This window comes from Myxococcus qinghaiensis, assembly GCF_024198215.1.
GTDB lineage: Bacteria > Myxococcota > Myxococcia > Myxococcales > Myxococcaceae > Myxococcus > Myxococcus qinghaiensis.
Genome location: NZ_JAKCFA010000001.1, coordinates 458,867 through 574,209, shown reverse-complemented (window position 1 = coordinate 574,209; position 115,343 = coordinate 458,867). Strand labels below are relative to the sequence as shown.

The following is a 115,343-nucleotide window of genomic DNA, read 5'->3' as shown; positions in this document are numbered from 1 at the left end:
ACGTCAAGCTGGAGAAGCCCAAGAAGAAGAAGCTCAAGAAGGGCGAGGAGCCCGAGCCGGAGCGCATGGTGGCGCGGCTCGTCTGGGTGGAGCCCGAGCCGCCCCCGACGGTGACCTACGAGTTCCAGTTCGGCAAGCCGCGCAAGCGCGAGCGCGTGGACATCACCGCCATCCTCCAGGACAAGCAGTACGTCGACCTCAACAAGCTGCTCAAGGGCAACCGCGTGCTCGTGCGCGGGCGCTTCTGGGAATACAAGAAGGGCATTTCGTCCGTCGAGATTCGCGACGCGCTCCTCTTCCAGGAGCGGGACTGGGCGCGCGTCGGCACCCTCGTCGAGCCGATGGCCCTGGCCTCATGCCCCCTGGCCGTCAACGACTTGTCCGGCATCGCCCCCGTCCAGCCCGGCGCCTTCGGAAGCAAGGGACGCTGAACCGTCCCTCGTCGGAGCCTCGCCTCCGCGCGTCGGGACGGTGACGTCCTCCTTCGACATGCGCCTCACTGGTGTCGAAGCCCTGGCATGACGACTGCTTCGTCCCTCGCGCCCATGCCTGCGAGGGATGACATGAAGGTCGACACCGAGGCCCGTACCGAAAGCAGCGCTCCGACGCGGCAACGCCCTGACGGAGAACGGTTCCAGCGGGCCCTCCGGGAAGCCGCGCCGAAGAGGCCCGCGCCCCCCACGCCCAGGTCCGCCACACCCGACACCCGGCCCACGCGGACCGCGACGCTTCGCCCCCTGCCCGGCGCGGTGGGGCCCGGCACCGCGCGGACCACGTCGACCGTCCTCGCGACCTCCCGAGGCGCGCTGTCGACGCCCGAGCGCCTCACGGTGACGCGACAGGCGATGCACGCCGAGTCCTCCCGCCTGGGCAGCGTGCGCGGTGAAGCCCAGACGGCGAGCCAGGAGCGCACCGAGCACCGACTCACGGACCTCCTCTCGCGGGAGCTCGCTCGGGAGCCTCGCGCCCCTGCCCCTCCGAGCAGCCCCTGCGGCACGGAGCCCTCCGCCGCGTCGCGGGACTCCCACCGGACTTCCACGGCCGTGGAGGGAGTCGGTCCGGAGGGGAGGAGCTCGGCGACTGGAGGCGCGGCGAGGAGCGAGGCGGCGCCGACGTCCCGGGTCGACTCCGCGCTGGAGCTCATCGAGCGCATCGAGGTCTTCGTGAAGTCGCAGCGTCCCGCGCTGAGCCTCAGCGTCCGGGGGACACTCGACGCCACGGTGGAGGTGGAGCGGACGGGCCCTCGCGAGGTGCGGCTCCACCTCCAGGGACACCATGGTCCGGTGCCCACCGAGCAGGTCACCCGGCTGCGGGAGGCCCTGGAGGCACGCGGGCTGAAGCTCCACTCGCTGCGTGCTGGATGAGCGGGCACGAAACGGCGAAGGCCCTCTCGCCAGCAGCGGGCGGGAGGGCCTCCATGAGACGCACGGGCGCGACAGGCGCCAGCGGGCTACTTGCCGGGCGCGGTGTCCAGCATGGCGCGCTTGCCGTCCTTCTCCTTGTACTCCTCGGCCTCACCCAGCGGCGACTTCTTCTCCGCGATGTTCGGCCACTTGGTGGCGAAGTCCGCGTTCAGCGCCTTGTACTCCGACCACTTCCCGGGCAGCTCGGTCTCCGGGAAGATGGCCTTGGTGGGGCACACCGGCTCGCAGGCACCACAGTCGATGCACTCGTCGGGGTGGATGACCAGGAAGTTCGCACCCTCGTAGAAACAATTGACCGGGCAGACCTCGACACAGTCAGTGTACTTGCACTTGATGCAAGGGTCCGCGACGACGTAGGCCATGAAAGCTCTCCTCTAAATATCTTCAGCGCGTCCGTGGGCGCGCAGACTAATGGTTCGTTCCAGGGATGGCACCCTGAATTTGCGACACCTGTCCGACGCGTGTCGCTGTCAGCCGAGCAACCCCTGGGCCCGCAGCTGTTCGGCCACGAGGATGGACCCGCGCGCGGCCCCCATCTTGGTGTTGTGGGAGACGAGCACGTACTTGAAGCCGTTCTCCAGCACACCATCCTCGCGCACGCGGCCGACCGTCGTGGCCATGCCCCCGTGGGTCTCCCGGTCCAGCCTCGGCTGGGGACGGAAGGGGTCATCCATCACCTCAATCCAACGGACGGGCGAGGACGGCAGGTCCCTGGCCACCTCGGCGCCGCGCCACTCGCGCATCGCCTGGGTGACTTCGGCCACCGTGGCCTTGGTGCCGAGCGAGACGAAGACGGACTCGGTATGCCCCTCCAGCACCGCCACGCGGGTGCAGGTGCAGGACACCCGGACGTCGTGGGGGGTGAGGGCCGCGCCCCCCGCGTTCAGGACGCCGAGGATCTTCTTCGTCTCCACCTCGACCTTGTGCTCCTCCTTGGGGATGTAGGGGATGACGTTGTCGAGGATGTCCATGCCGATGACGCCCGGAGAGCGTCCGGCGCCGGACATGGCCTGCAGGCTGGTCATCAGCACGGCCTTCACCCCGAAGCGCTCGGCGAGGGGGGCCAGCGTGACGGCCAGGCCCGTCGTGGTGCAGTTGGGGCTGGGGACGATGAAGCCCTTCCAGCCCCGCTTGCGCTGCTGCTCACGCACGAGCGGCGCGTGCGCGGCGTTGACGGGGGGGATGAGGAGGGGGACGTCGTCGTCGTAGCGGAAGGCGCTGGCGGCGGAGAAGACGGGGATGTCCTTCGCCAGCCGGGGCTCCAGCTCCCGCGCCACGTCCGCCTCCACGGCGGAGAAGACGAGGTCGTAGTCCTTGGCCTGCAGCGCGTCGCCGCTGACGACCTGCATGCGGGCGATTTCGGGCGACAGCGGCTCGGAGACGAACCACGCCGTCATGCCGTTGGCCGTGCGCAGGGCGTCCCCGTAGGATTTACCCGCCGAGCGAGGCGACGCGGCCAGGCCGGTCAGCTCGATGAACGGGTGATTCCTGAGGGCCGCGATGAATTGCTGACCCGCGAGTCCGGTGGCGCCAACGAGGGCGGCACGAAGCTTGGCCATGGGGACGGTTCTCCAAGGGAGGAAGTCCGCCGCTCCATACACCCTTTGACGACGCACCGCATCCACCGAACCTCAGCGGGGCATCGCCACCTGGGCACGGCCTCGGCGCTCGGTGGGGTAGCCCCCCCGAATCCACGCGGAGAGTCCCCCGTCGAGGCACACCGCCTCCCGCCCGTGCATGCGCAAGAGTCGGCAGACCCGGCTGACATCGGACCCGTCGTGCGTGCCGCCACACAGGACGATGAGCTCGTCATCGGGGAGCATGCGGTGATCCCTGGCCACCTCCGAGGGGGACATCCTCAAGGCGCCAGGGATGTGCAGGTCATGGTGCTCCCATTCGGTGGGGGCGCGACAGTCGATGACGAGGATCTCATCATCACCCAGGCGCAGGTACAGCTCGGTACACAGGATGCTCGACTCCACGAGGACCTCCGCGGGGGGGCTCTCGGGGCTCAACCAGGGACTTCGCGGTCCTCTTCCATCCCGCCTGGTCGCCTGCCCCTCCCCCCGCGGACCCGTGCCCTAGAGGCCGATCTGTTTGGCGATGATCTCGTTCATCACCTCGCTGGCCCCGCCGCCAATGGGGCCCAGGCGGGCGTCGCGCCAGTGACGCTGGATGTCGTACTCCATCATGTAGCCGGCGCCCCCGTGGAGTTGGAGGCACTCGTCGGCGACGCGGCACGCCGTCTCGGTGGCCACCTTCTTCGCCATGGAGGTCTGCGCCACGGCCCACTCGCCCGCCGCGTGCAGCCGCAGCGCGTGGTAGGTGAGCTGGCGGGCACACTCGCGGGCGGTGAACAGGTCCGCCAGCTTGTGACGCACCACCTGGAGCTGGCTGAGCGACTGGCCGAAGGCGCGGCGCGACTTCACGTGCTCGACGACGCGCTCCAGCATGTCCTCCATGGCGCCCACCGCGCCCAGCGCGAGCGACAGCCGCTCCCACTGGAAGTTGCCCATGATCTGCGAGAAGCCCTGGTTCTCCACTCCGAGCAGGTTCTCCACGGGGATGCGGCAGTCCTCCATGAACAGCTCGGCGGTGTCCGAGGCCCGCCACCCCAGCTTCTTCAGCTTGCGGCTCACCGTGAAGCCGGGCGTGTCCTTCTCCACCACCAGCATGGACAGGCCCTTGTGCCCGGCCGAGGTGTCCGTCTTCACCGCCATGACGACGAAGTCCGCGCGCACGCCGTTGGTGATGTACGTCTTGGAGCCGTTGACGATGTAGTGCGCGCCGTCGCGCCGCGCCGTGGTGCGCAGGCCCGCGACGTCCGAGCCGGCGTCCGGCTCCGTGATTCCCAGTGCGCCAATCTTCTCGCCCCGAATCGCCGGGGCCAGCCAGCGGCGCTTCTGCTCCTCCGTGCCGAACAGGTGGAGCGGGCCGGTGGCGATGGTGAACTGCGCTCCCAGGCCCGCCGACACGCCGCCCGAGCCACACCGCCCCAGCTCCTCCAGCAGCACCGCCTCGTAGAGACAGCCGGCGTCCGTGCCTCCGAACTCCACGGGGTACTTCAACCCCAGGAAGCCCAGCTCCCCGAAGCGCGCGAAGAGCTCCCGGGGGAACTCCTCCGCCTCCTCCCAACCCGCGACGTGGGGGAGGATCTCCTTCTCCACCACCGCCCTGACGGTGCGGCGAAAAGCCTCGTGCTCTTCCTCGTACACCCCATGCCCATGCAGCATCTGGAAACCCCTCGGCCCGTTCGTTCGCGCGCAGCCCACCCACGGGCTCGCTTTGACGCGAATCGTACCGGCCGGAGCCGCCCGCCGCTTCCGTTGAATCCTTGACCGGGCCCAGCCGGGCTGCGTATAAACCCGGCCCCAAGCCGTTGGCGCCATAGCCAAGTGGTAAGGCAAAGGTCTGCAAAACCTTCATTCCCCGGTTCGAATCCGGGTGGCGCCTCACAAAGAAAAGGCCCGATGCGGAAGTCTCTCCGCATCGGGCCTTCTCTTTTTCAGCAAGCCTGGTGGCCCACCGGACAGGCGTGGGCCCGCTCGTTCAGCAGCCCATTTCCACCGCGCCGATGTCGGGAGCGCCGCCGCAGAACGGCAGCCCCACGTCGATGCCCTTGTCCACGGCCAGCAGGCCCGGACCGAAGCCGTCGCCCAGGTCCGCGGAGCCGCTGGCGGACGACGCATCCCCCGCCGTGCTCTTGAACTGCTCCACGCCCACCACCGCGCCGTTGCTCTTGAACTGACCGCTGGCGGCGAAGAGGTTGTTGCCCAGCTTCATGCCCGGCGCCTGGCCGCCCAGGTCCACGGAGATGGCGCCGTCCAGGATGTTGTTGCGCACCACCGGAGCCTGGGTGGGGCCGCCCGTGCCGTGGCCGATGATGAGGCCGGTGGACACGTTGGTGACGGTGTTGTTCACCACCACGGTGCCCTTGGAGTTCTCCAGGCGGATGCCCGTCCCCTCCCCGCCGCCCGCGTTGGTGATGTCGTGCACGCGGTTGCGGCGCACGACGATGCCGGAGGGCACCGGGCCCTCGTGGTTGCCACCGACGGAGATGCCCTTGGCGCCGTCGTAGATTTCGTTGTCCTCCACCATCACGTTGTTGGCGGAGTAGTGAATCACCACCACGTCGCCCTTGGCGGTGCTCGTCGGGCGGAACTGGTGCATGCGGTTGTTGCGGATGACCACGCCGTAGCAGGTCTTGATGTCCACCGCGTTCTCACGGTTGTTGTAGAAGTGGTTGTTCTCCACCAGCAGCCCGTTGGCGGGCGGCAGCGAGCTGAAGCCCTCGGGCCCCAGGCACTGCACGGAGTCACCCGAGTTGCTGTGGATGTCATTGTTGCGGACGGTGATGTCCTTGGACGTGGGCTGCACGACCACGCCGTGCGAGTCCTGGTTGCCCGTCGCCTTCAAGAAGTCGTGGATGTGGTTGTTCTCGATGATGGCGCCCGAGGCATTGTTGTAGGTCGTCACGCCCGCGCCGCCGCCGCCGTGGTGCAGCTCCGAGTTCGCCAGCGTGGAGCCGGTGACGTTGCCCTCGAAGGTGACGCCGAAGATGGGCTGGCGCTGAACGTCCAGCTCAAAGCCGTCGATGACCCAGTGGGGCTGACGCACCTGCACCATGGCCCCACTGCCAGCACCGGGGATGATGCGCGGGCTGCCCTCCCCCTGGAGGGTGATCTTGCCGCCCTCGGTGCCCGCCTTCGCGTTGGCGCCGATGATGACGCGCTCGGCGTAGGTGCCGGCCTGCACGCGGATGACCTCGCCGGGGCCCGCCAGGCTGACGGCCTTCGTAATCGTCTTCAGGGGCTGCGCGGCGCTGCCGTCTCCCGCGTCATTGCCCGAAGGACTCACCACCCACTCGCGGGTGAAGGACTTCTCGGACGCCTGCGACAGCGCGTTCGCCTGGATGCCCGGCTGGGGCGAAGGCGTGGCGATGTTGGAGTGGTCCGGGTGTGACGGCAGCGCGGCCACGGGGGTGTTGGGGACGGCCTGCACGCCGATGGGAGGCAGGCTGCCGGTCGCCGTCGAGGCACCGGGCGTCGAGGGAGTGGCTGGCGTCTGGGGCGCCGAGACACCGGGGATCTTCGGCGTCGGGATGAAGGCACCCAGGCCCGCTGCGTGAGCGGTCGAACCGAGCATGAGCAGGCTGGCGGCCAGGGCGGCCACGGGAGTCTTCAGCTTCAGGTAGTTGCCTTTGAAAATTCGCATGAGCAGGACGAACGCATTACGCGCCGCGTTCTATTCGCCACGTGACAAGCCCACCCGAACGGGCCACCGGGCGTCCGGTCCGTGACAGGCCCCGCCCCGGCGGGTACGGTGTCGCCCCCCGTGCGCACCGCCGTCCCGCTCCTGCTCTCCGCCGTGCTGCTCGCCTCCTGCGCGAGCCCCAAGCCTCCACCGCGCCTGTCGACTCCTTCCGTGGAGGCCCAGGCCGACGAGCGCCAGGACGCCGGGACGGATGCGGGCCCCCCGCCCTCCTCCGAGGACGGAGGAACGAGCGACGCGGGCGTGGACCCGAGTGCATCACCGGGCGCGCCAGCAGAAGACCCGCTCGCCCAGGGAATCCCAGGCCCCGGCGAGCTGAAGCGCCTGGACTTCCGGGGCGGAGAGCCTCGGCTCCCCATCCGCCTCATGGAGGGACGGCGCGAGGCGACCTTCTCTCCCCGAGGCCGGATGCGGATGCGCTTCGGCGGAGCGGTGGACAAGGTGCTGGACGCCGCGGCGGGGACGCGGTGGACGGTGCGCGTGACGCAGGGGACGCCGGCGGTGCTCTCCGCGCGCGTGCAGTTGAGCGAGCACCGGTTCGCGGACCGGGAGGGACTCGCCGCCGCGCAGGAGGAGTGGAGGGCCCGGGGCCTCGCGGTGCGCACGCAGGTGCTGGGCGGGGTGTACGGCATCGCCGGCAAGGTCATCGACAACCGGCGCTCACTGCTCCTGGTGGATGAGGTGCTCACGCCCGAGGAGGCCGCGACGCGACAGGCGGAGCTGCTGCGCCAGTTCGGCGCGAGGACCCTGCTCTTCGAAGAGGTCCGCACGCCCGCGCGCGCCATCCTCGAGGTGCGCGACGAGTCCGGCGCGGTGGTGGGCCTGGCGCAGGACAAGCTGGACGCGGACTCACCGGACGGCGCGGGCTTCGACGTGCGCCAGGTGGAGTTCGGCGTCGGCTACGACTTCCACGGCTTCGAGGACCGGACGTTCCGGGGCGCGCTCCAGTTCTCGGTGGACCGGCTGGGCCTGCTGGCGGTGGTGAACGTGGTGCCGCTCGAGGACCTGCTCAAGGGCCTGGTGCCCGCGGAGATCTTCGCCCGGGCCCACTCGGAGGCGCTCAAGGCCCAGGCCGTCACCGCGCGCGGCGAGGTGCTCGCGAAGGTGGGAATCAAGCACCTGGCGGACCCCTATCTGCTGTGCTCGGAGCAGCACTGCGCGGTGTACCGGGGGCGCACGGGCGAGGCGGCCAGCACGTCCGCGGCGGTGGAGGCCACCCGGGGCCAGGCCCTCTTCAGCGCGGACGGGCGGCTGGTGGACTCCGTCTACAGCGCGGTGTGCGGCGGCCACACCGAGGACAACGACATCGTCTGGGGCGGCCCGCCCGACCCGAGCCTGCGCGGACGCCCGGACCTCCTGGAGCCCTCGGGCAACACCCCTCCCCCTTCCCGCCTGGAGGCCTGGCTGGCCGCGCCCGACGTGAGGGCCGCCTGCCGGCTGTCCAGCTTCGCCCAGCCCAGCAAGTTCCGCTGGGAGAAGCGCTTCACGGCGGCCCAGGTGGACGCGCTCGTCACCCGGCTGGGGGTGGGACGCGTCCAGGCCATGAGCTTCCAGGAGCGGGGCGTGTCCGGCCGGGCCCGGGTGCTCGCGTTATCCGGGGACCTGGGGGCCACCCAGGTGCGTGGGGAGCTGAACATCCGCCGCCTTTTCGGGATGCTGAACAGCAGCATGGCGGTGGTGGAAGCCGAGCGGGACGCCGAGGGCCGACCCACCCACTGGCTTTTCCGTGGCGGCGGCTGGGGCCACGGAGTAGGGATGTGTCAGACGGGAGCCATCGGCCGAGCGGAAGCCGGGCAGCGCTACCAGGAAATCCTCCGTCACTACTTCAATGGTGCTGAAGTCGCCCCCATCTACTGACCTGAAGAGGGGGCGCGCCTGAGAACCAGTGCACGTCTCGTGAATGTCCTCCCCTGCCCAGGTGTTCCGCCGCGAACGGGACGGGACTAGGCAGCGGGCCCGGAGGTTTATCATCGCGCCGTGAGCACGGGTTCTTCTCCGACAGACTGGCGCCGCAAGCGGCGGCGAGCATCTCCCTGGCGAGTGGTCGCCGCGGTGCTGCTTGCCCTGCTGCTGCATGGCGCCTACCTGGCCGTCGTGCTCTTCACGGGAACGCTTCCCCCGACGGGCCGGGAGCGCAAGCCCGTCACCCGGCCCCCCACCTCCGTGGCCGTGAGGCCGTTGACGGAAGACCAGTGGGCGCGCAACCGGGGCAAGACGGACTCGAAGACGCAGACGACCCAGAAGCCCCGCGTCCAGGACAAGAAGCCCGAGGAGAAGAAGCCGGAGACCCGGCCCGACGGGCAGGTGGTGGACCTGGCCCCGGGCAACGAGCAGGAAGCGCCCGACGCGAAGTACCTGGCGGAGCACAACAACCGCGTGGACAAGGAGACGCGGGCCCGGGAGCAGACGCCCAACTACCGCAACGCCATGCCGCAGCGCACGGCGCCGCAGGAGCAGAAGGGCGCGGACGTGGCGCCGCAGGCGCCGCACATCGCCGGCAACAACGGGATGGGCAACGACGACCGGCCGCTCGCGGAGGGGGGGCAGAAGTTCGCCTTCGAAGTCCCGGACATCCACAAGAAGAACGAAGTGAAGGTGAAGACGGACCCGAACACGCCCGGCGGCGTGGCGGTGAACAACCAGAACGAGAGCGAAGAGCTGACGGGCAACGCGAAGCGGCTGCGAATCCAGCCGGGCACCGGGGGCGAGCAGGAAGGCTCCGCCGGGCGCGTGGGCTCGCCGGGCATCGCCGCGCTGATGCCGTCTCGCGCGGTGATGGACAAGGTGCTGGGCGCCGCGCCCAATGACCACCTGCGCGACGTGGATGAAGGCGACGGCACGCTGCTCAACTCGCGCGAGTGGAAGTACGCCAGCTTCTTCAACCGCGTGAAGCAGAGCGTGGGCATGCACTGGAACCCCAACGAGACGCTGCGCCGCAGGGACCCGACCGGGAACATGTTCACCGGGAAGGACCGGCACACGCTGTTGGAAATCACGCTGGACGAGAAGGGCCGCGTCACCCACATCGAGGTGGAGAAGAGCAGCGGCCTGGACTTCCTGGACATGGAGGCGGTGTCCTCGTTCCAGCGCGCGCAGCCCTTCCCCAACCCTCCGCCCGGGTTGTTGAGCGACGACTCGAAGGTGCGCTTCTCCTTCGGCTTCTTCCTGGAGATGGGGGGCGGCCCGCGCATGCGGTTGTTCCGCCAGCCCAACTGACGTTCGCTTCATCACGCGCGGCGTGAGAGGTCCTCGCCCCCGGGCGCCGTTCCCGTTACGGTGCCTCGCCTTGGACACGTCCTCCGCCGACAGAAGCGCCGCGCTCCAGCAGCGCAGCCAGCGCATCCGCTTCGTGCTGCTGGCCATCCTCGTGGCCAACTGGGTGGTGGCGGGCGCCAAGCTCCTCTTCGGCTTCCTCAGCCAGTCCGCCGCGGTGACGGCGGATGGACTGCACTCGTTCATCGACGGCGGCTCCAACGTGCTGGGCCTGGTCGCCATGGGCGTGGCCTCGCGGCCGGCGGACGAGGACCACCCCTACGGCCACGGCAAGTTCGAGGCGCTCGCGTCGCTGGGCATCGGCGCGATGATTGGCATCGGCATGCTGGAGCTGGGGCGCATGGCGCTCGACTCGCTGCTGTATGAGCGTCACTCGCAGGTGACGCCCGCCATGGCCGTCGTCATGGTGCTCACCCTCTGCGTCAACCTGGCGGTGACGCGCGTGGAGGGACACTACGGGCGCAAGTACCAGAGCAGCCTGCTGCTGGCGGACGCGAGCCACACGATGTCCGACGTCTACGTCACGCTGGCGGTGCTCGCGTCGCTGGGCCTGGTGGCGCTGGGCTATCCGAAGGCGGACGGCATCATCGCGCTGGGCGTCATGGTCTTCGTGGCGTGGGTGGCCTACGGCATCGTCCGGCAGGCGGTGGGCATCCTCTCCGACACGGCGAGGTTGGACCCGGCGCAGGTGGCGCAGCACACCGTGGGCGTGGCCGGCGTGCGCAGCTGCCGCGACGTGCGCAGCCGAGGCATGGAGGAGAGCGTCTACGTGGACCTCAAAATCGAGGTGGACCCGAACCTCACCACCGCCCAGGCCCACGAGGTGGCGGACCGCGTGGAGCGCACCCTCCACGCCGCGTATCCGCAGGTGGTGGACGTCGTCGTCCACGTGGAGCCCGAGCACGCGGGCACCTCCCGGGCACAGGGCGTCACGCCGCACGTGAGCTGAGGCGGTCCGCGCGAAAGACAAGGGCCGCCTCCCACGTGAGGGAGACGGCCCCGGGCTTCACCGAGCGCGTGCGGCCCGTCAGGCGACGGCGGGCTTGGTCTCCGGCGTCATGTAGTCCTCGATGGGCGGGCACGAGCACACGAGCTTGCGGTCACCGAGCACGTTGTTGAGACGGCCCACGGACGGCCAGAACTTGTTCTCACGCACCCACGGGGCCGGGAAGACAGCCAGCTCGCGCGAGTAGGGACGGTTCCACTCCGGATTCGTAATCGTGCGGACCGTGTGCGGCGCGTTCTTCAGGACGTTGTTGTCCTTCGGCATGCGCCCCTCCTCGATTTCGCGAATCTCCTGACGAATCGCAATCATCGCGTCGCAGAAGCGATCCAGCTCCGCGCGGGACTCGCTCTCCGTGGGCTCGATCATCAGCGTGCCCGCGACGGGGAACGACACCGTCGGCGCGTGGAAGCCGTAGTCCATCAGCCGCTTGGCCACGTCCTCGACCTCGACACCCGACGTCTTCTTCAGCGGGCGCAGGTCGACGATGCACTCGTGCGCCACCCTGCCCCGCTTGCCCCGGTACAGCACCGGGTAGTGGGGCTGCAGCCGCTCCGCGATGTAGTTGGCGTTGAGGATGGCCAGCTTCGTCGCCTTCGTCAGGCCCTCGCCGCCCATCATCGAGATGTACATCCAGGAGATGAGCAGGATGCTCGCGCTGCCCCACGGAGCCGCGGAGATGGCGCCAATGGCATCCGCTCCACCCGTCTGGATGACCGGGTGTCCCGGCAGGTGCTTCACCAGGTGGCTGGCCACGCAGATGGGGCCCATGCCCGGGCCACCACCACCGTGCGGGATGCAGAACGTCTTGTGCAGGTTGATGTGGCAGACATCCGCGCCCACCAGCCCGGGCGCCGTGAGGCCCACCTGCGCGTTGAGGTTCGCGCCGTCCATGTACACCTGACCGCCGCGCTCGTGGATGATGGAGCAGATCTCCTTGATCTCCTCCTCGAACACGCCGTGCGTGGACGGGTACGTCACCATCAGCGCGGCGAGCTTGTCCTTGTGCTCCTCCGCGCGGGCGCGCAAGTCACCCAGGTCGATGTTGCCATTCTCGTCGCACCTGGTGACGACGACCTTGTAGCCCGCCATGACGGCGGAGGCCGGGTTGGTGCCGTGCGCCGAGGACGGGATGAGGCACACGTCGCGGTGCCCCTGCCCTCGCGCCTGGTGGTACGCGCGGATGACGAGCAGGCCCGCGTACTCGCCCTGGCTGCCCGCGTTCGGCTGCAGCGAGCAGCCCGCGAAGCCCGTGATTTGCGAGAGCATCTGCTCCAGCTGCTCGAAGATGACCTTGTAGCCGGCCGCCTGCGACGTCGGAGCGAAGGGATGCAGCCGGCCGAACTGCGGCCACGTCACCGGAATCATCTCCGCGGTGGCGTTGAGCTTCATGGTGCAGCTGCCCAGCGGAATCATCGAGTGCGTCAGGGACAGGTCCTTCGCCTCGAGCCGCCGGATGTAGCGCAGCATCTCCGTCTCGGAGTGGTAGCTGTTGAAGACGGCGTGCGTGAGGAACGCGCTCGTGCGGCGCAGCTCCGGCACCACCGGCGTCTCCACGTTGGCGCCCACGTCGTCCAGCGACGGAGGCGCCGCCTTGCCCGCGCCCGTGGCGAAGGCCGTGAGGATGGCCTCCACGTCGGACACGCGGGACGTCTCGTCCAGCGACACGCCCAGCGTCTTGTCGTCGATGCGGCGGAAGTTCATCCGCGCCGACTCGGACGCCGCGAGCACCGCGCGCACCTGCGGCGTCGTCAGCTCCACGCGCAGCGTGTCGAAGTACTGCTCGTGCCGGACCTTCAGGCCCAGCTTCGCCAGGCCCCGCGCCAGCAGGACGGTGAGCCCGTGCACGCGCTCGGCGATGGCCTTCAGGCCCTGGGGCCCGTGGTAGACGGCGTACATGCTGGCGATGACGGCCAGCAGCACCTGCGCGGTGCAGATGTTGCTCGTCGCCTTCTCGCGGCGGATGTGCTGCTCGCGCGTCTGGAGCGCCATGCGCAGCGCGCGCCGGCCCTGCGCGTCCTCGGACACGCCGATGAGGCGGCCCGGCATCACGCGCGTGTACGCGTTCTTCGTCGCGAAGTAGCCCGCGTGCGGACCGCCGTACCCCATGGGCACGCCGAAGCGCTGCGCGCTGCCCACCGCCACGTCCGCGCCGAACTCGCCCGGGGGCGTCAGCAGCGTGAGGCTCAAGAGGTCCGCGGCGACGATGAGCAGACCGCCCGCCGCGTGCACCTTCTCGCCGAACGCGCGGTAGTCCAGCACCGCGCCGTCCGTGGCCGGGTACTGCACCAGCGCGCCCACGTACTTCTTCGCGGACAGGTCCACCGTGCGGTGGTCACCCACGACGACTTCCACGCCCAGCGGCTCGGCGCGCGTGCGCACCACGTCCACCGTCTGCGGGTGGCAGCCCTCGGAGACGAAGAAGGCGGCATTGGCGTCGTCGCCCTTCACGTGCAGCGCCAGCGACATCGCCTCGGCGGCGGCCGTGCCCTCGTCGAGCAGCGACGCGTTGGCGACCTCCAGGCCCGTCAGGTCCATCACCATCGTCTGGAAGTTGAGCAGCGCCTCCAGCCGACCCTGGGCGATCTCCGCCTGATAGGGCGTGTACTGGGTGTACCAGCCCGGGTTCTGGAAGATGTTGCGCAGGATGACGTTGGGCGTGTGCGTGTCGTGGTAGCCCATGCCGATGAAGGACCGGAACACCTGGTTCTTCGCGGCGATGGTCTCCAGCTGCGCGAGCAGGTCATGCTCCCCGCGCGCCGGCCCCAGCCGCAGCGGCTCCTTGGAGCGGATGGCCGGAGGCACGGTCTGGTCGATGAAGGCATCGAGCGAGTCCACGCCCAGCGCGGACAGCATCTGCTTCAGCTCCTGCTCATCCGGACCGATGTGCCGGCCGGCGAACGACTCCTGGTACTTCCAGTTCAGGGACATGGCGGTGGTGGCTCGCGTGCGACTCACGACGATGGAGTCGGAAAATTCGAGGACCGTCACTAACAACGGCCCTGCGGCGCTTCACTCTCAGGCGTTCTTGAGCAGGTCGCCGTAGGCGGTGGCGTCCAGGAGCTCGCTCAGCTGGCTGGTGTCCGAGAGTTCGATTTCGACGATCCACCCCGCACCGTACGCATCGGTGTTCAGCGTCTCCGGGGCGGTGGTGAGCGCGTCATTCACCTTCACGACCTTGCCTGTCACGGGCGAGTAGAGTTCGGAGACGGCCTTCACCGACTCGACGGTGCCGAACGCCTCGCCCTTGTCGATGGAGGAGCCCACCTTGGGCAGCTCCACGTAGACGACGTCGCCGAGCGTGGACTGGGCGTGGTGGGTGATGCCCACCACCACCTTGTTGCCGTCGACACGGGCCCACTCGTGCTCGTTGGTGTACTTGAGGTTACCGGGGATGTTCACGTCGGACATGGGGTGCTCCTCGAGAGGGCTGGAAGGAACTCAGGGCTTCTTGTGGAACGGGGTCTTCACCACCACGGCGGGGACGGCGCGACCACGAATCTCGACGTCGAAGGTGGAGCCTTCCGCCGCCAGCTCCGCGGGCACGTAGCCGATGCCGATGGGCTTCTTCACCGTCGGGCCCATGGTGCCGCTCGTCACCTCGCCCACCGGCTTGCCGTCCTTGTGGATGGGGTAGCCGTGACGGGGGATGCCCGCGCCGGTCAGCTCGAAGCCCACCAGCTTGCGCTTCACGCCCGCGGCCTTCTGCGCCACCAGCGCGTCCTTGCCGATGAAGCCCGCCTTGTCCAGCTTGACGATCCACCCCAGGCCTGCTTCCAGCGCGGTGTGCGTGTCGTCGATGTCATTGCCGTACAGCGCGTACTTCATCTCCGTGCGCAGGCTGTCGCGCGAGGCCAGGCCGCACGCCTTCACACCGTCCTGCTGGCCCTCGGTGAGCAGCGCGTTCCAGAGCGCCGCCGCGTCGCCCGGCGCGCAGTACAGCTCGAAGCCGTCCTCGCCCGTGTAGCCGGTGCGCGAGATGATGGCGCGCACGCCCGCCACCTCGCCCTCCGCGAAGCGGTAGGTGCCAATCTTGGATGTGTCCGTCTTCGTCAGCCGCTGCACCAGGCCGGCGGCCTTGGGGCCCTGCACGGCGATTTGAGCGAAGTCGTCACCCCGGTCCACGGGCGTGACACCGCGCGCATGCTCCTTCATCCACGCGAAGTCCTTGTCGCGGTTGCTCGCGTTGACGCAGATGAGGATGCGCTCGGGGCTGAAGCGGTAGGCGACGATGTCGTCGACGAAGCCCCCCTGCTCGTTGAGCAAGCCCGCATAGACGGCCTGCCCGTCAGCGATGCGAGCGAGGTCATTCGAGATGAGGGCGTTGACGGTCTCCAGCGCGCCGGGACCCGTGAACTCCACCTCGCCCATGTGCGACACGTCGAAGAGGCCAACGTGGTTGCGCACCGCCTCGTGCTCGGCGATGACGGAGGTGTACTGAACGGGCATGTCCCAGCCCGCGAAGTCGACCATCCGAGCGCCCAGCGCGCGGTGGGCGTCGTTGAGCGGCGTACGCCGGGCCATCGGCTTCTCCTGATGAAGGGGGGGGTGAAAACGGCGCGGACTATAGCCGCGCACCTTCGCCGATCAAGGCCAACGGGGACCGTCTACACTGGGTCCAACATGAAGATTCGTAATCGCTTGAATCCGTCCAACCCCTGCTTCTCCTTCGAGTTCTTCCCGCCGAAGACGGATGAAGGGGTGGCCAACCTGCTCAAGGCGCTGGAGGACCTGGCGCCCCTGGAGCCCGGGTTCGTCTCCGTGACGTATGGGGCGGGCGGCAGCACGCGCGACAGGACGGTGGAGCTCGTCACGCGCATCAAGGCGGAGACGGGCATCGAGGCCATGGCCCACCTGACGTGCGTTGGCCACTCGCGTCAGGAGCTGCGGGAGCTGCTCCAGCGCCTGGCGGACGCGAAGCTGGACAACGTCCTCGTCCTCCGGGGAGATCCGCCGCAGGGACAAAAGTCCTTCGTCACCGCCGAGGGCGGCTTCACCTACGCCTCGGAGCTGGTGCGATTCATCCGAGAAGAGGATTTCAACTTCTGCCTGGGGGGCGCGTGCTATCCGGAGGGCCACGTGGAGACGGCCTCCCGTGACGACGACTTGCGTCATCTGAAGGCGAAGGTCGACGCGGGGCTGGACTTCGTGGTGACGCAGCTCTTCTTCGACAACGCCTTCTACTTCGACTTCGTGGAGCGGGCCCGTCGCGCGGGCATCAACGTCCCCATCGTCCCCGGCATCATGCCCATCACCAACTTCGAGCAGGTGCAGCGCTTCACGCGGATGTGCGGCGCGACGGTGCCCATGCGCCTGGGCCTGCAGTTGGAGCGGGTGAAGGACCAGCCGGACGCGGTGGTGCAGCTGGGCGTGGCGCACGCCACGGTGCAGTGCATGGAGCTCCTGTCGCGCGGCGTGCCCGGCATCCACTTCTACACGCTCAACAAGTCCCCGGCGACGCGGATGATCGTGAGCGCATTGAGAGCCCGTACATGAGCGGTCCTGGCATCCAGCTTCCTCCCGATGACCCGCGCGCGAAGGTCATTGAAATCGTCCGCGCCCCGGCCTTCTTCCTGCTGTGCACGGGCGTGCTCAACGTCTTCTTCAACATCCTGGGCTTCGTGCTCGCCGCGCTGAACGTGACGTCGCCGTTCGCGGGCCCGGGCGGGGCACCCTTGGAGCTGTCGGTCTCGCTGGCGCTGATGCTGCTGGTGGGCATCCTCTGCGGCGTGCTGTCCGCGTGGGGGGCGCTGAGCGCGCTCAACCTCAAGGGCTACGGCCTGGCCACGGTGGGCGGCATCACCGCGCTGTACATCCTGTCCCCCGGCTGCGTCGTGGGCGTGCCGGTGGCCGTCTGGATGCTCTTCACGCTGCGCCGCGACGGCGTGCGCGAGGCCTTCCGGAGCTGACGGGCGGCGCTGACGGGCCCGCAGGAAAGGCCCGCGGCTGGAGGCGATGTTTCAGACAATAGACGGCCGCTTCCAGGGCACGAGCACCCTCGTCATCACCAAGCTGCTCTGAGCGCGCCTCACGACGGGCAGGCGACTCCGGCCACCGCGCGCACACGCGGCAGGGAGATAGTGAAGACACTGCCCTCCCCCTCGCGGCTCTCCACCCGCAGCGTCCCACCGTGCTGCCGCACGGTGCTGGAGACCACCGTCAGGCCCAGGCCGGTGCCGTGCTCCTTGGTGGTGAAGAGCGGGTCGAAGATGTGGTCCAGCACGCCCGCCGGAATCCCGCCGCCGTTGTCGGTGACGCGAATCTGGAACGCCCGGCCGACGCCCTCCTCCGCCGTCACTTCCACCAGACCCCCGCGTCCCAGGGGCATCGCCTCCATCGCGTTCTGCACCAGGTTGATGAGGACCTTGCGCAACATCTCGCGGTCCACCCAGGGAGGCTCGAGCGCCGCGGGCACGCGGTTCACCACGGACACGCCGTCGCGCGCGGGCACCACGTCGATGACCTCCTCCATCAGCCCGTGCAGCGAACACGGCTGGAGCACCAGCGGACGCTCCCGCACGAACTCCAGCATCTCCGACGTGAGGCTGGCGCAGACGCCCAGCTCCCGCTCGACGATGTCGAGGAAGCGCCGCAGCCGGGGGTCGTCCAGCGCCCCCTCCACGTTGCGCAGCCGGCGCACCACCGCCGCGTTCGCCGTGCGCGCCGCCGCCAGGGGATTGCGCAGCTCGTGGCTCACCGTCGCCGTCAGCTGTCCCACCGCGGCGAGCTTCTCCATGCGCGCCATCACCTCCTGGGTGTCCGCCAGCTCCCGGCCGCTTCGCTCCGTCGTCCGCTCGCGCTCCAGCTTCTCGCGCTCGTACGCGCGCTCCAGCCGCACCTGTCGCTCCGCCACGCTCCGCATCTCCCGCGCCACGCCCCGGCACGCGAGCACCAGCACCCCATCCACCAACCCCACCCAGAACGCCAGCTCCAGCACGCTCCACGCCGGCGCGCCGGAGAACGTGGCGCCCGGCGCTGGCCAGCCCATCCCTCGCAGCACGTGCGCGAGCACCGCCGTCACCCCCGCCGTCAGCAGCACCCGGGAGTCACGGTAGAAGCTCAGGAGCGCCAGCGAGCCGAAGACATGGAAGTGCGTCTCCAGCCGCGCGCCCGACAGGTGCACGAGCAGCACGGACCACAGCACCTGCGTCACCGCCATCACCTGCCGCGTCACCACCGCGCCCGGCCGCAGCAACGCCAGCGTCACTGGGATGATGCACAGCGGCCCGCCCAGCAGCAGCGCCACCCACAGCGGCTCCGGACCGGGATGCATCCGCCAATCCCAGGGATGCGCGGACGTCACCACCGCCGCGAGCGCGAGCGCGAAGACCCACTGGCCCACCATCAACCAGATGCACAGCCCATCCGCTCGCCTTCGCACCGCGCCCAGGTACTCCGACAACAACCACCGCACGCGCGACTCCAGCGCCGCGTCCAGCGGTCTGGACTCCTGTCGTCCGGGCTCCGTCACCGGCGGCAGGGAACGAAAGGCGTCCCGCGTGCCCGCATGACTCACCAGCGCCCGTCCCGCGAGCGCACCCACTTCATGTTTGTTCGACATCCTCAGGCTCACCCCGGCCGCGCTGGCCCCTCAGGATTCGCCCCATACTAACGCGACACGCAGATCCAGCAATGCAGTTCTTTCAGCTTAGGCTGGTTGTGGTGCCGCCAACACCCGCTCCCCACCCGAGGGAGGAGGCGCGCCTGGGCCCCGCAATGGCTGGCGTTGTACCTAGGTACAATTCCAAAGCCAGACGTCACGACATCCAGTCAATCCGGCTTTGAATCGAGTTGCAGGAAAGCACCCTGGGCATATCATTCGCGGGGTGGTGATGGCGGAGGACGCGGCCCACGCAGGCCGGAGCCTGCTCTGGCCCGGGCGGGTGGACTCCCCGAAGGCTGGCGTTGGATTGAAGGCCTCGCTCCGCCCCCGGGGGGGTGGGCGGAGCGAGGCCCGCGGTATCCCGTCACCGTGAGGCGTGCACCAGCAGCTTGCGCAGCAGGGGCTCCAGCAGCTCGCGGCCGCGGAGCGCCGAGCGCCACCGCTCCGGAATGGCCCGCGCGCCCAGCATGACTCCGGCGATGCCGCCCGCCACCGCCGCCGTGGTGTCCGTGTCGTGGCCCAGCCGCACCGCCGCGCGCACCACGTGCTCGTAGCCGTAGTCACTCGCCACGCAGTCCCGCGCCGAGCGGAGGCAGTCCACCACGTACCCGGAGCCATGCCCCGGCGTGTCCTCGGCGCCGAGCGGGAGGACGGCGTCGTCCAGTTCGGTGCGGGCCTCGGTGCCCTCCGGGTACAGCGCGCGGAAGGCCGCGAGCGCGTCGTCCCAGGGCCGGGCGGAGCCCTCCAGCGCGCGACGGGCCCAGAGGCAATACAGCGCGCAGCACACCCGCGAGCGCAGGTGGCCGTGCGTCACCAGGGACTGGAGCATGGCGTCCGACGCGAGCTCCGCGTCGCTCCCGCGATGCCACAACGCCAGCGGCAGCACGCGCATCAGGGAGCCATTCCCGTTGTCCCGCTGCTCCGAGGGCCCGGAGCTGGTGCCGGGCACACCGGCGCGGAACATGGCCAGGGCCCGGTCTGTCTGGATGCCCACATCGAAGACCTGTCCATCCACGGCGAGGTAGCCCCACTCCCGCCAGTTCACCAGGCGCCGGCCCAGGTCCTCCAGGTCCAACCGCCCCTGGTAGAGCAGCGAGTCCAGCAGGCACAGCGCATGCGCGCCGTCGTCGGACCAGGTGCCCGGCGGCACGCCAGGGTGGGAGCGCTCGAAGCCCGCGGGGGGCTCGAACTCAATCGCGCCCGCCGGGGGAATCCCCTCCGGCGCGTGGAACTCGTAGGGCACGCCCAGCGCGTCTCCCACCAGCAGCCCCAGCAGCCCGCCCTCGATTCGCTCCTCGCGCGTCACCATGGTCCAACCCCCTGGGGCCCTCGTCGAAACGTCGGATGACGGACGCTCGCGCTCGCGCCCGCCCGACGTCAAGCCGGTACGCCCCGCGCGGCAAGGCCCCGGCCGGGAGCAGGCGTGCGACGGCCCCCCTGACCGAGCGCGCCTCCAGGGCGATGTTCCCTCCTCAAGAGGTCCGCACCTTCGTCCCCTGAAGAGTCGTTCGCTCCGGAGCCCCCGGCGCCATGCAGGCGATGAGCGACTCCCCGCACCGGGCCAACTGGTGCCGAACACCGGAGGAGGCATTCGCATGGCTTTCAATCTCATCGACATGGTGCGTGAGCGTTTCACGGGCAACGTGATTCAGCAGATGGGTTCGGCGATGGGCGAGGACCCCAGCACACTGGGCAAGGCCCTCCCTGGCGTCATCGCCACGGTGGGCGGGAGCGTGGTGGAGCGAGGCTCCACGGAAGCAGGCGCCCAGCGGCTGATGTCCCAGCTCAACGAAGGCGGCTACACGGGGCCCAACGCGGGCAATGAGGAGATCCTCTCCGCCGACACCGAGGAGCGCGGCCAGGGCATGCTCAATGGCCTGTTCGGAGACAAGCTGGGCACCATCACCAGCGCGCTCGGTCGCTCGGGCGGGTTCAGCAACAGCAAGTCCGCGGGCGGGATGATGGCGCTGGTGGCGCCCATGATCATGAGCGTCATCGGCAAGCACGTGCGCGACAACCGCCTGGGCGCGGCGGGGCTGGGACAGCTCCTCGGCGGCCAGAAGTCGCTGCTGTCGGCCGCGCTTCCCGCGGGGCTGGGCAGCATCCTGGGCATGGGCGGCGCCGCGGCGGTGGGGCCTCGCGTCGTCGAGGAGGTCCACGAGACGCGCGCCGTCCCCACCGTGGAGACGGTGCGGCGTCAGCAGCCCATTGAACGCGCGCCGGTGCACCACGCGGAGCCCAAGAAGAAGAACCTGTCCTGGGTCATCCCCGTGGCGCTGCTCGCGCTCCTGGCCGGTTGGTTCCTCACGCGAGGGCGGCGCAGCGAGCCTCGACGTGAGCAAGCGGCCGTCACCCAGCCGGCGAGGCCCCAGGCACAGCCACAGCAGCGCCCGGTGGACACAGGCGTGGGCGGCGCCGGCACCGCGGGCACCACGCCGCCCATGGCCCGGGATGCGCAGACCATGCGTCAGGCCATCGACAGTGGCGCGCGCAGCTTCATCCTCGCCGGCGTGGCCTTCGAGGAAGGCTCCGCGACGCTGACGCCGCAGAGCGACGCGAGCGTCGGGCAGCTGGCCTCCGTGCTGCGTGAGAAGCCCAACTCCCGCGTGCGCATCGCCGGCCACACGGACGCCACGGGCGACGTGAACGTCAACCGCCAGCTCGCGCAGCGCCGCGCCGAGGCGGTGCGCTCCGCCCTCGTCGAGGACGGCATCTCCGCCAATCGCGTGGACGTGGCCGCCGTGGGCTCCGAGCAGCCCGTGGCGCCCAACAACACCCAGCAGGGCCGCGACATGAACCGCGGCATCGAGGTCCAGGTCCTCAGTCGCTGAAGTCCACCGGACGCGCCCGACACACCTGGCGCGTCACCCTGAACGAGGACAGCCCGGGCCCCCGCGTGCGCAGTGTCACGCGGGGGCCCGCTGCGTCGAGCAGGCACCGCCACGGGTTGCGTGGCCTCCCACCTGGCGCGGAGCCTTCACGAGGCCGCGCCTCATCGCGCTGTCCGCCGCCGCCCACACACGTCGACACGCGGTGCGTGGCTGGAGGAGCGTGCCGCACCGCGCCGTCGCCCGCATGGGCTCGCCCGCAATCATCAACTCATTGACTCAGGCAATGATTTCATCAACGCTGACAGGGGACTGGAACGCTCGGAAACCGCCACATCGAGAGGCGCTGTCGAATCGTGCTGTGAATTGGCCATCACCTCCCGGCTCGACTGGGACACGTCGCCCGTCCCGGCTCCTCGTCTGGAAGGGACCGCAACTGTCCCGGTCGAGACAGCACACACCGACCGGCGTCGCATCCTGCCGGGCTTTCCAGGCTACTCGGTTTGGCTCACTTTCAGGGGCGAGTCCGGACGCACCACGCCTCCGCGCTCGAACTTCCAAGTCAGGGGGGAGTCCATGACAGTGATTGCGTTCCGGAGCCGGGAAAGGGAAGTCCTGGACCCTGGCTGCGAGTTGGAACGGCGACTGGGACTGGCGGCGAGCGAGGACCGGGCCCGGGGGATGTTCTTCCTGGGGGTGCTGGATGTGGTGCGCCGGGAGTCGGGCGAGACGGCGGCGGCGAGATGCCTGGCGGCCTCCGGCGAGCGACGCTTCGTGCCCTTCTTCCTCTATCCCGTCAGCGCCTTCCTGCGGATGTCCTTCGCGGCGGCGGAGGTGCTCGCCCCCAGGCTGGGCGGCTTCGAGACGGCGATGCGAATCATTGGCGCCCAGGCGACCCATGACTTCCTCGACTCGGTGGTGGGCCGCAGCTTCTTGATGCTCGCCGCGGGAGACCCTCGGCGCCTCATCAACAACCTGCCCTCCGGCTATCGCACCGCTGTCACCTACGGCGAGCGCCATGTCACGTGGACGAGCGCCCACGAGGGCTGCATCAACGTGTTCAGGGACTTCATGCCCCACACCTACCATGAGGGGGTGTTGCTGGCGGTGCTGCAGGCGGTGGGGACGCGCGTGGCGAGAGTCCGCGGGCGCCCCTTGAGCCTGCTCGACTGCGAATACGTCATGTCCTGGGCGTAGGAAACGCCGTCGTTCCGTCATCCGCCCCGGCGGATGTGAAGTGGCGTTCAACTCCCTGGCGGGGAGGCGTGGGTTTCCCCGCCAAGGGGCGTACCACCAAGACATGGACGAGAGCACGCGCGGGGACATGGACATGGAGACGGGCGAGGAGCGCGGCGGGGTGGACCCCCTCACGGAGCTCGCACGGAGACTGGCGTTGACCACCCCGAGCGACAAGACGCGGGGCATGTTCTTCCTGGGCGTGCTGGAAGCGGTCCGCCGCGTGGCGGGAGAGGCGGCGCGGACGCGGTGCTTCAGGGCGTCGAAGGAGCGGCGCTTCGTCCCCTTCTTCCTCTACCCCGTCAATGACTTCCTCCGCCTGACTTACTGCGCCGCCGGCCTGCTCGCGCCGCGACTCGGCGGGTTCGACGCCGCCCTGCGGTCGATGGGTGAGCAGGCCACGCGGGACTTCCTGGCGTCGGCGCTGGGCAAGACACTGCTGACGGCTGCGGGAGGCTCACCGCGCCGGCTGGTGGACCACCTGCCCTGGGGCTACTCCGCGTCCGTCAGCTATGGAGAGCGGCACGTGTCGTGGGCGAGCGAGCGCGAGGGCTGCCTCCACATGCGGCGCGACTTCATGCCGCCCCCGTACCATGAGGGGGTGCTGCTCGCCGTGCTGCGGACCCTCGGCGCCGCGAACGTGCGCGTCGAGGGCCATGAGCGGCAGTTGCTGGACTGCGACTACGCGGTGGCGTGGGAGTGAGCCACGCCGTCCCGCGTCACTCGTTCTGGCTGATGTAGTGGATGACCGCGGCGTAGAACTCCAGCTCGTTGAAGAGGTCCGGCCCGAAGCCCACGACGTCCAGGTGGTCCTGGTCGATGACGCTGGACATCGACGTCATCTGCGCGGCGCCGGGAGCGTTGAGGTCCGTCACGGGGCCCACCGAGCCGTCCACGGTGACGGTGTCCAACCCGAGCAGCGCCTGGCTGTAGCGGAGCCTGGGCCCCATCTGCTGGGAGTTGATGCCCACCACGCCGTCGTCGTCGCGCTCGTTGCGCACGCCGTCGCCCTGCCCCGCCGCGCCGTCGTTGTCGCAGTCGTCGACGCAGTACCCATCTCCGTCGATGTCATAGAACCCCAAGCGCAGCAGGAAGAACGCGGGATTCACTTCCAGCCCGGCCTGCGCGGTGAGCAGGGACGCGTAGTGGGACGCATAGCGCGAGTCCATGGGGTTGGCCGTGTTGAAGGCCTTCGCGCCGGTGACCACGCCGTCCGTGGAGTCCGCGTCGTCGTAGATGAGCTGCTTGACGGCGGCGTAGGCGTCATTGCCCGCCTCGTAGATGATGTTGCCGTAGATGGCCGCCAGCGCGGCGGGCACGGACGTCACCCCGGGCCCCAGGTCCAGCACGTACTTCGCCACCGGCGAGCCCCGGTGGGGTGAGGACACGCTCACGATGACGTCCACCACGGCACGGCCCCGCCGCTCGAAGAGCACCTTGGCCGCCTTGCGCGCATCCATGCCGCCCTGCGAGTGGCCGACGATGTTCGCCCGCGTCGCCCCCGTGGTCGCCAGGACACTCTCGATATCGGACGCCAGGTCCAACCCGCGCACCTCCGAGGAGTGGAAGGCCTGCACCTGCGCGCCAAACGCCCGCTGCCCGGCATTGAGGTAGGGGTTGCAGCTCAGCTCCAGGAACTCGTCACACGCATCCCCCACGAAGTTGCCCAGCTCGTCTCCGAAATAATCCAAGCCCAGCAGGTCGTCGTAGCCGCTCAGGCCGTGCGCGAACACCACCGGGTGGAGCGTGCGCTGCGCCCGCTGTGCCCAGGCGACATCTCCCCCCAGCACGCAGGCGAAGACGAGCGCCAACCCTGTCTGAATCCCTCTCATGTCTCACACTCCACGCCCACGTCAGCTCGCATGGGCACTCAGCGCCGCTGCGGGCAAGTCGGCCACCCGCACGGCTCGTGTCCGGCTCTTTCGGGCCAGCACCCACCGGCGAACAAGGAGCGGTGCGAGAACCCCAGGCGGTCAGGCCCGGCGGAGGACTCGCCAGAGGGCGTCTGCCTTTCCTAGCGAAAGAGCGGACGCGAAGAGGCGGCCAATCATCGGAGCGTCGTGAAACACACACGCCCTCTGTATATTGCCGTGACACCGTCCCCGCCCAAACCCATCAATGGGAGGAAAGGACAATACATCGGGACGGTGCCGCGGACCCTCGGCGACAGGAACGTGCGCGCCAAGGGTCATGAGCGACAGTTGCTGGACTTGCGACTACGCGGTGGCGAGGGAGTGAGCCACCCTGTCCCGCGTCACTCGTTCTGGCTGATGTAGTGGATGAGGGCCGAGTAGAACTTGCGCTCGTTGAAGAGGTCCGGGCCGAAGCCCACGACATCCAGGTGGTCCTGGTCGATGACGCTGGACATCGACGTCATCTGCTCGGAGCCTGGCGCGTTCAGGTTGGTGACGGGGTCGACAGACGTGTCCCTGACGATGGTGTCCATCCTGAGCGAAGAGGTGACGGGGGTGTAGCGCAGGCGCGGCCCCATCTGCTGGGAGTTGATGCCCACCACGCCGTCGTCGTCGCGCTCGGCGCGGATGCCGTCGCCCCGCCCCGCGGCACCGTCGTTGTCGCAGTCATCCACGCAGTAGCCATCACCGTCGATGTCGACGAACAGCTGCTGAACCGCCAGGAAGGAGGGGTTGAGGTTCAGCCCCCACTGCGCGGTCATCAGCGACGCATGGTGGGAGGCATAGCGCGCGTCCATGGGGTTGGCCGCGTTGAATGCCTTCGCACCCGTGGTGACTCCGTCGTTGGGGTCATAGTCGTCGTAGACCAGCTGCTTGACGGCGGCGATGGGGTCGCTGTCCTCGTCGTAGACCGCGTCCCCGTAGATCTTCGCCAGGAAGTCGGCCAGGTCCGTGACGGTAGGCCCCGTGTCGAGCACGAACTTGGCCACGGGTGAACCCCGGAGTGGAGAGGAGACGCTCACCATGACGTCCACCACGGCGCGGCGCTTGCGCGTGTAGAGCGTGCGCGCGGCCTTGAGCGCGTCACTGCCCCCCTGGGAATGACCGATGAGGTTCACCCGCGTCGCGCCGGTGGTCGCCAGCACGCCCTCAATCTCATCCGCCAGCTGCAGTCCGCGCACCTCCGAGGACTGGAAGGGCGTGACCTGCGCGCTGTAGGCCCGCTGAGCGGCGTTCAGGTCGGGTCCGGCCCATGGAAACCAGGCAGGCACTCGCCGACGGACAAGGTGCGACGCGAGACAGACAGGCATTGATGGAGGACTCGCCGGAGAGCCCGCCCTAGTTAGTCACGAGCGGACGCGCGTGAGCCCTCGAAGCAGGGAGCGTCTCGAAACACACACGCCATCTGTGTATTGCAGCGACTCCCTGTCAGCCAAAGTCTGTCAATGGGAGGAAGGGACAACACTCCGGATGGCGGCCTCGAGCGTGTTGCGGATGAGCATGGCAATGGTCATCGGCCCCACCCCGCCGGGCACCGGGGTGATGAACGACGCACGCTCGGAGGCGGCGGCGAACTCCACGTCCCCCACCAGCTTGTTGTCCTCTTCCTTGCGGTTCATCCCCACGTCGATGACCACCGCGCCGGGCTTTATCCACGCGCCCTTCACCAGCTCGCGCACGCCCACCGCCACGACAAGGATGTCCGCCCGCGATACTTCGGCCGGCAGGTCGCTCTTGCTGTGGCAGAGGGTGACGGTGGCGTTGCGCTGCAGGAGCATCAGCGCCATGGGCTTGCCGACGATGTTGCTGCGGCCCACGACGACGGCGTTCTTGCCGGACGGCTCACAGCCAATCTCCTCCAACAGCCGCATGACGCCCAGCGGCGTGCACGCCCGGGTCGCCGCGCGGCCCAACAGCAGGCTGCCCGCGTTCATCGGGTGGAAGCCGTCCGCGTCCTTCTCCGGCCTCACGGCGGAGATGATGACGTCCGCGTCGATGTGCCGGGGCAGCGGCAGTTGCACCAGGATGCCGTGCACCGTGGGGTCCTCATTGAGCCGGTGCACCAGGGCGAGCAGCTCCTCCTGGGACACCGTGGAGTCCCGGTGGTGCTCCCAGGAGTGGAAGCCCACCTCCTCGGCGGCCTTCTTCTTTCCGGTGACGTACGTCTTCGACGCGGGGTCCTCTCCTACCCGCACCACGGCGAGGCCGGGGACGAGGCCCCGCTCCGCCTTGAGCCGGTCCACCTCCGCCTTCACCTCGGCTCGTACCCGCGCCGCCACTGCCTTGCCGTCAATCAACTGGGCCATAGCGCGGCCCACTCTATGAGAGACTCCCCACCCGGCAGGGAGGGAAACCGCGGCCATGGGCTCAGGAAAAGTGCTCGGGGTGATGATAGGTCTCTGTGTCGGGCTGCTCATCGGCAGCCCGTGGGCCATTGTCCTGCTCGGGGCAGTGGGCGGCTTCGTCGGGCACCGCTTCGACGAGATGAACGCGCTGCCGGCCGAGTCTCCCGACGCGCTCGCCGACTTCCCCCCGCTCTCACCCTCCGCCTTCGTCGGACGCGGCGGGCCGCGCGATGCCGCCTCCGTCCAGGAGGAGGCCGACGCGCACCTGACGCGCAGCCTCTGCGCCCTCTTCGTGGAGGTCGCCCGCGCCGACGGTGAGGTGCGCCGCGAGGAGGTCCGCGAAATCCGCCGCTACTTCGAGGAGGTCCTCAAGTACGGCCCGGATTCGCTGGAGTTCGTCCGGGGGCGCCTCAAGGACTTCATCGCCGTGCCGCCGAACCTGGATGACGCCGTGGCCGCCTGCCAGGAGGCCATGCCGTCCAGCGAGCGGCGGCGGCTGTTGGACGCGCTCTTTGAACTATCGCTCGTGGACGGCGCCCTCCAGCGCTCCGAGCGGGAGATTCTCAGCCGGGTGGGCGACGGCCTGGAGCTGTCCCCCGAGGAGCAGCACGCCATCGCCGCGCTCCACCTGGGTGACAGCTCGGCGCACTACGAGGCGCTCGGGCTGACGCCAGACGCGACGGACTCCGAGGTGAAGAGCGCCTTCCGGCGGCTCGCCGCGGAGCTGCACCCGGACAAGCATGCCCACCTGAAGGGCGAGGACGCCGACGAGGTGGCCCGCCGCTTCCAGGATGTCCGCGACGCCTACGAGGAAATCCGGCGCCTGCGCGGGATGTAGCCCCGGGTTACATCCCGCCATCGCCCACGACGAGGTCTTCTCCCGCCATGAGCTCGCAGAAAAAATCCCCCCCGAAGAAGAAGGACGAGGCGTTCCACAACAACCCCTTCAAGGGCGCCATCAAGTCCCTCCAGGAGCAGGAGAAGAAGGAGGCCCAGGCCCGCGCCGCCGCCGCGGAGGCCCAGAAGCGCAAGCCGGCGCAAGCCCCCGCGCGCCCCACCCAGGCGAAGCCCGTCCGCGAGAGCGCCGAGGACGACGCCGCCCTCTTCTATTCCGCCATGGACGGCGTGGCCCAAATCACCCACCGGGGCGAGCCGCCCAAGTCGAACCCGCGCCTGCCGGAGCTCATCGACGAGAACGCGGAGGCGCTCGCGCAGCTCTCCGAGCTGGTCGCCGGCCAGGGAGACTTCGACATCTCCTCCGGCGCGGACGAGTTCCTCGAAGGCACCAGCCCGGGTGTGGACCGCAACCTGCTTCGCGCCCTGCGCCGGGGTGACTTCTCCATCCAGGGTCAGTTGGATTTGCACGGCATGACGCAGGCCGAGGCGAAGGCGGCGCTGGAGCGTTTCCTCGCCGACAGCCGGCGCGCCCGTCACCGGTGCGTGCTCATCGTCCACGGACGCGGTTTGCACTCCAAGGACCAGATGCCGGTGCTGAAGGAGCTGATGAAGTCGTGGTTGTCACAGAAGCGCATTGGAGGACTGCTGCTGGCGTTCGCCACCGCACGTCCGCAAGACGGAGGAACGGGGGCGGTCTACGTCCTGCTGAGACGGTGACGGCGGTATCCTTTACGTGTGCCCGGCACTGTGCATACATACCGCCATGGCACGCGAACTGATCGACCTCCACATCCACGTGGGCGGCTCGGTGGCCCCCCACATCCTCTGGTCCATCGCCCATCAGCAAGGCTTCAAGCTCCCGGTCAAGACGTACTTCGACTTCGTGGAGCTCATCACCTCCCGTCCGGGCAAGGTGGGGAGCCTGGACGACTACCTGAAGATCCTCCACACCTGGACGGAGAAGATTCAGTCGTCGCCCAGCGCGATTGAGCGCTCCGTCTACGAAATCATCGGCAAGGAGTACCGGGGCAGCCGGGTGACGCAGATCGAGCTGCGCTTCAACCCCATGAAGCGCAACCTCCACTCCGAGCTGGACCTGGACCACATCATCCACGCGGCGCTGCGGGGCATGGACCGCGCGGTGCTCGAGTACGGCGTGAAGGTGGGCTTCATCTTCTGCCTGGCCCGCGAGTTCGACCACCGGCTCAACAGCATCCTGGTGGACAAGGCCATCAAGTACCGCACGCGCGGCGTGTACGGCATCGACCTGGCCGGCACGGAGACCAACGCCATGGAGCTCAAGCCGGAGGTCGTGGCGCAGTACGAGGACCTCTTCGGCCGGGCTCGGCGCGCGGGCCTGAAGTGCACGGTGCACACCGGCGAGACGCGCGGCACGGGCGCCGAGGGCGTCATGTCCGTGGTGGAGAAGCTCAAGCCGCACCGCATCGGCCATGGCATCCGCGCGGCCTATGACGAGGCGGCGATGAAGGTGCTCCGCGAGAACGACATCGTCCTGGAGCTGTGCCCGACGTCCAACCTGCACACCAAGGCGGTGGAGGGCGTGGAGGAGCTGCGCCACATCATCCGCACCTTCTGGGACCGCAAGGTGAAGTTCACCATCAACACCGACGGTCCTTACCTGCTCGAGACGGACATGCGCCGGGAAATCGAGCTGGTGGAGAACAACGGCATCCTCACGCCGGAGCAGGTGGACCAGACGCTCGCCTGGGCCCGCCAGGCGTCGTTCATCCCCGCCTGAGCCCGCGCGCATGTACGGACTGACTCGCTCGCTGCTCTTCCGGCTCCCGGCGGAGCCCGCGCACCGGCTGGGCCTCTTTGGCCTGCGGGAGCTGGGGCACTCCCAGGAGCTGTGCCAGTCCCTGCGGGCACGGGCCCTCCGGGGCGTCACCGAAGCGCTGGCCGTGGAGGTGGCGGGCCTGCGCTTCGCCCACCCCGTGGCCCTGGCCGCGGGTCTGGACAAGGACGCGGAGGCGGTGGACGGCCTGTTCGCCTGCGGCTTCTCCGCCGTGGAGATTGGCACCGTCACGCCCCGCCCCCAGCCCGGCAACCCGACGCCCCGCCTGTTCCGCCTGCCGGAGCACCAGGCCGTCATCAACCGCATGGGCTTCAACAACCACGGCGCCGCCGTGGCCGCGGCCCACCTGCGTCAGCGCGCCTGGCACCCCGGGCCGCTGGGCATCAACGTGGGCAAGAACAAGGACACGCCGCTGGAGCAGGCGGTGGAGGACTACGTGGCGTGCGTGGACGCGCTCGCGCCCCTGGGTGACTACGTGGTGGTCAACGCCTCGTCGCCCAACACGCCGGGCCTGCGCAAGCTCCAGGAGCCCGAGCAACTCTCCGCGCTCCTGGGCGCCGTGCAGGAGCGGCTGGCCGCCGTGGCCCCGGGCAAGCCGCTGTTCCTCAAGATTGCCCCGGACCTGACGCCCGAGGCCGTGGACGAAGTCGTGGACGTGGCGCGCGCCCGGAAGCTCGCGGGCCTCGTCGCCACCAACACCACGGTGGCGCGGCCCTTCGAGCATCCGCTCGCGAAGGAGGCCGGCGGCCTGTCCGGCGCCCCCGTGCGAGAGGCCGCCAACGCCGTCATCCGGCGCGCGTACCTGCGCTCGGGCGGAGCGCTGCCGATCATCGGGGCGGGCGGCGTCTTCAGCGCGCAGGACGTCTACGAGAAGCTGCGCGCGGGAGCGTCCGTGGTGCAGGTCTACACGGGCTTCATCTACGAGGGGCCCGGCATGGTGCGCCGCATCCTCCCCGCCCTGGCCGCCCTGCTCGCACGAGACGGCTTCACGAGCGCCTCGCAGGCCATTGGCGCGGAGCACCGGAGCGCCGGGACGCCCGCTCCCTGAAGGCCAGAGCCGCCCTGTGAGCGGCTCGTCGGTCGGGGGAAGCTCGCGGGGGCCTCGCGTCTCGCGCCACCGGAAGGTGGGGACGCAAAGCGGACTGAGAAAAAAGTGAGCGCTCGCCGGCGCCTTGGAGTTTCACCGGCGAGCGCCCCGGGCCGCCTGACTGGGAGGCGGCCTCGAAAGCTATTCCTGGAGGGTCAGCGAGCCACTGACGGTGCTCACTTCCACCTCGTGGGTGCCCGCGCCGTAGGTCTTCTTCTTCGACCCCAGGGCCACGCTGCTCCCGTTGAAACTACCCCCCACAGAGCTGAATTCCACCCGCGCGTCCGCTCGCTCCGGCAGCTTCAGCCGGACGTTGCCCGACACCGTCGAGACTTCGGTGTCCTCGAGCTTCTTGGGAGCCAGTACCACCTCTCCCTCAACGGTACTCACCGACAAACGTCGCTCCGAGCCGTTCACTTCCACACGGCCGTTCACCGCGGCGTGCTGCTGAGGCCCCGTCACCCCCTTCACCACCACCGCCCCGTTCACCACTGAAACGACCAGCTCCGACTCCCGCGGCACCTTCACCGTCAACCGCACCGCGCCCTGCTCGCCCCGACAGGACTGCTGCCGCTCCTCGCAGGGCCCGCAGCACACCCTCGCCTTCACCTCGTCACCGTCCTGGCTGACCTCCACATTCATGGCTTTCCGGGAACTGTCGGGATTTTCCGGAACAGCCTCGATTACCACACTATTCCCGTCTACCGCATCTACGCGGACCGCGCCATTAACATTGGAAAGCTGGACCTGGGGAGTTCCATCCGTGTCGAACTTCCAGGTCTGCGTCGTCGGCGCGGCGGCGGCCAGCACGGCCAGGAGGGGCAGCAACATGAAGGGTGCTCCGAGGTAGGGTGCGTACACCCCACCTACGGACGGGCCGGCGCCCCATTGCCGGCGAACGACGCGAAGTATCCACGCCGGTCTGACATGCCCTCAGGGGCCGTGGACCACGCGCTGGTACAACGCGTCATGGAGGCGGATCAGCCGCTCCAGGGACAGCTCGCGGGCGACGAAGTCCCGGGCCGCGCGGCCCATGCGCTTCGCCTTCTCGGGATTCGAGAGGAGCTGGCTGATGGACTGGGCGAGCTGGGCCGGGCGCTCGGGAGGGACGACGAGGCCGCGCTCGCCGTCGCGAACGAGGTCGGTGTTCCCCCCCACCCGCGTCACCACCATGGGGAGGCCGGCGGCCATGCCCTCCATGACGGCGTTGGACATGCCCTCCGCGCTGGAGCACAGCACGCCCAGGGTGGCGCGCGCGTAGATGGCGGCCACGTCCGTGCGGTGCCGCAGGAAGTGCACGGTGTCCGACACACCGAGCTCCGCGGCCAGCTTCTCCAGGCCCTTGCGGCGGGGCCCGTCGCCCACGAGGAAGGCCTGCACCGGCGTGCCTCCGTGGTGGAGCATGGCCAGCGCCAGCAGCAGGTCCTCCTGCCGCTTCACCGGGTGGTTCATGTTGGCGACATGGACGATGACGGGTGAGTCGCCGGTGTCGGGCAGCGGCGCCTTGAGGCCCTCGCGCATGCGAAGGTCGAAGCGGGCCAGGTCCAGGCCGTTGTGGATGACGGAGACGCGCGAGGCGGGAAGGCCCTCCTCCTCCACCAGCATCCGGCGGATGGCCTCCGCGTTGGCGACGACGTGGTCCGCCATGGCCGTCAGCCGCGAGTGCACCGCGCGCCGCGCCTTGCCCTGCCAATGGGACAAGTCCAGCCGACCGACGATGACCTTGGTCCCCGCGAGCTTGGCGGCGGGCACGGCGATGAGCGTGGAGTAGAAGTCGTGCACGTGGACCAGGTCCACGCGGTTGGTCTTCAGCCAGCGCGCCATGCGCATCACCTGGTACGCGGTGTTGGCCTGCGCGACGGAGCCCTTGAGGGGAAACGTCTCCGCCGCGTAGCCCAGCTTCCACACCGCGCCCATCAGCGGTCCGGCGTCCTCCAGCACGGAGACCTGGAGCTGGTAGCTGGAGGGCAGACCCCGCAGCAGCTCCAGCACCTGCACCTCCGTGCCGCCAATATGGAAAGACCGGGTGAACTGCACCAGGCGCATGGGCCTGGCCCCCATATTCACGTCTTCACGCCGCATGTCCCGACCCCTCCCACGCCCCCACGGACCCGACGGGTGCCTGGCCCCCCGGCACAGCCACCGTCTCCGTCGCCTCCGCCGCGCGGGCGATGCGGTGCGCCGCGGCAGCCAGGCCGAAGAGCACGTAGCAATGCGCGGAGAGGATGTAGCCGGAGAACAAGTCACACGTCAGGTAGCCGGCCACGGCCGCTGACAGCGCCCGTGCAATCCAGCCCACTTCCTTGCTGCGCGACGCGGCGAACGCACCGCCGGACGCGCCTCCCGCGAACACCATGAAGAGCGCCAGGCCCACCCAGCCCAGCTCTCCCACGACGTCCAGGAAGATGTTGTGCGCCACGTACGCGCGCCGCGCCTCCGGGGGCGCGTACTCCGCCCACGCGTAGCGGAAGCTGCCCGCGCCCACGCCCAACAGCGGCTTGTCCAGGCTCATGCGGCTGGCCACCTGCCACGCGTAGACGCGGCCCATGGCGGACGCGTCCTCGTGGAAGGACGCCACCGTCTCGTTGCGAGCCCAGAAGCTCTCCGGCGCGAAGACGACCAGGCCCACCACGAAGAGCGAGCCCACGACGATGGCCTGGATGCGGCGCTTCTCGCGGAACGCCCACAGGCCCATGGCGACGGACAGGCCGATGAAGCCACCGCGCGAGTGCGACAGGACGATGGCCACCACCGCCAGCACCGCCGCCAAGAGACACGCCACCCGCCACACCCACGGCGAGCCCTTGCGCGCCACGAAGGCCACCGCGAGCGGAACCACCAGCACCAGGTTCATCGCCATGTGGTTGGGGTCCGCGTACACGCCCACCCAGCGCGCGCGGAAGCCCTCCACCAGGTTCTCCCCCACCATGTACCAGTTGATGACGCCGATGGACGTCACCACGGAGGCCAGGACAATGGACCCGCAGACGACGGCGAGCCTGCGCCCGCTCGAGATGACATTGACGACGGTGAGGTAGATGGCCGTCAGCTTCAACAGCTCGATGCCCGTGAAGCGCGCCACCTCCGCGTTCACCGCCCACGACACCGACAGCACGGCGAGGCACGAGAAGCCGATGAGCCCCCAGCCTCGCGCTCCATCCAGGTAGAGCGGCTCCCCCCGCCCCAGCCTCCGAATCACCATCAAACCCGCGGCTACGACTGACGTCAGCAGCGCCAGCCGAAGCGGCGCCAGCACGGGGATCCACTCACCCGGCACCGCGTACATCACCGCGGCGAATGCGGTCAGCGCATAGAAGGCCCACACGTCACGGCGCTGCCCCTGCTCTCCCGGCACCATGTCCCTCCTCCTCTGGCAGTTCACGCGCGTACACCTTCGCGTGCGCCAGGCAGAAGCAGAGGGCGTGCCAGGGCCCGGGCTCGCAAGCGCCCGGATCTCCACGGGCGGCGAGGCCCCCGGGTTACCGGAAGGCCTCCCACCCTGAAAAAGCTACGGCACCGGGCTGCTCTCCATGGGCAACACCTCGGACACGACGGGACTCCACTTCTCGTCCTCCAGCCACGCCGCGCCCAGCTCCGACAAGAGCCGCGTGAGTGTCACACCCACCATGCGCCGCAGCTCCGCGCGAGCCTCCGGGGCCACCGCGCCCTCCAGGCCCGACACGGCGCGCTCCGACGCGGAGGCGAGCAGGCGCGGCGCCTGCGGGGAGCCCTCGAAGAGTCGCTGGCCCAGTTCCACCGTGCGCCCCAGCGGCACCGGGCGGGCATCCGGCCTCACCTCCAGCACCGCCATGGCGACCACGGCGGCGAAGAGCCGCTCCACGCCGAGCGTCTCCAGCGGGACACCGAAGCGGGCCACCGCCTGATGCGCGGCTTCCGGAGTGCCACCCAGCACGCCCCGGAGGACCTCCACCTGGGCCTCCGCGCGCGCCAGCACGGCCTCGCTGGCGGCGACCTCGCGCAGGGAGCGGAACGGCACCGGCTCCGCGCCCTCCACCTTGAGGGTGCGACGGGGCCGCTTGCGGCGCAGGGCCTCCAGCGCGGCGCCCTCCTCCGACAGCACCAGCAGCACGCCGTCCACCACCGCGCCCGGCGACTTCGCCAGCCGGTCCGCGCGGAACTTGAGCTGGAGCGTCAGCGTGAAGCCCGTCTGGAAGATGCGCCGCAGGGGCGTGTCGCGCAGCACCTCGGTGGCCTGCGAGGGGTCCGCCCCCGTCAGGTGCTCCAGGCCGAGCGAGAGGTAGTCCCGCACCATCTCCCCCACCCGGCGCACGGCATCCAGGTCCCCGGGGTCCGCCAGCTCCGCCACCAGCGCCGCGTTGGCCACGCCCGCCAGCTCGTCCTCCGCGTTCTGCCGCTCCAGGTCCGTCAGCCCCCGGAAGGCCGCGTCCAGGTAGTCCACATGGCCGTGGGGCGCCGTCAGCGCCGCCGTGCCCGACGGAGTCGTGGTGTTCGAGGGCCGCCGCGCCGGCACGTCCACGCGGCTGAAGAGCGCCATCGCGTCCTCCAGCGTCGGGAAGCCCAGGTCCAGCAGGCGCGCCTTGCGGAACTGGAAGGCCGTCTCCTCCAGTTCGGCGGGGACCTCCCAGCGCACGGCCTCCAGCAGGCGCACGGCCTCGAAGGGGTTCTCCGCGATGAGGTCGGTGACGAGCGCCCGCACCGCGGACATCTCCGCGCCCTCGGCCTTGATTTCGACCAGGTAGCGGCCTTCCGGAGTCTCCAGCGTCACGCCCTGCGGGTTGACGTCCGGGTTCTCCTCCAGGTCATGCACGGCGACCAGTTCGTGCAGCAGGTACTCCAGCACCTCCATGTCCACCGCGTGCAGCTTGCGCAGGAACTCCGGGGTGTCGTCGTAGCCGCCCCGCGCGGCGCGCAGCCACGTCAGCACGGCGTGCGAGTCCAGTTTGTCGCGCTTCCAGGCCCCCAGGTCCACGAAGGCGCGGAACTGGGCGGGCGACACGAGCTGAACCAGCTCCGTCGCGTCCTCGAGCCCCACCTCCTGGATGGTGACGTAGAGGCTCTCCGGCGGCAGGGCGCGCACCACCGCCGCTGCATCCGCACCCTCCAGAAGCGCTTCCATGCGCCTCCGGGGTGACAGCCTCATCAACTGCTGCTGCAGCTCGCGCAAGGCGAGCTGCGAATCCCTGCCATTACCCTTGCCGTTCTCGGAGGACACGGCGGCGTGCCTACCACAGCGCCTCCCCCGTCGGGAGGGGAACGCCGTGAGGAGCGGCGACTACCCGATGGAGCACCCGCTCAGACGCGGGAGGCCTTGCCGAAGGTGTCCAGCAGCGCGCCCCAGACCTCGTCCACGCCCCGCCGCTCCGTGGAGGAGAACGGGAGGATGGCCTCCATGGGCAGGTCCAGCTGGCGCGACAGCTCCTGGAGCCGGGGCAGCGTCTTGGCCTTGGTGAGCCGGTCAATCTTTGTGGCCACCACCAGCACCTTGCGCTTGTGGGATTGCAGATAGTCCAGCGTGGCCAGGTCATCCGGCGTGGGGCCGACTTCCGCGTCGATGATGCTGACCACCACCTCGAGCCGGTGCCGCTTCTCGAGGTAGGTGGTGATCATCTGCTCCCACTGGGCCTTGTCCGCCTTGCTCGCGCGGGCGAACCCGTAGCCCGGCAAGTCACACAGGCGCACCTGGTGGCGGAAGGTGCCGCGCTCCAGGTCCACGTCGAAGAAGTTGAGCGTCCGGGTGCGGCCCGGGGTGTTCGACACGCGCACCAGCTTCTTGCGGCCGGTGAGGGTGTTGATCATGGAGGACTTGCCGACGTTGGAGCGGCCCACGAAGGCCACCTCGGCGGTGTGTCCCTGCGGGTAGCCCTTGGGCTCCACGGCGGTGACGACGAATCGGGCGTCGAGAATCTTGATCAAGCGGCTACTTCTTCGCGGTGGAGGGGGGAGTGGCCGGAGCCTCGGTCCGGGCGGCGCGGCGGGCGCGCTCGGCCGACCAGTGGTCGATGGCCTTGAGCGACTCCTTGAAGTCGAACGGCCGCAAGGAGGGCGAGGAGGCGTCGTGGCAGGAGCGGCACTGCTTCTCCGACGGGTCCACCAACCCCACCAGGCGCGCCAGCTCCGGGTCCTTCATCACGTACTCGGGCGAGTAGTACTGCCCGCCCCCGTGACATGTCTCGCAGCTCACACTGGCCTGCGTCTGCGCCACCTGGTCCGGCGAGTGGCAGGACAGGCAGCGGCCGTCCTTCTGCTGCTGCTCGGAGAGGGAGCTCACCGCCCGGGCGTGCTTGGACTGCATCCACGCCTCGTAGGCCTCCGGGTGGCAGCCCTTGCAGCTGTCAGCGCCGACGAAGTCGGCCGCCCCGGCCACGCCACAGAGGGCCAGCAGAAGGACGGGAAGAATCCTGGAGCCAGGAGCGCGCATGGCTCGCGAAGTAGCACTCCCCCCCGGACGGGGCAAGGCGTCTCGTGGTTGAATGCCCGTCGGAATCATCCGTTGAAAAGAGAGGGCAGCGCTTGAGCCCCGCCCGCCCTTTCCATTAGGGAGGAAGTCGTGATGAGGACCTTGATTGCGCTCGCCGTGATTGCCGTCGCCTTCCCCGCCGTCGCCAAGCCGTGGCAGGGCGTGGAGCCCGGCGTCACCAAGAAGGACGAGGTCGTCAAGAAGTTCGGCGAGCCCTCGCGCACCGTGGCGCAGGAGGGAAAGGAGACCATCGCCTACCTCGGCAAGGAGGCCATCAAGGGCACCAGCCAGGCGCAGTTCAAGGTGGACGCGAGCGGGCTCGTCGAGCGCATCGACGTGTTCCCCGGGCCCGTCATCGACAAGGAGACCATCGAGACGAGCTACGGCCCCGCCTGCCCCTCCGGCCCCGTGCCCGCGACGCCGTGCTACCAGCGCAAGCTGACGGACGACTTCCGCACCTACTTCCTCTACCCGAAGCTGGGGCTGGCCATCTTCTTCAACGAAGACGGCAAGACGGTGCAGTCGCTCACCTTCACCACGCAGAAGGCCGCGAAGTAAGGCCCCCACCGTGCACGTCTTCGGGCTGACGGGCGGCATCTCCTCCGGCAAGAGCACCGTCACCCGGATGCTGCGGGAATTGGGCGCGGAGGTGCTGGACGCGGACGTGCTCGCGCGCGAAGTCGTGGAGCCAGGGACTCCGGGCCTCGCGGCCATCGCCGAGCGCTTCCCCGGCGTCGTGGGCGCCGATGGGAGATTGGACCGGGCCCGGCTGGGCGCGCGCGTGTTCGGAAACGACGCGGAGCGAGCGGCGCTCAACGCCATCACCCACCCCCTGGTGCGCGAGGCCTTCGTGGAGAAGGTCCAGGCCCTGGAGGCCCGGGGCGTGGAGCGCGTCATCTACGACGTCCCCCTGCTGGTGGAGGCGGGGATGCACGAGTGGATGGAGGGGGTGGCGCTGGTGTGGGTGCCCCGGGACCTGCAAAAAGCGCGGCTGATGGCGCGTGACGGGCTGGACGCGACGGCGGCCGAGGCCCGGCTGGCCGCCCAGCTCCCCCTGGACGACAAGCGGGCGCACGCGACGTGGGTCATCGACAACAGCGGGGACTTGTCCTCCACCCGGGGGCAAGTGGAGTCGGTCTGGCGCGCCATGCTCGCGCGCGGCTGACGGGCGAGTATGCTCCGCGCGCAATGAGCGAGACGCGCAAGAAGACCGGTGCTGGGACGTATTTCATCACCGGCTATCCGGGGTTCATCGGCAAGCGGCTGGTGGAGCACATCGCGCGGGAGGACCCGAAAGGGCACGTCTACGCGCTGGTGCAGCCCAAGGCGCTCAAGGAAGCGCAGAAGCACGCGTCCAAGCTGAAGGGCGCCACGGTGGAGCTGCTCACCGGTGACGTGGTGGACATGCACCTGGGCCTGTCGGGCGAGGAGTACCAGCGCCTGTGCGAGCGGGTGACGGACATCTTCCACCTGGCGGCGGTGGCGCAGCTGGGCGTGGCCAAGGACACCGCGTGGCGCGTGAATGTGGACGGCACGCGCAACATGCTGGAGCTGGCGCGGGACTGCGAGCACCTGGCGCGCTTCAACCACTTCTCCACCTGCTACGTGTCCGGCGACCGCGTGGGCGTCATCGCCGAGGACGAGCTGGACCGGGGCCAGGGCTTCCGCAATCCGTACGAGGAGACGAAGTTCCAGGCGGAGCGGCTGGTGATGCGCGCCAGCTCCACACTGCCCGTCACCGTGTACCGGCCGTCCAGCGTGGTGGGCGACTCGCGCACGGGGGAGATCGACAAGTTCGAGGGGCCCTACTACCTGGGCATCCTGCTGGTGACGTCGCCGCTGGTGGTGCCGCTGCCCTTGCCGGGCAACGGCGTGGCGCCGCTCAACGTGGTGCCGGTGGACTACGTGGTGGAGGCGGTGTGGCGGCTGGGGAAGGACCCTCGCGCCGCGGGCCGCACGTTCCACCTGGTGGACCCGAACCCCATGAGCGCGCGGCGGGTGTACGAGCTCATCGCGGAGAAGGCGAACAAGAAGCTGCCGCGCTTCAACCTGTCGGCGCGCGCGGCGGACGTGATGCTGCGGCTGCCGGTGCTGGAGAAGCTGGCCCGGCCGCAGCGCGCGGCCATCAGCTACGTCAACCACCTGGCCATCTACAACTGCCACAACACGCTGGAGCTCCTGGACGGCACGGGGGTGAGGTGCCCTCCCCTGTCCTCGTATCTGGACCAGCTGGTGGCGTACGTGCGCGAGCAGTACCGCAAGCGCCGCGAGGGCTCCGAGGTGGATGACCCGTTGGACCAGGGCACCGCGACGGGGTGAGCGAGCAGGGTCCTCCGTGCTAAAGCGGAGGGCCTCATGGCACGTACCTTCCAGGTAGGCGACACCTTCACGCACGTCCGCGAGTGCGACCTGTACAGGCCGATCTACTACGCGGGCGCATCCGGGGACTTCAATCCCATCCACATCGACCCGGAGGTCGGCAAGGTGGCCGGCCTGAACGGCGTCATCCTGCAGGGCCTCTGCACGCTGGCCTGGGCGGTGGAAGCCGTCGGCCTCTTCGTGGGGGACCCGGGCCGCATCCGCAAGGTGAAGGTGCGCTTCTCGCGCCCCGTGCGTCCGGAGGACGTCGTGACCTTCGAAGGCAAAGTCATAGCCCTCGAAGCGGACCGGCTCACCACGGAAGTCACCGCCACCAACCAGCGCGGCGAGGCCGTCCTCAAGGGCGCCATCGTCGAAGCCTCCCTCGGATAGTCGCCATGGCCATCGACAAGCGCTTCATCGGCCGGGAATACGGCCCGTACACGTACACGATTGGCGCGGAGAAGCTGCGCGAGTTCGCCCTGGCCGTGGGAGGCGCGCATCCCGCCGCCGGCACGCCAGGCGAGCCGCCTGAGCACGTCAGTCCCCTCCTCTACGACGACGCCGCCGCGAAGAAGGGCCCGTACGGGGACATCATCGCGTTCCCAAGCTTCGCCGTCGTGTTCGCCATCCGCCCGTTCGGCGCGGCCGTCGCGGACCCGGAGCTGGGCGTGAATCTGTTGATGCTGGTGCACGGCGAGCAGGAGCTGGAGTTCCTGGACGTCATGCGTCCGGGCGACGTGATGACGACCACGGGCCGCATCGAGAACATCTACGGGAAGGCCGGCATGGAGTTCGTCGTCGTCGCCACCGAGTCGCGCAACCAGCGCGGCGACGTCGTGGTGAAGGGCCTCTGGACGGGCGTCATCCGGAGCTAGTCGCCGGACGTGGGGCCGGGCCGGGGAACACTTTCTCTCGGGCCCGTGCACTACGCCTGGGCGCGCAGGAGTCGGTCGATCGCGGCCCGGTCCTCACGAAGCGTCGCTCGCTCCAAGGCCGAGAGCGGCAGGTCATCGAACTCACGAAGCCACGCCCCCGCGCGCGACACGTCGTCCAGGGCCACGGACAGCTCCGCCCGTGCCACGAGCGCCCTCGCCCGCTCCAGCGTCGTCCCCGCGTCGGGCTTCTTCAGCGCGGCGTCGAGGACCTTCGCGGCCATGGCGTCGTCTCCCTTGAAGTCTCTCAACCTCCGCGAGGTCTTCAGCGCCTTGCCCAGGTGCGTGGCGGAGGCATCTTCGTCGTCACCGTAACCACTCGGCTCGTCGCGACGGATGAACATGACGCTGTTGCCGGACGGGTCGACGACGGTGAAGCGCGTCTGCCCTTTCCTCATCCGGGTGATGCGCGGAATGCCTCGCACGGGGACCTTGCCGTAGGTCTCGCGCAGCGCGGCCGAGAAGCCCTCGTGCAGCTTCTCCACCTCTTCCACGATGATGAGACAGCAGCTGTAGCCCTCCTCGGGCTTCAGTTCCTTCAATCCGAAGAAGTGGAGCTGGGCGCCCCCTCTGCGCGTCGCCGCGTATGGGTTTGGCGCACGCTGCCGATACGTCACCTCGAACCCCAGCCGGCCATAGAACTCGAGTGTCGGCTCCAGCTCCACACAGGGAAGCGCCGGAATGCTGGCGTCATGCTTCATGGAATGCCTCCCGCGCGCCCCGGGCCAAGCATGGGCCCCGACTCACACGCGCACGAGAACCAACCTGTCATCATGACAGCATCCTGTCAATTCAACTAAAAGGACACCCGACCTGGAACCTGGAACGGGAGGTCAGGCGGCGGCGATGACGCCTTCGTCGAGGAGCTGCGCGAGGATGCGGGCGGTATCCAGCCGCGTCATCCCGGACAGCGAGAAGAGGTCCTCGAACGTCACGGCGCCATCAATCTGCGCGAGCACGAAGCCCGCGCGGTGGTCCAGGCTGAGCCAGATGATGTCGTCCGGCTGGAGGCGCACGCGGGGCACTCGGCCCAGGTCGCCCAGCTTCGACTCCAGCATGGCCATCAGCATGCGCTCGCTGCGGATGAGCAGCACATCCACGCGCGGGTCTCCCGGTGCCAGCTCCCGCGCCTTGAACAGCAGGTCCACCGCGCCCGAGTGGTCATCCAGCTCCAGCAGGTCGGCCGCACCGCGCAGCAACCGCTCCAGCTCGCTCTCGGTGAGGGGGACGCCGAACTCGTCGGTGTCGCCCTCGGGGACGCCGTACTCCTGCGTGGTGGGCTCGTCGCGCGAGAGCAAATCCAACACGTCGTCCCCGGCCGGAGGTCCATCCCCCTCCGGAATCAACACGCTGGGAGAGCGCTCCTCGTCCTCTTCATCCAGCGGGTGGCCCTCGCCTTCGGCCCACGCCCCCCAGTCGCCATCCAGCGACGGCAGCGGTGTCCCCCGCGAGGACGTGCCCCCGGGTGACGCGTCGAAGGGAGTCCCGCGCCCCGAGGGCGACCCCAGCGCGGCCAGACTCTCGCGCGCCCGGACGTTGTCGGGGTCCAACACGAGCGCCCGCTCGAACAGCTTCTGCGCACCCTGGGCGTCGCCACTCAGGCGCAGCCACAGTCCCGCTTCGACGAGCTGGTTGGCGCGCTGGGTGCTCATCTATCGCCCCGTGCCACTGCGCGCCGACCCCTTGAGCTGGGCCAGACACCCCGTCAGCAATTCACACGCGCGGCCCAGTGCGCCCACGTCCTCGCCCGCGCGAACCTGCCTCGCATGATCCAGCACCTGCTCGGCGCGAGGCACCGCGTCGGCCGGAAGTCCTCCCCCACCGGGCAGCAGCCGCGCTCGCGTCAGCGCATCCATGACGTCGCGCGCGAGCGAGTCCAGCTCCATGCGCTTGACCTTCATCTCCTCGGAGATGCGCGCGGCCATGAGGTAGCCGCGCTGCTCGTCCATGATGCGCTTGAGCTCCTCTTCGGTGAGCCCGCTGGACGCGGTGACGGTGATGGACTGGCGAAGGCCCGTCTCCCTGTCCCGCGCGGAGACGGAGACGATGCCCTCCGCGTTGATGTCGAACGTCACCTCTATCTCCACCTGCCCGCGAGGCGCCTCGCGCAGCCCGGTGAGGACGAACTCGCCCAACAGCTCGTTCTGGTGCGCCAGCTCGTGCTCGCCCTGGAGCACCATGATCTTCACCAGCCGCTGGAAGTCCTTCGACGTCGCGAACACCTCCGTGGCCGACGTGGGCACCGTCGTGTTCTTCGGGATGATGCGCCGCACGTAACCACCGGCGATGGCCACCCCCAGGCTCTGCGGCGTGACGTCCAGGAGCAGCAGCTCGCCCTCCTGCGCCAGCAGCGCGTGCGCCTGCACCGCCGCGCCCAGCGCCACCACCTCGTCCGGATGCACGCCCTTGCACGGCTCGCGACGGAAATAGCCGCGCACCGCCTCGATGATCTTCGGCATGCGCGACATGCCGCCGACGAGGATGACCTCCTTCAGCTCCGAGGCTCGCACGCCCGCCTCGCCCAGCACCTCCGTGGTGATGCCCACCACGCGCTCGGCCAGGTCCGCCGTCAAGTCATCCAGCTTCTCGCGCGACAGCGCGGCCTGGAGGTGCAGCGCCGCGCCACCCCCGGGAGGCGTGCTGATGAACGGCAGGTTGAGCTGCGTCTCCTTCACGCTCGACAGCTCCACCTTCGCCTTCTCCGCCGCGTCCTTGAGCCGCTGCAACGCCATGCGGTCCTTGCGCAGGTCGATGCCGTGCTCCTTCGCGAAGCCGAAGACGAGCCACTCGATGATGCGATTGTCCCAGTCCTCGCCGCCCAGGTACGTGTCGCCGCCGGTGCCCACCACGTCGAAGACGCCCTGGTTGATCTCCAGCACCGACACGTCGAACGTCCCGCCGCCCAAATCCAGCACGGCCACGCGGCCATTCACGGTGCGGCTGAAGCCGTACGCCAGCGCCGCCGCAGTGGGCTCGTTGATGATGCGCAGCACGTCCAGCCCGGCGATGCGCCCCGCGTCCTTGGTGGCCTGCCGCTGGGCGTCGTTGAAGTACGCCGGCACCGTGACGACGGCCTTGCTCACCGGCCTGCCGAAGTGCGCCTCCGCGTCCGCCTTCAGCTCCTGGAGAATCATCGCGCTGATCTCCGGAACCGACAGGTCCTTGCCCCCCATGCGGATGCGCAGGTCATCGTGCTGCCCCGGCACCACCTCGTAGGGCAGGGAGCGCAGCGCGTCCTGCACCTCGTGAGAGGAGAACTTCCGGCCGATGAGCCGCTTGGCCGCGTACACCGTCTCCTGGGGATTGGTGATGGCCTGACGCTTGGCGATGCCGCCCACCAGTCGCTTGCCATTCTTGGCCATGGCGATGACAGACGGCGTGAGCGCCTGGCCCGTGCGGTTCTTGATGACGACGGGCTGCCCGTCCTGGACGGTGGCGACGATGCTGTTCGTCGTCCCCAGGTCGATGCCTATGAGGGGTTCGGGCTCAGCCATGAGAGAGCGTGCTCATCCTAGAACGTCCAGCGCAGCTTCTTGAGCGCCGCCTTGGCCTCGGCGTTGTCCGGGTCCAACCTGGCCGCGTCTTCATAGACGCGCTTGGCCTGCTTCTTCGCTCCCGAGTCGGCGAGCACCCGTCCCAGCAACAAATGGTGCTCGATTCGCCCTCCCTGCACGTCCACGGCGCGCTGCGCCAGGACGCGCACCTCGCCCACATCCTGCCCCTGCTGGAGTCCCAGTCTGGCCGCACGGAAGGCGGCTTCCGCGTTCTGCCCATCCAGGGAATAGGCCAGCCGGTAGGCCGCGAGCGCCCCGACATCGTCGCCGTGCTGCTCCAGTTGCTTCCCCCGCGCCACTTCAGCGGACGCGCGCTGCTCGTCATGACGGCGGCGCGCCTCCACCAGCAGCGGCGGCACCTCGCGGTTCTTCGGGTCCAACGTCTGGACCTGGTGGAAGTCCTGGTAGGCCCGCTCCCAGTCGCCCCGGGCGACGGCCGCCCTGCCGCGTGCCACCAGCTCCGACAGCCGCACGTTGCGCGCCATGTACGGGTGCCGGGCGAGCCTCGCCTGCCGCTCCGCCTTCCGAGCCTCCGACTCCGCGTCCTGCACCGGGGGCGGCGTCGACGGGGCGGGCGCCTGCAGCGGGGACGCGAGCCGCATGGGGCGCGGCGTGGGAGAGAAAGGCATCAGCTCCTGGGTCGGGTCCGCCGTCGGAACGGGCGCGGGGGCGGGCGCGGGAGGCGTGGCCGCCGCGGAAGCCGTCGCGAGCGCCGGGTGCGCCTTGAGGTACGCGTCGCGCTTGTCCTGCTGGGTGAGGACGTTGTGGGCGTCCGTGAGCCTCCGGAAGATGCGCTCCATGCGCGCGCGGAAGCTGCCCAGGTTCTTTCCGAAGTAGCGGTCCGGGTGAAAGCGGCGCGACGCGTTGTAGTACGCCTGCTTCACCTCGGCCGCCGGAGCGCCGGGACGCAAGCCCAGGACGGCGAAGTGGTCCATCCCGTCCAGTGCCCGCTCCAGGTCGATGATCTCCTTCTTCCGCTCCGGCTCCAGGTCCACGTCCTCGGCCAGCGCGGCGTCCACCGCGGGTGCGGGCTGGTTTCGCTGCACCACGCGCGCGGGAACGATGGCGCCCTTGGCCCGCAGCGCGAGCAGCACGGCGATGGTGCGCGCTTCACCCAGGGTGGAGCGTGACAGCACCTGGTCGATGCGCTCCACCCGGCCGACGAGCGACAGGACGGACGACTCCTCCGACGAGAGCTGGAGGCGAGCAAAGTCCACGTTGGGCACCGTGGCGACGTGGTCCGTCCGGGCCCCCAGGCCGACAATCGTATTTGGCGCGCTCACAGGACGGTCCACGGATGGGTTGCCGAAAGACCGAGCCTAGGTTTGGGGACGCGGGGCGTCAAACACCCAGTGCCCCCCCACCCAGGCTCCGGCCAGGGGAAATCCAGGCTCAGAGGGCGATCAGCACCCGCTCGATGATGGCGAGGCTCTCATCCATCTCCTCCCGGGAGATGGTGAACGGCGGGGCGAAGCGGACCGTCCGCTCACCCGCCGCGTTGCCCAGCACCCCCGCCTCGCGCAGCTTGCCGAGCACCTGGGGCGCCTCCCGGTCCATCTCCAGGCCCACCAGCAGGCCCTGGCCTCGGACCTCCACCACGCGTCCTTTCGGCAGCCGACCCTGGATTTCCCGCAGGCGCTCCAGGAAGTACGCGCCCTTGGACGTCACCTCGTCCAGGAAGCCCGGCTGGCGGATGACCTTCAGCGCGGCGTTGGCGGCGGCGGCGGCCACCAGGTTGCCACCGAACGTGGAGCCGTGACTGCCCGGGGAGAGGCTCGCGCCCACGTCCTCGCGGCACAGCATGGCGCCAATGGGCAGGCCGTTGCCCAGCGCCTTCGCCATGCTGATGGCGTCCGGCTGGATGCCATCACGCATGAAGCCGAAGGGGATGCCGGTGCGCCCCATGCCCGTCTGGATTTCGTCGACGAGCAGCAGCAGGCCCTTCTCGTCGCACAGGGCGCGCAGCCCCTTGAGGAAGCCCGCGGGGGCCAGGCGCACCCCACCCTCGCCCTGGATGGGCTCGACGAGGATGGCGGCGGTGGCGGGGCCGATGGCGCGACGCACGGCGTCCAGCTCACCGTAGGGGACGTGCTGGAAGCCGGCCGGCAGCGGCTCGAAGCCCGCATGGTACTTCGGCTGCCCTGTCGCGGTGACGGTGGCCAGGGTGCGGCCGTGGAAGCTGCGCTCGAAGGTGATGACCTCGTAGCGCTCCGGGGTGCCCCGGTCCTTCATCACCTTGCGGGCCAGCTTCAGCAGCGCCTCGTTGGCCTCCGCGCCGGAGTTGCAGAAGAAGGCGCGCTGGAACCCGCTCCACTCACACAGCTGGGCCGCCAGGTCGATCTGCGGCTGCGAGTAGAACGCGTTCGACACGTGCCACAGCGAGTCCAGCTGCGCGTGCGCCGCCGCCACCAGCTCCGGATGACAGTGCCCCAGCGCGCACGTCGCCACCCCGCCGATGAGGTCCAGGTACTCACGACCGTCCGCGTCCCACACGCGCGTACCCCGCCCTTTGACCAGGACGATGGGCTGCTGCTTGTAGTTCTGCAGCAGGTGGCTCTTGGCCTTGGAGATGAGGGTGTCGTTGGAGGTCGAGTCGGCGGCGGAGGGCACGGGCTGCGGCAAGGGTGTCTACCTTCCTTGGTGGTGACGGAGCGGCTGCGAACGCGCCATATACCGCGCTAGAGGATGTAGCGCGACAGGTCCTCGTCCTGGACGATGGAACTCAAGCGCTCACGCACATAATTGCCGTCCACCTGGAAGTCCCGAGGCCCCAGCTCACTGGCGGAGAAGGACACCTCGTCGAGCAGTCGCTCCAGCACGGTGTGCAGGCGGCGAGCGCCGATGTTCTGCGTGCGCTCGTTCGCCTGCTGGGCGATGCGCGCCAGCTCCGTCACCGCGTCGTCGGTGAAGGACAGGCGCACGCCCTCTGTCTGCAGCAGCGCGGTGTACTGGCGCAGGAGGGAGTTCTTCGGCTCGCGCAGGATGCGGATGAGGTCGTCGCCGGACAGCGGCTCCAGCTCCACGCGGATGGGGAAGCGCCCCTGCAGCTCCGGAATCAAGTCGCTGGGCTTGGAGACGTGGAAGGCGCCCGCGGCGATGAAGAGCATGTGGTCCGTCTTCACCATGCCGTACTTGGTGTTGACGGTGGAGCCCTCGACGATGGGGAGGATGTCGCGCTGCACGCCCTCTCGTGACACGTCCGGGCCGCCGCTGCCCTTGGCGCCCTCGCGGCTGGCGATCTTGTCGATTTCGTCGATGAAGACGATGCCGCTCGACTCGGCGCGGACGACGGCCTCGCGCTGCACGCGGTCCGGGTCCACCAGCTTCTGGGCCTCCTCCTGACGCAGCAGGGCCAGCGCCTCCGGCACGCGCACGCGACGTCGGCGCGTCTTGCTCATGCCCGGCATGTTCTTGAAGAGGTCCTGGAGGTTGACGCCAATCTCCTCCATGCCCTGGCCGGAGAAGCCGCGCATGAACGTCTGCCCGCTGTCGCTCGTCTCCACGTCCACGTACTGGTCATCCAACGTGCCCGTGCGGAGCTGGGCGCGGAGCTTCTCCCGCTCGGACTCACCCAGGCGCTGCGGCGGGGGCGGAGGCGGCGGCGGGGGCGAGAAACCGAAGGGCGGCGGCGGGGGCGGCGGCGGACGGGAGCCACTGTGGAGCAGCTCCATCAGCCGGTCCTCGGCCACCTCCTCGGCGCGGGGGCGGACCTTCTCCGTCTCCTCCTCGCGCACCAGGGAGATGGCGTTCTCGACGAGGTCGCGAATCATCGACTCCACGTCGCGGCCCACGTAGCCGACCTCGGTGAACTTGGAGGCCTCCACCTTCACGAAGGGCGCCTGCGCGAGCTTCGCCAGCCGGCGGGCAATCTCCGTCTTCCCCACGCCGGTGGGGCCAATCATGATGATGTTCTTCGGGTGGATTTCGTCGCGCAGGTCGTCGTTGACCTGCTGACGGCGCCACCGGTTGCGCAGGGCGATGGCCACCGCGCGCTTGGCGGCGTTCTGCCCGACGATGTAACGGTCCAGCTCGCTCACCACCTCGCGAGGCGTGAAGGCGGACGGCTTGCGCGATTCGGCCACGGGGTGGCTCCTAGAGCTCTTCGAGGGAGATGTTGGAGTTGGTGTAGATGTCGATTTCGCCGGCGATGGAGAGCGACTCCCGCGCCACGTCTCGCGCGGGCATCTGCGTGTGCGCCATGAGGGCGCGCGCGGCGGCGAGCGCGTACGGGCCTCCGCTGCCCACCGCGGCGATGCCGTAGTCGGGCTCAATCACGTCACCGGCACCGGAGAGGATGAACGTCTTGTCCTTGTCCGCGACGACGAGCAGGGCCTCCAGCCGGCGCAGGAACCTGTCTGTGCGCCAGTCCTTGCCCAGCTCCACGCAGGCGCGCGCCATGTTCTTCTGGTGCTCCTTGAGCTTGCCCTCGAAGCGCTCGAAGAGGGTGAAGGCATCGGCGGTGCTGCCCGCGAAGCCGGCGAGCACCTGGCCCTCGCCCAGCTTGCGCACCTTCTTCGCCGTGTTCTTCATCACCGTCTTGTCGAGGGAGACCTGCCCGTCGCTGGCGATGGCGACCTTCCCGTCACGCCGCACACAGAGGATGGTGGTTCCGTGGAACATGGAGCGGGTTTAACAAGCCGCGCCCCGCGTTTCCAAGGAACTCCGCCCACCTGTCCGGTTCAGTGCGTCCGGGTAGGACCCCCAGGGAAACCGGCCCCTCCCACACGGCCGCTCCGGCCAGGGGTCAGCGGACTCCCAGTTGTGACATGAAATGCAACAACAGCCCTCTCAGCACCGCGTCCAGCCTCCTGGCCAGCCAAGACATGGAGGATTATCCAGACGTTAGCGTGAACATCCGGTGGCTCGTCCCCTATGACCCGGATGTCTCTATTCACACCGCGTTTAGCCAGATTTGACTGATTCCCTGGATCACTCTATTTATTTTGAGACCCTTCATGCTGCAGGCATGGAGTCCGTCTTCCATGCCAGTGGCCTGAGCGGTTTTTCACAACCCCATCTCAACAAAGGCAAGGCCCCATGAAGAAGCTGAACGCCGCTACTGCCATTGCGACGCTGGCCCTCGCTACGGGAATCGGTGGCATGGCTCCGGAGGCGAGCGCCTCCACGACGCTCACCCTGAGCGCCGCCACGATGCAGGCCTCCGACGCGTCGCTCGACCTGGACCTCGAGGGCTTCACGACGCTGGCGTACCTCTCCACCCAGCAGCAACAGCAGCAGCAGCAGCAACAGCAGCAGCAGCAGACCCCGCAGACGCCGCAGACCCCGCAGACCCCCAACACGTCGAAGGACCTCGCCGGCGTCCAGTTCGCGCCGAGCGACGACGGCTTCGCGGTCTGATTCCCATTCGCGAGAGGCCTTCGGGAGCTTCCCAGGGCCTCTCGCGGTGTGACGCCTGGGCTCCTCATCGTGCTCCAACTCCTCTCTTCGTTGACCGCCGACAGCGCGGCGCCTCCCATCGTCGACAACCAGGTCGAGCTGGCCGTCCAGAAGCTGAAGAGTCAATTCGAGGGCCTGCTGTGGCTGGCGCGGCGCTTCTCCACGCCGGAGGTCACGGTCCAGGCGACGTGTGACGCCTTCGAGGCGCTGTCACCCCGGGAGCGGTATGCCTTCTTCCTGTCGCCCGCCGTGTTCTCGGAGCTGTTCCGGGAGGGCACCTCCGGAGAGGCCCCTCGCCTGCGCGGCCTGCTGGCCCTGCTGAAACCAGACGACACGTCCGGCCAGGAGGCGTGGGATCCCCTCTTCTCCCAGGCGCGCAACTACCAGGGCGAGCCGGGGAAGCACTACGAGGCCCCCCGGCTGGGTGACTCCATCGTCGTGGACCTGGTGAGCCCCTTCTGCCGGCGCACGGATCTGACCAGCCCGGTGTTCTTCGGGGACTACCAGCCCCTCACGGAGGAGCAGCGCTCCGTCGTGCTGGACAAGCTGCGCGCGGCGCTGGCGGAGATTGACGCCACCGCCCCCACGCTCGCCCGCATCATCCGCAACTACACGCGCGTGCTCGTCGTGAGGCAGCGCGAGGGCATGCTCCCCGCCTCCGAGCAGGTCTCCGACGAGGTGGGCGCCATCCGGCTGCTCAACGTCCACACGCCCCACTACACCCACGAGCAGTTGATGGACGACCTCATCCACGAATCCGTCCACAACTTCCTCTCCACCTACGAGTTCCTCGAGCACCCGTTCCTCCTCGCCGGAGGCTCCACGGACCCCGACGCCCGGCCCGTCTCCCCCTGGTCGATGCGGCCCATCCGTGTGCTGCCCTTCCTGCACGCCGCGTTCGTGTACTTCGCCATCCTCCACTACGCCCTGCGACGGCTGGAGAAGGGCACGCTCACCGACGAGGCGCGCGCCCAGGCCCTGCGTCAGCGCAACCGCTACGCCTCCGGCTTCCTCATGCCGGGCGCGCTGAGCGCCTACGTCAAGCCGTACGCGGACATCGACCCGCGCGTCCTCCACGCCATGGACCAGATGCAGGCCCTGGTGCGCCGCCGGTTCTCGCGCACCGTCGCCCCTCGCAGTGAAGTCCGTCCCCTCACGCAATCCGTCACCCACAAGGAAGGAATCCCGTGACCAGTCACCTCCTGATTCTGGGCTTGCTCGTGGCCTCCGGCGCTTCGAGCCACTCCGCGAAGTCGGACCCCTCGCATGAAAGGAACGCCCAGGTGAGCACCGTCGACATCACCGCGAATGCCACCACGGACCGGGTCGTCATCCAGGCCAACGGCGCCAAGCTCACCGTCGAGCAGAAGACGGTCAACGGCGCCAGCGTGACGTCCGTCACCGAGGCCTCGCCCGCGGGCTTCTGGCCCTTCCAGCGCAACGACATCATCATCCGCATCAACACCAAGCAGATCTCCCGTCCCTCGGACATCCTCTTCGTCTGGCGCACGGGCGCGCCTTCCACCTTCGAGTTCGAGGTCATCCGCAACGGCGCGCGGATCGTCTACAGCGGCACCGCGGCGGACTTCCCCGCCCTGGGCCTGCCGCCCACCCCCGAGCCGCCCGCCCCGCCCCCCACGCCGTAAGCCCCGGCGCCAGGCTTCAAGCCCCCATCCTTCCCGGCGGCCCGCCGTCAGGCCGCCCTCGCCGTCCCATCCAGGCCCCCGCGCACCGATTCCTTGCGTGGCCGGGGGCCCGTCGTCCCTGGAGTGGCCGCCGTGGAGCTTCTCGTCGTCACGGACGATACCGTCCCAGACCCCCTCGCGAACCTGCTCGGCGCCCTGCCGGACCTCCCCTGGCGCGTCACGCGCAAGAAGGTCAGCGAGCTGCTCCTGGAGCACGGCATCCGCTTCAGCCAGGAGGACGCGTGGCTCTCCTTCCCGGAGACCGCGCCCGCCCTCCCCCCGTCAACGCCTGTCGTCCTCAACCGGGTCATCGAGATTTCCGACAACACGCGCGCGGCCCTCTCCGGCGGCACGTCCCACCTGAGTCGCGGACAGGTGACCTACGCGCTCACCCAGGTCCTGAGCCGCTATCCGCGAGTCATTGGAACCCCAGGGGTGTGCTCACCGGTGGGCAACCTGGTGCCGCTCGTCAATCAATGGCGGATGCTGGAGGCGCGCCTCCCCGGGCTCAAGACACCGCGCTTCAAATATGGCTATGGGCCAGAGCCCATCGACCCCGCGCCCTTCACCCGCGCCATCTGGAAGAGCCCCTTCGATTTCTACACCTGGAAGGTATCGGACGCGCCCCCCAAGGAGCACTGGGACTCCTTCGTCGTGGACCGCCCCGAAGGCATCCCCATCCTGGCCAGCTTCCTCGGAGACTCCACCCGGCTGGTCCCCCTGGCGCCGGACGTGGCCATTCCAGACACGGTGCGCCAGGAGCTGCACGCCCTGACGCCCGTCCTGCGCGAGGTCTTCGGCGCCATCATGGGTGAATGTCTGCTCTTCCTGGACGGCCAGGCTCTCACCTTCGCCTCCTTCTCCCACCACCTCAGCGCCTCCGCCAGACAACCCCACTTCCAGGAGCTGATGTTGGAAGGACTCACCTCCGAGCTCTCCCGCGCCGCGCTCGCGCGAGCGTGATGATTCATTGGGCTTTCGTGAGCACACATCTTGATATGGCTCATGGCTCTCATGAACAATACAGGGACCCGGGAAAGGCCTGACATGAGTGCCTGACCGGGCCGCAGCTCAGCACTACATCCCCGGAGGTATGCATGGACGACTCAAAGAAGGCCACCCGTCGTACGATTCGCGCGCTCGCATCGCCGGCCGCGCTGACGATGCTCTTCGGAGGCTTCGCCAGCCACGCCGCGACGCTTCACCCCGTGGTCAATGACGCCATCAGCGTCGGCCAGGTCAGCCTCCCGACCACCGAGGTGCAGCAGCAGCAACAGCAGCAGCAGCAGCAGCAGGTCGTGAGGCCGGGCACCATGGCCAGCGGCAAGCCGATGCTGCTCAAGGCGCTCGTCGCGAACATGAGCATCGCGTAGTCACCGTCGCCGTCAGACGTCGGCGCCGTCCGCCCTTCGAGGGGCGGCGCCTTCGCGAAGGGGCTCCCCCCGGGGGCTCTTCGCGCTCGCGGCGAGGACGCTCCTCGTCGGTACGCCCCACCCCAAGATTGGAGGTTCAGGCAGATGACAACGCCCACGACGCCGCGTCCTGGTGATGGTCCCCTGGAGGCCCGCGACTCCTCGCGCCCGGATCTCCACCTCGTCTTCCCACCCCAGTGGTCTCCGCTCCAGCCGTTCCTGAGCACGCCCTCGCTCAAGGCGTATCTCGAGGAGCGAGGGCATGCCATCCATCAGGATGACTGGAACGTGAGCTTCTACCGGTGGTTCATCGGTCCGCAGCGACTGCCCGTCGCCCGCGCGAGGCTCAAGCACTTCATCGAGGCGCTGACGGACGAGCACCGCATCTACCGCGCCCGCTGCCTGCACGCGCTGGCCACGCTGGACGAGTACCCGCAGCTCATCTCCCGGGTGGAGGGCCTGCGCACCGGCGACACCTACGACACGATGGAGAACTTCAAGGACAGCGTGGACGCGCTCCGGGCGCTGCTCGGCGCGTTCTCCGCCGCGGAGCCCGTCATCGAGGTCGGCACCACGTCGCTCCAGGACGGCGACGTGCTCGGGTCCATTCCGGCGCTGCTCGAGTTCATCGAGGACCGCCACTCCAACCCCTTCATCGCCTTCTTCGAGGAGCAGGTCGCCGGCATCGCGCAGGCGCCCCGCTACTTCGGCATCTCCATCATCGGCACCGAGCAGATTGTCGCGGGCCTGACGCTGGGGCGGGTGTTCAAGCAGCGCTTCCCGGACGTCCCGGTGCTGGTGGGCGGCAGCGTGTTCTCCCGGCTGGTGGAGAAGGAGCGCACCTGGGTCACCCAGTTGTTCGGCCCCTGCTTCGACTTCATCTGCCGCTACGAGGGCGAGCGCCCCGTGGACCGATTCCTGTCCGTCGAGGACCCGCGCAAGGACCGCACGCCCAACTTCGCCTTCATGGAGGACGGGCAGCTCGTGCTCACGCCCCTGGGAGATTCGCTGCCCATGAGCGAGGTGCCCACGCCCGACTTCTCCGGGCTGCCGCTGGAGGAGTACCTGTCGCCGGAGATTGTCCTGCCGCTCTTGACGACGCGGGGCTGCTACTGGGGCAAGTGCGCCTTCTGCTATCACGGGATGATCTACGGCGACCGCTACCGCATGCGCCCGCCGGAGATGATCGCCAAGGATTTGGAGACGCTCAACGCGCGCCACGGCGTGCGCCACTTCGCATTCAACGACGAGGCGCTGCCGCCCAAGCTCTTCCGCATGCTCCCGCCCGCGGTCCCCCAGGGGCGCTACTTCTTCACCGCGCTCTACAAGTTCGAGAAGTACTACACGCGGGAAGACTTCAAGAACATGTATGACATCGGCTTCCGCTCGCTCTACATCGGGCTGGAGACGGCGTCCGAGCGCGTGCAGCGGCACATGCGCAAGAACAACACGCAGAAGGTGATGGTGGACAATCTCCAGTTCGCCCATGACGCGGGCATCTGGAGCCACACCTTCAACTTCTTCGGCTTCCCCACGGAGACGGAGGCGGAGGCGGAGGAGACCGTCCAGTTCCTCCTGAACCACTCGGACATCCTGCACTCGGAGGGCACGGGCACCTTCGTGTTCGAGCACAACGCGCCCATCCACCTGGACCCGGCGCAGTTCGGCGTGAAGGACTTCAAGCCCCGCACGGACACGGTGTTGGATTTGTTCTACGAATACGAGACGGTGACAGGGCTCGACGCGGAGGGCGCGCGGACGGTGCTGGAGCGCTTCAACCGGCTCAAGCGCGAGCGCAAGGTCTACCAGCACGGCCACTGGGTGGACCGCGAGCACCTGCTGCTGCTGCTCAGCCGCTACGGGAGGGATGCGCTGAAGCGCAACTTCGCGAGCGTCGAGGAGGCCGAGCGCGGCTACACGGCGGCGGAGCTGCTGCGCGGGTATGACTTCGACACGCCCGAGGGCAAGCGGCACTTCGTGGTGAACCGGCGCCTGCGTCGCGTCTGCATCACCAACGAGGACGCGGTGCGCATCGTCGGATGGCTCCAGTTCGGCGCCAAGGTGGAGGACCTGCTCAACGCCTACCCCGCCCTGTCGGCCGCGTTGGACCCCGTCCCGGAGAACGTGGAGGAGTTGACGGACCTGCGCGAAGCCTCATGAGCCCCCGCTGAACACACGCGCCCCCTCCCCGCCTGACGCCTGGCGGGGAGGCCCGGGGGCTTTCAGCGGTTCTGGATGGCGACGATGGGGTCCACCCGCGACGCCCGGCGCGCGGGCAGCCAGGTGGCGACGAGGGCCACGGCCCCCAGCAGCACGGAGAAGCCGATGAAGGTGAGCGGGTCCCTCCCGCTCACGCCGAACAGCAGGCTCTCCATGTAGCGCGACAGCACGAAGGCGGCGAGGACGCCCAGGCCGATTCCCAGCCCCGCGAGCTTCATCCCCTGGTCCATCACCAACCGCACCACCCGGCCGGGCGGCGCGCCCAGCGCCATGCGGATGCCCATCTCCTGGGTGCGCTGCGAGACGAGATAGGAGATGACGCCGTAGAGGCCCGCGGTGGCGAGCACCAGCGCGATGAGCGCGAACGCGCCCAGCAAGGACAGACTCAGCCGGCGTCCCGCCACGGATTGCTGGACGATCTCCTCCATGGTGAACAGGTTGTAGAGCGGCTGCTCGGAGTCCACGCCGCGCACCGCGCCGCGCAGCGTGGGGATGAGCTGGGCCGGAGGCGTGGAGGTCTTGAGCACCAGCGTGACGGCCTGGAAGTACCAGAGCGTGGACTGCGGATGGTTGTATGGCAGGTGGACCTCGGGCAGCGGAGGCTGGTCCAACCCCGCCTGTCGCACGTCCCCCACGACGCCGACAATCTCCGCCGGCTGCCCGGCGATGAGCAGCCGTCGCCCCACCGCCTCGCTCCCCTGGAAGTGGCGGCGCGCCAGGGCCTGGTTGACGATGACCACCCGGTCCGCGCGCTGGCCGTCGTCCTCGGTGAAGTCGCGCCCCGCCAGCAGCGGGATGCCCAGCGACTTGAAGAGGTCCGGGCTGGTGGTGCGGAACTCCGCGAAGAGCGTCTTGCTCGGGTCCGCCACGTCCTCGCCCTCCACCGCGTAGTCCCCGCTGGTCCACGCGGTCTGGATGGGCAGCAGGGAGATGAGCGCCGCCGACTGGACGCCGGGCAGCGTCCGGGCCTTCTCCAGGATGGGCTTGAAGAGCCGGTCGACGACCTCCTCGCGGGGGTACTGGGCGGTGGTGATGGGCAGGTGCGCGGTGAGCACGTTGCGCACCTCCAGGCCCGGCTCGGTCCCCAGCAGCGTCACGAAGCCGCGCAGCAACAGGCCCGCGCCCACCAGCAGCACCAGGGACAAGGCCATCTCCACCACCACCAGCGCGTCACGGAAGTAGTGGTGCGAGCGCGACGGCGACAGCTTCGCGCCCGGCTCCGCGAGGCTTGCGCGCAAGGGGGTGCGCGTGGCCTGGAGCGCGGGCGCCAGGCCGAAGGCGAGCGCGCTGCCCACGGCCACCAACAACAGGAAGCCCAGCACGCGGCCATTGAGCGGCAGGTCCCCGGTCAACGGGAAGGACGTCCGCACCAGGTTGGCCAGCGAGCTGACGCCCCACGAGCCGAGCAGCACGCCGAGCAGCGCGCCCACGAACGACAGCATGAGGCTCTCCACCAGCAGCTGCCTCACGACGCGGCCCCGGCTGGCGCCCAGCGCGAAGCGGATGGCGATCTCCTGCTGCCGCGTGGACGTCCGGGCCAGCATCAGGTTGGCGACGTTGGCGCAGGCGATGAGCAGCACCAGCAGCACCGCGCCCTGGAGCAGCAGCAGCGTGGGCCGCACGTCACCGACGACCGTCTCCGCCAGGGGCACCGCCGCCGCGCTGCGCCCCGCCTGCTGGGCGGGATGCGCCTCCTCGATGCGACGGGACACCTCCGCCAGCTCCGCTCCGAGCGTGCGGGGAAGGACACCCGGACGCAGCCGCCCCACGACGCTCAGGAAGTGCGCACCCCGGTTCTCCACCCGGTCCGCGGAGGGTACGAAGGGGATGAAGACCTCCATCCGCGCCCCCGCTGGAAAGCCCACCGCGGACGGGAGGATTCCCACCACCGTGTGCGGCTGCCCATCCAGCGTCAGCGTGCGGCCCACGAAGCCCGGGTCCGAGCCGAAGCGGCGCTGCCAGAGGCCCTCGCTCACCACCACGACGGGCGCGGCTCCCGGCTGGTCGTCCCCCACGGAGAAGCCCGGGCCGAGCTTCGGGGGCGTGCCCAGCACCTGGAAGAGATTGGCCGTGGTCGCCACCACGCTCACCCGCTCCGCCCCCTCGGGCGTCATCAGGTTGCGGCCCTGGAACTCGTAGGCGGCCACGCCCTCGAGCGACGGCAGCTGGGCGGCCCAGTCCTGGTAGTTGGGCCACGACACGGACCCCAGCCACTTGGGATCTCTCGAGGGTGTCGTCTCGTAGAGCCGCACCAGCCGCTCCGGCTCCTGGTAGGGCAACGGACGCAGCAACACCGCGTCCACCACGCTGAAGATGGCCGCGTTGGCGCCAATCCCAAACGCCAGACACAACACCGCGACCACCGTGAACAGCGGGTCCTTGCGCAGCATCCGCAAGGCGAACTTGAAATCGCCTCCGATGTCCTTCCACCCGTCGGCGATACGAGCCATGCACACCTCGCGTGTGCCAAGCTTAGCAAAAACAGCACACCCGGCAATGCACCATCAAGCGCGCGGATGGGCGGCGTCGTAGACCTGCTGGAGCTGCTCCCAGGAGACGTGCGTATAGCGCTGGGTGGTGGAGAGGCTGGCATGACCCAGCAGCTCCTGGATGCTGCGGATGTCGGCGCCCCCACCGAGCAGGTGCGTGGCGAAGGAGTGACGCAGCGCGTGTGGACTCACCTTGCGCGCCAGCGCGCACTTGAGCACATGCGCGTCCAGGTGCCTCCGGATGCTCCGGGGCGTCAGCCGGCCCCCTCGGAAGTTGAGGAAGATGGCCTCTGGCGCCTGGTTCGGCTTCGGCTCCGCGAGCAGCTCTCCGCGCCGGGCCAGGTATGCCTCCAGCGAGCGGATGGCCTGCGCGTTGACAGGCACGAGGCGCTCCTTGCTGCCCTTGCCCATGACCCGGACGATGCGCCCGCTCCGGTCCACGGCGAGCAGGTCCAAATCACACAGCTCGCTGATGCGCAGCCCGCCGCCATAGAGCAGCTCCAGGATGGCCTTGTCGCGAAGGCCCAGCACCGTCTTCAAGTCGTGCACGTCCAGGAGGGCGAAGACCTCCTCCACCGGCAGCACCTTGGGCAGCGCCTTGGGCAGCTTGGGGCTCTTCACCAGCTTCGCCGGACTGGCGGGCAGCAGCTTCTGGCGCACCAGGTACTTGTAGAAGGACTTGATGGACGCGAGCCGACGGGCGCGGCTGGCGGGGGCATGGTCCACGCTCAGCGTGCCCAGGTAGCCGCGGATGGCGGCGTGGGAGCCGGCCAGGAGCGAGAGCTTCATCCGCTCGACGAGGTAGCGCTCATAGTCCACCAGGTCGATGAGGTAGTTGCGCACCGTGTGCGGTGACGCGCCCTTCTCGTCTTCCAGGTGGACTCGGAACTTCTCCAGCAGCGGCGAGAGGGTCGTCATGGCGTTCGCCAGCGTAGGGGGCCCGGTGAGGCTCGCAAGATTCCGGGCCCCGCGAAACCCCTACTTCGTCGGCACGACGGGGGCCACGACAGGAATCACGGGCGCCGGCGCGGGCAGCAGCGCGACACAGGTGGCGTCCGACAGCCACGCCTTGCCACACATCCACGTGAGGACGGGGTTGCGCACCTGCCACAGCAGCACGAAGAAGATGAGCGCCCCGAGCCCGAACCGCGCCCAGCCGGACAGCCCCTCCGTCTCTCCATCCTCGTCCTGCTGGGCGAGCATCGCCGGACGAATCATGTCGCGACGGTCCACCTTCGCGCCCTTGGGGAGCCGGGGACGCCGGGTCACCAGCGTGGACAGGCCGTGCGTCAACATGAGGCGGTCATTGAGCGCCCAGCCGGAGCCCTCCAGGAGCAGCGCCAGGTTGCGCCTGCGCAGCTTCAGCCAGCCGAGCAGTCCCGCCGGCGCCATGACGACGATGGCGATGAGGGACGCGGCGGTGATGACGTCCACCATCGTCAGCGACTTCACCTGCGTGACGATGAACGCGAAGGACGAACCCAGCGCCGCCGCCGCGATGCTGCCCGCCGCGATGACTCCCGCGAGCCCACCCGGAGACGGGGCCGGCGCCGCTGGGGGGGCCGCCGCCGGAGCGGGCACCGCCGCCACGGTCTGCGAGTACCCCTGCTCCAGCGTCGAGTCGAAGGTCTTCTCCCCCGCCGACGCCAGCCCTTCAATCTTGCCGGTGATGAACGAGGCCATGCGAGTGAAGGGCATGGTCATCGACTCCCACAGCGACACGGGCTGGCGGACGATGTGCGTCACCGTGGCGTCGTGCTCCTGGCCCGCCACGTCGTAGAAGACGCCGCGCTTGCCCACGACGAGGTCCGTGCTCCGACCGCGCGTGACGGGCACCGCGACTTCGTAGCCGGGCGTGCCGTCCTTGGGGGCGACGAGCACGTAGAGGATGCACGTGGTGCCCTGGCTCGTCAGCGCCGCGTGCTCCGCGCGGTTCTTCGCGAGCACCGACAGCGTGTACTTGCGCCCGCCGAGGATGAGCGTCCCCTTCTCCATCAGCGCGGGCGCCTTGGGGAGATAGAGGTTGGGCATGCTGATGAAGTTGTTGGCGAACACCAGGAGCCAGCGCTGGTAGAGAACCAGGCGCTCCAGTTCGACGATGGCGGCCAGCGTGGGCGCCAGCGCGAGGTCCGCCTGCGAGGCCGCGTTGATGGCGTCCAGGTCCGTCAGCGACACGGCGGGCAGCGAGTCGGCCAGCTTGTGCACCGGGTTGGCATCGCGCTGGGCGAACCACGCGAGCACCGCGTCCGCCTTCGCCACCAGCTCCCGCCACGCCGTGTCCGACAGGCGCTCCGAGTCTTCCGTCACCGGCGCGGCGACATCGCGACGAAACGCCTGGAGCTGCTCGTAGGAGGGACCGCGCAGGAGCCGCGACCACTCCAGCACGCCCGACGCATCCGGCATGGCGATGGGCAGGTCGCCCGCGGCCTTGCCCAGCGCGGCCGTGTCGCCCAGCGAGCTCTCCACCCGCTCCGCGCGCAGCCGCAGATTCGCCGCCGCCTCCGGCTGCACCGCCACCAGGCGGCACTGGAGGAAGTACGTGTCCAGCAGCGGAGCGACCTCGCGGATGCGACGCGCGCGCGTCTCGCTGTCCTCGCCCCACACGAAGATTTCGCCGCGCTTGCCCAGGTGGGCCAGCAGGGCCTCGCGCGCCTCGCGGAAGCTCTTCAGCATCGCCGGGTCCACGCCCGCCTCGCCCGAGCGGTTCTTCAGCTCGGGGAAGGACGCCATGATGTCCTTGGCGAGCGGACGCAGCGGCTCCGGCAGGCGCTCCGGGGCGATGATGCCGTCCCCGTTCTGCCCGGACTTGCGCAGCTCCTGGTCGCTCGCGCGCACCTGGGCCAGGGAGATGCGCCCCAGGTCCGGCGCGTCCACCGTGCGCAGAATCATCTCCGCCGCCGAGCGCAGGGACGCCGCGTCCGCGGACAGCGAGTTCAGCTCCAGCACGTCACTGCTCGCGTCGGCGCCGCGCCGGTCCTTCAAGTGCTTCGCGGCCCAGGCCACGGCGGCGCGAACCTCCGCCACGCGGACGCGGGCATTGCCGTCCGTGTCCAGGAACTTGAGGAAGGCGGGGTCGCAGCTCAGTCCTTCCAACGGACACGCCGTGGCGATCCACTGCGTCTCGGGGATGGTCGCGGCCTCCACGAGCACGTCGAAGGAGGGAATGTCGACCTGGAGCGAGCCGCCATAGCGGCGATAGGTGAGCGGAGTCGAAGTCATACAGGCGGCGGACCTAAGCACACCCGAAGTCGCCTCGCACGGCTCCGCAGCAGCGTCACTTCACGGTGCCAACCGCTCGGCTGTCCCGTGAGACCGGGTGTCCCGGCACCCGGACGACGGCGCGAGCCAAGGCACCGCGACGACACGCGCCTGCGAGTGGCGAGGCCCCTGCAATCGGCCCGGCGGCACTCCAGGCCTCGCGACGAAAGGCATCCGATGCACACCGCCGCCGCTGAATACGACGACCGCTTCCACCTGAGCCGCAAGCGCTACTACCAGCTGCTCGCGCTCTCCACCCTCTGGTTCACGGTGAACGAGACGCCGCTGCTGCCCATCGGCCTGCTCTTCGCCCTGCGCTTCGTGGGGACGAACTACGAGACGACGTTCTTCCACTCCCTGCGCACGGGCCGGAAGGTCGCCCTCGCGTGCCTGGGCCTGGCCCTGTTCTCCCTGCTGCTCTTCGGGCCCCACGCGGGCTTCAGCGTCGGGCCCGGAGGCGTGAGCTTTCAACTCACGCTCCGGTGAACCCGCGGCGCCTTGCCGACTACGGCAGGGTCGACACGCTGTAGACGCCGGCCTTGGGCCCCTGGGCGATGATGTACACGGCGCGCGAGTCGTCCTTGCCACCGAAGTACACCGGCACCTGGACGCCCTGGTCCAACGGCTTTCGCGCCTGCGTCTTCGCGTCGTACACGGCGATGTCGTACGTGTCCGAGTCCATCCGCGCCGACGTCGCCAGCACGCGCTGCCCATCCGCGGACAGCTTGTAGCTGAAGATGCCCTGGAGCCACGTCTTCGGGTCCTCCTTCTGCGGCAGCTCGAGCGCCTTGAAGTCGCACGCACGTCCGTTGCGGATGCAGTTGGCGCGGAACACCACCTGCCCGTTGCCCGGCACGAAGCCGTAGCCGAAGACGCCCCGGTGCACCTTCTCCGCCTTCTCCGCGCCCAGCGGATAGAGCATCAGGTCCACCGAGTACTCCGGCTTGAGGAAGCGCGAGAGGAAGGCCACATAGCGCGCGTCCGAGCCCCACACGAAGTTGGGCACGCGGTCCCCCACCCGCTTGGGCGCGCCGTCCGGCAACGACGCCACGGCCATCAACCCCGCGCGCGCCGTCACGTCGTACTTGTCCAGGAAGCCCACCGCCTGCGAGTCCGGAGAGAAGGAGAAGATCTCCACGCGCTCGCCCACCTTGCGGCCCGGGCCACCGGAGGCGGGGCCCACGTACAGGTCGCCCGGCACGTCCGGCTTGCCGTTCTCCGAGCGCGCCAGCCACTTGCCATCCGGAGAGAACCCGAAGGCCTGCGCCGCCACGGCCAGCCGCTTCGGCTTCTGCGCCGGCAGCTCCGCCAAGTACAAGTCGTAGAGCCCGCGCACGGACTCGCTGCGCACCTGGAAGGCCACGCGCTGACCATCCGGAGACACGGCGTAGTCGCCCACCTGGTCCGCCAGCTTGCGCGGCGCCTCCTCGGGCTTGTCCACCGACACCGCCGCCAGCCCGCCCGCCGCGGACAGCCGCCGCTTGAGCAGCAGCGTCTTGCTGTCGGAGGTGAACTGGGCGGTGCTCACCTCGGCCGCCACGTCGACGAACGGCCCCGAGGGCAGCGGGCCCAGCTTCAGCTTGCCGCCGTCCACGAAGGCCAGCTTCGTCCCATCCGGCGACGGCAGCATGTAGCTGACGGCCGTGCCCAGCACCGCCGGCTCCGCCTTCGGGTCATCCAGCACCGCCACGTTGAGCGCGCCGGACTGCGAGGCCGCGTTGTAGCCCGTGAGGTACAGCGCGTGCTTCGAGTCCGCCGAGAAGAGCAGCCCGCCCGGCACGTTCGTCACGCTGTCGCCCAGCTTGCGAGGCTCGCCCCCCTCCACGGGCACCACGTGCAGCTCCCCGAGCAACATCTGGGGCGGCACGCCGTCCAGCCGGGGCTTCTGCCCGTTCAGCAGGTATGTGGCGTAGCGCCCATCGGAGGTCAGCCGCAGGTCCGCCGCGCGGCCCGCGGCCAACAGCAGGCCCTGTCCCGCTCCGGCGGGCGTGCCCCGTCCCGCGCTGCTCGGCGCGGGGGCACGGCTCGGCGCCGCGGCCCCCTCGGAGGCAGGCGCGGCGGCGGGAGCGCCCGACTTCGCGCCGCTGTCCTCGCCCTTCTTGCACCCCGTGCCCGCCACCATGAGCGAGGCCATCAAGCCCGCGCCCAGAAGTCGTCCCAGCCTCGGCCGCATCATGCGCTCCTCTGCTCCTCAAGCTCCGGGGCGCCCGACGTGGGGACACCCGCGTGCGGCAGCCACGCCGCCAGGTCCTGCTTCGCGCGGGCCGAATACGCCGCCCGCTTGTCCGCCTTCTTCATCCGCCCGGTCAGCGGCGGGAAGAGGCCATAGATGATGTTGGAGGGCTGATGCGGGTAGTCCGGCGGGTGCGCTTCGCCCGTCACATGACGGAACAGCGAGCCCAGCGCCGTCGTCGCCGGGGGCGGCACCCACTCCTTCCCGCTCAGCCGCGCATGCAGCGCCAGCGCCACCAGGTAGCCGCACGCCGCGCTCTCCACGTACCCCTCCACGCCGGAGACCTGCCCCGCGAAGAACACCCGGGGCTCCGTCTTCAGGGACAGGTCCGCCGACAGCAGCCGGGGCGAGTCGATGAAGGTGTTGCGGTGGATCTGCCCCATCCGGAGGAACTCCGCGTTCTGGAGGCCTGGGATGCAGGAGACGAAGATGCGCTTCTGCTCCCCCCACGTCAGGCGCGTCTGGAAGCCCACCATGTTCCAGGACGTGCCGGCGCGGTCCTCCATGCGCAGCTGCACCACCGCGTGGGGCTCCTGGCCCGTGCGCGGGTCCCGGAGTCCCACCGGCTTCATCGGCCCATAGGCCAGCGTGTCGTCGCCGCGTTCCGCCATGACCTCGATGGGCAGACAGCCTTCGAAGTACTTCGGTTCCTCGAAACTGTGCGGCACCACCTTCTGCCCCGCCTTCAGCTCGGCGATGAAGCGGTAGTACTCCTCCCGGTTCATCGGCAGGTTCAGGTAGTCGTCCCCGCCGCCCTTGCCATAGCGGCTCTGGCGGAAGGCCACCGACAGGTCGATGGAGTCTCCGGAGAGGATGGGGGCGATGGAGTCGTAGAAATAGAGCTTCTGCCCCACGTGCCGCTCCAGCTCGCGCGTGAGGGCGTCCGACGTCAGCGGTCCGGTGGCCACGACGACGGGGCCCTCCTCCGGCAGCGTCTCCACCTCGCCCGCCACCAGCTCCACGCCCGCCTGGCGCAGCAGGGACTCCGTAATCGCCTTGGAGAAGCCCTCGCGCTCCACCGCCAGCGCGTCTCCCGCGGGCACCCGATGGGCATCCGCGCTGCCCAGGATCAACGAGCCCAGCGCGCGCAGCTCCGCGTGCAGCAGGCCAATGGCGCTCTCCGGGTTGTCCGAGCGCAGCGAGTTGCTGCACACCAGCTCCGCGAGCTGATCCGACTTGTGCGCCGGAGAACGCTTGTGGGGCTTCATCTCTCGCAGCACCACCGGCACGCCCCGGCGGGCAAGCTGGTATGCGCACTCCGTACCGGCCAGGCCGCCGCCAATCACCGTCACCCGCTGCTGCTTCACGTCCGCCATCCTGTTCCTCCCGGGAGCGCCGAGCGCGAGCCCGTCAGCGAACAGTTAGCAGGACTGGCACGCCCTGTCCCACTCGCGAAGCCATGGGCGTCAACCCGGTGTCCTGTCCAGGGCCCCATGTCCGGTCGCCTGCCCTCCGAGCCACCGTCGCCCCAGGTGGGAAGGCGAGGTTTCCCCACCTGGGTTGAACCCCTACGTTTCTCGCGTTCATCGCTCGAAGGCAGCGTTCATCCGAGCGAGCGCACAGCGCACTCGAAGACACCCACACGGAAACGAGGCCATCATGAGCCGAGCCCAAGACTTGCTGAAGGTTCGCGAGATTCTTCAGCGCCGCAGGCGGGACATCCTCACCACCAGCAGCGGCACGCACCGCGAGCTGACAGCGCTCAAGGACCAGGAGCGAGACCCTGAGTACGAGGAGAACGCCCAGTCGGAGCTGGCGGACTACACCCTGTCCAGCCTGGTGGAGGCCCAGCGTCGCGAGGTCATGCTCATCGACGCCGCGCTGCTGCGCATGGACACGGGCGTCTTCGGTGAGTGCGTGGACTGCGGCCAGGAGATCTCCATGGACCGCCTGGAGGCCCTGCCCTTCGCCATCCGCTGCGCCGAGGACGCCGAGCAGCACGAGCAGGACATGCGCGGCGGGCACTACGCGACGCCCTCGCTGTAGCCCTGCCCCAGAGACGTGGCACGCGGCGCTCCCTGGTTCCGCCAGGGGGCGCCGCTCGTTCAGTCGCCCTCTTTCTTGAGGACGACGAAGCGGTAGTTCTCCAGCTCGTTCTGTCCCGCGGTGTAGAGCACGCTCAGGAGCATGTCGTAGGGGACCTTGCGGTCCGCGATGACGGACAGCTCCTTGCTGAAGGGCGCTTGAGGGTTGCGCTCGGCGATGTACTTCAGCTTCTCCACTTCCTTCTTGAACCGCGCGTCGAGCGGGAGCACCAGCCGGCCCTGGAGGGCCTCGGCGGGGAGCTGACCGTTCACCAGGCGCAGCACCTCGCGCTCACCCACCAGCACGCTCTTGGACGTAATCGTCACGGCGATGGTGTCCTGCGGCGTGGCGCGGGTGGTGGAGATGGGCGGCCGCACGTCCTCGGACGCCGTCACCGCGGCGGAGGACGAGGCGAAGGACTTGAGCAGGAACACCAGGAGGATGGTCATCATGTCCATCATCGCGGTGATGTTCAGCTCCTTGATTTCCCCCGCCGCGTCGCGCTCCTTGCGCTTCTTGCGCGCCAGGGCCCGGCGATAGCGCAGCCGCGCCAGGGCCTCTTCGTCGACGGAGTCCGGCGCGGGCGACATGGGCTCGGAAGACGACATGGCTCAGGTCCCCGCCAGGGTGACGTCGGGGAACAGCAACCGGCGCTGGGGACCCTGCTCCTCGCGCAGCGCATCCATCGTCTGGATGAGCGCCTCGTAGGGCACGTCCGCGTCCGCGCCGACGATGACCTTCGTCTCCTTGGGAAACTCCGTCTTGATCTTCACCATCCACGCGTTGAGCGCGGCGTAGTCGTAGTCGCCCGCCGCGTTCGTCGGCACCGTGGGCGCGCCTCCCTCACCGAGGATGGCGTTCTCGCTGCTGACGAAGTGCCCCTTGCGGGAGATGAGCACGGACAGCGTCAGCTTCGGCTCGTCGGAGGGCGACTCCTGCGTCATCCCCGTGGACGGCGCGCCATAGCCCGGCGCGCTCACGTTGAGGATGCCGAACGAGGTCAGCCCCGTAATCGACAGCAGCATGAAGATGATGAGGTTCATGAGGATGTCGAGGTACGGGACGACGTTCAGCTCGCCCGACTCTTCTTCCTCGCGGACCTTCAGCTTGCGGCGGGAGTAGTGGAACGCCATGGCGCGCGCTCGCCCCGCCCTACGACGCGCGGGCTTCGAGCTCCGTGGAAGCAGGGTCCGCGCTGCCGCGACGCGACAGGAGGTTCTCCAGCTTCAGCGCGTTGAGCTCCAGGCTCTCCACCATGCTCTTCGCGTACGACGTGAGGAACAGGTGGAAGATGATGCACACCACCGCGATGGAGAGCGCGAAGGCGGTGTTGTTCATCGCCTTGGAGATACCGTCCGACAACAGCCGCTGCTTCTGGTCCGCCGGCACGTCACCCAGCGCCTGGAAGGTGCCGATGAGGCCGAAGATGGTGCCGACGAGGCCCACCAGCGTGGCGATGTTCGCCAGGGACCACAGCCAGGGGATGCGCTTGGAGACATGCGGGCTGTGCTCGATGATGGCCTCCTCCACCGCCTTGGCCACCTCGATTTCGCCCCGGTTCGCGTTCACCAGCCCCGCGCGGATGACCTTGGCCAGCGGCGCGGTGGGCGCCATGCCACACACCTTCACCGCGCGGTCCAGGTTGCCGCCGCGCACCAGCTTGGAGATCTGCTCCATGAAGGGCGCCGGGTTGAGGTTGTAGCGGAACACCAGCGTGACGATGCGCTCGATGGACACCGCCAGCGCGCATGCCAGCCAGAACAGGTTCACGAACATGAACGGACCGCCATCCTTGAAGAACTTGATGACGGAGTCCGTGACGCCGAGCTTTCCGGCGTCCGCGGCCGCGAGGCTCGCGTTGACCAGCAACTCGCTGACCACCGAGGAAATCATTGCCCGGGTTGTAGGGCGGGCCCGCCGAAGCTGTCAAGCCACGGACGGGCCAGCCCCCCGTAAACACTTGGGTTTTCAGGCCGCCGACGACGTTCCCGGGTCCGTGGGGACGCCCGCCTGCTCAACGACCTCCCGCCGGTAGCCGCACTCCTTGTTCGGGCAGGAGATGTACGCCCCGTCCCGCTTGGAGAACTTCTGGAGGAGGTACGGCGACGCGCAGTCCGGGCACGCCTCCGCCAGGGGCCGGTCCCACGCGGCGAAGCGGCAGTCCGGGTAGCGGTTGCAGCCGAAGAAGATCTTCCCTCGGCCGCTGCGGCGCTCCGTCAGGTAGCCCTGCTTGCACTCCGGGCACCCCACGCCGATGGAGATGGGCTTGGACGTCTTGCAGTCCGGGTAGCCCGAGCACGCCATGAAGCGGCCGAACCGGCCCCGCTTGATGACCATGGGCTTGCCGCACTTCTCGCACAGCTCGTCCGTCGTCTCTTCCTCGACGATGACGATCTTCCCCTCGGCGTCCCGCTTGAAGTCCTTGGTGTTCTTGCAGTCGGGGTAGTTCGAACAGGCGAGGAAGTGCCCCATCTTTCCGAACTTGATGACGAAGTGGTTGCCGCACTTCTCACAGGCGATGTCGGTCTTGATCTCCTCGCGCTTGACGTCGCGCATCTCCGCCTTCGCCTTCTCGAGCGTGTCCTTGAAGGGCCCGTAGAAGTCGCGCAGCACCGACACCCACTTCGCTTCGCCCTCGGAGATCTGATCGAGCTTCTCCTCCATCGTCGCCGTGAAGGTGACGTCCAGCTCGTGGGGGAAGTGCTTGACCAACATCTCGTTGGTCATCTGTCCCAGGTCCGTGGGCCGGAAGCGGCTCTCCAGCTTCTCCACGTACTTCTTGTCCTGGATGGTGGAGAGGATGGCGGCGTAGGTGGACGGGCGGCCAATGCCCTTCTCTTCCAGCTCCTTCACCAGCGTGGCCTCGCTGAAGCGCGGGGGCGGCTGGGTGAAGTGCTGCTCGTGCACCAGCCGCTGCAGGCCCAGCTTGTCGTTGTCGTTGAGCAGCGGCAGGTCGCCCACGGCGTCGGCGCCATCCGCGCCCTCTTCGCCCGCGGCCTTCGCCTTCTCCTTCTCCGACTCCTCTTCCGGCGTCAGGCCCGCGCCGTACACCGCGAGGTAGCCGGGGAACTTCAGCGTGCTGCCGGAGGCGCGGAACGTGGCCCGGCCCGCGGAGATGTCCGCGCTCGTCTGGTCATACACGGCGGGCTTCATCTGGCACGCCACGAAGCGGTTCCAGATGAGCTCGTAGAGCCGGAACATGTCCTGCTCGTCCATCGCGTCGAAGAAGGGACGCACCCGCTCCGGCGGGTACTCCAGCGACGTGGGGCGGATGGCCTCGTGGGCGTCCTGCGCGCTCTTCCGGGACTTGTAGACCACCGGCTCTTCCGGCAGGTACTCGGCGCCGTACTTGGTGCCGATCATCTCCCGCACCTGCTTCACGGCGTCGTCCGACAGACGCGTGGAGTCCGTGCGCATATAGGTGATGAGCGCCGTCTGTCCTTCCTCGCCGAGGGGCACGCCCTCGTAGAGCTTCTGGGACAGCGTCATCGTCTTCTTCGCGGTGAAGGACAGCCGGTTGGCCGCCTCCTGCTGCAGCTTGGAGGTGATGAAGGGCGCGGGCGCGTTGCGACGTCGCTCGCGGCGGTCCACCTTGGACACGGAGAAGGCCGCGTCCTTCAGCTCGTTGACCAGGCCCTCGGTGATGGCGCGGTCCTTGAGCTCTATCTTCTTGCCGTCCACCTTGGACAGCTTGGCCTTGAACGGCGGCGGGCCGGAGGGGCCCTCCAACAGCGCGTCCAGCGTCCAGTACTCCTCGGGGACGAAGGCCTTGATCTCCGTCTCGCGCTCCACGATGAGGCGCACCGCGACGGACTGCACGCGTCCGGCGGACAGGCCCCGGCGGATCTTCTGCCAGAGCAGCGGCGAGATTTGATAGCCCACCAGCCGGTCCAGGATGCGACGCGTCTGCTGCGAGTCGTAGTTGTCCTGGTTCAGCTCGCGAGGCTGGGCGATGGCCTCTTGAATGGCCTTCTTGGTGATTTCGTTGAAGGTCACCCGCATCGCGTCCGGATGCGCCAGCTCTTCCTTGATGTGCCACGCAATGGCCTCGCCCTCGCGGTCGGGGTCCGTGGCCAGGAAGACCTTGTCGGCGGACTTCGCCATCTTCTTCAGCTCGTTGAGCACCTTCTCCTTGCCCTTGATGACCTCGTACTGGGGCTGGAAGTCGTGCTCCACGTCGACGCCAATCTTGCTCTTGGGCAGATCCTTCACGTGCCCCACGGACGCCTTCACCGTGTAGCCGGAGCCCAGGTACTTCTTGATGGTCTTCGCCTTGGCGGGCGACTCCACGACGACCAGGTAGTGCGGCCCCTTGCCGCGCGGCGTGGCCTCCTCCTCGGCGTCCGCGTCCACGGCGGGCAGCGAGTCGTCATCACCCTTCTTGGTGGTACGCCGGCGGGCCGCGGTCTTCTTGGCCGCGGCCTTCTTGGCCGCGGGCTTCTTCTTGGCCGCAGTCTTCTTCTTGGCGGCCGTGCGACCGGTCGCCTCGCGGGGCGCCTTCTCCTCGGTCGCCTCGGTCTCTTCCGCCTTCTTCTTCGTCCGCGTGGCCATGACTCTCCTACCTAGATCTTCTCGTACAGCCTGCCCGGGTGCTGGACGACCAGCCCCGTCATCTCCAGCTCCACCAGCGCGCTGACGAGCGCCGCGGGTGTGAGGGTGCTCCCGGTCAGCACCTCGTCGAACGTCCGGGGAATCCGGTCCAACACCGCATAGGCGCCCCGCGCTTCCGCGGAGAGCCCATCCCACGAATCAGCCTTTCCAGGCGCCACCATCCACCCAGGGTCAACACCCACCGCCCGCCAGACGTCCTTTGCATCCAGGCACGCACTCGCGTGCCCCTCGCGCAGCAAGGCGTTGCAGCCTGCCGCATCCGCCTGACGTACATCCCCCGGCATCGCCAGCACCGGCCGCCCCTGCGCCCGCCCCGCCCTCGCCGTGTGCAAGCTGCCCGACTCCGCCCCCGCCCTCATCACCAGAACCGCATCCGATGCGCCGGAGATGAGCCGGTTGCGCCGGGGAAACGTGGAGGTGCTTGCCCGCACCCCAGGCGGCAGCTCGCTGAAGAACACCCCGCCCCTCTCCAAAAAGTGAGGCAGCAGGCGGGCTTGCGCCGGGTCCAGCGCATCCAGCGCGGACCCCAGAAAAGCCCACGTCTCCGCGCCCACGTCCAGTGCACCCCAGTGGCACGCCCTGTCCACCCCCGCCGCCGCGCCCGACACCACCCCCACCCCACCCTCGGCCACCTGACGGGCGAAGGCACGGGCAAAAGGCAGGAACCCCTGATCCGGATGTCGGCTGCCCACCATGGCCACCCGCCTGCGCGGCGGCCCGGGCTGCCCCTTGTGGAAGAGCAAGGGAGGCGCGTCCTCCACCTGCTTGAGGCGCTCTGGATAGGCCCGCTGCTCGGCGAATGCCACCCGCATGCCTCCGGCGCGACACGCCTCCTGCAGCCGCTCCGCGACGACGGGGAGCCGCTCCAGCGTCGCCAGCCTGCGACGGACCTGTGGGGAAACCGGCGCTTCGGACACCCAGTCTCCCACCGGAGTCGTGGCCAGCGGGGCGAGCCGGCCGTCGGCGAATGCGCGCAAGGCGGCCAGCGTCCTCGGCCCCAGGCCGGGAACGGCCCAGAGCGCCAGGCATGCCTGCTGCTCCGCCGTGAGGCTGTCCGTCTCAGCGTCCGCCATACCGACCCCCTCGATTCCCACCTATATAGAAGATGGGTCCGCAGGGAGGGGCGCGACACATAGACACCGGACCGCCACCGGTCAAGCACTCAACCCCTCCTGGACGGGAGGGGATGCACTTTTCCTGCCGGGATCAGCGGCTGGCGGTGGGGGCGGTGTTCACGCGCATGTACGCGCGGTCGCCGGTGTTGATCTCCTCGGTGGAGCGCATCATCAGGCAGTTGTTGGTGCGCTCCTTCACCTCGGTGACCATGCACGTGCCGATGTTCTCCCACGGCAGCGCCTTGTCGGACGCGGGCGGGGGCGGCAGCTCCGGCTTGCCCAGCACCTGCCGGGACGGGTCGCCCTGGCGGAGGATGAGGAAGGTGTTGCCCAGCTGGACGCCGTCCGCGCTGCCCTTGTCCAGCACCACGGTGTTGTGCTCCCCGAGCAGCGACAGGTAGGGCACCAGCGCCGTGACGACGGTGGCGTTGAGCTCCTTCGTGTTGGGCCGGGGGGCGACGCGCTCGCTGAGCTTTTCGCCGTAGGGGCCCACCAGGTCACCACGCTCGATGCCGTCCCAGGTGTCGACGATCTGCGCGGTGACGACGCCCTTGTCCACGCGCACCACGCGCAGCGTGCCCACGAAGTCCGTCAGGTAGCCGAGCTGCTTGTGCGTGCGCGGGTGCTTCACCGCCTGCGTGGTGTGGAAGACGACGTAGCGGTCACCGACCTTGGCGGCGGCGTTGCGCTTGAAGCGCACGTAGACGTTGTCCGGGAAGGACAGCATCAGCGCGCCGTTCGGAGAGCCCTCGATGCGGCCCGCCTCCTCCAGCTCGCGCGGCGTGACGAAGCCCTGCGTCGTCACCGGCCGCGACGAGGACACGTCGTAGCCAATCTTGCCCGACACGGAGACCATGTCCCCTCCGGACAGCTCCGTGGGCGCGGCCACGTCGACGGTGTCGTCGGTCTCCACGCGCTGGGGCACTTCCTCGCCCCCGCCGAAGAAGCTCACCTGGTTGCCCGGGTAGATCCAATGCGGGTTGGCGATCTCCGGGTTGTAGGACCAGACCTTCGGCCAGTACCAGGGGCTGCCCAGGTAGCGCTGGGAGAGGTCCCACAGCGTGTCACCGGACTCGACGGTGTGGACCACGCCGGGGGCGCTCTCACGGCCCTTGGCGGCGCCCGGGGGCAGCGTCACGTTGGTGCCGGAGGGGCGCTCGGGCGCCACCTCGTCCATGACCTCGGCGCCTTCCGTCTCGCTGCCAGCCTCGGTCTCGTCCGGGTCGCTGCCCTCCTGCTGCGCGAGTGCGCTCCAGGCGGGGGCGACGGCGAGGCTCAGCATCAGCGAGGTGAGGATCCGGGAGCGCATCGCACGACATCCTTTCAAAGAAGACTTCACTGCGGGAGCGCGGCGAGCCGCTGCTCCGCCTGTGTGGCGGCGGCCGTCCCCGGAAACTGGGTGACGACGCGCGTGTAGAGAGCCCGGGCATCCGCGGCCTGGTTGAGCCGCATCCGGCACTCGGCGAGCCGGAGCATGCCGTCCAGCATGGCATCCCCGGCGGGATAGGTGGTCAGCAGCCGCTCGAACGTCCTGGCGGCGTCCTTGAACTCGTTGAGCCCCATCTGCCCCAGCCCGCTGAAGTACAGCGCGTTGTCCGCGCGCGGGTGGCGGGGGTTCTCCTCGGAGAAGCGGCGCAGGCGCTGCACGCCGCCCTCCACGTTGCCGGTGCGCAAGAGCGACACGGACTTCTCGTAGTCCGCCTCCAGCACGTCCGGGTCCGGCTGGTCCGCCGGGTCATCCTCGCGCGTGGTCACCATCGTCGCCCCGCCCGCGGACGCCAGGGTGGCACCGCCCGAGCCGGACTCCTGCGCGCCGTCCGGCACGTTGCTGATGAACATCTCCACCTGCTCGGACTCGGGCTCCACCACCGCCACCTGCGTGGCCAGCCTGGGCGCGGGCTCGAAGCGCGGCTTGAGCTTCACCACCGACAGCTCCGGAGTCATCGTCAGCGCGTCATCCGGCTGTTGCGCGGGCGCGGCGGCTCGCACGGACGCGGGGGTGGCCTGCTTCGTCGCGGGAGCGGAACCCTGGGTCCGCGCGCGGTCGACGGCGGCATGGGCCTCCAGCCGCTCCAGCCGGTCGACGAGGCGGGACTGCGACTCGCGCAGCGCGCGAAGCTCCGCCTGCAGGGCCCCGACCTCCGCCTGGGAAGCGGAAGTGGTGGCACAGGCACACAGCGCGCACAGGGGCGCTGCGGCGAGCAAGCGGAAGATGGAGGAGCGCTCGGGCACGGGCCTCGACGGATGAAAGTCCCTTGCGAGGATAGGAAGGCACGTCGGAGAGCGTCAAGAAAACGGCCGGCGCTCCCCTTCTAGAACCGGTTTACCACCAGGTTGAGGTGCCGTCCGGTCCGCCCCGCATCCCGCCGGTGGGAGAAGAACCGCGAGGGCTCACACGCGGTACAGACCTGTAGCACGTCCACATGGGCCGCCCGCAGCCCCGCGCCCAGCAACGTCAGCCGCACCGCGCGTGACAGGTCCAACCGGATGCGGCCGCCCTCCTCCACCACGACTTCCGAGCCGAAGCGCGCCGTGAAGCGCTGTCCCAGCTCCGGGGAGACCTCGTAGCAGCAGCGCTGAATCGCCGGCCCCACCGCCGCGAGCAGCCGCTCCGGCCGGGCGCCTTGGGCCACCAGCGCCTCCACGGCGCGTGCGCTGATGTCCGCGTCCGTGCCCTTCCACCCCGAGTGCACCGCGGCCACACGCCGTCCGTCCGGGTCCACCAGCAACACCGGGACGCAGTCCGCCGTGCCCACCGCCACCCACGTCCCGGGCACGCCGGTCCACAGCGCGTCCGCCTCCCCCTCGGGAGGCCGCAGCGTGTCGCCGCCCTCCTCCGCCACCAGAGCCTCCTCCACTCGAGCCTCCAGCACCCGGTCTCCATGCACCTGGGACACGCGAGACAGGCAGCCCAGCGGAGCCCCGGCCGCCATGGCGAGCCTGCGGAGGTTCTCCTCCACCTTCGCCCGGTCATCTCCCGTGGAGAAGCCGAGGTTGAGCGAGGCGAAGGGCCCCTCCGACACACCGCCCGCGCGCGTCGCGAAGCCGTGGGGAACGGGGAGCAGCGAGGACGTGAGCAGCTCGGTCGCCATGAGGAGGTCCTTCATATCCGCCACGCCCGGCGCGACGCACGCGGACGTCCACCTGCGTCAGCTGGATGCGCCAACGGAATGATAAAATTCCCGTGCAAGTACGTTTGACAGTCCGCGTCAGCCCATTGACAATTCCTCTGACTCTTCGTGAAACGGGTTGAATCCTTTCGAACGAAGTGACGCGAACACGCGAATGCCCCTGGGTCCCGACACCGTAGGCCGCAAGCTCCTCTGGAGCATCGCTCTGCCTGGGTTGGTGGTGACGTTGCTGGGCGTGGGCCACTTCTGGCGCGAGGCGCGGGTGGCGGTGCAGGACGCCACGCAGGTGGAATCGCTCGCACTCGCGGAGTTCGTCGCCTCGACGTTCCTGTTGCCGCAGGGGCCCGGTGCCCCCGCGCACGGCGCCGTGACGGAGGTGCTCCACTCGGACACGCGGTTGTTCCGCTCGGTGGCGGACGTGCGCGTGCTGACGCCGGATGGACGGGTGCGCTGGTCCCGCGCGCCCTCCGAGATTGGCACCGTGCACCCGGAGGCCTCGCGCCTCACCCGCCCCGGTCCTGAGACGGCGCGCTCCGCGGACGGTGTGACGGAGGTGGTGCGGCCCCTGGGCGGTCCGGAGTGCGGGAGCTGTCACTCGCGCGGAGAGGTCCCCGGCGCCAGCGTCCTGCAGATGCGGATGACGGAGCCCGCGCTGCACCAGCAGCTGAGGCAGGTGTTCGGTGGCGCGCTGGGGTCCATGGCGGTGTTCGCCGTCATCCTCGCGCTCGTCATCGCGCTGTCCTTGCACTTCAACCTCACGCGTCCGCTGCGCCGGCTGAGCGCGGCCATGGGGCGCGCGGAGGCTGGAGACCTCCTGGTGCGCGCGGACGTGCGCGGCACGGATGAAATCGCGCGCCTGGGGGCGGCCTTCAACCAGATGCTGGCGCGGCTCACCGCCATGAAGGCGGAGGAGATCGACACCCATCGGGATTTGGAGCTGGTGAAGGAGAAGCTCACGCTCAAGGACGAGCTGGAAGAGCGCCTTCGCGAGCTGTCGCTGCTGTTCGACGTGACGCGCTCCCTCAACTCCACGCTGGAGCTGGACGAGCTGCTGGAGGGTGTCACCCGGCTGGTGGTGGAGCGGCTCCAGATTCCGGAGTTCTCCATCATGCTCGTCAGCGCGGAGGGCACGCTGGAGGTGCGCCAGGCCTGGCCGGAGGGACGTGGCTCGGAGGGCCTCGTCTTCTCGGTGGGCGAAGGCGCCTGCGGCCGGGCGGCTCAGACGCACAAGGCGGTGTACCTGCCGGACGTCGGGGACCCCACCAGCATCTTCGCGCGCCGGGGACTGGAGAAGAACGCGCTCGTCACGGGCGCGCTGCTCGCGGTGCCCATGGTGCACGCGGGCACGCTGATGGGCGTGGTGAACTTCCAGCGTCCGCTCATCGCCAGCTTCTCGGCGGGGGAAATCGAGCTGCTCACCGCCGTGGCGGACATCGCGGCGGCGGCGGTGAAGAACGCGCGGCTGCACGCGGAGACGGTGAAGCTCACCATGACGGACCCGCTGACGGGGGTGCCCAACCGCCGTCACCTCTTCCAGCGCATGGAGCTGGAGCTGGCGCGCGCGCAGCGCTTCGGCACGCCGCTGGGGCTGCTCATGGTGGACGTGGACCACTTCAAGCGCCTCAATGACCTGGCCGGCCACCGGGCGGGTGACGAGACGCTCCGCCGCGTCTGCGACATCCTCCGCACGCGCGTGCGCAAGGTGGACACGCTCGCGCGCTACGGCGGCGAGGAGTTCGTGCTCCTCCTGCCCCACACCAGCAAGCAGGACGCGGTGGAGGTGGCGGAGAAGCTGCGCCGCGCGGTGGCGGAGACCGTCGTGCTCTCGCAGCCGGGCCTCCCGGGCGGCCACGTCACCGTGTCCGTGGGCGTGTCCCACTTCCCCACCGACGCCAACACGCAGGAGGGGCTCGTCGACAGCGCGGACGCGGCCCTCTATTGCAGCAAGCGCACGGGCCGCAACCGCACCACGCCGTTCGAGCTGGGGATGGAGATCCACCCCGGCCGTGAGCGCGGGCCGCACACGCCTCCCGCCGAGGCCACGGGCCCCGTCCCTCCGGGCGGCGTGGCCAAGGCATAGGTCAACGCGCGCGGCTCAGCGGGACACGAGCGTGCGCACCGTGGGCAGCATCAGGTCCGCCCACTCCTCGTAGCCTTCGTCGGACGGGTGGAAGCCGTCGCCCGAGAAGAAGTGCCGCGCGCGGGGAAATATCTCCTGGCTCGCGGTGAACAGGTCCACCAGATGCAGTCCCTCCTTGCGCGCCACCTGGGCGATGGCGGCGTTGAAGGGCTCGATGCGGCCTTCGTAGAGGGCGCTGGGCACCAGCTTCGCGACAGGCGCCAGGGCCATGTCCGCGATGTTCACCAGCACCAGCGGAGCGCCCGTCTGCTTCAGCCGGCGGGCGATGCGCTCCAGGTCCTCCTGGAAGTCCTCCACCGCCGTGCCGCGCCAGATGTCGTTGGTCCCCACGCCCAGCGTCACCAGCGTGGGGTGCGCGGCCACCGCGGCCTTCACCTGCCCGGTGAAGACGTCGCGGATGCGCGCCCCGCTGACGCCCAGGTTGGTGAAGCCCAGGGAGAGCCCGTCCTTGCGCAGCCGTGAGGCGAGGCGCTCGGGGTAGCCGCCGCCGCGATTCGCGCCCACGCCCACGGCGGTGCTGTCTCCGAGCGCGACGTAGTTGACGCTCATGTCCGTCGCTCCACTACGGCATGCGCAGCGCGCGCAGCAGTCGGCCGCCTCCCGGAGAGGCCACGCGCAGGAGCAGCGTGCTGCCCGCGGGCGCGGCGCGAATCGCCTTGGCCAGGTCGTCCGCGTTGTTCACCGGCTTGCGGTTGGCTTCCACGACGAGCATGCCCGGCTCGAGCTGCGCGCGGTCCGCCGGAGAGCCCGGAATCACGTCGGTGATGAGGGCGCCCTGACGCTCGTTGAAGCCCGCCTGCTGCGCGGTGCGCGCATCGAGGTTCTGGAGGCTGACGCCCACGCGGCGCGAGCTCTCCTGCGAGTCGTCCCCCTGCTGCTTGCGCGCGGCCACGCCTTCCAGGTCGGGACGGGTGCCGAGCATCACCTTCACGTCCTGCTTCTTGCCCTCGCGGAACACCGTCAGCGTGGAGGTGCTGCCCGGACGCTTGAGCGCCACGGTGCGCGTGAGCTGGCCGCTGGACGTCACCGTCTGCCCGTCGATGGCGGTGACGACGTCGTCCGACTTCAGGCCCGCCTTCGCCGCCGGAGAGCCCGGGTTCACCTGCGTGAGGATGGCGCCCTCCGTCACCGGCAGCTTGAGCGCGCTCGACAAGTCGCGCGTCAGGTCCTGGATGCCCACGCCCAGCCACGCGCGCGTGACGGAGCCGTCCTTCTCGAGCTGCGGCACCAGCGCCTTCACCAGGTTGCTGGGCACCGCGAAGCCGATGCCCGTGCCACCGCCGACGATGGCGGTGTTGATGCCGACCACTTCGCCTCGCATGTTGAACAGCGGTCCGCCGGAGTTGCCCGGGTTGATGGCCGCGTCCGTCTGGAGGAACTCGTCGTACGGCCCCGCGCCGATGTCGCGCGCTCGCGCGGAGACGATGCCCAGGCTGACGCTGGACGCGAGCCCGAAGGGATTGCCGATGGCGACGACCCAGTCCCCCACGCGCAGTCCGTCGGAGTCGCCCAGCTTCACCGTGGGCAGGCCCTCCACCTTGTCCTTGATCTTCACCACCGCGACGTCGGTGAGAGGGTCTCTGCCCACCACCGAGGCGGAGAACGAGCGTCCGTCATCCAGGCGCACGGTGATGGAGACGGCGTCCTCCACCACGTGGTTGTTGGTGAGGACGATGCCCGTCGGCTCGATGATGAAGCCGGAGCCCGCGCCCTGGCGGAGCTGCTCGCGCCCTCCCCTGCCCCCCGCGCCGCCGCCGAAGAAGCGGTCGAAGAGCGGGTTGTCCTCCATGCCCCTCGCGCCTCCACCGCCGCGCGCCTGCACGTCCACGTTGACGACGGCCGACTTCACCGAGTCCACCAGCGGCGCCAGCGAGGGAAGCGCCTGCGCCTCGCGCGTGGCCGGTTGGAGGTTGCCGGGCTGGCCCTGCGCGGGAGCGGGCGCCGGAGCCTGTGCCCACGAAGCCGACGGGACGGCGAGGAGCAGCGCGGCGGCCAGGGCGCTCCGGAACGCGACGGAAGAACGGTTCATATGCTCCCCAAGCTAAAGCCGAAATGCGGTCCGGCAAGCGAAACGGCCGATGGTCATCCAGCGTAACAATCAGGCCCGCCACCCACGGGCCCCGGTGCTCATCCCAGTCGATAGAGGCGGTAATCGAGCTCCGGGAAGAGGTTGTCGCGCCCCTCCAGCTGAGCAAGCCAGCCCTCGTCGATGGTGCCCGCCCGCAGCTCGTCGTGCAGCCGGAGGAAGTGCTGGACGTGCTCCTGGGTGCGCCGCTTCGCGTACTCCACCATGGTGCCCGTCTTCAGGATGAAGGCCCAGTCGGAGCTCTGCGCGAGCATCAGCTCCCGCGCGGCCTGGTTGAGCGCGCGACGCTGGAGCGCCGGAGCGTCTGGAAAGTCACGCGCGAGCTCCACCATCTTCCGCGCGCAGTGAGTCAGGTGGCGGTAGACCCAGTCATTGGTGCCATCCAGCCACATGTGGGCGTAGCCGCCCGCGCCCCACGAGGACATCGGCGGCGTGGCCACCTGATTCTCTGGGTTCTCTCGCAGGTCATCCAACGGCGTCACCAGGTCGAAGGTGGACTGCTCGCTCGCCGCCTTGCGGATGAAGGCCTCCAGGAACCACGGCCCCTCGAACCACCAGTGGCCGAACAGCTCCGCGTCATAGGGCGAGACGACCACGGGCTTGCGACCACCGAGGCGCGAGGCCAGGTGCTCTATCTGCCGCTGCCGGTTGAAGAGGAAGTTGCCGGCGTGCACGGCGGCGCGCTCTCGCGCCAGCGCGGGGTCATAGGGGCGCTTGTCGTTCGTCTTCCCGGTGATGCGGTAGTACTTGAAGCCGGTGTTCTTCCTGTCTCCCGTCGGCTGGATGAAGGGCCGGATGTAGTCCAGGTCCAGGTCCCAGCCGATGTCCCGATAGAACTCGCGGTAGTCCGGGTCGCCGGGATAGCCGTACTCGGAGCTCCAGACCTGCTGGCTGCTCTCGGGGTCTCTGGCGAAGGCGGCGACACCGGCCTCGGTGAAGATGGGCGCATAGGGGCCGTGCAGGGGACGCGGAACGGCGTCCGTCAGGCCATGCGTGTCCACGAAGAAGTAGCGGATGCGCTCGGCGGCGAGGATTCGCTCCAGGCCCGGGTAGTAGCCGCACTCGGCCAGCCAGATGCCGGCCGGGTCTCTTCCGAAGTGCTGACGGTAGTGGTTGGCGGCCACCATCACCTGGGCGCGCACGGCCTCCGGCACCTGCTGCATGAGGGGCAGGAACCCATGCGTCGCATTGCACGTGAGGATGTCCAGATGGCCCGCGTCCTGGAGGCGTCGGAACGCGGCGACGAGGTCCCCTCGGTAGCGGTCGTGGAAGGCGCGGCGCAGCGTCTCGAAGTGGTCCCGGTAGAAGCGAGCCAGGGGGCCGAAGGTCGCATCGGTCCGGGTGCGGTGGACCTCGCGCGCGCCCAGCTCGCACAGCTGCTCCAGCTTCCGTGCGTAGCGCGTCATCAGCAGCTCGTCGCGCAGCATGGTGACGAGCGTGGGCGACAGCGTCATCGCCAGGCGGAACGGGACGCCGTCCTCCGCCAGGGAGTCGAAGGCGAGGAGCAGCGGGAGGTACGTCTCGGAGATGGCCTCGTAGAGCCAGTCTTCCTCGAGGAAGTCCTCGTGCTCGGGGTGTCGGACGAACGGGAGGTGCGCGTGAAGGACGAGTGAGAGGGAGCCCAGGCTCATGGTTTGGAGAGGTGTCCTTGCGGGTTCACGAGCGGCCCCCGCCCGAGGGCGGCTTCCGGTACGAGTCCTGGTCCGAGCTGCCTGTCACCTGCTTCACCGGCTCTGGAATCAAGCCTCCCGCCAGGTCCGAGTAGCGCCGGTCCGAGGCTCCAGGAGCACGCGGCGGCGACTCGAAGTAGCGCTGGTCCGAGGCACCGGGTGCACGCGCGGGGGCCTCGAAGTAGTGCAGCTCCGGGGAGCCCGTGGGGCGAGGAGGCGCCGCGAGGCCAGCTGCGTCCGTGGGTCCGGCGGACCTGGGAGGAGGCTCGGCGTAGCGCATGTCCGACGCGCCCGGCGCGCGAGCGATGTCCAGGTACTGGTACGGAGGACGGGCGTCCTTGCCCGAGGTCTGTGTCGCGCCTTCCTGGTAGCGCTGTTCAGAGGAGCCCGGAGCGCGCACCTGCCCGAGCTCCAGGTATTCGAACGCGCGCGGCGACGAGACGGGAAGCACCGGGCCTTCGCCGTACCGCATGTCCGAGGCACCTGGCGCGCGCCCTTGTGCATCCAGGTAGCGATGCGAGGCGACGTAGCGCTGGTCCGAGGCGCCTGGTGCGCGCTCGACGCCTTGCAGATAGGTGCCGGAGTCCACCTGGGAGCCGGGTCCCTCGGGAGAGGGAGGAACACCGGGCCCGACGCCTTCGCGGTGGACCACGGGGATGTCCTTCACTCCCGCGCTCCCGGGCAGGTTGACCCGGTGCCACGTGATGTATTCGCGCTCGTGATTCTCCGGCGCCAACGTGGGGACTGGCACCGCGGCGGGGGCCTCGGGCTCCACCGGGACGGGCCGACGCAGGAAGCGCACGGAGGTGTCCGTCGATACGCCCGTGGGAGGGAGCGCCACGCGATTGCTGGAGGGGCCGATGCGATGCGCCTTGCCATCGCGGCCGACGAAATGGGCCTCGACCCGGTAGGGGCGGCCCGCTGGAAGCCCATGGATGTAGTAACCGCGTGACTCCAGTGCGCAGTCCATCTCGCGCACGAGGGAGTCCCCATCGAAGACGCGCAGGACGGCGCGAGGCTCCTCCAGTCCCTTCATCGCGCGAGACCGCGTGGCGGGGCTGAAATCCCAGAGGGCGAAGAGGGTGTGCGGGTCGCGCGGGAGCAGCAACGCGGTGTCGTCGTGGTACTCGCGGGGAAGCGGCTCTTGTGCTTCAGGCTCCGCCGCGGCGAAGGGGGGTGGCTCCGGAGTGGGCTCGGGAGGCTGCTGGAGGTGATGGCGACGGGCCTCTGCCTCGCCTCGGACGCGCGCGACGAAGAAGCCCTCGATGAGCGGCTCCGCGGGGTGCTGTTCGATGGGCTCCACTGACGGCGGAGCCTCGGTGCTGGAGGAAGACGGGCTGGAGGGCCGCGCCGCGTCATGGCTGGCACCGGACACGGCTTCGGGCTCGGTCGACGTCACGGTGTCACGCGAACCACGAGGCTTGGGTGGGAAGTTCACGATGTGGGCCGGGCGTGCGGAAGGTGGACTGTCGGACTTCTCTGAGGCGCGCTTGGCCGCCACGCGGTTGGGTGCGGAGACACGTCCCTGCTCGGACATCTCGGTGGCCGCCTTCCGTGGAGTCTTTGCACGCGGCGTGTCCGTGGCGAGTGGGTCCGAGGGCGTTCTCGCATCGACGAGGGGTGCAACAGGTGGCGCTTCGAACTTCCCAGGGAGCTTGCCCAGCGCCTTGGCCGCCGCCGCCGCGACCTTCGCGGGGAGCTTGCCCAGAATCCTCGACGCCATCGCCGCGACCTTCGCCGAAGTCGTGCCCGAGGCCTTCTCCTTGGATGTCACCGCCGCGACCTTCGCCGGAGACGTGTCCGGGGCCTTCTCCGCGGATGCCACCTCCGCGACCTTCGCCGGGGGCTTGCTCGGAGCCTTCCTCTTGGATGCCACCGCCGCGACCTTCTCCTTGGATGACGTGGCCGGAACTTTCACCGCAGCCTGTGCCTTCGCCTGGGCGGGCGTCGTCCCGGACTTCGCCGCGCCCTTCGCCTTGGCGGCCGCCGCCTTTCCCTTCACCGAGGGCTCGGCCTTGGCCTTCTTGGAAGTCCCCGTTGGGACCTTCACCGAGGGAGTGGCCTTGGGCGCGCTCCGAGTCTCCTGCTTGGACCTGGCGGAGGGCGTCACGGCCTTGGCGGGTCCGGACGCGGACCTCTTCGCGGCGGGGCTTTTGCGAGGAAGCTCGATGCCGACCAACCGGGCGAGCCTGGCGAGCGAGGGCACGAACCCGGCCAGGGCGGCAATCAACTCTTCCTTATTGAGCTTGCTGTATCCGCTCCCCAGGTGCTTCCGGGCCAGCTCCCTCAGGGAGCCGACGGTGACGCTCTTGAGGTCGTCCATGGGCAAGGTCGCCTTTAGGTCGCCGGCCGTGGTGGGTCAACGTGCCAGCATTGCTTGTGTTCGTCGCCCGACCCCCTCCCCACCACCTCACCCGATGACACCCAGGATGCACCTGGGTATTCTGCCCCCGCTTTGAGCGACCTGCCCAGACTGCTCCTGTGCAGCTTCGACGTCATCCCCGGCCCTTCCGGCTCGTCACGTCGTTTGACCGAGTACCTCAAGGCGTTACCGGATCGCTTCTCCGTGGTGGTGCTGTCGGCGAAGACGCCCGACCACTCCCATATCGAGAAGTACCAGGGTGCTCGGCTGCTGCGCGTCCCAGTAGGCTCGGGAGACCTTGCCTCGCGAATCCAGGCGTTCGAGCGGGCCGTGCGCCGTCAGCTCGAGAGCGAGGACTACGCGCTCTGCCACTTCACGGACCCCTTCGGTGGCTATGCGCTGTGCGAGCTGAAGGGGGACTACGGCTACCGCCTCATCTATGAGGCGCAGACGTTCCCCTCGCAGGAGCTGCGCTACACGCATCCTCAGACGGAGGGCGACCGGCGCTTCCTTTCGAAGGTCCGCAGGCAGGAGCTGTTCTGCCTGATGAACGCGGACCTCATCGTCACGGGCTCCCAGACGACGCGCTCGTACATCCAGTCGCTCGGCGCGAGCGAGGAGCTCATCCGGGTCGTCCGCGCGCCGGTGGACCTGGCGCCCTACGTCCCCGACGCGCTGGGTGCGCCGGATGGCGAGCCCCTGCGGTTGATGTACCTGGGCAGCCACGTGGGCTGGCAGGGCCTGCCGACGCTGCTGCGTGCGGTCGCGCTGGCGGCACAGCAGGTCGAGGTGCGCCTCACCCTGGTGGGGGCGCAGCACCCGGACTGGCAGCCCCATCTGGACGAGCTCGTGAAGGAGCTGGGGCTGAAGGACCGGGTGGAGTTCCAGCCGCCCGTGCACCATGACGACGTGGCCAAGGTGCTCGCGCTCGCGGACGTGGGCGTGCTCGCGCTCGACGATGTGGAGCGCAACCGGCTCCAGGGGGGTCCCCTGGCGAAGGTGTCCGAGTACTGCGCCGCGGGCCGCCCCGTCATCGCCGCCGACCTCCCTGTCTGCCGGGAGCTGATTCCGCAAGACACCGCCCTCTTCTTCCCGGCGGGTGACAGCCGGGCCATGGCCGACCGCATCATCGAGCTGGCGCGTGACATTCCGCGTCGCGTCGAGATGGGCAATCGGGCCCGTGAGCATGCCGAGGCCGCGCTCGATGCCGGCGTCATCCGAGGTCAGCTGCTGGACCTCTACGACTCGCTGCTGGAGAAGCGCACGGGTCCGGTGACGAGCACGAGCGAGGATGATCTCCCCGCGGCGACGATGGTGACGGGGACGCCGACCAGCCGGCTCGCGACGCTGCTGCCTCCGGACAGCGGACGGGTGAGGATTCCCCAGCCGGAGAAACGGGAGCCCGTCGCGCAGAACACCGAGCCGCCGTCGGACGACGCCCCCAGCGACGAGCCGCCCGTGGTGATGGGGATGGTGCTGGAGGATGGGTTCGATACGCGGCTCATCAAGACGGAGCCGGACGCACGTCCCATCGAACCGCCCGTCGTGATGGGCCTGCCTCTGCGCGAGCGAGCAGCCCTGCCCACCGTGACGACGTCGAGCACGGAGTCCTCCGCGTCGAATGGAGCAGCGACGCCCTCGACTTCCGAGCCGACGCCGCTCGTCAACACGGCGATGACCTCGGACCCGACGCCTGTCACGCCCACCCGCGCGGTGTCGTCCGAGGTGGAGGGATCCGACGAGAAGCCTTCCGCGGATCCGGTGGAGGCCCGCGAGGAGCAGCGCCCACAGGACGAGGCGTCCAGCAAGTCCGCGACACCGCTTCTGGAAGATGCGCCCCCTGGCCCGACGCCGGTGGAGCCTCAATCCTCGAAGTCCTCTGACGAATCTCGGGTGCGTGCTGAGTCAAGCTCGCCTTCGGAGGAGAGCGAACGCACAGGGGAATCGCCGTCGCCCACGCCTGTCGTGCGCGCACCGGCAGCGCTGGGAGTCGATGAGGCTCCTTCGTCTACGTCAGTCGAAAGGGCCCCCGCGCCGCTTCCGATCGAAGAGCCGCCTTCGCCGACGCCCATTGTCCGGGCACCCGCGCCGCTTCCTCGCGAAGAGCCGTTCTCGCCCACGCCCATCGTCCGGGCACCTGCGCCGCTTCCTCGTGAAGAGACTCCTTCGCCGACGCCCATCGTCCGGGCGCCCGCGCCGCTTCCTCGTGAAGAGCCGTTCCCGCCCACGCCCATTGTTCGGACACCGGCGTCGCCTCCTCGTGAAGAGCCGTTCTCGCCCACGCCCATCGTCCGGTCGCCTGCGCCGCTTCCGTTCGACGAGCCTCCTTCGCCGACGCCCATTGTTCGAGCACCCGCGCCGCTTCAGCGGGACGAGCCGCCTTCACCTACGCCCATCGTCCGCAGCCCAATCGCGGCGAGGCACGAAGACGAGGCGCCCGCGCCGACGCCGATCATCCCGGCGCGCTCCGTGCTCGCCAGTCGCAACACCGCTTCGCGAGTCGAGACGCCGTCCCGTCGGCTGTCGTCCCTCACCACGCCGACGAAGGGGACACAGTCCCTCGATTCAGAACGAGGCACGGATCGCCCGTCGGGACGCACTCAATCGGTCTCCGACGCTGACCGCTCCACGGGGCGCGCGGGTTCCTCTACCGACTCAGAGCGTCCGTCAGTTCGCGGCGCGCCAGTCCCCGAACCCGAACGCCCCTCGGCCCGCACGAGTTCCTCTACCGATTCAGAGCGTCCGTCAGTGCGCGGCACTCCGGTCCCCGAGCCGGAACGCCCTTCGACTCGCACGAGTTCCTCTACCGATTCAGAGCGTCCGTCAGTGCGCGGCACTCCGGTCCCCGAGCCGGAACGTCCCTCGACGCGCACGGGTTCACACGTCGATTCGGAGCGCCCCTCGACGCGCGGCACGCCCGTTCCCGAACCCGAGCGTCCCTCGGGTCGGACGTCTTCCGTGGTCGACCCGGAGCGCGCTTCGGCTCACACGAGCACGACCACCGACCCCGAGCGCCCGTCGGGCCGCACCGCCGTCCCCGAGCTTCCCCCGCGAGCCACCGACCCCGAGCGCCGCACGCCACGCCCCTCGGGAGTCGTCGAGCCCGAACGTCCGCGAGGGACCTCGGACACGGATCGGCTCCCTCCTCTGGTTCGCCCCACCCCGCCCACCGAGCCCGGCCGCGCCGCCTCGGCCCGTGGAAGCGCCTCCGACCCGGAGCGTCCGCCTCCCGTCCTGACCCCCGGCCCCGTCCTCACCGGCACGGAGCGTCCGGCCCTCGGAGACCACCCGCAGGACACGGAGCGCGGCTCACAGCTGCTCCGCTCTGGCGGCTCGAACGAGGCTGATCGCCCGCCAGCACTGCCCCCTCGCGCCAGCGCTCCGCCTCCCGTCCCCCCTCGCCAGCGTCCACCTCGGCTGATGTCCGTGGACGGACCGCCCCGGCTGGAACCCATTGAAGGCGCCGCCGCCCGCCCCTCCCTGAAATCCTCCGACCCCGAGGACGAGCCCGAGGAGATCTCCGAGGACGAGGCCCAGGCCATTGAGGACGGTGATGAGGGAGGCCCCACTCCGTCCCACTCCCGCCCACACCTCGATGATCACGAGCCCGACGAAATCAGCAGCGACGAGGTCGAGGAGGCCGAGGTCTCCGTCAGCAGCGCCGCCCAGCTGATCGAAGACGAGGACGACCTCCAGGAGGCCGAGCCCGACGAGGCCCTCCCCGAGGAGACGCCCGAAGAAGACGGCCCCGCCCCCGAGCCGCTCTCCTCGACGCTCAACCCCTGGTTCGCCCAGCTCGCCCACGGGTACTGTCCACCCGAAGGCACTCGGTTCGCCCGTCACACGCCCCCCACCACCTTCCCAGGGCGGGATGACGACACGGATCCGTCCAGGTTGCCCCCCGCGCCCCGTGCACAAGGCACCGTTCGCGGCAAGGGCTCGTGAAGCAGCCAACCGAGCGCCCTCCGGAAACTTTCCAAGCCTTGGGCCCGGCCAGTAGGATGTGGCGGTTTTCACTGCACTTTTTGCGGGTGGAAGGGCTTCATGGAGCGCCGCGTCCTCATCGTTGAAAGCCAAAACGACTTCGCCCTCAGCATGGCGACCGTGCTCAAGAGCGCGGGTTACCAGACCGCCATGGCGGCGACTGCCACGGATGCGCAGCGCGAGCTGGAGAAACGCCGGCCGGATCTCGTCGTCCTCCGAGCCGAGCTGCCAGATCAATCCGGGTTCACGCTGTGCGGGCAGATCAAGAAGGGCAAGTGGGGCCAGAACCTCAAGGTCCTGCTCTTGTCCTCCGACACGGGAGTGGAAGGCCTGACGCAGCACCGGCAGACGCCGGGAGCCGCGGACGGCTACCTCGTCATCCCCTTCGAGATGGGAGAGCTCGCCTCGCTGAGCACGGGCATCGTCCCACCGGGTACGGAGGAATCCGACGCCGACCTCGACGCCGCCCTCTCCGGCAATCCGCGCGAGGCCCCGCCTCCCATGCCGGCCATCCGCACCAGCCCCGGCGGCCCGCCCAAGCTCCCCAAGCGCGAACGACGCAGCGCGATGACGGAAGAGGACCGCGCGTTCCTCGACCGCGCGTTCCAGTCCATCGCCGACCGCAAGGCGGAGCTGCTCGCGGAGTCGCGACAGCTCAAGCGCCCGCCTCCTCGCCGTGAGCTGATGGGCACGCCGGAGGGGAAGATCCAGATCCTCCGCGACGAGCTGAAGACGCGCGAGGCCCAGCTCGCCCGCCTCTCCGAAATCTGGAGCGTGCGCGAGCGCGAGCTCCTGTCCGGCGAGGACCGGCTCCACGAGAAGGACGTGGAGCTGCAAGGCCTCAAGATGCAGGTGGACGACCTGCTGCGCCGCTTCAATGAAGCGCAGCAAGCCATGCTCCAGAAGGAACGCGAGCACGGCGCCACCGTCGACGACCTGCTGCTGCAGAAGTTCTCCTCGGAGAAGGACCTCATCGAGGTCGTCGCCTCCAAGGAGAAGGACATCAACGTGCTCCGCAAGGAGGTCCACAACCGCGAGGACGAAATCGCGCGGCGTGGCACCGACCTGGAGCACCTGCGAGCCGAGTACGACAAGCTCGAGAAGCTCCACAACGTCGTCACGCTGGAGTTCGAGGTCAAGGAGCAGAAGCTCCAGGACACCGTCCGCGCGAACGAGGCGGAGATCGCCCAGTTGGGCAAGCGCGGCGACGACTTCGAGTCGGAGCTGGGCCGTACCGTCAGCGAGCGGGATCAGCGCTACGCCGAGCTGGACGGAGAGATTCAGGCCCTCCAGGAGCGGCTGCAGCAGACGGAGCAGGAGCGCGACAGCACCGTCCGCGGCCTGGAGACCCGTGCCGCCGCCGCCGAGGAGCACGGCGCCCGGGGCGACGCGGAGATCATCCGGCTGAACGCGGAGCGCGACTCGCTGGAGGCGCGACTCAGCCAGCAGGTGGCGGACCTGGAGGCCGACCTCGCGCGCACCACGAGCGAGCGCGAGCAGCTCCGGATGGACAAGGACGCGCTGGAGACGGAGCTCAATCAGCGCGTCGATGACCGCGACGCGAAGATCTCCTCCCTGGACCGCGAGCTGGCGGAGGCCATCGAGCGCAATGAGCGCACCGAGGCGGACCTCAACTCCAGCATCCAGCAGCAGCTGGAGCGCATCGGCGAGCTGGAGGGCGAGGTCGAAGCCATCAAGGCGCACCTGGCCGACCGCGAAGCCGAGCTGTCCGGCGAACTCCAGGCGCTCACCGACGCGAAGAACGCGCTGGAAGAGGACCTCACCGGCCGTCTCGAGGCGCTTCAAATCGCCAAGGACGCGCTGGAGGAGGACCTCACCCGGCAGCTCGAGGACGTGCGCGCGGCGAAGGCCGAGCAGGAGGCCGACCTCACCGGCCAGATTCAGGCCCTTACCTCTCAGTTGGAGGAGTCGCAGCGCATCGGCGAGCAGCTCCAGGCTCGCGTGGCGTCGCTGGAGGACACCGTCGCCCAGCGCGAGTCCACCATCGAGGGACTCCAGGGCGACGTCGCGGCGAGGGACCAGCGCATCTCCGAGCTGACGGGAGACCTGGAAGCCACCAGCCAGACGCTCTCGCAGACGCAGGACACGCTGGCCCGCACCGAGCAGCAGCTCGCGGACACGCAGAACACCCTGTCGAGCACGGAGCAGTCGCTCTCCGAGACGCGGGGCGAGCTGGAGGCCACCAGCCAGTCGCTGAGCGAGACGCAGACGCGGCTGGTCCAGACGGAAGAGGCACTGTCGACGACGCGCGGCGAGCTGGAGGCCACCGGCCAGACGCTGGCGCAGACGCAGGACACGCTGTCGCGCACCGAGCAGCAGCTCGCGGACACGCAAGGCACGCTGGCCCAGACCGAGGGCACGCTGGCCGAGACGCGCGGCGAGCTGGAGGCCACCAGCCAGACGCTCACCCAGACGCAGAACACGCTGGAGGAGACGCGCGACGCGCTGGGCACCACCACCGCGCAGCGCGACGGCCTCAAGGTCGAGCTGGACGAGACGCACGAGGCACTGCAGACGACGCAGGCCGCGCTGGCCAGGACGACGGGCGAGCGGGATCAGCGCATCGCCGAGCTGCAGGCCCTGGGCGAGGCCAAGGACTCCCTGGAGCAGCTGCTCACCGGCCAGATTGGAAACCTGCGCGGAGAGCTCGCGGAGACGCTGGGCAGCTACGAGGCGGAGCGGGCCGCGCACGAGAAGCTCGCCGCCGAGACGAGCGCGACGATTGAAGCGCTCACGGGTGAGCGCGACGGGCTGCGCTCGGAGCTGGAGGCCACCAGCCAGTCGCTGGAGCAGGTGCAGGGGCAGCTCGCCGCGACGAGCGACGCCCTGTCGCGCGAGCAGCAGGCCCACTCCACCAGCCGTCAGCAGGCCGCCAGCACCCAGGCCGCGCTGGAGGCGGACCTCAACGACACGCGCAACCAGGTGGAGGAGCTGGGCGAACAGCTCACCATCACCAAGCACGAGCTGGGCGCCCGGGTGGCGGAAGTCACCCAGCTGTCCTCGCAGCTCGCGCAGGTGGAGGACACGCGGGCGAACCTCAAGGAGCGGCTGGACGCGCTCACCGAGGAGTCCCAGCGCCGCGAGGAGCTGCTCCAGAACGACCTGGCCACCAAGGGCAAGGAGCTGTCGGACACGCTGCGCAAGCTCACCCAGGTGACGCAGGAGAAGATGCGTCAGGCCGAGGTGCTCAACCGCGAGGTCGCCACCCGCACCGAGCAGCTCAAGGCGATGGAGACCAAGCTCCAGACCCAGGCCGCCGACGCCAAGCGCCACGCGGACGGACTCGGCCAGCAGATGGCCGGGCTCAACAACCAGTTCGAGCTGGCGAAGAAGACGCTCGGCGAGCGCGAGGAGCAGCTGCGCGCGGCGGGTGTCCAGCACCAGAAGCTGACGCAGGAGCGCGACGGCGTCGCAGGGCAGCTCCAGCAGTCCGAGGCCCGCCTCCAGCAGCAGGCCCAGCAGGCCCAGCAGGAGCGCGCCGAGGCGAAGCGCGCCTCCGACGAGCTGGCGGCGAAGCTGGCCAAGGCCGAGCAGCGCGTCGCGCAGCTCACGCAGGAGGCCCAGGCGAAGGCCGCCGACGCCGACGCGAAGGCCAAGGACATGCAGGCCCAGCTCGCCACCCGCGCCAAGAAGGCGCAGGACCTGGAGCTGGCGCTGGAGAACGCCCAGGGCGCCAAGGCCCGCGCGGAGAAGGACCTGGCCGCGAAGGTCGCCGCCGCCGAGGGCAAGGCCAACGAGGCCGCCGCCCGACTGGCCACCGCCCAGAAGGAGCGCAAGGACCTGGAGGCGCGGCAGCTGCGCGAAATCGAGGAGCTGGGCGCCAAGCAGAAGGCGGAGCTGGAGCGCCGCGAGGCCATCAAGACGCAGGAAGTCACGCGTCTGCAGCAGTCCGTGCAGGAGAAGAGCAAGGCGCTCAAGGTCGCGGAGCTGGAGCTGGCCCGCTTCAAGAGCAAGTCACCCGCCACGCCCGCCCCGGTGGCCGCCAAGGCCGCCAAGGCCGCTCCGGCCCCTGAAGACGACGAGCTCGCGACCAAGCCTCAGCTCAATCAGGTCATCCCCGCCACGGCGGCCCCTGCCCCGGCCGCTCCCGCGAAGGCCGCCAAGGCCGCCGCGAAGCCCGCCGCCGCGGCCAAGAAGGCCGCCCCCGCACCCGCTGCCCCCGCTCCGCTGGGAGGCGACGAGTCGGACCCCACCGACCGCACCATGCTCATGCAAATCCCGGTCGGCGGCGTGAAGGAAGACGACGACTGGACCGCGCTGGTGGACGAGCTGGACAAGTAGCTCGCTTCCCGGGGGCCGCCGCCACGGTGGCGGCCCTCGCCGGAAATCCCCACGTCTGCTGTCTGGAATCCCGGCACCCGCCGGAAGGCCGGCACGGGGCCGGGGTGCCTCGGGCAGCGTCGCGAGCCGGCCGGCTGCGACATCCATGCCCTACCGAGGCGGAAAACTCAGAGAGCGGCGCGAGCGTCGCGCACCAGCTCCTTGAAGTGCAGCGTGGCCAGGACGTCGCGGAGGGAAGCCTCGCGGCCGACGCTGTGCGCCTGCGACTGCGCCTCCCGCCAGCGGCTCACCAGCGTCCGCACGGCGATGTACGACAACAGCAGGGGGAAACCACCCGGCAACAGGATGATTGCCACCGCCATCACCATCCTCATCCACGCCCAAACCATGATGACCACGGACCTCGCTGCTGTGCTTCGTGAGTTGCGCCGTAGAGATGCATGACGTGTGCCCACGGTGCGCAAATAATTTCCCTGCGTTCTTCCGCAGGGTTGGAGGGCAGCGGGGCAGGAAGGCTGGGGATGGAGTCCACGGACCCTGGCATTTTTGCCGCAGTCGCCTGGGGGGCCGTCGGTTAAGTTCAGCCGGGTGAGCCCCCCTTCGACGGCAGAAATCCGCACCTTCACCAGCGTGGCGGACGCGGAGAAACACCTGGAGCAGGTGGGATACCTGCCCTCCCCGGAGATCGCCACGGCGGCCTTCCTGGCGGACCGGATGGACAAGCCCATCCTCGTCGAAGGGCCCGCGGGTGTGGGCAAGACGGAGCTGGCGCGGGCCATGGCCACGGCGCTGGGCCGCGAGCTCATCCGCCTCCAGTGCTACGAGGGCCTGGACGAGGCCAAGGCCCTCTACGAGTGGGAGTACGCCAAGCAGCTGCTCTACACCCAGCTCCTCAAGGACAAGATTGGGGAGATGGTGCAGGGCACCTCCACGCTGGCGGAGGCGGCGGACCGGCTGGCCTCGAGCGACGCCGTCTTCTTCTCCGAGCGCTTCCTGCTGCCCCGCCCCATCCTCCGCGCCCAGCTCTCCGAGCGCCCCGCCCTGTTGCTGGTGGACGAAATCGACAAGGCGGACCCGGAGTTCGAGGCCTTCCTGCTGGAGGTCCTCTCCGACAACGCCGTCACCATCCCCGAGCTGGGCACCTTCCACGCGAAGCACATCCCCCGGGTGCTGCTGACGTCCAACAACGCACGCGAGCTGTCCGACGCGCTCAAGCGCCGCTGCCTGCACCTGCACATCGACTTCCCGGACCGGGAGCGGGAGCTGCGCATCGTCCGCTCGCGGCTGCCCCACGTGCCGCAGGTGCTGGCCGAGCAGGTGGTGGAAGCAGTCGCCGCCATCCGCGCGCTCGACTTGAAGAAGGCCCCCTCCATCAGCGAGACGCTGGACTGGGCGCAGAGCCTGGTGCTGCTCAACGCGGAGCAGCTCACCTCGGACGTCGTGGCCTCCACACTCAACCTCGTCCTCAAGTACGAGGGCGATATCGAGAAGGCCCGCGCCAACCTGCCGCAGATCGCCCAGGCGTGAGGTCCTCCATGACGTCCACTCCCGCGGTGGCGGCGGGAGGGTGTCCGACTGACGGTGTATGTTCGGGGCTCGCGCCCACCGAGGCCCTGGCCCGCCCGTGCTCCTGAAGGAACGCTTCCAGATCACCCGGCCGCTCGAGGAGCTGGAGCTGTCGCTCGTGCGCGCCTCCCTGGCGTCCCCCGGTCTGCTCGACGCGCGCGAGGAGGCCATCCTGCGCACCGCGCTGTCACTCGCGCGACTCTACAAAGTGCAGGACGGAGGACTCGACGTGGGCGTGGGCGCGCTGCTCACGCCGTTCCGCGAGGAGGTGGAGCGCCGCCTCACGCCCGTGCTGGGAGGGCCCCGGCCTCCGACGCGAGACAGGCTGGTGCCCCACGTGCGCGACTTGCGCGAGCACGCCGCGAAGGCGCGTGACGGCGTGGTGGCCAGGCTGCGCGGACGCGTGCCGCCGGAGGCGTTGGACCGCGAGCTGCGTCACAAGGAGCTGGTGATGGTGACGGGCGGAGGCGGCGGCACCGCCTTCGTGTACCTGGGGGTGATGAGCCTTCTGGCCGAGCACGGCCTGGAGCCGAAGCTGCTCGCGGGCGCGTCCATGGGCGCCATCCTCGCCATCATGCGCTCGCGCATGGCCCGCTTCGACCCCACGGAGATGATCAACATCGTCCGGGGGCTGTCCTTCCGGAAGCTCTTCCGCTTCATCTCCACGGAGAGCCGCTACGGCCTGCCCGCGGCGCTGCGCCTGTTCCTGCGCGCGGGCCTGGGCCGCTTCTTCGGCGCGGGCCCCGAGGGCAGCGGCATGCGGCTCAAGGACCTGCCGGTGCCTACCATCATCACCGTGGGTGGCATCCGCCGGGGCATGCTCCCCCGCCCGCTCGAGTATTACGAGCGCCTGCTGGGCACCAGTCCCCTGGGCCTGCTCAACCCCGCGGGCGTGGCGCGCAGAATCCAGGCCGCCATGGGCGCGATTGGAGAGCTGTTCACCCGCCCCGAAATCACCGTGCGCCTGCACCTGGGCGCCGACGACGCCACCGCCGAGTTCGACGCACTGGACGCCGCGGGCTTCTCCTCCGCCCTGCCCGGCGTCATCCACTACGACGTGCTGCGCGAGGACCCTCGCATGCACTCGCTCCTGGACGGGATGCTCGCCCACCACGGAATCGCCCGCCTCATCGACGGCGGACTCGTGGACAACCTGCCCGCGAAGGCCGCGTGGAAGGCCGTCGCTCGCGGACGCATCGGCACGCGCAACACGCTCATCCTCGCGCTGGACGGCTTCGCGCCCCGGCTCACCACGCCCTTCTGGCTTCCGCTCCAACGCCTGGCCGCCATGACGGTGGCCCCCAACCTGCCCTACGCGCATCACATCAAGCGCTTCTCGCGCACGCTGTCACCGCTGGATGTCGTGCCCTCCGTGGAGCTCGCCTCCAAGGCGCTGCACTTCGGTCGCAAGGCGCTCGCGGAGGACCTGCCATTCCTTCGACGCATGCTGGCCCCTCTGCCGCACGTGCTCTGATTTTCCCGCAGGTGGCTTTCACGCTTTGACCTCATAGGGTCCTGTGGCTAGAAGGGGCGGGCAGTCCCACTTCTTACAGGCCGAAGGAACCCCCGCATGAGCTCGACCTCGACCAGTGTTTTGCGTGCCGACCAGATATGGCTCGACGGCAAATTGGTGAAATGGGACGAGGGCCAGGTGCATGTGATGACGCACGCCCTCCACTACGGGCTGGGCGTCTTCGAGGGCATCCGCGCCTACAAGACGCATGATGGCCGGCTGGCGGTGTTCCGCCTGCGCGAGCACATCCGCCGGCTGCTCGACTCGGCGCACATCATCATGTTGAAGATGCCGTACTCCGAGGACGAGCTCGTCGAGGCGTGCCTGGACCTCCTGCGCAAGCAGAAGGCGCAGTTCGCCAACGGCGCGTACCTGCGGCCGGTGGCCTTCATGGGCGACGGCGCCATGGGCCTGGGCGCGGTGAACCCCACGCGCGTGGCCGTGACGGCGTGGGATTGGGGCGCGTACCTGGGCGACAAGGGCATCCGCGAGGGCATCCGCGCCAAGGTGAGCTCCTTCACGCGCATGCACGTCAACGTCAACATGGTGCGCGGGAAGATTTCCGGCCAGTACGTCAACTCCATCCTCGCCAAGCGCGAGGTGGTGCTGGCGGGCTACGACGAGGCCATCCTCCTGGACATCAGCGGCTTCGTGGCGGAGGCGTCCGGAGAGAACCTCTTCATGGTGAACAAGAAGGGCATCATCAAGACGCCGCCCCTCTCCTCGCCCATCCTCGACGGCATCACCCGCGACACCGTCCTGAAGATTCTGCGCGACAGCGGCCGCGCCGTGGAGGAGGTCACCTTCACCCGCGACGCGCTCTACATCTCCAACGAGATCTTCTTCACCGGCACCGCGGCGGAAATCACCCCCGTGCGCGAAGTGGACGACCGCGCCGTCGGCACCGGCAAGCCCGGCCCCATCGGCACCTTCGTGCAGGAGATGTACTTCCGCACCGTCCGGGGCCAGGAGCCGCGCTACGCCGAGTGGCTCACCTACGTCGACTGAAGTCCCCACGCGCCGAGTCATTGGCGCCCCCGGGGTGGGGAGCTCGCCTCCCTGCCCCCCAGGTCTCCCGGGAATGACCATCCCTTCTGCCCTCCCAGCACGGGTTTTGGGCTAGAAAGGGCCCCGATGGCTCCCGCCGGACACGCCTACGACGACAATCCGTTCAAGCTCGAGAACCCATCCATCCTCGACATCGCTCCCGCCGAGCCGAAGTCGGTGGAGGAGACGGGGCTCAAGATGGGACTGCTCGCGGACATCGCGCTGAAGTTCCTCTATTACACCGGCACCGGCACCGGCATGGTCATCGCGGATGAGATGCGCCTGCCGTGGTCCGGCGTCATCGAGCACGTGGTGGACTTCATCGCCACGGAGAAGCTGGTGGACCTGCGCGGCGGCAAGGGCTTCGGCCGCGCCTCCGTGGAGTTCATCCTCACGGAGAAGGGCCGCGAGTACGCGCGCGACGCGCTCACCCGCACCACGTACGTGGGCCCCGCCCCCGTGCCCATTGAACAGTACAACGCGCTCATCACCGCCCAGACGGAGGAGACGCCCGTCGTCAGCCAGGAGGAGCTGGTGATGGCGCTCAGCCACCTCACCGTCCCCGCGGAGCTGATGGACAAGCTGGGCCCCGCGGTGAACTCCGGGCGCTCGCTGTTCCTCTACGGCCCTCCCGGCAACGGCAAGACGAGCCTGGCGGAGGCCGTCTCACACATGTTCGGCGGCGAGGTCTACGTGCCGCACTGCCTGGAGATCGGCAATCAGATCATCCAGGTGCATGACCACCTCATCCACACCCCCGTCACGCTGGAGATGGGCGGAGATGCGTCCGGCCGCCGGCAGACCTTCGAGATGGACAACCGGTGGATGCTCTGCCGCCGCCCCGCCGTCGTCGTCGGCGGCGAGCTGACGCTGGAGACGCTGGACCTCATCTACTCGGAGAGCACCCGCTTCTACGAAGCCCCGTTCCAGGTGAAGGCCAACGGCGGCATGCTCCTCATCGACGACTTCGGCCGCCAGAAGGTCCACCCCACAGACCTTCTCAACCGGTGGATCGTTCCCCTGGAGAAGCGGGTGGACTTCCTCACCCTCCACACCGGGAAGAAGTTCGAAATCCCGTTTGATCAGCTTCTCGTCTTTTCCACGAATTTGGACCCCAAGGAGCTGGTGGACGAGGCGTTCCTGCGCCGCATCAAGTACAAAATCGAGGTGGGCAATCCCGACGAAGAGTCCTACCGGGAGATCTTCCGCCGGGTGTGCGAGGCGGCGGGCATCCCCTATGTGGACCAGGCCGTCACGTACCTTGTCGAGCACTACTACAAGCCCCGCACGATGCAGCTTCGTGCGTGCCATCCCCGCGATTTGGTGGGGCTCATCAAGGACGCGGCCCGGTACCGGCAGATACCGCCCGCCCTGTCCAAGGACCTGCTCGACCAGGCGTGCGAGGTCTTCCTCGTCAATCTCTAGTGGGATTTCGTTGTTACAACCGTGCGGAATTTCTAGAATCCGCATGCCGTTGTATCGCTCGGCCGCACGCTTCGGTCTTCGCTCGCGAAGATACGACGCAAGAAGGAGCCGCAGTCCGTGAAGGAACGCTACCAGGACATCGACGAGAAGAACGAGGCGCTGCGCGAGTACCTCGACATCTACAAGGACAAGCAGCCCGCGCGTGAGTTCCTCGAGCAGTTCGAGATGTCGTGGATCTACCACGACGCCGCGCTGGAAGGCGTGGTCTACACCCATCAGGAACTGAAGGCGGCGCTGTTCCCCGGACGTGCCAGCGCCGAGGCCTCCATGATTCCGGTGGTGCTTGAGATTCGCAATCACAAGGCGGTCTGCGACTTCATTCGCGAAGAAGCCGCGGGTGCGAAGAAGCAGGCGCAGATAACGCTCACCACCATCAAGCGGATGCACGACCTCTTCCTGGGGAACACCCCGGAGGCCCTGGCCGAGCGCGCGCGCATGGAGCGACGGGAGCGCACGGAGAAGGAGCTCGCCAAGGAGCGCGAGCGCTCGGGACTGCGCAAGGACATGCCGCTGCACCGCACGTACTTCCACGACATCCACCAGCCCGCCAAAATCCAACCGGCGCTGGAGAAGCTCGTGGACTACACGGCCAGCGCCGAGTTCCGCGAGTTCCATCCCATCAAGCAGGCCGCCACCGTGCAGCACAGCTTCCTGCAGATCTTCCCCTTCACCGAGCACAGCGGGAAGGTGGGGCGCATGTGCAGCAACCTCATCCTGCTGCGCAACGGCTACATGCCCGCCGTCATCCACTCCATCGACCGGCAGCGCTATTACGAGTGCTTCCGGGGCCCCGTGGCCCAGTTCCGCACGGTGCTGATGGATGCCATGGAGAACTCGCTCGACAACGGGGTGAAGTACTTCAGGGACCTCGGCCGCAAGTACAAGGCCATCAACAACTAGTTGGACCTCCTCGCGTCGCGAGCCAAGGGGGCAGGAAGGCATCCGGGCACACGGCCTTCCGCCCCTCCGTGAACGTTGGTGGCAGCGTTTGCACCATTGGTGTGCGGGTGACACCGCGCCCTCGATGTCGAGGAGACAACATCCGGCATCTCGAAACCCGAGGCCGGAGGAAGTAAAGAAGAGCCTCCATGCCCGTGACCCAGTCCTTCAACAGCCGCCGTGCCCAGGCAACCCTCGGGGGCGAGCTGACGGAGCCTCCGCCACCGCGCCTGGCCCTGCTGTCCGCCCGGGAGAAGCTGGACCGGCTGCTCCAGGTGGCCAAGGGGCACCGCAAGGCCCTCATCCTCACGCACGACAACCCGGACCCGGACTCGCTGGCCGCCGCGGTGGCGCTCGCCCACCTGCTGGAGCGCCGGGCGGACGTGGAGGCCCACGTGGGCTACGGGGGCATCATCGGCCGGGCGGAGAACATCGCCTTCGTAAAGGTGCTGCGGCTGCCGATCTCCCACGTGTCGCAGATCGACTTCGACGAGTACGACCTCTTCGGCCTGGTGGACACGCAGCCCAAGGTGGGCAACCACTCGCTACCCGCGCGGCTGGAGGCGCACCTCGTGGTGGACCACCATCCGCTGCGCGAGGAGAGCCTGGCGTCGCCCTTCGCGGACGTGGGCGGCGACTTCGGCGCGACGTCCACCATGCTGGTGGAGTACCTGCGCGCCGCGCGCGTGGAGCCCTCCGTCGAAGTGGCCACCGCGCTGTTCTACGGCATCAAGGCGGACACCCGCGACCTGGGCCGCGAGACGACGCAGACGGACATCGACAGCTACCTGTGGCTGTTCCCGCGCATGGACAAGTCGATGCTCGCGCAAATCGAGCACCCGGAGCTGCCGGCGCGCTACTTCCAGCTCTACCACACGGCCTTCGAGCGGGCGAAAGTCTACGGCACCGCCATCATCACGGACCTGGAGGAGGTCTACTCCCCGGACATGGTGGCGGAGGTCGCCGAGCGGCTGATGTTCCTGGAGGGCACGAAGTGGTCGCTGGCCTTCGGCACGTACCGCAACCAGCTCTACTTCAGCCTGCGCGTGAAGGACCGGCGGATGAACGCGGGCCGGCTCATCCGCGAAATCTTCGAGGACTACGGCGGCTCGTCCGGTGGCCACGGCAGCATGGCGGGCGCCAGGCTTCCGCTGTCGGGCAAGGCCGCGCAGCGCAAGGCGCTCAAGCGTGAGCTGGTGAGTCGCTTCCTGGAGGCGTTCGGCGTCTCGGACGAGCGGCCCGTGTCGCTGCTGTCCGCGCAGGACTCGTGATCTACTGGGACTACAACGCCGCCGCGCCAGTCCGGTCGGAAGTCGCGACCGAGCTGGCGCGCGCGCTCGTGCACGGTTGCCATGGCAATGCCTCCAGCGTGCACGCCGCCGGACGTGAGGCCCGCGGCCGGCTGGACGCGGCGCGCGCCCGGGTGGCGCGGGTGCTGGGCTGCGAGCCGAAGGAAGTGACTTTCACGGCGTCGGGCAGCGAGGCGGACGCGCTGGCCCTGGTGGGCGCGTGGCATGCGCGCCCCTCGCCGGAGCGACGGCGGCTCGTCATCTCCGCCATCGAGCACCCTGCCCTGCTGGGCGCGGCGGCGCAGCTGGAGCGCGAAGGCGCGCAGGTGGTGCGCGTGGCGCCCGGTGCCGAGGGCCTGGTGCGCGCGGAGGACGTGCTCGCGGCGCTGACGCCGGACACGGCGCTGTGCTCGCTGATGTGGGCCAACAACGAGACGGGCGTGGTGCAGCCCGTGGCGGAGGTCGCCCGGGCGTGCCGCAAGCAGGGCGTGCTCTTCCACACGGACGCGGTGCAGGCGGCGGGCAAGCTCCCGCTGTCGCTGCGCGAGGTGGACGCGGACCTGCTGTCGCTGTCGGCGCACAAGTTCGGCGGGCCCGCGGGCGTGGGCGTGCTGGTGGTGCGCAAGGGCGTGGACGTGCGGGCCCTCACGCCGGGGCACCAGGAGGGAGGCCGGCGTGGGGGAACGCAGAACATCCCCTGCGCGGAGGCCCTCGCGCTCGCGCTGGAGCTGGCGACGCGGGAGCAGCCCGTGCTGGAGACGCGGGTCGGCGCGCTGCGGGACGACTTCGAGCGCGCGGTGCGGGAGTCGGTGCCGGGCGTGACGGTGAACGGCGCGGGAGCGCCCCGCGTGCCCAACACCAGCAACCTGCGCTTCGACGGCGTGGAGGGCGAAGCGCTGCTCATCGCGTTGGACCTGGATGGCATCTGCGTGTCCATGGGCGCCGCTTGCGCGTCCGGAACGTTGACCCCCTCGCACGTGCTCCGGGCCATGGGCCTGTCCGCGGTCCAGGCGCGCGGCAGCCTCCGCTTCAGCCTGGGGCCCGACACCCGCGAGGACGACGTGCGCCGTGTCGTCGACTCACTCCGGCGACACATCCCCCAGATTCGCACCCTCGCGGGTTAGCACCCACGCGGGCCCGCACGCGCGCGTGTCGAAGGCCCGCACCACGAGCATCCGCCTCTGAATGCCCCCACCCGCCTGAGGTGCATGAGCCTTGATGAAGGGCCCTCGGGTGGAAACCATCCCCCCCCACTGCCGAGATACCCGGGGGGCTTCACATGAGTCAGGGTTCGAAGGAGTTGACGTTTCTGGGGAAACGGTTCGCGGGGCTGATGTACGGCCTCGTGCTGGCGTGTGGTCCCAGCGCGGGGGAGCTGAAGGACGAGGACGTGCGGCCCCCGGCCTCGCAGCAGACGCCGCTCAACGCGGAGGAGCGTTTCCGAAAGCGCTGCCCCTCCGTGGAGGATGCGCAGGGGCCCACGCTGTACGTCGCGAACACGGGGCCGCGCGATTCCGAGGCGGCGCCGGGCTCCTCGGACAACCCCTTCTCCACCATCATGGCGGCCGTGAAGGTGGCGCAGCCGGGCCAGGTCATCCTGGTCCGCGGAGGGACGTATCCGGAGCAGGTCGCCATCACTCCGCAGAAGGCGCAGCCGGGAAGGGGCTCGGCGCCCATCATCCTGCGTGGAGAGCAGTCCCGTCGCCCGCGCATCGTCCCCTCCACCACCGACGTGGGCAGCCTGCTGGTGGTGAGCCAGCCCTACTGGATAGTCCAGTCCATCGAGGTGGACGTGGAGGAGCGTCCCTCGTTCGCCGCGCTCTTCGAGGACAGCACCACCTGCTCGCAGCTGACCGACTCCAGGCTCCACGGCGGCAGGGCGGGCGGAGGCGTCGTCGTCAACGATGCGAACATGGTGCTCATCGACGGCAACGCGATTTTCGACTTCTCCAGGACGGGCCTCGACTCCCACGGCGTGGCGGTGAAGGGCGTCTCGCGCGAGGTCTACATCACGGAGAACAACATCCACGACGCCTCGGGTGACGCCGTGCAGTGTCAGCCCAGTCAGGGCAGGCCATCCACCGTCTTCATCGAGCGCAACCAGATGCACGACTGCGGTGAGAACGGCGTCGACGTGAAGGCCTGCGACGACATCGCCATCCACGAGAACGTCATCTTCCGCTTCCCCAACCTGGAACGCTATCCGTGGCAGCAGGCGACATCGGCCGCCGAGGCGGTGCTGGTCCACGAGGACGCGACGAACATCCAGATTGTCGGCAACCACATCTTCCTTGCGGGCCGAGGCATCTCCATTGGAGGGCTGTCGCCGGTGGACAACCCCGCCAATGTGCTGGTGCAGGGCAACCTCGTCACGGACATCTACAACTTCGCCAACCGGAGCAACGGCCAGGGCATCCGCATCGCGCGGGCAGAGGGAGCGCGCGTGCTCGGCAACCGCATCGAACGCACGGTGGACTCGGGCCTGCGGCTGGCCGCGGACGAGCCCCTCGTCGTCACGAACCTGACTGTCCTGGACAACACGCTGAAGGACATGCGCAGCTTCGTGAAGCTGGGCCGAGACACCGCCCGCCCCGGCCTGAAGCTGGACCGCAACCGCTACGAGGGCAGCAGCGGGAAGTTCAGCGCCTTCGGGCTGCTGTCCGAAGGCGACTTCATGGACTGGCACGACAGGCTCACGCCCTACGGCTTCGAGCGCAACTCCGTGCGAGTCATGCCGGGAGGCGAAGATCCGGAAGAGCCCCTACCAATGCTGGTCTGGGAGTGACTTCTCCCGGACCTCTTCGTCCGGTTGTCCGTACCCTGGCATTCCATCCTCGCGAGGCTCCTCCGGCTTGGGAGGAAGCCGCTGAGGCAGGTCCTCGCGCGTCTTGCGCTCGGGGGCGGACTCTTCGGGTGGGGGCTTCGGCGGCTGGGGCTGGGTGGCCATGACGATTCCTCGAGGGCGCGGACCTGCGCGCCCGACAGGAAATGTCGTCACCCTTCCAGCCCGAGGGGACTGGGGGCGCGACGAGCAGGCACGTGCCCGCCCGTCTACTCCGCGCGCGAGGTGCCGGTGGGCGCCACCGGAGGCGTGCTCGCGGGCGCGTCGTCACTGGCGCCGAACAGGCCTCGCACCACGGCGGCGATGGCCAGGGGCGTGCCCACGCGCTCGTCGTAGTGCGGAGCGAGCGCCTGGGCGAAGGACTCTGCGGAGGTGAAGCGGTCCTCGGGACGCTCCGAGAAGGCGCGCCGCACCACGTCCTCGAGCGCCTCCGGGACGTCCGGGCGCAGCTCGCGCAGCGGCCGGTAGCGCCGGGAACGGATGGCCTGGAACACCTCGTCGGGCGTGGCGCCGGTGAAGGGACGCTCCAGCGTCATCAGCTCGTAGAGCACCACCGTCGCCGCCCACAAGTCTGCCTCCGGGCTCACCTGGCCGAGCAGCGACTCCGGCGAGAGGTAGTAGGGCTTGCCCAGCACCTCGCCCTCCTGGAGCTTGCCGTCCACCAGCACGCGGGAGACGCCGAAGTCTCCCAGCTTTATCTCCCCCACGCGGGAGATGAAGAGGTTGGAGGGGGACACGTCACAGTGGACGATGCCCAGCGGCTCGCCCTGAGGCCCTGTGGCGGCGTGCGCGTACGCGAGCGCCTCCAGCAGCACCTTGCCCAGGTACACCGCGAAGTCCAACGGCAGCGGGATTCCCCGCACCTTGCAGCGGCGGAGAATCTGGCCAAGGTCCCGGCCATCCACCAGCTCCATGACGATGAAGTAGATGCCCTCCAGCTCGCCGGCATCCAGCACCGTCACGATGTTGGGGTGGTGGAGCTGCTTGGAGAGCTGCGCCTCGCGCGAGAACAGCGACACCGACTCCGGGTCCGCGGTCAGCGCCGGCAACAGCCGCTTGAGGGCGACAGTCCACCCCTCGCGAGGCCCGGACAACACCCGCGCCCGGTACACCTCCGCCATCCCGCCCTTGCCCAGCACGGAGAGAATCTCGTAGTGGCCGAAGACCCGCTGGGTCTTGGAGGGTGAGGGCGTCTGACTCACGGGCTCGTGCTTCCGGATCCCACCGGCGCGCGCTTGCGGCTCTTCACCTGCTCGATATCACTCCACAGCGCCTTCACCAGCGCGGCCTCCCAGCGCTTGGCCTCCTCGGGCTTCCAGCCCTGGTCCAGCGCCCTGCGCAACAGGGGCGCGACGCGGCCCTTCGCGCCCAGCATGTCGTACGCGTACGCCTGCCACGCATAGACATCCGGACGTCCAGCGGGCACCGATGAAATCCGGCTCAGCCACTCCAGCGCCTTGCTGGCGTTGTTCGTCCCCAGGCTGCAGGCGGCCATTCCCACCAGCGCATCCACGTTGCGCGCGTCTTCCTTGAGCGCGGCCTCGAAGCGCAGGCGCGCGGTCTCCCACTTGCTCAACGCGAGCCACTTGAGCCCCTCGCTCACATGGCCCGTCGTCACCACGGGGGGCGGGGCCTGGGCGGCCTTTGCCTCCGCGCCGCCCTTGGGTGCCGCGGCGGCCTCCGCTGCCGGCGAGGCGGCGGCATCCGGCTCGCCCTCCTCGGCCTCTGACGCGGACTCCTTCGGGACCTCGTCCTCCCGCTCCTCGGGCGTGCCTCCCTGGCCCCGCAGGAGCACCTGCGAGTCCTTCAAGCCGGGCGAGTGACACCCGTTCGGGAGCCGGAAGCGTCCGGTGAGCACCGAAGTCTGGGGGTTGTAGACGGCCAGGACCGGAAAGCTCCGGGCGCCCACGCACTCAGGCACGCCGGACAGGCACACCTGCATCGTCGCGACGAGGACGTTGCCCTGGAACTCACCGGAGAGGACCTCGGTGCCTGGAGGGAACTTGCAGCCACCTCCAGAGCCGGCGGACGTGCCGACCAGGCGCTCGCCCTCCATGTGCAGGTCCACCTGCCCGTAGGTATCCCCCACGTAGGGGCCTGAGAGCTTCGGTCCCGCCCAGGCGAGGCCGGAGGTGACGGAAAGAGCCGTCACGAGTGCCTTGTTTAGAAGCGAGGGCGGCATGTGCGGGGTGTGGGGGGCTCCCATCATAGGGGGCCGGTGCTTGCCTTGTAAACGCGCGAGGACGCCTTGACCGCGCCGCTTCCCATCCTTATCATTTCAGAAGGTGGTCGCGAGATTTCTCAGTTATTTCGGGGCCTTGGTGGCACTGTAGCTTTGTTTCAAGGGCTGTCCCCTGCGGGGCGCGTGATGCCCAGCAGAAATTCGAACCGATACGTCCGTTCCGGGGTCCGTTTCGGCTTCCATGTGCAAGCCCTCCCCTCTCACGAGGGATGAGGGAAGCCTGCGGAGGCATGATTTCGGTCCCCACCTGGCTTTTAGGGTTCAATGGACGCTGGGCACACGGCCATGCGGCGGGGGACTTTTTCTGTGGAGCGGCGGCGGTGAGCGAGACGGTGGTGGAAGAGGCGGCGGCGGCGAGGAAGCAGACGCTGCGAGACGAGTTGACGGCGCGCCGTAAGGCGATGACGCCCGATATCGTCGACTCGCGGGGTCTCAAGGTGCAGTCTCGGTTCCTGGCGACGGAGTACTATCAGAGAGCGAGGATGGTAGCGCTGTACGCGCCCATCAAGGGCGAGGTCCCCACGCGGGACATTCTCATCGCGGCGTTGCAGGACGAGAAGATCGTCTGCTACCCGTTGTCCCACGTACACGGACGGATTCTGTCCTTCCGGGCCATCAAGTCGGAGGCGGAGCTGGAACCGGGCCGGTTGGGTGTCCGGGAGCCGACGAACTCCTCGGACCTCATCTCGGTGGAGCAGATCGACCTGTTCGTGGTCCCAGGGCTGGGCTTCACGCGGGACGGCAAGCGACTGGGACGTGGAGGTGGCTACTACGACGCCACCTTGCGCGCGGCCAGTGCTCGCAGTCGCCGGGTGGGACTGGCCTTCAGTGAGCAGCTCGTCGAAATCCTGCCGACGACAGGAGACGACGTGGACATGGATCTGGTCGTGACGGAGTCCGAGTCCTGCCGCGGCCTGTTCCGCGCTCCGGACTTCCTGGATACGTGAAGGTCCTGTTCATGGGAGACGTGGTGGGTCGTCCGGGGCTTCAGGCCGTCCGAGCGCTCCTGCCACGTCTGAAGGCCACCCATGGCGTGGACATCACCATCGCCAACGCGGAGAACAGCGACCAGGGTGCCGGCATCTCTCCGGAGACGGCCGACACCCTGCTCGCCGCTGGCGTGAATCTGATGACCAGCGGCAACCACTTCTGGTCCAAGAAGGCCATCGTCCCCTGGGTGACGGCCCATCCGGACAAGCTGCTGCGGCCGGCCAACTATCCCAAGGACACTCCAGGACGGGGCCATGGCGTGGTGACGCTGCCGGACGGGCGCGCGCTGGGCGTCATCAACCTGGAGGGCCGCGTCTTCATGCGCGCGCACGACAACCCCTTCGAGGTGGTGCAGGGGTTGGTGGAGGAGCTGCGCGCGCGCACGCCGTGCATCCTGGTGGACATGCACTGCGAGGCCTCCAGCGAGAAGAACGCCATGGGGGCGCACCTGGACGGGCGGGTGTCCGTCGTGGTGGGCACCCATACCCACGTGCAGACGGCGGATGAGCGCATCCTCCCCGGCGGCACGGCCTTCATCACCGACGTGGGCATGTGCGGGCCGCTCGACTCGGTCATCGGGATGAAGAAGGAGCAGTCGCTGGCGCGGTTCCTGGGGCAGAAGCACGCGCCCTATGAAGTCGCCGAGCGGCTCGTCTATTTGCAGGGTGTGGTGGTGGACATCGACGATGCCTCCGGACGCGGCAAGAGCATCGAGCGTGTCCGAGTCCACCTTCCGGGTACCTGAAAGTCGGACGAGGAAGGGCCGCTCGCGCGGCGCCACTTTCGGCTAAGGTCCGCCGCCCATGAATCCGGACGCGCTGCGCAAGGCGACCCCCGAGGAGCAGTTCGAAGAAGTCACCCGAGGCACGGTGGATCTCCACTCGCCCGAGGACCTGAAGAAGAAGCTCAAGTACTCGTATGACTCGGGCAAGCCCCTGGTCATCAAGGCGGGGTTCGACCCGAGCCGGCCGGACCTGCACCTGGGGCACTCGCTGCTGCTCACGCGGATGCGCCGCTTCCAGGACTTCGGACACACGGTGGTGTTCCTCATCGGCGACTTCACCGCGCTGATTGGAGACCCCACGGGCCGCAACGCCACGCGCCCCGCCCTCACCCGCGACGAGGTGAAGGCCAACGCGGAGACATACAAGCAGCAGGTCTTCAAGGTGCTCGACGAGGCGAAGACGACGGTGCGCTTCAACTCCGAGTGGTTGGACAAGCTCGGCACCGAGGGGATGATTCGCCTGGCGTCGCGCTACTCGCTGCAGCGGATGCTGGAGCGGGACGACTTCAAGAAGCGCTTCCGGGAGCAGGTCTCCATCGCCATCCACGAGATGCTCTACCCGCTCCTGCAGGGCTACGACTCCGTGGCGCTGAAGTCGGACGTGGAGCTGGGCGCGACGGACCAGCTCTTCAACCTGCTGGTGGGCCGGCAGCTCATGCGCGAGGAGAACCTGGCGCCGCAGGTCATCATGACGGGCCCCATCCTGGAGGGCCTCAAGGCGACGCTCGTCGAGGGCAAGATTGTCGGCGACAAGATGTCCAAGAGCCTGGACAACTACGTGGGCGTCAGCGAGGCGCCGGACATGATGTTCGGCAAGCTGATGAGCATCACCGACGACCTGATGTGGCGCTACTACCAGCTCCTGTCGTCGCTGACGCTCAAGGAGCTGGGGGAGCTGCAGGCCAAGGTCGCCAGCGGCGAGGTGCACCCCAAGGCCGCCAAGGTGGCCTTCGCGCGGGAGATGACGGCGCGCTTCCACGGCGCCGAGGCGGGCCGCAAGGCGGAGGAGGACTTCGAGAAGCGCTTCGCCAAGAAGGAGCAGCTGTCGGCGGAGGAGCTGCCGCAGGTGGAGCTCTCCTTGGCCGGCGCGGCGACGCTGCCGGTGACGAAGGTGCTGGCCGAGGCGAAGCTGGTGGCCTCGTCGACCGAGGGGCGGAAGATGATCACCCAGGGCGGCGTCAAGGTGAACGGCGAGAAGGTGCAGGACGTCAAGGCGGACCTGGGCCCCGGCGAGTACACCGTGCAGGTGGGCAAGTTGAAGGCGGCCCGCGTCAAGCTGGCGTGAATTCCCGGGGGCGGCCCTCCGTCCCTGGTGCCCGAGGAGCCCCCCACCCGCCCCTGTTTCGAGGGGCGGGGTGGGATTGGGATAGAGTCACGCGCCATGCGTTTTCCCGCCCTGAGCCTCGGCCTGCTGCTGACCGCCCTTCCCGCGCTGGCGGGCCCTGGCGCGTTCGTGTCGGACGTCTCCGTGGACGCGGTGGAGCAGCCGGAGTCGTCCAAGGTCGTCTTCACGGTGGAGGCCGGGACGACGTACCCGCTGCTCAAGAAGGGCGGCCCCGGCAGGGCCTGGTGCAAGCTGCGCGGCGTCTCCACCGAGGGCTGGGTGTTGTGCGAAGGCGCCCAGGAGACCCAGGTGCAGGCGGCGCCGAGCGCGACCCTCCTTGCGGCGGCGGACCGGGCGGACTCGGCGCAGCGCGCCCAGGCACGCGAGCAGATGTTCGCGGCGCGCTCGGATGAGTCGGACGAGGAGCTCGCGGAGCCCGTTGTCGTCTCGGCACCCAGTGGCGCTGCCCCGCGCTATGAGGGAGCCGCCCCGGCCGCGAGCGCGTCTCCTTCGACGGTGGCGGTGACGTGGAAGGCCGCCACGGGCTGCGCGACGACGTGCTCCCGCAAGCCGCTCTTCGACAAGCGTCCCACGCTGTCCGCGATGGACAAGGAAGTGCTGGCGCTGTGCCCCGCGCGCCCGGACGTGAGCGTGAGCGCGAACGACGTGCGGCGCTTCGTCACCCGTTACTACGATGACCCGCGCATCCAACTGGCCCTGTCCGCGGCGGGACGTCCCGGCAAGAAGCAGGCGAACATCGACTGGCTGACCAGCCTGTGGGTGAGCACGGGTCCGCGCAACGCCTTCACGCACGTGTTCTGCGGAGATGACTGGGACCGGGGCCCCATCGGCGGACTGCACTTCCTGCCGCGCTATGCGCAGCTCGAGGCCGAGGGAAAGCTCTGCTACAGCGGCCCGGCGCGTGGCGGCTCGGCCAAGACGCAGGACCAGTACCTCATCCGGTTCCAAGGCGTGGCGCCCTGGTCCTGTGGCGAGAAGCGGATTGGCGGCTTCTCCGAGTCACCGGATGCGGTGGGCCTGATGGCGATTGGCACGAGGGCCTTCGCGCGGTGCTGTGCCCGCGACGGCGCGAAGAAGGAAGGCGGCGTCTACAGCGCGAAGGACTTGGGCGGCACGCGCTGGCAGGTCTGGTGCGGCACGCGCAATGGCACCTACGGCATCGCCACGCTCCACCCCACCGACGACGCCGCCACCTGCGGCGAGTGAGCACGGGCTCTTCTCCTCGCGGCGCTGCTCGACACCGACGACGACGCCTCCTGGGGCGAGTGAGCACAGGCCCTCCTTCTCGCGGCGGAGGCTCGACTCCGACGACGCTTCCTCCTGCGGCGAGTGAGGACAGGCCCTCCTCTGTGCAGCGAGGGCTCGACGTGACTCCGCAGGCAGGAAGCACCGACTCGACGTACTCGCGAGGCGTGTAGCGCAAGCCGGCACGCGTCCTGCCGGCCGTGCTTCAGCGCGTCCCGCACACTCAGACCGGGCTTGCCCTCCCCTCCTCCACACCCCACGCCGAGGCAGACGAAGCGCGCGCCACCGCACCGAAGCCAGGGCGTGCCGAGTCCCATGAAAACAACCAGGGCCCGCTCGTGCATCCGAGTCGGGCCCTGAATCGAACCTCAGTCTTCCGCCGTGAAGCCCGCGCTACTTCGCCGGCCCCACGGTGAGCACCGCGCCCGCCGAGTACGCGGTGAACTCCGGCGCGTACATGGACTGCACGGTGGCGGGCCCCACGCGGAAGGTGCCCGCCATGTTCGCGCGCACCCGGTACTTGAAGGTGTACTCACCCGCGGGCAGCCACTCGAAGAAGAAGTTGGTGCCCGAGTCGCGCGTCTCCTCGTACCAGACGATGCCCAAATCATACTTGTGGCGGGACTGCGCGTTCTCCGGCTCCAGGCCCGCCGCGCGCGGGTCCCTCAAGTGGACGTACTCCGCCGCGTGCTTCGTGCGCAGCGAAATCTGCACCTCCACTTCGTCACCGGGGTTGAGCACCGCCCCTTCCGCGAGCGGCTGGAGCACGGCCTCGCGGCCCTCGCGCTCGCGGCGGAAGTAGCGACGCGACACCTGGAAGAAATCTCCCCGGTCCTCGTCCGGCAGCATCTCCGTGGAGAAGTGCCACGTGGCCGAGGCGAAGGCGAAGCCCTTCGTCGTCTTCTCCACCACCACGGTGCTCATCGTCTCCGGCCGAAGCTCCGGCCCCGGCACCACCACCTGGTTCTTCTTCCCCGTGTACACGTCCGGAGCGAACTCCATCTGCACCACGCGCGGGCCCACCGTCACCTTCGCGTCCTCGCGGATGCCCAGCGCGCCTTCCGCCTCCAGGTACTTCACCAGCGCGTAGAGCGCCTCGGCCGTGGCGCGCGTGGACTTCCAGTGGTTGAGCTTCTTGTCGAGCAACAGCCACTGCACCAGCCCCTCGCGCCGCTCGTCCTTCGGCTTCAGCTCCGTCAGCACGCGCAGGGCGAAGGCCTGCGTCTCCGTGGTGTCGTTGTACCAGAGCCAGCTGCGGTCCTCGGGGGCCCAGTACGTGCCCAGCTCCTCCGTCGTCTTCGCCGAGTCCATCACGCTGTCCCAGACCTTCAGCGCGTCCGTCGGGCGCCCCGAGCGCTTCAACGTCAGCGCCAGGTAGCCCTTGAGATAGGGCGAGTGCTTCTTCCAGTGCGTGAAGCTGAACGCGAGCATCGCCTTGCGCTCGTCCGCGGTCAGCGCGTCGCCCGTGTAGCTGGCATCCGGATACGCGGAGGCCACGTAGTTGAGGAAGGTGATGAACTCCCAGCTCTGGCCCTTCTTCGACAGCTTCTCCGCGTACTCCTCACGGAAGTGCCGGGCCAGATAGCCCCACGCGTTGCGCGTCATGTCCTGCGGCACCTCCACGCCGTACTCCATGGCGCGCGACAGGCCGTGGACGATGTAGAGCGTCATGTACGGCGACGGCGGGCCACCCGGCCACCAGGGGAACCCACCGCTGGACGTCTGCGCCTTGCGCAGCTTCCCCATGGCCGAGTCGCGCTCGGCGCGGGCCACCTTCGGGTCCAACACCTTCACCAGGTCCTGGTCCGAATCCGCGCCGCCCTTCGCCATCTCCAACCAGGGCGTCTCCTCCAGCGTCATCTTCCGGTTGGGGTCCACCGAGTCCCACGTCTCGAAGCGCGTGGGACGCTGGCTCATCTCCTTCGCCATCTTCGCCACGGCCGGATACTTCCCGTAGAGGCTGGCCAGGATGCCGGAGGACACGAAGCGGTTGAGCGTCTGCTCCGAGCACTCATAGGGGTAGTTCACCAGGTACGGCAGCGACTGGAGCGCCGCGTAGAACAGCTGCGTGTCCACGGTGACGACGAGCTGCTCGTTGACCCGCGTCGCGTCGCCTCCCTTCTTCAAGTCGTCGAAGCGCATCGTCTTGGAGCCAGGCCCCTTCAACGTGACGAAGCGCGACTGCGCCAGGTGGACCCGGCCGGGCAACACGGGCAGCGGCCGCAGCTCGCCATCGCTCAGGTTGCCCGCGCGGGCCTCCACGCGGAAGGCCACGGTGCCCACGCGCGCGGGCGTGGTGAGCGGGAAGCGCAGGTTCGTCCCCTTCCCCGGCGCCACCGTGAAGTTCTGCGACGCGCCCTTCACGCCGAACTCCGACAGCAGGCTCTTCTTCGTCTCCGGGTCGATGATGTCCAGCGTGAGCGTGCCCTGGCGCGCCTGCTCCGACGCGTTGTTCACCACCACCTCCAGCACCGCGCGGTCTCCCTCGCGCAGGAAGCGCGGCACATAGGGCCGCACCATCAGCTCCTTCACGCTGCGGGTGGTGCGCTGCACCGCGCCGCCCTCCAAATCCCGCGTCAGGCCGTGGACCCACACGCTCCACGCCGTCACCGAGTCCGGCACCGTGAACTCCAGCGTCGCGGCCCCGTCAGCGCCCGTGAGGAGCTGCGGCACCCAGAACGCGGTCTCCGCGAAGTTGGAGCGCAGCGCGGCGGGGGCCGCCTCGGCCTGGGCGAGACCGCCGGCCTGCTGCTTGTCCGCGGCGCTGGCCATCTCCTCCATCGGCGGCGCGCCAGGAGGCGGCGGCGGAGCCTCGGACTCCTCCCGCCTCGACTCCATCTTCGCCTCGGAGCGAGCCACCGGCGCGGGGCGCGCCGCGCTGACAGCGCCAAAGGACTCCATGGAGCGCGAGTGTCCTCCCCGGTAGCGCCTGTACCCCGGCCCGCCCAGGCCGTAGTTGTCCTCGAACTTCAGCCGGTCCGAGGACGGCGGCACCCACTGGTAGGCCTCGCCATAGCCATTCGAGACGAGCCACTGCGACGCTCCCTGCGACAGCGACGACAGCAGGGACACCGACGACATTCGCGGCGGATAGAGCGAGGAGACGCTCGGCGGCGAGTGCGGCGCGAACAGGTCCAACGACTGGTCGTACATATACGCGAGCAGCTCCGCCGCGCCCGCCTCCACCTTCGCGCCCTTGGGCCCCTTCACCGTCACGCGGAAGGTCTCCTTCGCGCCCGGGCGAATCTTGTCGCGGAAGGTGGCGAACTCCAGGCTCAGCTCCTTGTTGTCCCACGGGACGAACACGTGCTCGGAGAACTGGACCAACTGCCAGTCGCGCACGAGCGTCAGCACGGCGGTGAAGCCTCCGCGCAGCGCCTCCGTCACCGGTACCTCCACCACCGCCGGCGACTGGCCGCCCACCAGCGCCTTGCGCAAGACGCGCTTGTCGCCCTGGTACAGGTCCAGCATCAGCGGCTGGCCCTCGAAGCCGGAGGTGGCCAGCAACCGCGCCACCTCTCCGACGCGCATGCCCGACTTCTCCACCATCAGCGCCGCGGCCAATGCAACGGGCGCACGCTCACCCGCGACCACCAGCTCGCGCGCCACGGTGAACTTCTGCCCGAAGGCGTCCGTCGTCTCGTAGTGCAGCCGGTAGGCCCCCGCCTTCAGCGAGGGCAGCTTCACGAGGGCGATGCCATCCGCGCCATGCTGCACGGTGCCCTTCGTCTGCTCCGCGCCATCCTCCCAGCGGGCCAGCACGGACTGCGGCTTGTAGCTCTGCATCCACCGCGGCTGGAGCGCGTCTCCAGGCGTGGGCGTCTTCACCGCGTCCGGGTCCACCTCCATGAACGGGAGCTTGGGCTCCGGCTCGTCCGCGGGCATCAGCGGCTGCGAGGGCTGCTTCAACGCGACCAGGCGCCAGCGTCCCGCGCCCGGCTGCGGCACGCCGTCCAGCGTGGCGCGTATCAGGCGAACCTCGGCCTGCGAACCCTCGCGAAGGAAGCCCGTGTCCGAGTCCACGCGCCCCTCCACCGCGACGAAGCCCAGGCGGAAGGACCGACTGGCCGAGCGCGTCTCACCGCCCTCGTCCGTGGCATCCGCCTCCACGCGATAGCGCCACGTGAGGCCCGGCGTGCGAGCGGAGCGCTCATCCGCTTCCGGAGTGAAGGTCACCTTGAAGCCGCCGTCCTCCTCCACCGACGACGAGCCCGCGGCCACCAGCTGCCGCTGCTGTGAGATGAAGCTGGAGTCGTACCACCACCACCAGGGCAGCACCGGCTCCCGGTACGCACGCCAGCGCACCGTGCCCGACGCCACGGGCAGGCCGAAGTAGTAACGCGCCTCGCCCTTGAAGGTGGCCGGACGGTTCATCCGCAGCGGCGCGTCCGCGTCCTTCAGCGTCACCTCGAAGGTGGGACGCTTGTACTCCTCCACGCGAATCGAGGACGAGCCCCCCGACTCCACCTGCACCGTCCACACGCCCAGCAGTCGGCCCGTGGGGACGGTGAACTCGCCCGCCACCGAACCGAAGTCGTTGGTGCGCACGGTGCGCCGCTCCACCTCCTGGTGGTTCGGGTCCATCAACCTCACCACCAGGCTCTGCTGCGGCAGCGTCTGGTAGCGCGCCTGGTCTCCCCGCCCCGAGTAGGCCACCACCTTCCACTGCACCTTCTGCAAGGGCCGGTAGACGCTCCGGTCCGTGAAGACCAGGGACGACGTCGACTCGCTCGGCGGCGAGCGGTTGTAGAAGGCCAGGCCATTGGGCAGCAGCAAGGCCCCGCGTCCCTCGCCCACCACCAGCAAGAACGAGCGGTAGCCCTGTCCCGGCGGCGCGGGGAAGGACACGTCGCCCTGGGGGTTCGTGCGGGCGCGGGCCGCCTCGCGGAAGCCGTTGCGGTAGTCCATCTGGATGAGCCGCACCAGCACCTCCGAGGCGGCCTTGCCCGAGTCGCCCTTCAGGACGCGCGCCTCCAGCGACGTGCCCTCCACGTTCCGGGTGAGCGCGACCCACGGCGTCACGGCCAGGAAGATGGACTGGACGCGGTTGCCCTTCTCCCGGAAGTCCTCGTGCGCGGAGGAGAGGATGACGTACGTGCCCGTCTCCTTCAGCGGAGGCGTGACGAAGGTGCGGTGCAGTTGGAAGTCGGGCGTCGCGGGAAGCTGCGTGGACCACGTCACCGTGGGCTTGCGTCCCCGGAGGTAGCGCATCAGCTCGTCGCCGTAAGGCAGGACGTTGTAGTCATCCACCTTCTTCAGCCGCGCCTCGACGTCGAGCAGGAACGCGCGGAAGTGGACCACCGGCACGTTGCGGTGGGTCACCTCGATGGAGCGGCGGTCCGCGCCGTCCGACTGCATGGAGGTGACGCGGAAGTCCGGCGCCTCCAGCGTCTCCACCAGCGTGCGGCAGCGCGTGGCTCCCAGCGACTTCGGGTGCGCCTGCATGCCGGCCTTCGCCAGACCATGCGCGCGCACCGCGTGGCCCGCGGCGTTCTCCTGCTCCGCGAGCAGGCCCTGTCCCATGGACCACCAGGGCACATCCCGGAACGCGTTCAGGTGCGCGGCCAGGTGCTGACGGATGCGCGTGTGGTCCTCCACCTCGGAGAAGTGCTGGTGCAACACCTCGTAGCGCCGCAGCCGCGCCTCCAGCGCCGCCTCACGCCGCCCGCCCGTCCGGTGCCACGTCTCCAAGTCACCCAGCACCGCGGCCACCTTCACCAGCGGGTGGATGTTGGCGTCCGTCAGATCCACCGTCGGCGAGCCCTCCAGCAGCGAGCCCAGGTCCAACCGGAACACCTCGTTGGCCTGCTCCGGCCGCCAGTGCGAACTGTCCGCCAGCAGCCCCACGCGCAGGTACGAGACGGCGTCACGCAGCGTCGAGCGGACGCCCTCGGGATAGGTGTTGGGCTGGATGTACTCGGACAGCACCTTCACCGGCTCGGTGCCCAGGGACTGCCGCTGCTTCCAGACCTCCTCGTAGGCGCGCTGCGCCTCGGTGATGATCTGCTCGTACGTCCACGCCTTCAGGTCCACCGGCCCCGAGGACGCCACCAGCTCGCGCTTGCGCACCTCCCAGCTGTACACCTGCGCATAGGTGACGAGCGCGTTGGCGTAGTAGAGGTTCAGCGTCGCGCGGGACAGCGCCCCCTTCGGCCAGGGCTGCTCGCGCAGGAAGCGCACCGACGTCTCATAGCCATGCAACGCCGAGCGCAGCTGCACGGTGCGAATCAGCGCGCGCGTCCACTCGGACTCGTCCGCGCCGTTGCGCGCCTGATTGAGGCGGGCCTCCGCGGCCTGCGCGGCGACCTCCACCTTCTGGTTCGACACCAGCGCGTCGATGTCCTTCCACGTAGAGAGCGCCTTGGCCTGCGCTGCTCGGGCCACGGGCGTGGCGAGCAGCAGCAGGGACAACAGCGACAGCGCGACAGCGGATGTCCAGGTCCGGAGGGTGTGGTGCATGGTCGGCACTCTAGACACAGGAGGCCGACCGGGCGTTCCACAATACTCCTCAGGAAGTCGGTGTCGCGCCCGCCTCGCCCCCCGGCGCCTTGCGACGCAGCCCCACCAGATAGACCTCCATGCTGGCGCCGCGCGTTGCTTCCGGGCGAACCACCTTCACTTCTTCGAAGAGGGCGCGCACCTGGGCGCGGAAATCCTCGAAGTCGCCGCCCATGAACACCTTCGCCACGAAGGACGAGCCCGGCCGCCCGCGCGTCGCGGCCAGCTCCAGCGCCTTGCCCGCCAGCCGCAGACTGCGCGCCTCGTCGGTGGCCTTGATTCCGCTCGTCTTGGGCGCCATGTCGGAAATCACGGCGTCGAACGGACCGTCATGCAGCGCGGTCAGCTTCGCGTCGAAGTCATCCGCGAGCACGTCCAGCACCGCGGTGCGCACGTGCCGCTGCGTGAAGGGACGGATGGCGACGATGTCCACGCCAATCACCTGGCCCGCGTTGCCCACGGCCTCCGCGAGAATCTGGAGGAAGCCTCCGGGCGCGGCCCCCAGGTCGAGCACCACGTGGCCCTTCTTCACCATGGGGAAGCGCTTGATGAGCTCGTCCACCTTGAAGGCGGAGCGAGCCCGCAGGCCCTCCTGCTTGGCTTTCTGGAAATAGTGGTCTTTAGGACGGTAGGGCTTGCCCATGTCAGAGGGGCTCCCTACCATCCGCTACTGTCTTCGGGAAGCCGGAGCAGTCGTGGGTGTCGAGGCCCGCGCAATGGCGGATCCGGAGGACGTAGCGATGGGCACCCGGGGCTTGACGGCTGCGCTGTGTTTCACCCTGTTGTCGGCGGGTGGAGCGGTCTACTGCTACACCCGGGCGGACGCACTCCAGGTCCAGGGCCAGTGGCTGATGGAACGCGGCACCGCCCAGGCCGAGGAGTACGCGAACCGGCTGGATGGCAGGGCCGCGGATGCTCAGCTCAAGACGTTCGCCGAGCGGCGCGGGGTGCTGGAGAAGGCCCACCTGTGGGAGCGGGGCATGATGCTCGGCATCCTGGCGGCGGCCATGGCCCTGGTGGGCGCCTACGTCCTGTTCCTGCTCAAGCGCCTGGATGACCAGCTCCTGGATGCCCTGGGTGAGCTGCGTCCCACCTCGCCCCCGTCGGCCGCTCCCTCGGAGCCCACGGGAGCACTCGTGTCCAGCCTTCAACGGTAGGACTCCCGAGCAGCTTCGCGCGCTGGCACAATGGCACCCCTGCTCTCGCGGAGGTGGCCATGCCCGGCTGTGCGCACTGTGGACACACGCTCGATATCATCGGCAACCAGGTGGGACGTGGCGACACCTGTCCGAGCTGCGAAGAGGACGTGCGCTCGTGCCGCAACTGTCGGCACTTCGAGCCGAGCGTCGCCAAGGAGTGCAAGGAGCCCTTCGCCGAAGTGCCCTCCGACAAGGACTGCGCCAACTTCTGCGAGCTCTTCCAGGTGGGCGAAGGCGGCCTGCACGCGAAGGCCAGC

General features: G+C 69.2%; 93 protein-coding genes, 1 tRNA gene and 1 other RNA gene (2 of these 95 running past the window's edge). 46 read left to right on the top strand and 49 right to left on the bottom strand.

What is annotated here, in order from left to right:
- Both LZ199_RS02360 and LZ199_RS02355 read left to right on the top strand, forming a co-directional pair.
- Positions 1-431, top strand: the 3' portion of a protein-coding gene (locus LZ199_RS02360) for a hypothetical protein (protein WP_253991987.1). Its footprint begins 622 nt before the window's first position; only the last 431 of its 1,053 coding nucleotides appear in the window; the start codon falls outside the window, past its left edge; it ends in the stop codon at positions 429-431.
- A 132-nt stretch (positions 432-563) separates the two neighbouring features.
- The gene (locus LZ199_RS02355) at positions 564-1,364 is read left to right on the top strand and encodes a hypothetical protein (RefSeq protein ID WP_253991986.1); all 801 of its coding nucleotides are present in this window, start codon (positions 564-566) and stop codon (positions 1,362-1,364) included.
- Between the two features lie 86 nt (positions 1,365-1,450).
- Here LZ199_RS02355 and fdxA read toward each other — a convergent pair whose 3' ends face one another.
- The 4 genes from fdxA to LZ199_RS02335 all read right to left on the bottom strand — a co-directional run bounded on the left by fdxA (position 1,451) and on the right by LZ199_RS02335 (position 4,657).
- Positions 1,451-1,786 carry a ferredoxin FdxA gene (fdxA, locus tag LZ199_RS02350; RefSeq protein ID WP_253991985.1) on the bottom strand — a complete coding sequence of 112 codons (336 nt, stop codon included), beginning with the start codon at positions 1,784-1,786 and terminating at the stop codon, positions 1,451-1,453.
- 108 nt (positions 1,787-1,894) lie between these two features.
- Positions 1,895-2,983 carry an aspartate-semialdehyde dehydrogenase gene (gene asd / locus LZ199_RS02345; RefSeq protein ID WP_253991984.1) on the bottom strand — a complete coding sequence of 363 codons (1,089 nt, stop codon included), beginning with the start codon at positions 2,981-2,983 and terminating at the stop codon, positions 1,895-1,897.
- A 72-nt stretch (positions 2,984-3,055) separates the two neighbouring features.
- The gene (locus LZ199_RS02340; RefSeq protein ID WP_253991983.1) at positions 3,056-3,406 is read right to left on the bottom strand and encodes a rhodanese-like domain-containing protein; all 351 of its coding nucleotides are present in this window, start codon (positions 3,404-3,406) and stop codon (positions 3,056-3,058) included.
- Between the two features lie 99 nt (positions 3,407-3,505).
- Positions 3,506-4,657, bottom strand: coding sequence for an acyl-CoA dehydrogenase family protein (locus LZ199_RS02335; protein ID WP_253991982.1), 1,152 nt, complete (start codon positions 4,655-4,657; stop codon positions 3,506-3,508).
- 148 nt (positions 4,658-4,805) lie between these two features.
- Here LZ199_RS02335 and LZ199_RS02330 point away from each other — a divergent pair.
- A tRNA-Cys gene (locus LZ199_RS02330) sits at positions 4,806-4,877 on the top strand.
- 96 nt (positions 4,878-4,973) lie between these two features.
- On the opposite strand, the gene LZ199_RS02325 is transcribed toward LZ199_RS02330, so the two are convergent.
- Positions 4,974-6,638 (bottom strand): right-handed parallel beta-helix repeat-containing protein, encoded by a 1,665-nt coding sequence (locus LZ199_RS02325; RefSeq protein ID WP_253991981.1) that lies wholly within the window; start codon positions 6,636-6,638, stop codon positions 4,974-4,976.
- A gap of 120 nt (positions 6,639-6,758) precedes the next feature.
- Here LZ199_RS02325 and LZ199_RS02320 point away from each other — a divergent pair, with 120 nt between their 5' ends.
- The 3 genes from LZ199_RS02320 to LZ199_RS02310 all read left to right on the top strand — a co-directional run bounded on the left by LZ199_RS02320 (position 6,759) and on the right by LZ199_RS02310 (position 10,917).
- On the top strand, positions 6,759-8,552 hold the full coding sequence (locus LZ199_RS02320) for a SpoIID/LytB domain-containing protein (protein WP_253991980.1): 1,794 nt from the start codon (positions 6,759-6,761) through the stop codon (positions 8,550-8,552).
- A 120-nt stretch (positions 8,553-8,672) separates the two neighbouring features.
- Complete coding sequence (locus LZ199_RS02315; RefSeq protein ID WP_253991979.1) at positions 8,673-9,911, top strand: TonB family protein; 1,239 nt, start codon at positions 8,673-8,675, stop codon at positions 9,909-9,911.
- A 70-nt stretch (positions 9,912-9,981) separates the two neighbouring features.
- Complete coding sequence (locus tag LZ199_RS02310) at positions 9,982-10,917, top strand: cation diffusion facilitator family transporter (protein WP_253991978.1); 936 nt, start codon at positions 9,982-9,984, stop codon at positions 10,915-10,917.
- A gap of 78 nt (positions 10,918-10,995) precedes the next feature.
- Here the strand turns inward: LZ199_RS02310 and gcvP are convergent, their stop codons facing one another.
- From gcvP to gcvT, 3 genes are all read right to left on the bottom strand, one after another.
- Entirely contained in the window at positions 10,996-13,902 is a 2,907-nt protein-coding gene (gcvP, locus tag LZ199_RS02305) for an aminomethyl-transferring glycine dehydrogenase (protein WP_253991977.1), read from the bottom strand.
- A gap of 87 nt (positions 13,903-13,989) precedes the next feature.
- Positions 13,990-14,382 carry a glycine cleavage system protein GcvH gene (gcvH, locus tag LZ199_RS02300; RefSeq protein WP_253991976.1) on the bottom strand — a complete coding sequence of 131 codons (393 nt, stop codon included), beginning with the start codon at positions 14,380-14,382 and terminating at the stop codon, positions 13,990-13,992.
- Between the two features lie 30 nt (positions 14,383-14,412).
- Positions 14,413-15,495: a glycine cleavage system aminomethyltransferase GcvT gene (gene gcvT / locus LZ199_RS02295; RefSeq protein WP_253991975.1), complete on the bottom strand. Its 1,083-nt coding sequence runs from the start codon at positions 15,493-15,495 to the stop codon at positions 14,413-14,415.
- 99 nt (positions 15,496-15,594) lie between these two features.
- Between gcvT and metF the strand changes: the two genes are divergently transcribed.
- A complete protein-coding gene (metF, locus tag LZ199_RS02290; protein WP_253991974.1) occupies positions 15,595-16,467 on the top strand; it encodes a methylenetetrahydrofolate reductase [NAD(P)H] in 873 nt (290 codons plus the stop codon).
- A complete protein-coding gene (locus tag LZ199_RS02285) occupies positions 16,464-16,880 on the top strand; it encodes a hypothetical protein (protein WP_253991973.1) in 417 nt (138 codons plus the stop codon). The genes metF and LZ199_RS02285 overlap by 4 nt, the downstream gene beginning before the upstream one ends.
- Positions 16,881-16,999: 119 nt before the next feature.
- Here the strand turns inward: LZ199_RS02285 and LZ199_RS02280 are convergent, their stop codons facing one another.
- The gene (locus LZ199_RS02280; protein ID WP_253991972.1) at positions 17,000-18,532 is read right to left on the bottom strand and encodes a sensor histidine kinase; all 1,533 of its coding nucleotides are present in this window, start codon (positions 18,530-18,532) and stop codon (positions 17,000-17,002) included.
- 406 nt (positions 18,533-18,938) lie between these two features.
- Positions 18,939-19,883, bottom strand: a complete 945-nt coding sequence (locus tag LZ199_RS02275; protein ID WP_253991971.1) for an ADP-ribosylglycohydrolase family protein — start codon at positions 19,881-19,883, stop codon at positions 18,939-18,941.
- 286 nt (positions 19,884-20,169) lie between these two features.
- Here LZ199_RS02275 and LZ199_RS02270 point away from each other — a divergent pair, with 286 nt between their 5' ends.
- From LZ199_RS02270 to LZ199_RS02260, 3 genes are all read left to right on the top strand, one after another.
- Positions 20,170-21,405 carry an OmpA family protein gene (locus LZ199_RS02270; protein WP_253991970.1) on the top strand — a complete coding sequence of 412 codons (1,236 nt, stop codon included), beginning with the start codon at positions 20,170-20,172 and terminating at the stop codon, positions 21,403-21,405.
- Positions 21,406-21,978: 573 nt separating this feature from the next.
- Positions 21,979-22,599, top strand: coding sequence for a TIGR02265 family protein (locus tag LZ199_RS02265; protein WP_253991969.1), 621 nt, complete (start codon positions 21,979-21,981; stop codon positions 22,597-22,599).
- 103 nt (positions 22,600-22,702) lie between these two features.
- The gene (locus tag LZ199_RS02260; protein WP_253991968.1) at positions 22,703-23,341 is read left to right on the top strand and encodes a TIGR02265 family protein; all 639 of its coding nucleotides are present in this window, start codon (positions 22,703-22,705) and stop codon (positions 23,339-23,341) included.
- A gap of 16 nt (positions 23,342-23,357) precedes the next feature.
- On the opposite strand, the gene LZ199_RS02255 is transcribed toward LZ199_RS02260, so the two are convergent.
- From LZ199_RS02255 to folD, 3 genes are all read right to left on the bottom strand, one after another.
- Positions 23,358-24,470 carry an esterase/lipase family protein gene (locus LZ199_RS02255; RefSeq protein WP_253991967.1) on the bottom strand — a complete coding sequence of 371 codons (1,113 nt, stop codon included), beginning with the start codon at positions 24,468-24,470 and terminating at the stop codon, positions 23,358-23,360.
- Between the two features lie 422 nt (positions 24,471-24,892).
- Positions 24,893-25,861, bottom strand: a complete 969-nt coding sequence (locus LZ199_RS02250) for an esterase/lipase family protein (protein WP_253991966.1) — start codon at positions 25,859-25,861, stop codon at positions 24,893-24,895.
- A 132-nt stretch (positions 25,862-25,993) separates the two neighbouring features.
- A complete protein-coding gene (gene folD, locus LZ199_RS02245; protein ID WP_253991965.1) occupies positions 25,994-26,857 on the bottom strand; it encodes a bifunctional methylenetetrahydrofolate dehydrogenase/methenyltetrahydrofolate cyclohydrolase FolD in 864 nt (287 codons plus the stop codon).
- Positions 26,858-26,912: 55 nt separating this feature from the next.
- Here folD and LZ199_RS02240 point away from each other — a divergent pair, with 55 nt between their 5' ends.
- Genes LZ199_RS02240 through LZ199_RS02225 form a run of 4 tightly spaced genes read left to right on the top strand, consistent with a single transcriptional unit; the run spans position 26,913 to position 30,657 of the window.
- Positions 26,913-27,734: a TerB family tellurite resistance protein gene (locus LZ199_RS02240; protein ID WP_253991964.1), complete on the top strand. Its 822-nt coding sequence runs from the start codon at positions 26,913-26,915 to the stop codon at positions 27,732-27,734.
- 47 nt (positions 27,735-27,781) lie between these two features.
- A complete protein-coding gene (locus LZ199_RS02235; RefSeq protein ID WP_253991963.1) occupies positions 27,782-28,510 on the top strand; it encodes a Smr/MutS family protein in 729 nt (242 codons plus the stop codon).
- Between the two features lie 46 nt (positions 28,511-28,556).
- Positions 28,557-29,552, top strand: a complete 996-nt coding sequence (locus LZ199_RS02230; RefSeq protein WP_253991962.1) for an amidohydrolase family protein — start codon at positions 28,557-28,559, stop codon at positions 29,550-29,552.
- Between the two features lie 10 nt (positions 29,553-29,562).
- Positions 29,563-30,657, top strand: coding sequence for a quinone-dependent dihydroorotate dehydrogenase (locus tag LZ199_RS02225; protein ID WP_253991961.1), 1,095 nt, complete (start codon positions 29,563-29,565; stop codon positions 30,655-30,657).
- 180 nt (positions 30,658-30,837) lie between these two features.
- On the opposite strand, the gene LZ199_RS46445 is transcribed toward LZ199_RS02225, so the two are convergent.
- From LZ199_RS46445 to LZ199_RS02190, 6 genes are all read right to left on the bottom strand, one after another.
- Positions 30,838-31,527, bottom strand: coding sequence for a DUF4097 family beta strand repeat-containing protein (locus LZ199_RS46445; protein WP_267145135.1), 690 nt, complete (start codon positions 31,525-31,527; stop codon positions 30,838-30,840).
- A 102-nt stretch (positions 31,528-31,629) separates the two neighbouring features.
- Positions 31,630-32,778, bottom strand: a complete 1,149-nt coding sequence (exoK, locus tag LZ199_RS02210; RefSeq protein ID WP_253991960.1) for a spore coat polysaccharide biosynthesis glycosyltransferase ExoK — start codon at positions 32,776-32,778, stop codon at positions 31,630-31,632.
- Positions 32,768-34,054, bottom strand: a complete 1,287-nt coding sequence (gene exoJ, locus LZ199_RS02205; protein WP_253991959.1) for a spore coat polysaccharide polymerase ExoJ — start codon at positions 34,052-34,054, stop codon at positions 32,768-32,770. The genes exoK and exoJ overlap by 11 nt, the downstream gene beginning before the upstream one ends.
- A gap of 150 nt (positions 34,055-34,204) precedes the next feature.
- Positions 34,205-35,890, bottom strand: coding sequence for a DUF6178 family protein (locus tag LZ199_RS02200; RefSeq protein WP_323389073.1), 1,686 nt, complete (start codon positions 35,888-35,890; stop codon positions 34,205-34,207).
- Between the two features lie 80 nt (positions 35,891-35,970).
- Positions 35,971-36,591: a ribosome biogenesis GTP-binding protein YihA/YsxC gene (gene yihA / locus LZ199_RS02195; RefSeq protein ID WP_141646363.1), complete on the bottom strand. Its 621-nt coding sequence runs from the start codon at positions 36,589-36,591 to the stop codon at positions 35,971-35,973.
- A 4-nt stretch (positions 36,592-36,595) separates the two neighbouring features.
- On the bottom strand, positions 36,596-37,096 hold the full coding sequence (locus LZ199_RS02190) for a cytochrome c family protein (RefSeq protein WP_253991958.1): 501 nt from the start codon (positions 37,094-37,096) through the stop codon (positions 36,596-36,598).
- 132 nt (positions 37,097-37,228) lie between these two features.
- Between LZ199_RS02190 and LZ199_RS02185 the strand changes: the two genes are divergently transcribed.
- From LZ199_RS02185 to LZ199_RS02165, 5 genes are read left to right on the top strand one after another with little or no spacing between them, the layout of a single operon-like run.
- A complete protein-coding gene (locus LZ199_RS02185) occupies positions 37,229-37,693 on the top strand; it encodes a hypothetical protein (protein ID WP_253991957.1) in 465 nt (154 codons plus the stop codon).
- 10 nt (positions 37,694-37,703) lie between these two features.
- Positions 37,704-38,300 (top strand): dephospho-CoA kinase, encoded by a 597-nt coding sequence (gene coaE / locus LZ199_RS02180; protein ID WP_253991956.1) that lies wholly within the window; start codon positions 37,704-37,706, stop codon positions 38,298-38,300.
- Between the two features lie 23 nt (positions 38,301-38,323).
- The gene (locus LZ199_RS02175) at positions 38,324-39,454 is read left to right on the top strand and encodes an SDR family oxidoreductase (RefSeq protein WP_176436814.1); all 1,131 of its coding nucleotides are present in this window, start codon (positions 38,324-38,326) and stop codon (positions 39,452-39,454) included.
- 36 nt (positions 39,455-39,490) lie between these two features.
- The gene (locus LZ199_RS02170) at positions 39,491-39,886 is read left to right on the top strand and encodes a MaoC family dehydratase (RefSeq protein ID WP_253991955.1); all 396 of its coding nucleotides are present in this window, start codon (positions 39,491-39,493) and stop codon (positions 39,884-39,886) included.
- A 5-nt stretch (positions 39,887-39,891) separates the two neighbouring features.
- Positions 39,892-40,371 (top strand): FAS1-like dehydratase domain-containing protein, encoded by a 480-nt coding sequence (locus tag LZ199_RS02165; RefSeq protein WP_253991954.1) that lies wholly within the window; start codon positions 39,892-39,894, stop codon positions 40,369-40,371.
- Positions 40,372-40,421: 50 nt separating this feature from the next.
- Here the strand turns inward: LZ199_RS02165 and LZ199_RS02160 are convergent, their stop codons facing one another.
- The 7 genes from LZ199_RS02160 to hslV all read right to left on the bottom strand — a co-directional run bounded on the left by LZ199_RS02160 (position 40,422) and on the right by hslV (position 48,602).
- A complete protein-coding gene (locus LZ199_RS02160) occupies positions 40,422-41,129 on the bottom strand; it encodes a VOC family protein (protein WP_253991953.1) in 708 nt (235 codons plus the stop codon).
- A 132-nt stretch (positions 41,130-41,261) separates the two neighbouring features.
- A complete protein-coding gene (locus LZ199_RS02155; protein WP_253991952.1) occupies positions 41,262-42,080 on the bottom strand; it encodes a tetratricopeptide repeat protein in 819 nt (272 codons plus the stop codon).
- A complete protein-coding gene (gene dnaK, locus LZ199_RS02150; protein WP_253991951.1) occupies positions 42,081-43,922 on the bottom strand; it encodes a molecular chaperone DnaK in 1,842 nt (613 codons plus the stop codon).
- Positions 43,923-43,939: 17 nt separating this feature from the next.
- Complete coding sequence (locus LZ199_RS02145; protein WP_253991950.1) at positions 43,940-45,265, bottom strand: J domain-containing protein; 1,326 nt, start codon at positions 45,263-45,265, stop codon at positions 43,940-43,942.
- 109 nt (positions 45,266-45,374) lie between these two features.
- A complete protein-coding gene (locus LZ199_RS02140; RefSeq protein ID WP_253991949.1) occupies positions 45,375-46,604 on the bottom strand; it encodes an aspartate aminotransferase family protein in 1,230 nt (409 codons plus the stop codon).
- A 56-nt stretch (positions 46,605-46,660) separates the two neighbouring features.
- Positions 46,661-48,064, bottom strand: a complete 1,404-nt coding sequence (gene hslU, locus LZ199_RS02135; protein WP_253991948.1) for an ATP-dependent protease ATPase subunit HslU — start codon at positions 48,062-48,064, stop codon at positions 46,661-46,663.
- Positions 48,065-48,074: 10 nt separating this feature from the next.
- Positions 48,075-48,602 (bottom strand): ATP-dependent protease subunit HslV, encoded by a 528-nt coding sequence (hslV, locus tag LZ199_RS02130; RefSeq protein WP_253991947.1) that lies wholly within the window; start codon positions 48,600-48,602, stop codon positions 48,075-48,077.
- 417 nt (positions 48,603-49,019) lie between these two features.
- On the opposite strand from hslV, the gene LZ199_RS02125 reads away from it, so the two are divergent.
- From LZ199_RS02125 to LZ199_RS02100, 6 genes are all read left to right on the top strand, one after another.
- On the top strand, positions 49,020-49,340 hold the full coding sequence (locus tag LZ199_RS02125) for a hypothetical protein (protein ID WP_253991946.1): 321 nt from the start codon (positions 49,020-49,022) through the stop codon (positions 49,338-49,340).
- A 69-nt stretch (positions 49,341-49,409) separates the two neighbouring features.
- Complete coding sequence (locus LZ199_RS02120; RefSeq protein ID WP_253991945.1) at positions 49,410-50,570, top strand: hypothetical protein; 1,161 nt, start codon at positions 49,410-49,412, stop codon at positions 50,568-50,570.
- A complete protein-coding gene (locus LZ199_RS02115) occupies positions 50,567-51,025 on the top strand; it encodes a hypothetical protein (RefSeq protein WP_253991944.1) in 459 nt (152 codons plus the stop codon). Before LZ199_RS02120 ends, LZ199_RS02115 begins: the two co-directional genes overlap by 4 nt.
- Before the next feature lie 132 nt (positions 51,026-51,157).
- Entirely contained in the window at positions 51,158-52,027 is an 870-nt protein-coding gene (locus tag LZ199_RS02110; protein WP_253991943.1) for a hypothetical protein, read from the top strand.
- Positions 52,028-52,161: 134 nt separating this feature from the next.
- Positions 52,162-52,437 carry a hypothetical protein gene (locus tag LZ199_RS02105; RefSeq protein WP_253991942.1) on the top strand — a complete coding sequence of 92 codons (276 nt, stop codon included), beginning with the start codon at positions 52,162-52,164 and terminating at the stop codon, positions 52,435-52,437.
- A gap of 144 nt (positions 52,438-52,581) precedes the next feature.
- Positions 52,582-54,636 carry a B12-binding domain-containing radical SAM protein gene (locus tag LZ199_RS02100; RefSeq protein WP_253991941.1) on the top strand — a complete coding sequence of 685 codons (2,055 nt, stop codon included), beginning with the start codon at positions 52,582-52,584 and terminating at the stop codon, positions 54,634-54,636.
- Positions 54,637-54,698: 62 nt separating this feature from the next.
- On the opposite strand, the gene LZ199_RS02095 is transcribed toward LZ199_RS02100, so the two are convergent.
- The 3 genes from LZ199_RS02095 to LZ199_RS02085 are packed head-to-tail and all read right to left on the bottom strand — an operon-like array spanning position 54,699 to position 60,404.
- The gene (locus LZ199_RS02095) at positions 54,699-57,146 is read right to left on the bottom strand and encodes an ABC transporter permease (RefSeq protein WP_253991940.1); all 2,448 of its coding nucleotides are present in this window, start codon (positions 57,144-57,146) and stop codon (positions 54,699-54,701) included.
- 54 nt (positions 57,147-57,200) lie between these two features.
- Entirely contained in the window at positions 57,201-58,103 is a 903-nt protein-coding gene (locus tag LZ199_RS02090) for a tyrosine recombinase XerC (RefSeq protein ID WP_253991939.1), read from the bottom strand.
- A gap of 60 nt (positions 58,104-58,163) precedes the next feature.
- Complete coding sequence (locus tag LZ199_RS02085; RefSeq protein ID WP_253991938.1) at positions 58,164-60,404, bottom strand: kinesin; 2,241 nt, start codon at positions 60,402-60,404, stop codon at positions 58,164-58,166.
- 216 nt (positions 60,405-60,620) lie between these two features.
- Between LZ199_RS02085 and LZ199_RS02080 the strand changes: the two genes are divergently transcribed.
- On the top strand, positions 60,621-60,929 hold the full coding sequence (locus LZ199_RS02080; RefSeq protein WP_253991937.1) for a hypothetical protein: 309 nt from the start codon (positions 60,621-60,623) through the stop codon (positions 60,927-60,929).
- Between the two features lie 19 nt (positions 60,930-60,948).
- Here the strand turns inward: LZ199_RS02080 and LZ199_RS02075 are convergent, their stop codons facing one another.
- Both LZ199_RS02075 and trmFO read right to left on the bottom strand, forming a co-directional pair.
- A complete protein-coding gene (locus LZ199_RS02075; RefSeq protein ID WP_253991936.1) occupies positions 60,949-62,619 on the bottom strand; it encodes an alpha/beta hydrolase in 1,671 nt (556 codons plus the stop codon).
- Positions 62,616-63,992: a methylenetetrahydrofolate--tRNA-(uracil(54)-C(5))-methyltransferase (FADH(2)-oxidizing) TrmFO gene (gene trmFO / locus LZ199_RS02070; protein WP_253991935.1), complete on the bottom strand. Its 1,377-nt coding sequence runs from the start codon at positions 63,990-63,992 to the stop codon at positions 62,616-62,618. The genes LZ199_RS02075 and trmFO overlap by 4 nt, the downstream gene beginning before the upstream one ends.
- A gap of 283 nt (positions 63,993-64,275) precedes the next feature.
- Between trmFO and LZ199_RS02065 the strand changes: the two genes are divergently transcribed.
- Positions 64,276-64,662 carry a TraR/DksA family transcriptional regulator gene (locus LZ199_RS02065; RefSeq protein WP_253991934.1) on the top strand — a complete coding sequence of 129 codons (387 nt, stop codon included), beginning with the start codon at positions 64,276-64,278 and terminating at the stop codon, positions 64,660-64,662.
- 59 nt (positions 64,663-64,721) lie between these two features.
- Here LZ199_RS02065 and LZ199_RS02060 read toward each other — a convergent pair whose 3' ends face one another.
- From LZ199_RS02060 to pgeF, 8 genes are all read right to left on the bottom strand, one after another.
- The gene (locus tag LZ199_RS02060) at positions 64,722-65,309 is read right to left on the bottom strand and encodes an ExbD/TolR family protein (protein ID WP_253991933.1); all 588 of its coding nucleotides are present in this window, start codon (positions 65,307-65,309) and stop codon (positions 64,722-64,724) included.
- A 3-nt stretch (positions 65,310-65,312) separates the two neighbouring features.
- Positions 65,313-65,834, bottom strand: a complete 522-nt coding sequence (locus LZ199_RS02055) for an ExbD/TolR family protein (RefSeq protein WP_253991932.1) — start codon at positions 65,832-65,834, stop codon at positions 65,313-65,315.
- Between the two features lie 19 nt (positions 65,835-65,853).
- The gene (locus LZ199_RS02050) at positions 65,854-66,594 is read right to left on the bottom strand and encodes a MotA/TolQ/ExbB proton channel family protein (RefSeq protein WP_253991931.1); all 741 of its coding nucleotides are present in this window, start codon (positions 66,592-66,594) and stop codon (positions 65,854-65,856) included.
- 75 nt (positions 66,595-66,669) lie between these two features.
- A complete protein-coding gene (topA, locus tag LZ199_RS02045) occupies positions 66,670-69,252 on the bottom strand; it encodes a type I DNA topoisomerase (RefSeq protein ID WP_253991930.1) in 2,583 nt (860 codons plus the stop codon).
- An 11-nt stretch (positions 69,253-69,263) separates the two neighbouring features.
- Positions 69,264-70,385, bottom strand: a complete 1,122-nt coding sequence (locus LZ199_RS02040) for a DNA-processing protein DprA (protein WP_253991929.1) — start codon at positions 70,383-70,385, stop codon at positions 69,264-69,266.
- A 133-nt stretch (positions 70,386-70,518) separates the two neighbouring features.
- Positions 70,519-71,736 carry a LysM peptidoglycan-binding domain-containing protein gene (locus LZ199_RS02035; protein ID WP_253991928.1) on the bottom strand — a complete coding sequence of 406 codons (1,218 nt, stop codon included), beginning with the start codon at positions 71,734-71,736 and terminating at the stop codon, positions 70,519-70,521.
- 26 nt (positions 71,737-71,762) lie between these two features.
- Positions 71,763-72,659, bottom strand: a complete 897-nt coding sequence (locus LZ199_RS02030; RefSeq protein WP_253991927.1) for a tetratricopeptide repeat protein — start codon at positions 72,657-72,659, stop codon at positions 71,763-71,765.
- An 80-nt stretch (positions 72,660-72,739) separates the two neighbouring features.
- A complete protein-coding gene (gene pgeF / locus LZ199_RS02025; RefSeq protein WP_253991926.1) occupies positions 72,740-73,519 on the bottom strand; it encodes a peptidoglycan editing factor PgeF in 780 nt (259 codons plus the stop codon).
- 193 nt (positions 73,520-73,712) lie between these two features.
- Here pgeF and LZ199_RS02020 point away from each other — a divergent pair, with 193 nt between their 5' ends.
- Entirely contained in the window at positions 73,713-75,638 is a 1,926-nt protein-coding gene (locus tag LZ199_RS02020; RefSeq protein WP_253991925.1) for a GGDEF domain-containing protein, read from the top strand.
- Positions 75,639-75,653: 15 nt separating this feature from the next.
- Here the strand turns inward: LZ199_RS02020 and LZ199_RS02015 are convergent, their stop codons facing one another.
- The 4 genes from LZ199_RS02015 to LZ199_RS02000 all read right to left on the bottom strand — a co-directional run bounded on the left by LZ199_RS02015 (position 75,654) and on the right by LZ199_RS02000 (position 81,777).
- The gene (locus tag LZ199_RS02015) at positions 75,654-76,247 is read right to left on the bottom strand and encodes an SGNH/GDSL hydrolase family protein (RefSeq protein ID WP_253991924.1); all 594 of its coding nucleotides are present in this window, start codon (positions 76,245-76,247) and stop codon (positions 75,654-75,656) included.
- A gap of 13 nt (positions 76,248-76,260) precedes the next feature.
- Positions 76,261-77,727: a trypsin-like peptidase domain-containing protein gene (locus LZ199_RS02010; protein ID WP_253991923.1), complete on the bottom strand. Its 1,467-nt coding sequence runs from the start codon at positions 77,725-77,727 to the stop codon at positions 76,261-76,263.
- 98 nt (positions 77,728-77,825) lie between these two features.
- Entirely contained in the window at positions 77,826-79,415 is a 1,590-nt protein-coding gene (locus LZ199_RS02005; RefSeq protein ID WP_253991922.1) for a glycoside hydrolase family 57 protein, read from the bottom strand.
- Positions 79,416-79,440: 25 nt separating this feature from the next.
- A complete protein-coding gene (locus LZ199_RS02000) occupies positions 79,441-81,777 on the bottom strand; it encodes a DUF4912 domain-containing protein (protein ID WP_253991921.1) in 2,337 nt (778 codons plus the stop codon).
- 132 nt (positions 81,778-81,909) lie between these two features.
- On the opposite strand from LZ199_RS02000, the gene LZ199_RS46590 reads away from it, so the two are divergent.
- Together LZ199_RS46590 and LZ199_RS01990 are read left to right on the top strand one after the other, a co-directional pair.
- Positions 81,910-85,761, top strand: a complete 3,852-nt coding sequence (locus tag LZ199_RS46590) for a glycosyltransferase (protein ID WP_323389068.1) — start codon at positions 81,910-81,912, stop codon at positions 85,759-85,761.
- Positions 85,762-85,860: 99 nt separating this feature from the next.
- A complete protein-coding gene (locus tag LZ199_RS01990) occupies positions 85,861-90,102 on the top strand; it encodes a response regulator (RefSeq protein ID WP_253991920.1) in 4,242 nt (1,413 codons plus the stop codon).
- Between the two features lie 167 nt (positions 90,103-90,269).
- On the opposite strand, the gene LZ199_RS01985 is transcribed toward LZ199_RS01990, so the two are convergent.
- Positions 90,270-90,464, bottom strand: coding sequence for a hypothetical protein (locus tag LZ199_RS01985; protein ID WP_407667154.1), 195 nt, complete (start codon positions 90,462-90,464; stop codon positions 90,270-90,272).
- 226 nt (positions 90,465-90,690) lie between these two features.
- Here LZ199_RS01985 and LZ199_RS01980 point away from each other — a divergent pair, with 226 nt between their 5' ends.
- The 8 genes from LZ199_RS01980 to LZ199_RS01945 all read left to right on the top strand — a co-directional run bounded on the left by LZ199_RS01980 (position 90,691) and on the right by LZ199_RS01945 (position 100,726).
- On the top strand, positions 90,691-91,629 hold the full coding sequence (locus LZ199_RS01980) for an AAA family ATPase (protein ID WP_253991919.1): 939 nt from the start codon (positions 90,691-90,693) through the stop codon (positions 91,627-91,629).
- A gap of 58 nt (positions 91,630-91,687) precedes the next feature.
- A complete protein-coding gene (locus tag LZ199_RS01975) occupies positions 91,688-93,142 on the top strand; it encodes a patatin-like phospholipase family protein (protein ID WP_256568695.1) in 1,455 nt (484 codons plus the stop codon).
- A gap of 96 nt (positions 93,143-93,238) precedes the next feature.
- On the top strand, positions 93,239-94,189 hold the full coding sequence (locus LZ199_RS01970) for a branched-chain amino acid transaminase (RefSeq protein WP_253991917.1): 951 nt from the start codon (positions 93,239-93,241) through the stop codon (positions 94,187-94,189).
- A 126-nt stretch (positions 94,190-94,315) separates the two neighbouring features.
- Positions 94,316-95,653: an AAA family ATPase gene (locus LZ199_RS01965; RefSeq protein ID WP_253991916.1), complete on the top strand. Its 1,338-nt coding sequence runs from the start codon at positions 94,316-94,318 to the stop codon at positions 95,651-95,653.
- A 117-nt stretch (positions 95,654-95,770) separates the two neighbouring features.
- A complete protein-coding gene (locus tag LZ199_RS01960) occupies positions 95,771-96,613 on the top strand; it encodes a Fic family protein (protein ID WP_253991915.1) in 843 nt (280 codons plus the stop codon).
- Positions 96,614-96,801: 188 nt separating this feature from the next.
- Positions 96,802-97,923 (top strand): DHH family phosphoesterase, encoded by a 1,122-nt coding sequence (locus tag LZ199_RS01955; RefSeq protein WP_253991914.1) that lies wholly within the window; start codon positions 96,802-96,804, stop codon positions 97,921-97,923.
- Positions 97,920-99,065, top strand: a complete 1,146-nt coding sequence (locus tag LZ199_RS01950) for a cysteine desulfurase family protein (protein ID WP_253991913.1) — start codon at positions 97,920-97,922, stop codon at positions 99,063-99,065. Before LZ199_RS01955 ends, LZ199_RS01950 begins: the two co-directional genes overlap by 4 nt.
- A gap of 155 nt (positions 99,066-99,220) precedes the next feature.
- Entirely contained in the window at positions 99,221-100,726 is a 1,506-nt protein-coding gene (locus LZ199_RS01945) for a right-handed parallel beta-helix repeat-containing protein (protein WP_253991912.1), read from the top strand.
- Here the strand turns inward: LZ199_RS01945 and LZ199_RS01940 are convergent.
- The 3 genes from LZ199_RS01940 to LZ199_RS01930 all read right to left on the bottom strand — a co-directional run bounded on the left by LZ199_RS01940 (position 100,703) and on the right by LZ199_RS01930 (position 102,935).
- Positions 100,703-100,888 (bottom strand): hypothetical protein, encoded by a 186-nt coding sequence (locus LZ199_RS01940; RefSeq protein WP_253991911.1) that lies wholly within the window; start codon positions 100,886-100,888, stop codon positions 100,703-100,705. The two genes, LZ199_RS01945 and LZ199_RS01940, sit on opposite strands and share 24 nt — an antisense overlap.
- Before the next feature lie 104 nt (positions 100,889-100,992).
- Positions 100,993-101,985 carry a serine/threonine-protein kinase gene (locus LZ199_RS01935; protein ID WP_253991910.1) on the bottom strand — a complete coding sequence of 331 codons (993 nt, stop codon included), beginning with the start codon at positions 101,983-101,985 and terminating at the stop codon, positions 100,993-100,995.
- On the bottom strand, positions 101,982-102,935 hold the full coding sequence (locus LZ199_RS01930; protein WP_253991909.1) for a tetratricopeptide repeat protein: 954 nt from the start codon (positions 102,933-102,935) through the stop codon (positions 101,982-101,984). The genes LZ199_RS01935 and LZ199_RS01930 overlap by 4 nt, the downstream gene beginning before the upstream one ends.
- Before the next feature lie 196 nt (positions 102,936-103,131).
- Between LZ199_RS01930 and ssrS the strand changes: the two genes are divergently transcribed.
- The 5 genes from ssrS (at position 103,132) to LZ199_RS01905 (ending at position 107,350) form a co-directional block, all read left to right on the top strand.
- Positions 103,132-103,326: non-coding RNA, 6S RNA (gene ssrS, locus LZ199_RS01925), on the top strand.
- A gap of 19 nt (positions 103,327-103,345) precedes the next feature.
- A complete protein-coding gene (locus LZ199_RS01920; protein WP_253991908.1) occupies positions 103,346-103,972 on the top strand; it encodes a 5-formyltetrahydrofolate cyclo-ligase in 627 nt (208 codons plus the stop codon).
- A complete protein-coding gene (locus tag LZ199_RS01915) occupies positions 103,969-104,760 on the top strand; it encodes a TIGR00282 family metallophosphoesterase (RefSeq protein WP_253991907.1) in 792 nt (263 codons plus the stop codon). Before LZ199_RS01920 ends, LZ199_RS01915 begins: the two co-directional genes overlap by 4 nt.
- Before the next feature lie 58 nt (positions 104,761-104,818).
- The gene (gene tyrS / locus LZ199_RS01910; RefSeq protein ID WP_253991906.1) at positions 104,819-106,084 is read left to right on the top strand and encodes a tyrosine--tRNA ligase; all 1,266 of its coding nucleotides are present in this window, start codon (positions 104,819-104,821) and stop codon (positions 106,082-106,084) included.
- 96 nt (positions 106,085-106,180) lie between these two features.
- Positions 106,181-107,350: an EndoU domain-containing protein gene (locus LZ199_RS01905; RefSeq protein WP_253991905.1), complete on the top strand. Its 1,170-nt coding sequence runs from the start codon at positions 106,181-106,183 to the stop codon at positions 107,348-107,350.
- Positions 107,351-107,782: 432 nt separating this feature from the next.
- On the opposite strand, the gene LZ199_RS01900 is transcribed toward LZ199_RS01905, so the two are convergent.
- A complete protein-coding gene (locus LZ199_RS01900; RefSeq protein WP_253991904.1) occupies positions 107,783-113,848 on the bottom strand; it encodes an alpha-2-macroglobulin family protein in 6,066 nt (2,021 codons plus the stop codon).
- A gap of 49 nt (positions 113,849-113,897) precedes the next feature.
- Entirely contained in the window at positions 113,898-114,551 is a 654-nt protein-coding gene (locus LZ199_RS01895) for an RlmE family RNA methyltransferase (protein ID WP_253991903.1), read from the bottom strand.
- A 76-nt stretch (positions 114,552-114,627) separates the two neighbouring features.
- On the opposite strand from LZ199_RS01895, the gene LZ199_RS01890 reads away from it, so the two are divergent.
- Both LZ199_RS01890 and LZ199_RS01885 read left to right on the top strand, forming a co-directional pair.
- Positions 114,628-115,044, top strand: a complete 417-nt coding sequence (locus LZ199_RS01890) for a hypothetical protein (RefSeq protein ID WP_323389098.1) — start codon at positions 114,628-114,630, stop codon at positions 115,042-115,044.
- A gap of 59 nt (positions 115,045-115,103) precedes the next feature.
- Positions 115,104-115,343, top strand: the 5' portion of a protein-coding gene (locus LZ199_RS01885) for a hypothetical protein (RefSeq protein WP_253991901.1). It continues 48 nt past the right edge of the window; only the first 240 of its 288 coding nucleotides appear in the window; it begins with the start codon at positions 115,104-115,106; the stop codon falls past the right edge of the window.

What these genes read in the sequence shown, in the direction of transcription:
- LZ199_RS02355 (WP_253991986.1), top strand. Translation starts at nt 564, where the DNA reads ATGAAGGTCGACACCGAGGCCCGTACCGAAAGCAGCGCTCCGACGCGG.
- fdxA (WP_253991985.1), bottom strand. Translation starts at nt 1,786, where the DNA reads ATGGCCTACGTCGTCGCGGACCCTTGCATCAAGTGCAAGTACACTGAC.
- asd (WP_253991984.1), bottom strand. Translation starts at nt 2,983, where the DNA reads ATGGCCAAGCTTCGTGCCGCCCTCGTTGGCGCCACCGGACTCGCGGGT.
- LZ199_RS02335 (WP_253991982.1), bottom strand. Translation starts at nt 4,657, where the DNA reads ATGCTGCATGGGCATGGGGTGTACGAGGAAGAGCACGAGGCTTTTCGC.
- LZ199_RS02325 (WP_253991981.1), bottom strand. Translation starts at nt 6,638, where the DNA reads ATGCGAATTTTCAAAGGCAACTACCTGAAGCTGAAGACTCCCGTGGCC.
- gcvP (WP_253991977.1), bottom strand. Translation starts at nt 13,902, where the DNA reads ATGTCCCTGAACTGGAAGTACCAGGAGTCGTTCGCCGGCCGGCACATC.
- gcvH (WP_253991976.1), bottom strand. Translation starts at nt 14,382, where the DNA reads ATGTCCGACGTGAACATCCCCGGTAACCTCAAGTACACCAACGAGCAC.
- gcvT (WP_253991975.1), bottom strand. Translation starts at nt 15,495, where the DNA reads ATGGCCCGGCGTACGCCGCTCAACGACGCCCACCGCGCGCTGGGCGCT.
- metF (WP_253991974.1), top strand. Translation starts at nt 15,595, where the DNA reads ATGAAGATTCGTAATCGCTTGAATCCGTCCAACCCCTGCTTCTCCTTC.
- LZ199_RS02285 (WP_253991973.1), top strand. Translation starts at nt 16,464, where the DNA reads ATGAGCGGTCCTGGCATCCAGCTTCCTCCCGATGACCCGCGCGCGAAG.
- LZ199_RS02280 (WP_253991972.1), bottom strand. Translation starts at nt 18,532, where the DNA reads ATGTCGAACAAACATGAAGTGGGTGCGCTCGCGGGACGGGCGCTGGTG.
- LZ199_RS02275 (WP_253991971.1), bottom strand. Translation starts at nt 19,883, where the DNA reads ATGGTGACGCGCGAGGAGCGAATCGAGGGCGGGCTGCTGGGGCTGCTG.
- LZ199_RS02270 (WP_253991970.1), top strand. Translation starts at nt 20,170, where the DNA reads ATGGCTTTCAATCTCATCGACATGGTGCGTGAGCGTTTCACGGGCAAC.
- LZ199_RS02265 (WP_253991969.1), top strand. Translation starts at nt 21,979, where the DNA reads ATGACAGTGATTGCGTTCCGGAGCCGGGAAAGGGAAGTCCTGGACCCT.
- LZ199_RS02260 (WP_253991968.1), top strand. Translation starts at nt 22,703, where the DNA reads ATGGACGAGAGCACGCGCGGGGACATGGACATGGAGACGGGCGAGGAG.
- LZ199_RS02255 (WP_253991967.1), bottom strand. Translation starts at nt 24,470, where the DNA reads ATGAGAGGGATTCAGACAGGGTTGGCGCTCGTCTTCGCCTGCGTGCTG.
- LZ199_RS02250 (WP_253991966.1), bottom strand. Translation starts at nt 25,861, where the DNA reads ATGCCTGTCTGTCTCGCGTCGCACCTTGTCCGTCGGCGAGTGCCTGCC.
- folD (WP_253991965.1), bottom strand. Translation starts at nt 26,857, where the DNA reads ATGGCCCAGTTGATTGACGGCAAGGCAGTGGCGGCGCGGGTACGAGCC.
- LZ199_RS02240 (WP_253991964.1), top strand. Translation starts at nt 26,913, where the DNA reads ATGGGCTCAGGAAAAGTGCTCGGGGTGATGATAGGTCTCTGTGTCGGG.
- LZ199_RS02235 (WP_253991963.1), top strand. Translation starts at nt 27,782, where the DNA reads ATGAGCTCGCAGAAAAAATCCCCCCCGAAGAAGAAGGACGAGGCGTTC.
- LZ199_RS02230 (WP_253991962.1), top strand. Translation starts at nt 28,557, where the DNA reads ATGGCACGCGAACTGATCGACCTCCACATCCACGTGGGCGGCTCGGTG.
- LZ199_RS02225 (WP_253991961.1), top strand. Translation starts at nt 29,563, where the DNA reads ATGTACGGACTGACTCGCTCGCTGCTCTTCCGGCTCCCGGCGGAGCCC.
- LZ199_RS46445 (WP_267145135.1), bottom strand. Translation starts at nt 31,527, where the DNA reads ATGTTGCTGCCCCTCCTGGCCGTGCTGGCCGCCGCCGCGCCGACGACG.
- exoK (WP_253991960.1), bottom strand. Translation starts at nt 32,778, where the DNA reads ATGCGGCGTGAAGACGTGAATATGGGGGCCAGGCCCATGCGCCTGGTG.
- exoJ (WP_253991959.1), bottom strand. Translation starts at nt 34,054, where the DNA reads ATGGTGCCGGGAGAGCAGGGGCAGCGCCGTGACGTGTGGGCCTTCTAT.
- LZ199_RS02190 (WP_253991958.1), bottom strand. Translation starts at nt 37,096, where the DNA reads ATGCGCGCTCCTGGCTCCAGGATTCTTCCCGTCCTTCTGCTGGCCCTC.
- LZ199_RS02185 (WP_253991957.1), top strand. Translation starts at nt 37,229, where the DNA reads ATGAGGACCTTGATTGCGCTCGCCGTGATTGCCGTCGCCTTCCCCGCC.
- LZ199_RS02175 (WP_176436814.1), top strand. Translation starts at nt 38,324, where the DNA reads ATGAGCGAGACGCGCAAGAAGACCGGTGCTGGGACGTATTTCATCACC.
- LZ199_RS02170 (WP_253991955.1), top strand. Translation starts at nt 39,491, where the DNA reads ATGGCACGTACCTTCCAGGTAGGCGACACCTTCACGCACGTCCGCGAG.
- LZ199_RS02165 (WP_253991954.1), top strand. Translation starts at nt 39,892, where the DNA reads ATGGCCATCGACAAGCGCTTCATCGGCCGGGAATACGGCCCGTACACG.
- LZ199_RS02160 (WP_253991953.1), bottom strand. Translation starts at nt 41,129, where the DNA reads ATGAAGCATGACGCCAGCATTCCGGCGCTTCCCTGTGTGGAGCTGGAG.
- LZ199_RS02155 (WP_253991952.1), bottom strand. Translation starts at nt 42,080, where the DNA reads ATGAGCACCCAGCGCGCCAACCAGCTCGTCGAAGCGGGACTGTGGCTG.
- dnaK (WP_253991951.1), bottom strand. Translation starts at nt 43,922, where the DNA reads ATGGCTGAGCCCGAACCCCTCATAGGCATCGACCTGGGGACGACGAAC.
- hslV (WP_253991947.1), bottom strand. Translation starts at nt 48,602, where the DNA reads ATGTTCCACGGAACCACCATCCTCTGTGTGCGGCGTGACGGGAAGGTC.
- LZ199_RS02125 (WP_253991946.1), top strand. Translation starts at nt 49,020, where the DNA reads ATGAAGAAGCTGAACGCCGCTACTGCCATTGCGACGCTGGCCCTCGCT.
- LZ199_RS02105 (WP_253991942.1), top strand. Translation starts at nt 52,162, where the DNA reads ATGGACGACTCAAAGAAGGCCACCCGTCGTACGATTCGCGCGCTCGCA.
- LZ199_RS02100 (WP_253991941.1), top strand. Translation starts at nt 52,582, where the DNA reads ATGACAACGCCCACGACGCCGCGTCCTGGTGATGGTCCCCTGGAGGCC.
- LZ199_RS02095 (WP_253991940.1), bottom strand. Translation starts at nt 57,146, where the DNA reads ATGGCTCGTATCGCCGACGGGTGGAAGGACATCGGAGGCGATTTCAAG.
- LZ199_RS02090 (WP_253991939.1), bottom strand. Translation starts at nt 58,103, where the DNA reads ATGACGACCCTCTCGCCGCTGCTGGAGAAGTTCCGAGTCCACCTGGAA.
- LZ199_RS02085 (WP_253991938.1), bottom strand. Translation starts at nt 60,404, where the DNA reads ATGACTTCGACTCCGCTCACCTATCGCCGCTATGGCGGCTCGCTCCAG.
- LZ199_RS02080 (WP_253991937.1), top strand. Translation starts at nt 60,621, where the DNA reads ATGCACACCGCCGCCGCTGAATACGACGACCGCTTCCACCTGAGCCGC.
- LZ199_RS02075 (WP_253991936.1), bottom strand. Translation starts at nt 62,619, where the DNA reads ATGATGCGGCCGAGGCTGGGACGACTTCTGGGCGCGGGCTTGATGGCC.
- trmFO (WP_253991935.1), bottom strand. Translation starts at nt 63,992, where the DNA reads ATGGCGGACGTGAAGCAGCAGCGGGTGACGGTGATTGGCGGCGGCCTG.
- LZ199_RS02065 (WP_253991934.1), top strand. Translation starts at nt 64,276, where the DNA reads ATGAGCCGAGCCCAAGACTTGCTGAAGGTTCGCGAGATTCTTCAGCGC.
- LZ199_RS02060 (WP_253991933.1), bottom strand. Translation starts at nt 65,309, where the DNA reads ATGTCGTCTTCCGAGCCCATGTCGCCCGCGCCGGACTCCGTCGACGAA.
- LZ199_RS02055 (WP_253991932.1), bottom strand. Translation starts at nt 65,834, where the DNA reads ATGGCGTTCCACTACTCCCGCCGCAAGCTGAAGGTCCGCGAGGAAGAA.
- LZ199_RS02050 (WP_253991931.1), bottom strand. Translation starts at nt 66,594, where the DNA reads ATGATTTCCTCGGTGGTCAGCGAGTTGCTGGTCAACGCGAGCCTCGCG.
- topA (WP_253991930.1), bottom strand. Translation starts at nt 69,252, where the DNA reads ATGGCCACGCGGACGAAGAAGAAGGCGGAAGAGACCGAGGCGACCGAG.
- LZ199_RS02040 (WP_253991929.1), bottom strand. Translation starts at nt 70,385, where the DNA reads ATGGCGGACGCTGAGACGGACAGCCTCACGGCGGAGCAGCAGGCATGC.
- LZ199_RS02035 (WP_253991928.1), bottom strand. Translation starts at nt 71,736, where the DNA reads ATGCGCTCCCGGATCCTCACCTCGCTGATGCTGAGCCTCGCCGTCGCC.
- pgeF (WP_253991926.1), bottom strand. Translation starts at nt 73,519, where the DNA reads ATGGCGACCGAGCTGCTCACGTCCTCGCTGCTCCCCGTTCCCCACGGC.
- LZ199_RS02020 (WP_253991925.1), top strand. Translation starts at nt 73,713, where the DNA reads ATGCCCCTGGGTCCCGACACCGTAGGCCGCAAGCTCCTCTGGAGCATC.
- LZ199_RS02015 (WP_253991924.1), bottom strand. Translation starts at nt 76,247, where the DNA reads ATGAGCGTCAACTACGTCGCGCTCGGAGACAGCACCGCCGTGGGCGTG.
- LZ199_RS02010 (WP_253991923.1), bottom strand. Translation starts at nt 77,727, where the DNA reads ATGAACCGTTCTTCCGTCGCGTTCCGGAGCGCCCTGGCCGCCGCGCTG.
- LZ199_RS02005 (WP_253991922.1), bottom strand. Translation starts at nt 79,415, where the DNA reads ATGAGCCTGGGCTCCCTCTCACTCGTCCTTCACGCGCACCTCCCGTTC.
- LZ199_RS02000 (WP_253991921.1), bottom strand. Translation starts at nt 81,777, where the DNA reads ATGGACGACCTCAAGAGCGTCACCGTCGGCTCCCTGAGGGAGCTGGCC.
- LZ199_RS01990 (WP_253991920.1), top strand. Translation starts at nt 85,861, where the DNA reads ATGGAGCGCCGCGTCCTCATCGTTGAAAGCCAAAACGACTTCGCCCTC.
- LZ199_RS01985 (WP_407667154.1), bottom strand. Translation starts at nt 90,464, where the DNA reads ATGGCGGTGGCAATCATCCTGTTGCCGGGTGGTTTCCCCCTGCTGTTG.
- LZ199_RS01975 (WP_256568695.1), top strand. Translation starts at nt 91,688, where the DNA reads ATGTTCGGGGCTCGCGCCCACCGAGGCCCTGGCCCGCCCGTGCTCCTG.
- LZ199_RS01970 (WP_253991917.1), top strand. Translation starts at nt 93,239, where the DNA reads ATGAGCTCGACCTCGACCAGTGTTTTGCGTGCCGACCAGATATGGCTC.
- LZ199_RS01965 (WP_253991916.1), top strand. Translation starts at nt 94,316, where the DNA reads ATGGCTCCCGCCGGACACGCCTACGACGACAATCCGTTCAAGCTCGAG.
- LZ199_RS01955 (WP_253991914.1), top strand. Translation starts at nt 96,802, where the DNA reads ATGCCCGTGACCCAGTCCTTCAACAGCCGCCGTGCCCAGGCAACCCTC.
- LZ199_RS01945 (WP_253991912.1), top strand. Translation starts at nt 99,221, where the DNA reads ATGAGTCAGGGTTCGAAGGAGTTGACGTTTCTGGGGAAACGGTTCGCG.
- LZ199_RS01940 (WP_253991911.1), bottom strand. Translation starts at nt 100,888, where the DNA reads ATGGCCACCCAGCCCCAGCCGCCGAAGCCCCCACCCGAAGAGTCCGCC.
- tyrS (WP_253991906.1), top strand. Translation starts at nt 104,819, where the DNA reads ATGAATCCGGACGCGCTGCGCAAGGCGACCCCCGAGGAGCAGTTCGAA.
- LZ199_RS01905 (WP_253991905.1), top strand. Translation starts at nt 106,181, where the DNA reads ATGCGTTTTCCCGCCCTGAGCCTCGGCCTGCTGCTGACCGCCCTTCCC.
- LZ199_RS01900 (WP_253991904.1), bottom strand. Translation starts at nt 113,848, where the DNA reads ATGCACCACACCCTCCGGACCTGGACATCCGCTGTCGCGCTGTCGCTG.
- LZ199_RS01895 (WP_253991903.1), bottom strand. Translation starts at nt 114,551, where the DNA reads ATGGTAGGGAGCCCCTCTGACATGGGCAAGCCCTACCGTCCTAAAGAC.
- LZ199_RS01890 (WP_323389098.1), top strand. Translation starts at nt 114,628, where the DNA reads ATGGGCACCCGGGGCTTGACGGCTGCGCTGTGTTTCACCCTGTTGTCG.